The 115343-nt window shown below is 33.9% G+C and carries 111 protein-coding genes, 14 pseudogenes and 1 riboswitch (2 of these 126 cut by a window edge); of the genes and pseudogenes, 82 read left to right on the top strand and 43 right to left on the bottom strand.

The window, feature by feature from the left end:
• Positions 1 to 62: pseudogene (locus AB1284_RS13450) on the bottom strand (PAS domain-containing sensor histidine kinase) (its annotated part extends 1363 nt beyond the left edge of the window); the annotation flags it as partial.
• A gap of 42 nt (positions 63 to 104) precedes the next feature.
• Positions 105 to 470: pseudogene (locus AB1284_RS13445) on the bottom strand (PAS domain S-box protein); the annotation flags it as partial.
• A gap of 473 nt (positions 471 to 943) precedes the next feature.
• Here AB1284_RS13445 and AB1284_RS13440 point away from each other — a divergent pair.
• Entirely contained in the window at positions 944 to 1318 is a 375-nt protein-coding gene (locus AB1284_RS13440) for a VOC family protein (RefSeq protein ID WP_429748733.1), read from the top strand.
• Between the two features lie 32 nt (positions 1319 to 1350).
• Here the strand turns inward: AB1284_RS13440 and AB1284_RS13435 are convergent, their stop codons facing one another.
• Positions 1351 to 2160 carry a YitT family protein gene (locus AB1284_RS13435; protein ID WP_429748735.1) on the bottom strand — a complete coding sequence of 270 codons (810 nt, stop codon included), beginning with the start codon at positions 2158 to 2160 and terminating at the stop codon, positions 1351 to 1353.
• A 164-nt stretch (positions 2161 to 2324) separates the two neighbouring features.
• Between AB1284_RS13435 and AB1284_RS13430 the strand changes: the two genes are divergently transcribed.
• The 3 genes from AB1284_RS13430 (at position 2325) to AB1284_RS13420 (ending at position 3996) form a co-directional block, all read left to right on the top strand.
• On the top strand, positions 2325 to 3128 hold the full coding sequence (locus AB1284_RS13430) for a protein phosphatase 2C domain-containing protein (RefSeq protein ID WP_429748737.1): 804 nt from the start codon (positions 2325 to 2327) through the stop codon (positions 3126 to 3128).
• 11 nt (positions 3129 to 3139) lie between these two features.
• A complete protein-coding gene (locus tag AB1284_RS13425; protein WP_429748739.1) occupies positions 3140 to 3607 on the top strand; it encodes a peptidoglycan recognition protein family protein in 468 nt (155 codons plus the stop codon).
• 143 nt (positions 3608 to 3750) lie between these two features.
• Positions 3751 to 3996 (top strand): DUF2164 domain-containing protein, encoded by a 246-nt coding sequence (locus AB1284_RS13420; RefSeq protein ID WP_429748741.1) that lies wholly within the window; start codon positions 3751 to 3753, stop codon positions 3994 to 3996.
• Between the two features lie 43 nt (positions 3997 to 4039).
• Here AB1284_RS13420 and AB1284_RS13415 read toward each other — a convergent pair whose 3' ends face one another.
• Positions 4040 to 4843 carry a GNAT family N-acetyltransferase gene (locus AB1284_RS13415; protein ID WP_429748742.1) on the bottom strand — a complete coding sequence of 268 codons (804 nt, stop codon included), beginning with the start codon at positions 4841 to 4843 and terminating at the stop codon, positions 4040 to 4042.
• A gap of 295 nt (positions 4844 to 5138) precedes the next feature.
• Between AB1284_RS13415 and AB1284_RS13410 the strand changes: the two genes are divergently transcribed.
• From AB1284_RS13410 to AB1284_RS13375, 8 genes are all read left to right on the top strand, one after another.
• A complete protein-coding gene (locus tag AB1284_RS13410) occupies positions 5139 to 6152 on the top strand; it encodes a S66 family peptidase (protein WP_429748744.1) in 1014 nt (337 codons plus the stop codon).
• Positions 6153 to 6176: 24 nt separating this feature from the next.
• Positions 6177 to 6752, top strand: coding sequence for a GNAT family N-acetyltransferase (locus AB1284_RS13405; protein ID WP_429748746.1), 576 nt, complete (start codon positions 6177 to 6179; stop codon positions 6750 to 6752).
• 149 nt (positions 6753 to 6901) lie between these two features.
• On the top strand, positions 6902 to 8353 hold the full coding sequence (locus AB1284_RS13400; RefSeq protein ID WP_429748748.1) for an RNA-guided endonuclease InsQ/TnpB family protein: 1452 nt from the start codon (positions 6902 to 6904) through the stop codon (positions 8351 to 8353).
• A gap of 105 nt (positions 8354 to 8458) precedes the next feature.
• Positions 8459 to 9886, top strand: coding sequence for an amino acid permease (locus AB1284_RS13395; RefSeq protein ID WP_429748750.1), 1428 nt, complete (start codon positions 8459 to 8461; stop codon positions 9884 to 9886).
• A gap of 101 nt (positions 9887 to 9987) precedes the next feature.
• Entirely contained in the window at positions 9988 to 11601 is a 1614-nt protein-coding gene (locus AB1284_RS13390; protein WP_429748751.1) for a long-chain fatty acid--CoA ligase, read from the top strand.
• Positions 11602 to 11720: 119 nt separating this feature from the next.
• Positions 11721 to 12281 (top strand): biotin transporter BioY, encoded by a 561-nt coding sequence (locus AB1284_RS13385; protein WP_429748753.1) that lies wholly within the window; start codon positions 11721 to 11723, stop codon positions 12279 to 12281.
• A 39-nt stretch (positions 12282 to 12320) separates the two neighbouring features.
• The gene (locus tag AB1284_RS13380) at positions 12321 to 13784 is read left to right on the top strand and encodes an acyl-CoA synthetase (RefSeq protein WP_429748754.1); all 1464 of its coding nucleotides are present in this window, start codon (positions 12321 to 12323) and stop codon (positions 13782 to 13784) included.
• The gene (locus tag AB1284_RS13375; RefSeq protein ID WP_429748756.1) at positions 13777 to 14871 is read left to right on the top strand and encodes an acetyl-CoA C-acyltransferase; all 1095 of its coding nucleotides are present in this window, start codon (positions 13777 to 13779) and stop codon (positions 14869 to 14871) included. Before AB1284_RS13380 ends, AB1284_RS13375 begins: the two co-directional genes overlap by 8 nt.
• Before the next feature lie 123 nt (positions 14872 to 14994).
• Here the strand turns inward: AB1284_RS13375 and AB1284_RS13370 are convergent, their stop codons facing one another.
• Positions 14995 to 16203 carry an alanyl-tRNA editing protein gene (locus AB1284_RS13370; protein WP_429748758.1) on the bottom strand — a complete coding sequence of 403 codons (1209 nt, stop codon included), beginning with the start codon at positions 16201 to 16203 and terminating at the stop codon, positions 14995 to 14997.
• Positions 16204 to 16343: 140 nt separating this feature from the next.
• Here AB1284_RS13370 and AB1284_RS13365 point away from each other — a divergent pair, with 140 nt between their 5' ends.
• Together AB1284_RS13365 and AB1284_RS13360 are read left to right on the top strand one after the other, a co-directional pair.
• Entirely contained in the window at positions 16344 to 16736 is a 393-nt protein-coding gene (locus AB1284_RS13365; protein WP_429754269.1) for a hypothetical protein, read from the top strand.
• 87 nt (positions 16737 to 16823) lie between these two features.
• A complete protein-coding gene (locus tag AB1284_RS13360; protein ID WP_429748760.1) occupies positions 16824 to 18056 on the top strand; it encodes an MDR family MFS transporter in 1233 nt (410 codons plus the stop codon).
• A gap of 243 nt (positions 18057 to 18299) precedes the next feature.
• Here AB1284_RS13360 and AB1284_RS13355 read toward each other — a convergent pair whose 3' ends face one another.
• Both AB1284_RS13355 and AB1284_RS13350 read right to left on the bottom strand, forming a co-directional pair.
• Complete coding sequence (locus tag AB1284_RS13355) at positions 18300 to 18683, bottom strand: Hsp20/alpha crystallin family protein (RefSeq protein WP_429748761.1); 384 nt, start codon at positions 18681 to 18683, stop codon at positions 18300 to 18302.
• A gap of 149 nt (positions 18684 to 18832) precedes the next feature.
• Positions 18833 to 18979, bottom strand: a complete 147-nt coding sequence (locus AB1284_RS13350) for a small acid-soluble spore protein P (protein ID WP_429748763.1) — start codon at positions 18977 to 18979, stop codon at positions 18833 to 18835.
• A gap of 206 nt (positions 18980 to 19185) precedes the next feature.
• Here AB1284_RS13350 and AB1284_RS13345 point away from each other — a divergent pair, with 206 nt between their 5' ends.
• Together AB1284_RS13345 and AB1284_RS13340 are read left to right on the top strand one after the other, a co-directional pair.
• Positions 19186 to 19449, top strand: a complete 264-nt coding sequence (locus AB1284_RS13345; protein ID WP_429748764.1) for a hypothetical protein — start codon at positions 19186 to 19188, stop codon at positions 19447 to 19449.
• 91 nt (positions 19450 to 19540) lie between these two features.
• A complete protein-coding gene (locus AB1284_RS13340) occupies positions 19541 to 20221 on the top strand; it encodes a polysaccharide deacetylase family protein (RefSeq protein ID WP_429754270.1) in 681 nt (226 codons plus the stop codon).
• A 34-nt stretch (positions 20222 to 20255) separates the two neighbouring features.
• Here AB1284_RS13340 and sspO read toward each other — a convergent pair whose 3' ends face one another.
• On the bottom strand, positions 20256 to 20405 hold the full coding sequence (gene sspO / locus AB1284_RS13335) for a small acid-soluble spore protein O (RefSeq protein WP_429748766.1): 150 nt from the start codon (positions 20403 to 20405) through the stop codon (positions 20256 to 20258).
• 320 nt (positions 20406 to 20725) lie between these two features.
• Here sspO and acnA point away from each other — a divergent pair, with 320 nt between their 5' ends.
• Positions 20726 to 23449, top strand: coding sequence for an aconitate hydratase AcnA (gene acnA, locus AB1284_RS13330; protein WP_429748768.1), 2724 nt, complete (start codon positions 20726 to 20728; stop codon positions 23447 to 23449).
• 597 nt (positions 23450 to 24046) lie between these two features.
• Here the strand turns inward: acnA and AB1284_RS13325 are convergent.
• On the bottom strand, positions 24047 to 24274 hold the full coding sequence (locus AB1284_RS13325; RefSeq protein ID WP_429748769.1) for a hypothetical protein: 228 nt from the start codon (positions 24272 to 24274) through the stop codon (positions 24047 to 24049).
• A 199-nt stretch (positions 24275 to 24473) separates the two neighbouring features.
• Between AB1284_RS13325 and AB1284_RS13320 the strand changes: the two genes are divergently transcribed.
• The 4 genes from AB1284_RS13320 to AB1284_RS13305 all read left to right on the top strand — a co-directional run bounded on the left by AB1284_RS13320 (position 24474) and on the right by AB1284_RS13305 (position 26723).
• Complete coding sequence (locus AB1284_RS13320; RefSeq protein WP_429748770.1) at positions 24474 to 24950, top strand: SMI1/KNR4 family protein; 477 nt, start codon at positions 24474 to 24476, stop codon at positions 24948 to 24950.
• Between the two features lie 138 nt (positions 24951 to 25088).
• Positions 25089 to 25484, top strand: a complete 396-nt coding sequence (locus AB1284_RS13315; protein ID WP_429748772.1) for a hypothetical protein — start codon at positions 25089 to 25091, stop codon at positions 25482 to 25484.
• 41 nt (positions 25485 to 25525) lie between these two features.
• On the top strand, positions 25526 to 26152 hold the full coding sequence (locus tag AB1284_RS13310) for an SMI1/KNR4 family protein (RefSeq protein WP_429748773.1): 627 nt from the start codon (positions 25526 to 25528) through the stop codon (positions 26150 to 26152).
• A 58-nt stretch (positions 26153 to 26210) separates the two neighbouring features.
• Positions 26211 to 26723: a HEAT repeat domain-containing protein gene (locus AB1284_RS13305; protein ID WP_429748775.1), complete on the top strand. Its 513-nt coding sequence runs from the start codon at positions 26211 to 26213 to the stop codon at positions 26721 to 26723.
• A gap of 43 nt (positions 26724 to 26766) precedes the next feature.
• Here the strand turns inward: AB1284_RS13305 and AB1284_RS13300 are convergent, their stop codons facing one another.
• Positions 26767 to 27144, bottom strand: a complete 378-nt coding sequence (locus AB1284_RS13300) for a DUF6262 family protein (RefSeq protein WP_429748776.1) — start codon at positions 27142 to 27144, stop codon at positions 26767 to 26769.
• A 235-nt stretch (positions 27145 to 27379) separates the two neighbouring features.
• On the opposite strand from AB1284_RS13300, the gene AB1284_RS13295 reads away from it, so the two are divergent.
• Positions 27380 to 28009, top strand: coding sequence for an immunity protein Imm33 domain-containing protein (locus AB1284_RS13295; protein WP_429748778.1), 630 nt, complete (start codon positions 27380 to 27382; stop codon positions 28007 to 28009).
• Positions 28010 to 28168: 159 nt separating this feature from the next.
• Positions 28169 to 28984, top strand: a complete 816-nt coding sequence (locus tag AB1284_RS13290) for an Imm26 family immunity protein (protein WP_429748779.1) — start codon at positions 28169 to 28171, stop codon at positions 28982 to 28984.
• A 151-nt stretch (positions 28985 to 29135) separates the two neighbouring features.
• Here the strand turns inward: AB1284_RS13290 and AB1284_RS13285 are convergent, their stop codons facing one another.
• Positions 29136 to 29750 (bottom strand): DUF3885 domain-containing protein, encoded by a 615-nt coding sequence (locus AB1284_RS13285; RefSeq protein WP_429748781.1) that lies wholly within the window; start codon positions 29748 to 29750, stop codon positions 29136 to 29138.
• 1549 nt (positions 29751 to 31299) lie between these two features.
• Here AB1284_RS13285 and AB1284_RS13280 point away from each other — a divergent pair.
• Positions 31300 to 31755: a DUF6843 domain-containing protein gene (locus AB1284_RS13280; RefSeq protein ID WP_429748782.1), complete on the top strand. Its 456-nt coding sequence runs from the start codon at positions 31300 to 31302 to the stop codon at positions 31753 to 31755.
• Positions 31756 to 32257: 502 nt separating this feature from the next.
• Here the strand turns inward: AB1284_RS13280 and AB1284_RS13275 are convergent.
• Together AB1284_RS13275 and AB1284_RS13270 are read right to left on the bottom strand one after the other, a co-directional pair.
• Positions 32258 to 32692 carry an SMI1/KNR4 family protein gene (locus AB1284_RS13275; RefSeq protein ID WP_429748783.1) on the bottom strand — a complete coding sequence of 145 codons (435 nt, stop codon included), beginning with the start codon at positions 32690 to 32692 and terminating at the stop codon, positions 32258 to 32260.
• Positions 32693 to 33356: 664 nt separating this feature from the next.
• Positions 33357 to 33989 carry a type 1 glutamine amidotransferase family protein gene (locus AB1284_RS13270; protein WP_429748785.1) on the bottom strand — a complete coding sequence of 211 codons (633 nt, stop codon included), beginning with the start codon at positions 33987 to 33989 and terminating at the stop codon, positions 33357 to 33359.
• Positions 33990 to 34176: 187 nt separating this feature from the next.
• On the opposite strand from AB1284_RS13270, the gene AB1284_RS13265 reads away from it, so the two are divergent.
• Positions 34177 to 34317 (top strand): hypothetical protein, encoded by a 141-nt coding sequence (locus AB1284_RS13265; RefSeq protein ID WP_429748786.1) that lies wholly within the window; start codon positions 34177 to 34179, stop codon positions 34315 to 34317.
• Between the two features lie 195 nt (positions 34318 to 34512).
• Here AB1284_RS13265 and AB1284_RS13260 read toward each other — a convergent pair whose 3' ends face one another.
• A complete protein-coding gene (locus tag AB1284_RS13260; RefSeq protein WP_429748787.1) occupies positions 34513 to 35727 on the bottom strand; it encodes a translocation protein TolB in 1215 nt (404 codons plus the stop codon).
• A 626-nt stretch (positions 35728 to 36353) separates the two neighbouring features.
• Here AB1284_RS13260 and AB1284_RS13255 point away from each other — a divergent pair.
• On the top strand, positions 36354 to 36800 hold the full coding sequence (locus AB1284_RS13255; protein ID WP_429748789.1) for a GNAT family N-acetyltransferase: 447 nt from the start codon (positions 36354 to 36356) through the stop codon (positions 36798 to 36800).
• A gap of 982 nt (positions 36801 to 37782) precedes the next feature.
• Positions 37783 to 38130 (top strand): VOC family protein, encoded by a 348-nt coding sequence (locus AB1284_RS13250; protein WP_429748791.1) that lies wholly within the window; start codon positions 37783 to 37785, stop codon positions 38128 to 38130.
• A gap of 334 nt (positions 38131 to 38464) precedes the next feature.
• Here the strand turns inward: AB1284_RS13250 and AB1284_RS13245 are convergent, their stop codons facing one another.
• A complete protein-coding gene (locus AB1284_RS13245) occupies positions 38465 to 38629 on the bottom strand; it encodes a hypothetical protein (RefSeq protein WP_429748792.1) in 165 nt (54 codons plus the stop codon).
• A gap of 373 nt (positions 38630 to 39002) precedes the next feature.
• On the opposite strand from AB1284_RS13245, the gene AB1284_RS13240 reads away from it, so the two are divergent.
• Positions 39003 to 39326, top strand: coding sequence for a hypothetical protein (locus AB1284_RS13240; RefSeq protein ID WP_429748794.1), 324 nt, complete (start codon positions 39003 to 39005; stop codon positions 39324 to 39326).
• A gap of 358 nt (positions 39327 to 39684) precedes the next feature.
• Here AB1284_RS13240 and AB1284_RS13235 read toward each other — a convergent pair whose 3' ends face one another.
• Positions 39685 to 40932, bottom strand: coding sequence for an MFS transporter (locus tag AB1284_RS13235; protein ID WP_429748795.1), 1248 nt, complete (start codon positions 40930 to 40932; stop codon positions 39685 to 39687).
• Positions 40933 to 41043: 111 nt separating this feature from the next.
• Here AB1284_RS13235 and AB1284_RS13230 point away from each other — a divergent pair, with 111 nt between their 5' ends.
• The 5 genes and pseudogenes from AB1284_RS13230 to AB1284_RS13210 all read left to right on the top strand — a co-directional run bounded on the left by AB1284_RS13230 (position 41044) and on the right by AB1284_RS13210 (position 44829).
• The gene (locus AB1284_RS13230; RefSeq protein ID WP_429748797.1) at positions 41044 to 41889 is read left to right on the top strand and encodes a LysR family transcriptional regulator; all 846 of its coding nucleotides are present in this window, start codon (positions 41044 to 41046) and stop codon (positions 41887 to 41889) included.
• Between the two features lie 51 nt (positions 41890 to 41940).
• A pseudogene (locus AB1284_RS13225) lies at positions 41941 to 42917 on the top strand (alpha/beta hydrolase).
• Positions 42918 to 42988: 71 nt separating this feature from the next.
• Positions 42989 to 43272 (top strand): annotated as a pseudogene (locus AB1284_RS13220) (Rpn family recombination-promoting nuclease/putative transposase); the annotation flags it as partial.
• Positions 43273 to 43493: 221 nt separating this feature from the next.
• Complete coding sequence (locus AB1284_RS13215) at positions 43494 to 44129, top strand: 2OG-Fe(II) oxygenase (protein ID WP_429748799.1); 636 nt, start codon at positions 43494 to 43496, stop codon at positions 44127 to 44129.
• A gap of 529 nt (positions 44130 to 44658) precedes the next feature.
• Complete coding sequence (locus tag AB1284_RS13210) at positions 44659 to 44829, top strand: hypothetical protein (protein ID WP_429748801.1); 171 nt, start codon at positions 44659 to 44661, stop codon at positions 44827 to 44829.
• Positions 44830 to 45820: 991 nt separating this feature from the next.
• Here AB1284_RS13210 and AB1284_RS13205 read toward each other — a convergent pair.
• Positions 45821 to 47155 carry an MFS transporter gene (locus AB1284_RS13205; RefSeq protein ID WP_429748802.1) on the bottom strand — a complete coding sequence of 445 codons (1335 nt, stop codon included), beginning with the start codon at positions 47153 to 47155 and terminating at the stop codon, positions 45821 to 45823.
• 683 nt (positions 47156 to 47838) lie between these two features.
• On the opposite strand from AB1284_RS13205, the gene AB1284_RS13200 reads away from it, so the two are divergent.
• Positions 47839 to 48930 (top strand): DUF3626 domain-containing protein, encoded by a 1092-nt coding sequence (locus AB1284_RS13200; RefSeq protein ID WP_429748804.1) that lies wholly within the window; start codon positions 47839 to 47841, stop codon positions 48928 to 48930.
• A gap of 304 nt (positions 48931 to 49234) precedes the next feature.
• Entirely contained in the window at positions 49235 to 50008 is a 774-nt protein-coding gene (locus AB1284_RS13195) for a Cof-type HAD-IIB family hydrolase (RefSeq protein ID WP_429748806.1), read from the top strand.
• Positions 50009 to 50053: 45 nt separating this feature from the next.
• Here the strand turns inward: AB1284_RS13195 and AB1284_RS13190 are convergent, their stop codons facing one another.
• The 5 genes and pseudogenes from AB1284_RS13190 to AB1284_RS13170 all read right to left on the bottom strand — a co-directional run bounded on the left by AB1284_RS13190 (position 50054) and on the right by AB1284_RS13170 (position 54608).
• A complete protein-coding gene (locus AB1284_RS13190) occupies positions 50054 to 50581 on the bottom strand; it encodes an HXXEE domain-containing protein (protein ID WP_429748808.1) in 528 nt (175 codons plus the stop codon).
• Positions 50582 to 50645: 64 nt separating this feature from the next.
• Positions 50646 to 50888: a hypothetical protein gene (locus tag AB1284_RS13185; protein ID WP_429748810.1), complete on the bottom strand. Its 243-nt coding sequence runs from the start codon at positions 50886 to 50888 to the stop codon at positions 50646 to 50648.
• A gap of 177 nt (positions 50889 to 51065) precedes the next feature.
• Positions 51066 to 51890, bottom strand: coding sequence for a class I SAM-dependent methyltransferase (locus AB1284_RS13180; RefSeq protein WP_429748811.1), 825 nt, complete (start codon positions 51888 to 51890; stop codon positions 51066 to 51068).
• A gap of 157 nt (positions 51891 to 52047) precedes the next feature.
• Positions 52048 to 52488 (bottom strand): MarR family winged helix-turn-helix transcriptional regulator, encoded by a 441-nt coding sequence (locus tag AB1284_RS13175; protein WP_429748813.1) that lies wholly within the window; start codon positions 52486 to 52488, stop codon positions 52048 to 52050.
• 690 nt (positions 52489 to 53178) lie between these two features.
• A pseudogene (locus tag AB1284_RS13170) lies at positions 53179 to 54608 on the bottom strand (IS4 family transposase).
• Between the two features lie 187 nt (positions 54609 to 54795).
• On the opposite strand from AB1284_RS13170, the gene AB1284_RS13165 reads away from it, so the two are divergent.
• A complete protein-coding gene (locus AB1284_RS13165) occupies positions 54796 to 55083 on the top strand; it encodes an ArsR/SmtB family transcription factor (protein ID WP_429748815.1) in 288 nt (95 codons plus the stop codon).
• Between the two features lie 77 nt (positions 55084 to 55160).
• Positions 55161 to 56357 carry an MFS transporter gene (locus tag AB1284_RS13160; RefSeq protein WP_429748817.1) on the top strand — a complete coding sequence of 399 codons (1197 nt, stop codon included), beginning with the start codon at positions 55161 to 55163 and terminating at the stop codon, positions 56355 to 56357.
• An 872-nt stretch (positions 56358 to 57229) separates the two neighbouring features.
• Here the strand turns inward: AB1284_RS13160 and guaC are convergent.
• Positions 57230 to 58204 carry a GMP reductase gene (gene guaC, locus AB1284_RS13155; protein ID WP_429748819.1) on the bottom strand — a complete coding sequence of 325 codons (975 nt, stop codon included), beginning with the start codon at positions 58202 to 58204 and terminating at the stop codon, positions 57230 to 57232.
• 83 nt (positions 58205 to 58287) lie between these two features.
• Positions 58288 to 58386: riboswitch (purine riboswitch) on the bottom strand.
• 831 nt (positions 58387 to 59217) lie between these two features.
• On the opposite strand from guaC, the gene AB1284_RS13150 reads away from it, so the two are divergent.
• Positions 59218 to 59685, top strand: a complete 468-nt coding sequence (locus tag AB1284_RS13150) for a MarR family transcriptional regulator (RefSeq protein WP_429748821.1) — start codon at positions 59218 to 59220, stop codon at positions 59683 to 59685.
• A gap of 25 nt (positions 59686 to 59710) precedes the next feature.
• On the opposite strand, the gene AB1284_RS13145 is transcribed toward AB1284_RS13150, so the two are convergent.
• On the bottom strand, positions 59711 to 59929 hold the full coding sequence (locus AB1284_RS13145) for a hypothetical protein (protein WP_429754451.1): 219 nt from the start codon (positions 59927 to 59929) through the stop codon (positions 59711 to 59713).
• On the opposite strand from AB1284_RS13145, the gene AB1284_RS13140 reads away from it, so the two are divergent.
• Positions 59841 to 61250 (top strand): MDR family MFS transporter, encoded by a 1410-nt coding sequence (locus AB1284_RS13140; RefSeq protein ID WP_429748823.1) that lies wholly within the window; start codon positions 59841 to 59843, stop codon positions 61248 to 61250. The two genes, AB1284_RS13145 and AB1284_RS13140, sit on opposite strands and share 89 nt — an antisense overlap.
• 288 nt (positions 61251 to 61538) lie before the next feature.
• A complete protein-coding gene (locus tag AB1284_RS13135; RefSeq protein WP_429748825.1) occupies positions 61539 to 61775 on the top strand; it encodes a hypothetical protein in 237 nt (78 codons plus the stop codon).
• A 57-nt stretch (positions 61776 to 61832) separates the two neighbouring features.
• Here the strand turns inward: AB1284_RS13135 and AB1284_RS13130 are convergent, their stop codons facing one another.
• Positions 61833 to 62177, bottom strand: a complete 345-nt coding sequence (locus tag AB1284_RS13130; protein WP_429754271.1) for a DUF6262 family protein — start codon at positions 62175 to 62177, stop codon at positions 61833 to 61835.
• A 407-nt stretch (positions 62178 to 62584) separates the two neighbouring features.
• Between AB1284_RS13130 and AB1284_RS13125 the strand changes: the two genes are divergently transcribed.
• The 4 genes from AB1284_RS13125 to AB1284_RS13110 all read left to right on the top strand — a co-directional run bounded on the left by AB1284_RS13125 (position 62585) and on the right by AB1284_RS13110 (position 67470).
• Positions 62585 to 63223 (top strand): NAD(P)H-binding protein, encoded by a 639-nt coding sequence (locus AB1284_RS13125; protein ID WP_429748827.1) that lies wholly within the window; start codon positions 62585 to 62587, stop codon positions 63221 to 63223.
• 171 nt (positions 63224 to 63394) lie between these two features.
• Positions 63395 to 64825 carry an IS4 family transposase gene (locus AB1284_RS13120; RefSeq protein WP_429748829.1) on the top strand — a complete coding sequence of 477 codons (1431 nt, stop codon included), beginning with the start codon at positions 63395 to 63397 and terminating at the stop codon, positions 64823 to 64825.
• 565 nt (positions 64826 to 65390) lie between these two features.
• Positions 65391 to 66179, top strand: a complete 789-nt coding sequence (locus AB1284_RS13115; protein ID WP_429748831.1) for a GNAT family N-acetyltransferase — start codon at positions 65391 to 65393, stop codon at positions 66177 to 66179.
• 382 nt (positions 66180 to 66561) lie between these two features.
• Positions 66562 to 67470, top strand: coding sequence for an acyl-ACP desaturase (locus AB1284_RS13110; RefSeq protein ID WP_429748832.1), 909 nt, complete (start codon positions 66562 to 66564; stop codon positions 67468 to 67470).
• A gap of 250 nt (positions 67471 to 67720) precedes the next feature.
• Here the strand turns inward: AB1284_RS13110 and AB1284_RS13105 are convergent, their stop codons facing one another.
• The 5 genes from AB1284_RS13105 to AB1284_RS13085 all read right to left on the bottom strand — a co-directional run bounded on the left by AB1284_RS13105 (position 67721) and on the right by AB1284_RS13085 (position 72229).
• A complete protein-coding gene (locus AB1284_RS13105; RefSeq protein ID WP_429748834.1) occupies positions 67721 to 68023 on the bottom strand; it encodes a DUF3221 domain-containing protein in 303 nt (100 codons plus the stop codon).
• 92 nt (positions 68024 to 68115) lie between these two features.
• Positions 68116 to 68655 carry a hypothetical protein gene (locus AB1284_RS13100; protein WP_429748836.1) on the bottom strand — a complete coding sequence of 180 codons (540 nt, stop codon included), beginning with the start codon at positions 68653 to 68655 and terminating at the stop codon, positions 68116 to 68118.
• A 481-nt stretch (positions 68656 to 69136) separates the two neighbouring features.
• The gene (locus tag AB1284_RS13095) at positions 69137 to 69460 is read right to left on the bottom strand and encodes a hypothetical protein (protein WP_429754272.1); all 324 of its coding nucleotides are present in this window, start codon (positions 69458 to 69460) and stop codon (positions 69137 to 69139) included.
• Between the two features lie 427 nt (positions 69461 to 69887).
• Positions 69888 to 70175, bottom strand: coding sequence for a hypothetical protein (locus tag AB1284_RS13090; protein ID WP_429748837.1), 288 nt, complete (start codon positions 70173 to 70175; stop codon positions 69888 to 69890).
• A gap of 623 nt (positions 70176 to 70798) precedes the next feature.
• Entirely contained in the window at positions 70799 to 72229 is a 1431-nt protein-coding gene (locus tag AB1284_RS13085; RefSeq protein WP_429748839.1) for an IS4 family transposase, read from the bottom strand.
• A 314-nt stretch (positions 72230 to 72543) separates the two neighbouring features.
• On the opposite strand from AB1284_RS13085, the gene AB1284_RS13080 reads away from it, so the two are divergent.
• The 12 genes and pseudogenes from AB1284_RS13080 (at position 72544) to AB1284_RS13025 (ending at position 80108) form a co-directional block, all read left to right on the top strand.
• Entirely contained in the window at positions 72544 to 73248 is a 705-nt protein-coding gene (locus AB1284_RS13080) for an aspartate/glutamate racemase family protein (protein ID WP_002175269.1), read from the top strand.
• A 119-nt stretch (positions 73249 to 73367) separates the two neighbouring features.
• The gene (locus AB1284_RS13075) at positions 73368 to 74252 is read left to right on the top strand and encodes a LysR family transcriptional regulator (RefSeq protein WP_429748841.1); all 885 of its coding nucleotides are present in this window, start codon (positions 73368 to 73370) and stop codon (positions 74250 to 74252) included.
• Positions 74253 to 74487: 235 nt separating this feature from the next.
• Positions 74488 to 74577, top strand: a pseudogene (locus tag AB1284_RS13070) (helix-turn-helix domain-containing protein); the annotation flags it as partial.
• A 108-nt stretch (positions 74578 to 74685) separates the two neighbouring features.
• On the top strand, positions 74686 to 74781 hold the full coding sequence (locus AB1284_RS13065; RefSeq protein WP_429748842.1) for a MerR family DNA-binding transcriptional regulator: 96 nt from the start codon (positions 74686 to 74688) through the stop codon (positions 74779 to 74781).
• Positions 74782 to 74898 (top strand): annotated as a pseudogene (locus tag AB1284_RS13060) (MerR family transcriptional regulator); the annotation flags it as partial. It lies immediately after the preceding gene.
• A 132-nt stretch (positions 74899 to 75030) separates the two neighbouring features.
• Positions 75031 to 75474, top strand: coding sequence for a hypothetical protein (locus AB1284_RS13055; RefSeq protein WP_429748844.1), 444 nt, complete (start codon positions 75031 to 75033; stop codon positions 75472 to 75474).
• A 160-nt stretch (positions 75475 to 75634) separates the two neighbouring features.
• A pseudogene (locus tag AB1284_RS13050) lies at positions 75635 to 75970 on the top strand (recombinase family protein); the annotation flags it as partial.
• 798 nt (positions 75971 to 76768) lie between these two features.
• The gene (locus AB1284_RS13045) at positions 76769 to 76939 is read left to right on the top strand and encodes a hypothetical protein (RefSeq protein WP_429748846.1); all 171 of its coding nucleotides are present in this window, start codon (positions 76769 to 76771) and stop codon (positions 76937 to 76939) included.
• Positions 76909 to 77181, top strand: a complete 273-nt coding sequence (locus tag AB1284_RS13040) for a lactococcin 972 family bacteriocin (RefSeq protein WP_429761874.1) — start codon at positions 76909 to 76911, stop codon at positions 77179 to 77181. The genes AB1284_RS13045 and AB1284_RS13040 overlap by 31 nt, the downstream gene beginning before the upstream one ends.
• A 122-nt stretch (positions 77182 to 77303) precedes the next feature.
• Positions 77304 to 78254: a hypothetical protein gene (locus AB1284_RS13035; RefSeq protein ID WP_429748848.1), complete on the top strand. Its 951-nt coding sequence runs from the start codon at positions 77304 to 77306 to the stop codon at positions 78252 to 78254.
• A 147-nt stretch (positions 78255 to 78401) separates the two neighbouring features.
• Complete coding sequence (locus AB1284_RS13030; protein WP_429748850.1) at positions 78402 to 79466, top strand: DUF1430 domain-containing protein; 1065 nt, start codon at positions 78402 to 78404, stop codon at positions 79464 to 79466.
• Between the two features lie 4 nt (positions 79467 to 79470).
• A pseudogene (locus tag AB1284_RS13025) lies at positions 79471 to 80108 on the top strand (putative bacteriocin export ABC transporter).
• A gap of 510 nt (positions 80109 to 80618) precedes the next feature.
• Here the strand turns inward: AB1284_RS13025 and AB1284_RS13020 are convergent.
• From AB1284_RS13020 to AB1284_RS13010, 3 genes are all read right to left on the bottom strand, one after another.
• Positions 80619 to 82049 (bottom strand): IS4 family transposase, encoded by a 1431-nt coding sequence (locus AB1284_RS13020; RefSeq protein WP_429748852.1) that lies wholly within the window; start codon positions 82047 to 82049, stop codon positions 80619 to 80621.
• Positions 82050 to 82176: 127 nt separating this feature from the next.
• Complete coding sequence (locus tag AB1284_RS13015) at positions 82177 to 82953, bottom strand: permease prefix domain 1-containing protein (RefSeq protein WP_429748853.1); 777 nt, start codon at positions 82951 to 82953, stop codon at positions 82177 to 82179.
• Positions 82946 to 83278 carry a PadR family transcriptional regulator gene (locus tag AB1284_RS13010; protein ID WP_251226439.1) on the bottom strand — a complete coding sequence of 111 codons (333 nt, stop codon included), beginning with the start codon at positions 83276 to 83278 and terminating at the stop codon, positions 82946 to 82948. Before AB1284_RS13010 ends, AB1284_RS13015 begins: the two co-directional genes overlap by 8 nt.
• A gap of 380 nt (positions 83279 to 83658) precedes the next feature.
• Between AB1284_RS13010 and AB1284_RS13005 the strand changes: the two are divergent.
• The 3 genes and pseudogenes from AB1284_RS13005 (at position 83659) to AB1284_RS12995 (ending at position 85211) form a co-directional block, all read left to right on the top strand.
• Positions 83659 to 84111 (top strand): annotated as a pseudogene (locus tag AB1284_RS13005) (MarR family winged helix-turn-helix transcriptional regulator).
• Positions 84108 to 84533, top strand: a complete 426-nt coding sequence (locus AB1284_RS13000; protein WP_429748854.1) for an organic hydroperoxide resistance protein — start codon at positions 84108 to 84110, stop codon at positions 84531 to 84533. Before AB1284_RS13005 ends, AB1284_RS13000 begins: the two are co-directional and overlap by 4 nt.
• Positions 84534 to 84776: 243 nt before the next feature.
• Complete coding sequence (locus AB1284_RS12995) at positions 84777 to 85211, top strand: hypothetical protein (RefSeq protein WP_429748855.1); 435 nt, start codon at positions 84777 to 84779, stop codon at positions 85209 to 85211.
• Between the two features lie 29 nt (positions 85212 to 85240).
• On the opposite strand, the gene AB1284_RS12990 is transcribed toward AB1284_RS12995, so the two are convergent.
• The 4 genes from AB1284_RS12990 to AB1284_RS12975 form a co-directional block, all read right to left on the bottom strand.
• Complete coding sequence (locus AB1284_RS12990; protein ID WP_429748856.1) at positions 85241 to 85456, bottom strand: DUF6366 family protein; 216 nt, start codon at positions 85454 to 85456, stop codon at positions 85241 to 85243.
• A 132-nt stretch (positions 85457 to 85588) separates the two neighbouring features.
• Positions 85589 to 85717, bottom strand: coding sequence for a hypothetical protein (locus tag AB1284_RS12985; RefSeq protein ID WP_429748857.1), 129 nt, complete (start codon positions 85715 to 85717; stop codon positions 85589 to 85591).
• Between the two features lie 328 nt (positions 85718 to 86045).
• Positions 86046 to 87476 carry an IS4 family transposase gene (locus tag AB1284_RS12980; RefSeq protein WP_429748858.1) on the bottom strand — a complete coding sequence of 477 codons (1431 nt, stop codon included), beginning with the start codon at positions 87474 to 87476 and terminating at the stop codon, positions 86046 to 86048.
• A gap of 160 nt (positions 87477 to 87636) precedes the next feature.
• Positions 87637 to 88104, bottom strand: coding sequence for a GNAT family N-acetyltransferase (locus tag AB1284_RS12975; protein ID WP_429748859.1), 468 nt, complete (start codon positions 88102 to 88104; stop codon positions 87637 to 87639).
• Between the two features lie 235 nt (positions 88105 to 88339).
• On the opposite strand from AB1284_RS12975, the pseudogene AB1284_RS12970 reads away from it, so the two are divergent.
• A pseudogene (locus AB1284_RS12970) lies at positions 88340 to 88582 on the top strand (DDE-type integrase/transposase/recombinase); the annotation flags it as partial.
• A gap of 76 nt (positions 88583 to 88658) precedes the next feature.
• On the opposite strand, the gene AB1284_RS12965 reads toward AB1284_RS12970, so the two are convergent.
• Positions 88659 to 90089: a HAMP domain-containing sensor histidine kinase gene (locus AB1284_RS12965; RefSeq protein ID WP_429748860.1), complete on the bottom strand. Its 1431-nt coding sequence runs from the start codon at positions 90087 to 90089 to the stop codon at positions 88659 to 88661.
• Positions 90079 to 90795 (bottom strand): response regulator transcription factor, encoded by a 717-nt coding sequence (locus AB1284_RS12960; protein WP_429748862.1) that lies wholly within the window; start codon positions 90793 to 90795, stop codon positions 90079 to 90081. The genes AB1284_RS12965 and AB1284_RS12960 overlap by 11 nt, the downstream gene beginning before the upstream one ends.
• A 386-nt stretch (positions 90796 to 91181) precedes the next feature.
• Here AB1284_RS12960 and AB1284_RS12955 point away from each other — a divergent pair, with 386 nt between their 5' ends.
• From AB1284_RS12955 to AB1284_RS12905, 11 genes are all read left to right on the top strand, one after another.
• Complete coding sequence (locus AB1284_RS12955; RefSeq protein WP_429748863.1) at positions 91182 to 93506, top strand: DPP IV N-terminal domain-containing protein; 2325 nt, start codon at positions 91182 to 91184, stop codon at positions 93504 to 93506.
• Between the two features lie 639 nt (positions 93507 to 94145).
• Positions 94146 to 95168, top strand: coding sequence for an alpha/beta fold hydrolase (locus AB1284_RS12950; RefSeq protein ID WP_429748864.1), 1023 nt, complete (start codon positions 94146 to 94148; stop codon positions 95166 to 95168).
• Positions 95169 to 95745: 577 nt separating this feature from the next.
• Positions 95746 to 96372: an SMI1/KNR4 family protein gene (locus tag AB1284_RS12945; RefSeq protein WP_429748865.1), complete on the top strand. Its 627-nt coding sequence runs from the start codon at positions 95746 to 95748 to the stop codon at positions 96370 to 96372.
• A gap of 214 nt (positions 96373 to 96586) precedes the next feature.
• A complete protein-coding gene (locus tag AB1284_RS12940) occupies positions 96587 to 96754 on the top strand; it encodes a Fe3+ hydroxamate ABC transporter substrate-binding protein (protein ID WP_429748867.1) in 168 nt (55 codons plus the stop codon).
• A gap of 445 nt (positions 96755 to 97199) precedes the next feature.
• The gene (locus tag AB1284_RS12935) at positions 97200 to 97373 is read left to right on the top strand and encodes a hypothetical protein (protein ID WP_429748868.1); all 174 of its coding nucleotides are present in this window, start codon (positions 97200 to 97202) and stop codon (positions 97371 to 97373) included.
• 115 nt (positions 97374 to 97488) lie between these two features.
• The gene (locus AB1284_RS12930) at positions 97489 to 97788 is read left to right on the top strand and encodes a hypothetical protein (protein ID WP_429748869.1); all 300 of its coding nucleotides are present in this window, start codon (positions 97489 to 97491) and stop codon (positions 97786 to 97788) included.
• Positions 97789 to 98241: 453 nt separating this feature from the next.
• Positions 98242 to 98901, top strand: coding sequence for a TetR/AcrR family transcriptional regulator (locus tag AB1284_RS12925; protein ID WP_429748871.1), 660 nt, complete (start codon positions 98242 to 98244; stop codon positions 98899 to 98901).
• A 73-nt stretch (positions 98902 to 98974) separates the two neighbouring features.
• Positions 98975 to 99715 (top strand): ABC transporter ATP-binding protein, encoded by a 741-nt coding sequence (locus AB1284_RS12920; protein ID WP_429748872.1) that lies wholly within the window; start codon positions 98975 to 98977, stop codon positions 99713 to 99715.
• Positions 99708 to 100418 (top strand): ABC transporter permease, encoded by a 711-nt coding sequence (locus AB1284_RS12915; RefSeq protein ID WP_429748874.1) that lies wholly within the window; start codon positions 99708 to 99710, stop codon positions 100416 to 100418. The genes AB1284_RS12920 and AB1284_RS12915 overlap by 8 nt, the downstream gene beginning before the upstream one ends.
• Positions 100419 to 100423: 5 nt before the next feature.
• Positions 100424 to 100648 (top strand): hypothetical protein, encoded by a 225-nt coding sequence (locus AB1284_RS12910; RefSeq protein ID WP_429748875.1) that lies wholly within the window; start codon positions 100424 to 100426, stop codon positions 100646 to 100648.
• A 994-nt stretch (positions 100649 to 101642) separates the two neighbouring features.
• The gene (locus AB1284_RS12905) at positions 101643 to 102812 is read left to right on the top strand and encodes a serine hydrolase domain-containing protein (protein ID WP_429748877.1); all 1170 of its coding nucleotides are present in this window, start codon (positions 101643 to 101645) and stop codon (positions 102810 to 102812) included.
• Positions 102813 to 102882: 70 nt separating this feature from the next.
• Here AB1284_RS12905 and AB1284_RS12900 read toward each other — a convergent pair.
• Positions 102883 to 103134: pseudogene (locus AB1284_RS12900) on the bottom strand (DDE-type integrase/transposase/recombinase); the annotation flags it as partial.
• A gap of 84 nt (positions 103135 to 103218) precedes the next feature.
• Here AB1284_RS12900 and AB1284_RS12895 point away from each other — a divergent pair.
• Positions 103219 to 104408 (top strand): IS3 family transposase gene (locus AB1284_RS12895; RefSeq protein ID WP_429748878.1). Its coding sequence is split into 2 segments (ribosomal slippage): positions 103219 to 103519 and positions 103519 to 104408, totalling 1191 coding nucleotides; the frame shifts between segments, so codons are not numbered across the junction.
• A gap of 37 nt (positions 104409 to 104445) precedes the next feature.
• On the opposite strand, the pseudogene AB1284_RS12890 reads toward AB1284_RS12895, so the two are convergent.
• Positions 104446 to 104802, bottom strand: a pseudogene (locus AB1284_RS12890) (IS6 family transposase); the annotation flags it as partial.
• A 119-nt stretch (positions 104803 to 104921) separates the two neighbouring features.
• On the opposite strand from AB1284_RS12890, the gene AB1284_RS12885 reads away from it, so the two are divergent.
• From AB1284_RS12885 to AB1284_RS12875, 3 genes are all read left to right on the top strand, one after another.
• The gene (locus tag AB1284_RS12885; protein ID WP_429748880.1) at positions 104922 to 106295 is read left to right on the top strand and encodes an alpha/beta hydrolase family protein; all 1374 of its coding nucleotides are present in this window, start codon (positions 104922 to 104924) and stop codon (positions 106293 to 106295) included.
• A gap of 400 nt (positions 106296 to 106695) precedes the next feature.
• Complete coding sequence (locus tag AB1284_RS12880; RefSeq protein WP_429748881.1) at positions 106696 to 107604, top strand: VanZ family protein; 909 nt, start codon at positions 106696 to 106698, stop codon at positions 107602 to 107604.
• A 209-nt stretch (positions 107605 to 107813) separates the two neighbouring features.
• The gene (locus AB1284_RS12875; RefSeq protein ID WP_429748882.1) at positions 107814 to 108509 is read left to right on the top strand and encodes an IS6 family transposase; all 696 of its coding nucleotides are present in this window, start codon (positions 107814 to 107816) and stop codon (positions 108507 to 108509) included.
• Positions 108510 to 108797: 288 nt separating this feature from the next.
• Here the strand turns inward: AB1284_RS12875 and AB1284_RS12870 are convergent, their stop codons facing one another.
• Positions 108798 to 109748 (bottom strand): nucleoside hydrolase, encoded by a 951-nt coding sequence (locus AB1284_RS12870; RefSeq protein WP_429748883.1) that lies wholly within the window; start codon positions 109746 to 109748, stop codon positions 108798 to 108800.
• 263 nt (positions 109749 to 110011) lie between these two features.
• Between AB1284_RS12870 and AB1284_RS12865 the strand changes: the two genes are divergently transcribed.
• The 5 genes and pseudogenes from AB1284_RS12865 (at position 110012) to AB1284_RS12845 (ending at position 112787) form a co-directional block, all read left to right on the top strand.
• Entirely contained in the window at positions 110012 to 110164 is a 153-nt protein-coding gene (locus AB1284_RS12865) for a GrpB family protein (RefSeq protein ID WP_429748884.1), read from the top strand.
• A 427-nt stretch (positions 110165 to 110591) separates the two neighbouring features.
• Positions 110592 to 111023, top strand: a pseudogene (locus AB1284_RS12860) (DUF6241 domain-containing protein); the annotation flags it as partial.
• Between the two features lie 350 nt (positions 111024 to 111373).
• A complete protein-coding gene (locus tag AB1284_RS12855) occupies positions 111374 to 111742 on the top strand; it encodes a DUF3888 domain-containing protein (RefSeq protein ID WP_429748886.1) in 369 nt (122 codons plus the stop codon).
• Between the two features lie 445 nt (positions 111743 to 112187).
• A complete protein-coding gene (locus AB1284_RS12850; RefSeq protein WP_429748887.1) occupies positions 112188 to 112358 on the top strand; it encodes a hypothetical protein in 171 nt (56 codons plus the stop codon).
• Between the two features lie 51 nt (positions 112359 to 112409).
• On the top strand, positions 112410 to 112787 hold the full coding sequence (locus AB1284_RS12845; RefSeq protein ID WP_429748889.1) for a PH domain-containing protein: 378 nt from the start codon (positions 112410 to 112412) through the stop codon (positions 112785 to 112787).
• A gap of 276 nt (positions 112788 to 113063) precedes the next feature.
• On the opposite strand, the gene AB1284_RS12840 is transcribed toward AB1284_RS12845, so the two are convergent.
• A complete protein-coding gene (locus AB1284_RS12840) occupies positions 113064 to 113966 on the bottom strand; it encodes an Rpn family recombination-promoting nuclease/putative transposase (RefSeq protein WP_429748890.1) in 903 nt (300 codons plus the stop codon).
• Positions 113967 to 114543: 577 nt separating this feature from the next.
• Here AB1284_RS12840 and AB1284_RS12835 point away from each other — a divergent pair.
• Together AB1284_RS12835 and AB1284_RS12830 are read left to right on the top strand one after the other, a co-directional pair.
• Complete coding sequence (locus AB1284_RS12835) at positions 114544 to 115119, top strand: TetR/AcrR family transcriptional regulator (protein ID WP_429748891.1); 576 nt, start codon at positions 114544 to 114546, stop codon at positions 115117 to 115119.
• Positions 115120 to 115229: 110 nt separating this feature from the next.
• On the top strand, positions 115230 to 115343 hold the start of the coding sequence (locus AB1284_RS12830; protein ID WP_429748893.1) for an alpha/beta fold hydrolase. It continues 735 nt past the right edge of the window; only the first 114 of its 849 coding nucleotides appear in the window; the start codon lies at positions 115230 to 115232; its stop codon lies off the right edge, out of view.

Raw genomic sequence — 115343 nt, 5'->3', positions numbered from 1 at the left:
TTCATTACCCGAAGTTTTAAATCAAGAACAACAATGGCATCTACTGTATTTTTTAGAAGTGAGTCCAGCTGTTGCTTTGTTAATATAACGTCTTCTTTTAGTTGTTTTATCTTCATGATATCTTTCATTATTATATATGTTCCGATTATTTTATGATCAGCAACAATTGGAGAACTTTTTAAAATCACTTCGACAGGATAACCATTTTTATGTATCATAGATAATTTATAATCTTGATGTTTTTCATTCATTATATGTTTTAAGATTTGTAAATTTTGTTCTGTATGTTGTGGAGTAATGAAAGAATAGATTGCCATCTTTTCAAATTCTTTAGCTGTATATCCTAGCATTCTTTCTGCTGCAGGGTTGACACATAATATATTACCTTGTAAATCGACAGATAAGATACCATCAGGATTATGTTTGAAAAGAGATGTGCAATGCTCGGTTGCATTTATACATTCTGTCATTTTATTTTTTGTAATAATAGAGCGTCTTTTTGGATGTATACTTTTTTTAAAAGACGTAAATCGTTTCCGTCGCATTCATTATTCCCCCGGATAAATATTCTGTATATATATGATGATTTTAGATAGCTGATTTACTGTTTTATATGTTTTGTTTTAAATATTTAATATTCCTAATGTTATATCCTTTAAGAGTATAGACATGCTAAGTATGAATAGTCAATTTCAATTGTATATTTCTAAATTATAAGTTTTATTTTCTGAAAACGGTTAGTAAGTCTTTCTTTTTAAGATTTTGAGAAAACGAAGATGATAGGAAAGGAATAATTATCTGTAATCGTTCTATTGATAGGTTCACTTCATAATTGAAAATATCAGATGTTCTTTCGTTTTTCTTATACATCTTCATAATAAGTATATAAGTTATTTATAAAATACCTTTTGATATAATAAGGATAGTAAAGGGAGGGAATATTATGACGTTTAAGATTCAAGGGATTGATCATGTACAATTAGCAGCACCAGCAGGATGTGAAGAAAAAGCGCGCGCGTTTTATGGAGACATACTTGGATTAGAAGAAATTCCAAAACCTGAAGAGTTAAGAAAGCGAGGAGGCTGTTGGTTTCGATGCGGAAATCAAGAGATTCACATTGGAGTAGAACAAAATTTTTCTCCTGCCCAAAAAGCTCATCCTGCTTTTTATGTTCAGCACATTGAACATTTTCAAGAGGATTTAACGCAAAAAGGGGTTTCCGTTATAGTCGATGCAGCACGCCCTGATGTTACAAGATTTTATGTATCAGATCCATTTGGAAACCGTATTGAATTTATGGAACGAAAAGCGCTGTAAAAAAGCGAGATGGATACTATTCCATCTCGCTTTTAACCTCTTCTAAATAACCCTAATACTTCGACTGTTTCTGTAATGTTTACAAACGCTTGCGGATCAACCTCAGAAATTATAGATTTCATTCCAGCTAGTTCTTCTCGAGAAATTACGGTCATTAATACGTGTTTTTTCTCATTTGAGTATGCGCCTTCTCCGTCGAGTAAGGTAATCCCGCGTACAAGACTGGAAAGGAGCTTTTCTTTCATTTTTTCTGCATGACTCGTTACAATCATTAGAGTGATTTTTCGATGTTTTGTGTGAACCGCATCAATTACTTTTCCTGTAACAAAAATAGATAATAAGCTGTTTAAGGCAGTATCCCAATCGAAGAAAAATCCAGAAATAATGATTACAATAGTATTAAGTGCAATTAAGAATCCGCCAAGCTGAATATCTTTTTTACGTGAAAGTAACATACCGATAACATCAAACCCGCCTGTTGAACCATAGCAGTTGAAAACAAGTCCAATACCTGCCCCGGCAATTACACCGCCAAATAACGAAGAAAGTAGTGCATCGGTTGCCACTGCATGCACAGGAATAGCGAATAAAGCTGCCGAAAGTGTGATAACTGATACGATTGTGTAACCGATAAATCGTTTTCCAAGTCCAATATACCCTAAAATAAGAATAGGTAAGTTCAATAAAAAGTTTACTATTCCAGTATTAAATGGGGTTAAGATTCCAATGATAATTGCAATTCCACTAATCCCACTGCTTAAAATCTTGTGGGGGATAAGGAAAAGATTAAAAGAAAGTGCTACAACTAAAGAACCTAAAATCACTCCAAGTAATCGATACATATCTTTCCCGTCCTTCACTAAAAATGCTTTATAAACAAACTCATATTAATTCAAAATTATATATGAGTTTGTAAGATTTGAGGGAAAACAGTTTATTTAGGGAAATTAGATTAGTTTGAAAAATGGAAGCGATTTCTGTTCTTGAAAAGGGGGAGAGGATAAGTATGAAGATTCAAGTGTTTCAGCAAAAAAGTCCGTTGAAAAGAGAATGTGAAGATGCACTAATTTGTAATGAAGGTTTAAAGTTATATGGTGTGTGTGATGGGGCGACGCCACTTATTGAGTTTCAAGATGAGAATGGGCATAATGGAGCATACTTAGCTTCGCATTTGTTTCAGCAATACTTTGAATCTATTTCAAGTGTGGATTCATTGCGAAATGAAGTTGCTAAAGCAAATCAGTTGTTGCAAGAAAAAATGCAATCTTATCCTATTGATACAACAAAAAAAGAGCAACTTTGGTGTACGTGTATTGCCGCTATTCATATAACAGATAAAACAATAGAATATGCGCAACTTGGAGATTGTATGATTGTTGCTAAATTCATTGATGGAACAGTTCAAGTACTTACGAAAGACACTGTGAAAGGAATTAGTAAACGGGCAAAGCAAAAGCGTGAAGAAGACCGTAAAAAAGGGCTTTTTGTTCCGAGTGAAACAATATTTGATGATAGAAAGTCGCAATTAAGCTACAATCGTTATATGGCAAATATTCCAAATGGATATTCTGTTGCAAATGGGATGAATGAAGCAGTTTTGTTTATTCAGCAAGGGAAACTTTTGCGACAAGAAATTACAAATTTATTTATTTGTTCAGATGGCTTGTTTCATCTAGAGTGGCCGTTAGAAAAAAGTGCACAATTTGTGTGGGAACATGGTATTGCACAATACATACAAATAATAGAGGAATTAGAAGCGAAACAGTTTGTTCATCCAGATGATAAAACAGCAATTATCATTCATCTGTAAAGGGTGAGACTATGCGTATTCAGAAAGCGAATCTATCTTTTCACGATCCGCTGCAACCATTGCACGCTGTTACAAAAATTATTATTCATCATACAGCGGAAAATGGTTGGGACATATATAAGACACATGATTTTCATCAAAATAAACGAGGGTGGAGCGGAATAGGATATAATTACTTTATTGAAGAAGATGGTACGATTTACGAGGGCAGGGGATTATATATAGGGGCTCATGCGAAAGGATATAATACTGAGAGTATAGGAATTTGCATATCTGGAAATTTTGACGCCTATGATCCAACGCCAGTGCAAATGATTTCTTTACATTGGTTATGTAAACAATTAATGCGTCAGTTTACTTTGGATAGTGATCAGGTTCTTGGTCATCGTGAGTTAGACGGGGTAACAAAGATGTGTCCTGGAACGCGCTTTTCAATGGCAGAACTGCGCAGCAGTCTATCCCGTATTAACGGGCAGTAAGATTCAGGGAGAAGTGAGGAAGATAGGTAGGGGACAACTGCCCATAAAAGCCCGATTGGTGAGAGCTTTCCATCAGTGGGGATGAAAAAACCCCATTGATGGAAGTTTCATTTTATCTAATAATGAAAAAGGAGATTTATAGCATGATTTTTATGAAATTACCAAATGAGAAAAAAGAAGCACTTGTAGAACATATTCAACAGTTTTTTGAAGAGGAAGGGCTAGAAGAGATTGGTCGTTTTCAAGCGGAACGTTTAATTGAAGAAATGATAAAAGAACTAGGGCCGCATATATATAATCAAGGGATAGGAGACGCTAGAAAGCTGGTCGCAGATAAACTTACAAATTTAGAAGAAGACTTATACGTATTAGAAAAACCAATTAAGTAGCAGGTTTATACTAAGGAAAGAGGCTAACTCGCAGTCTAGTGAGTTAGCCTCTTTTCGTCCAAATTACCTTTGTATAAGCAATTTTCATTCCAGCTCGTTCCATATTATTTTGGCTAATACTTCCGAAACGCGCTTGTCCAACAATTAATTCGCAACCTAATTGTTTTGCGGCATTCATTCGATGTTTAAGTAAGGCGGTTTGACAGCCGTTTCTTTGTAAATGAGGTAAAGTAGCTGAAGCGGCTAAAGAAGCAACGCATTTGTTAGCATATAAAACACCAATTGCAGCTGGAGTGTTTTCAATAAGGGCTAAATAAAAATGCCAGCCTTCTTGCCCATATAATATTTTGTTATTTTGACTAACACCGTCTATGGTGAAAGTAGGCATACCAAAGCTTTTTACATAAATATCTCCGAAGAGGTGAAACTCATATTCTTCTAAATCTCGAACAATGATCTCATTTGAAATAGTATTTTTTGTTACATCTCCATAAAGAGTGGTATGAAAGTCTGTTTGATAAAACCCTTTTTGGGACAAATACTCAAATAGCTCAGGAGTTGAATGAGCGGGAGTAATTTCAAAGCGACAAGGAATGTCTTGTTTTTCGTAATAATCGATTATCTCATCTATTTTGTTTGTATCAGTAAACGTTACACCTTTTACGGTATTGAAAGAAGGCCCTGGGATTCCTTTTGCCGAAAAGGCCATTGCACTTCCGAAAGTTTGGATATCAATTCTCATTGGGTTATTTTCTTGTTCTTGAATGGTTTTCAATCTCGAATACATCATAGCTATTTCAGATTGCTCTAATCGTTTTGCTAACTCTACGTTCATAACATGTTTCATATTTTTATTTATTCACCTTTCCTGGTTATTTACGGATTTTTTTATTATTACTTAATACGACATAATTTTCCTGCTTCCTTTTTAATTGTTAGATTTTGTTGTTAGTATTTGAATATATAAGTAATTTATTATACCTAAAATGTGAATGTTATATTATTTCGAATTAAGCTTATGAGTAAGTTATTTTAAGAATAAGAAACAATGATTTGACACGGTGATTGCTTGAAATGAAGGGTTTTAAGGGTAGTCCAACGAATGTAAATCTAGATATATAGAAAAGGATGGGGAAATACATATGATAAAATATCCATTTTTACAAAAAGGAGCAACGATTGGTGTAACAGCACCTTCGTCTGGGGTAGATGTAGCACTGCATAATATGTTTAAACAATCTTGTGAAAGTATGGAAAGAAAAGGTTATACAGTCGTTTGCGGAGAAACAGTTTGGACACAGGAGAAAGCTAAGTCCTCTAGTGCGAAAAAGAGAGCAAATGAATTTATAGAAATGATGCAAGATGAAAACATTGATATAATCATTCCTCCTTGGGGTGGTGAACTATTAATTGAAATACTAGAAGAAATTGATTTTGAAAAGATAAACAAGAAATGGATACTAGGGTACTCGGATACAAGTACCTTATTATTAGCAATAACTTTAAACACAGGAATAGCGACTGCTCACGGAACAAATTTAGTAGATTTAAGGGGCGAATACTCCGATGATACAACAGCGATGTGGCAAAATGTTTTATCAACGGAAACAGGTTCTTCAATTATCCAATACTCCTCAGAGAAATATCAAAAGAAATGGCAGCATGATAATCCATCTCCATGTGTTTTTCATTTAACAGAAGACACAAATTGGAAAACAATTCCGCATAAAAATGTGAAAATTGCAGGTCGATTACTTGGCGGATGTATCGATGTGATTAGACACCTTATTGGCACACCATTTGGTAACGTGCAAGAGTTTAGGAAGAAGTATTTTCATGACGATCCGTTCATTTGGTACTTTGAAAATTGTGAGTTAACTACTACTGATTTACGACGTACGTTGGTTCAAATGAAACTGGCTGGTTGGTTTGATAATTGTTCAGGTATTTTATTTGGCCGCAGTGCTGCAAACCATCAAGTCAATGATTATACTGCCGAAGATGTATATCAAGAACTTACTGATGAACTTCAAATTCCAATTATTTATGATGTAGATTGTGGTCATATGCCTCCGCAAATTACATTTATAAACGGAGCATTTGCAGAAATCGAAGTGGAAGAGGGTAAAGGAGTAATTACACAGCATTTTAAGTAGGGATGTAGAAAGGAACTGACATGAATGAAGTATAGAAATATCTCAGAAAAATATCCAACACTCATTACAGAACGATTATGTTTACGGCCGTTAACAATACAAGATGCTGCTGATATATTTGAATATGCTTCAAATCCAGAAATCACAACCTATACGGTATGGTATCCACATGAAAAACTACAGGATTCACAAATGTTCATTCAATCAATCCTACATCAATATGAAAAAGAAGAGGTTGCAGCTTACGGAATAGAGTTGAAAAAGGAACAGAAAATGATTGGAACGTGCGGTTTCATCGAATATGACAAGAATCATCACAAGGCAGAATTGGCGTATGCATTATCGAAAAACTATTGGCGACAAGGATTCGCGACGGAAGCAGCGAAAGCATTTATATGCTATGGATTTGAAACATTACAGTTAAACCGTATTGAAGCAAGGTGTCATGCTAGTAATGTTCAATCAGAACAAGTGATGAAACGCTTAGGAATGCAATATGAGAGAACGTTTCAAAAAGATATGTTTGTGAAAGGGGCATATCGAGATACGAAAATGTATGCTATTTTGCAGGATGAATACAATACCCAAAAGGAAGAGTAGTGTAGGGCTTACTCTTCCTTTTGTTTTTAAAGGTGAAGACAAGAAAAAAATGTATAAATATTTATCTAAATTTTCTAAAAATATTAATGAATATACCGTTCTTTTTCGGTGTTTTGTAGTATCATGAAAGAAAGAAGGAGGTGAAAATTATGACGAAAGAAAAAGAATATGCAACCTATCAAATTTGGATCAAGAAAGGTCATAAGTTATACTCTTACTTCCTAGAAATGTGTCAAAACGCAAAAAATCTCTACAATACAACAAACTTCTATATTCGCCAAGTGTATACGGCCTTACGTACTGATCAGTCATTACAGCCTCTTCAACAAGAAGTTTTCCATACATTGCAAGCACATATTGAAGATATGAATAAAAATCAACTTCGTGCGTACCAAAAACGTGTGCAAAAGCAAAAAGAAAAACTGGTAGAAGAACAGAAAGAAATCAAATGTAATCTGTTTGCATTCCCGACAAAAGAGAAATCGTTTCTATCCTATAATTTTCTAGATTGTTTGTTTAAAACAATGAAACAACAAGATTATATGAATTTGCCGGCGCAAACGAATCAAGCGGTTATGAAGAAGTTATATCAAAACTGGAAATCATTCTTTGCTTCCATGAAAGCATATCAGAAACATCCTTCCACTTTTACGGGCAGACCTTGCATTCCAAAATATATGAAATCATCTATGAAAGAAATTGTTTTCACGAATCAAGTATGTAAACTCCAAGATAAGTACATTCGTTTTCCAAAAACAAGTATAAAATTAAATATCGGTAAATTGTTTGGGCATATCGAAAATCTGAAAGAGGTACGTGTTGCTCCTGCTTATGGAAAGTTTAAAGTAGAAATTATAACAGAACAGTCCGATTCAGCACCTGAACATGCCGATAATAATCGTTATATGAGTATTGACTTAGGAATCAATAACATTGCAACTATCACAACGAATACCGGGGCCACTCCTGTGTTAGTAAAGGGCAATGTGATCAAAAGTATCAATCAATCCTACAACAAGAAAAAGGCTTACTTGCTAGGGATTCTTCGTCATGGAAAAGAACCAAAAGAAGGACCACACACAACGAAGCGTTTAGAGAGGCTTCATGAAAAACGCTCTGTTAAAATAAAAGATCTCTTTCATAAAATGAGTTATCATATTGTCCAGTTGGCGATTCAACAGGAGATTTCTATGATTGTGATCGGGAAAAATACATCATGGAAACAAAATAGTGAGATGGGGAAACGACAGAATCAATCGTTCTGCCATATCCCGCATAATCTACTCATTGAAATGATCACCTATAAGGCAAAAACAAAAGGTATTGCCGTACAAGTCGTAGAAGAATCATATACAAGTAAGGCATCCTTTCTAGACGATGATGTAATCCCCACTTATGGTGAGGAAGACATTCCTGTATTCAGTGGGAAACGTATCAAACGTGGTTTGTATCGCACGAAAGAGAATAAACTACTGAACGCAGATGTGAATGGTTCCTATAACATCTTAAAAAAAGCAGTTCCAAAGGCATTTACCGATGGAATAGAGGGGTTGTGCCATCAGGCAGCTGTGTCAACTCCACTCGTGTTAAGCATCTTTTGAAGGTGATACACGAGAAACCCCCACTTCAAAATCTAAAGGAGATGAGTGGCGGGAGTTTTCATACTTATCTAAGTTTTTACTAATAAGTAGGAATGGAGGGGCTATATGGAGAAGGAAGAAACGCATTTTCAAGAAATTATAGAAAGAGAGAAAGGTTTGCACCGCGGACTATCTACGAGGCAGCTGTCTATGATTGCAATCGGCGGAGCAATTGGAACAGGTTTATTTTTAGGAAGTGGGATGGCTATTGGCTTGGCTGGTCCTAGCGTAATACTTAGTTATGGGATTGGAGCTATTATTGCTTTTTTATTAATGGGGTGTCTAGCAGAGATGACAGTAGCGCACCCTACTTCTGGGTCATTTGGAGCATATGCTGAACATTACATAGGTCCTTGGGCAGGTTTTACTGTGCGCTATGCATATTGGGCAAGTATTGTAGTAGCGGTCGGAACTGAAGTAACAGCGGTTTCAGTGTATATGAAATATTGGTTTCCAACTGCTCCTGGTTGGATGTGGGTTATTCTCTTTTCGGCGTTACTTATTTTTGTGAATGCCACTAGTGTAAATTTATTTGGAACGATTGAATATTGGTTTTCAATAATTAAAATAGTAGCTATTGTTGGTTTTATTCTTTTAAGTGCTTACGTTGTATTTGGTATTAACACGAATCCGGAAATAGGAATTCAAAATTATACAAATGCCGGTGGATTTTTGCCAAATGGTTGGTGGGGCATGTGGGTTGCGGTTTGTGTAGCTTTATTTAGTTATTTAAGCATTGAAATGATTGCTGTAACTGCTGGCGAAGCAAAGAATCCAGAGAAAGCAGTTCCTAAAGCACTTCGTTCAACTATTTATCGCTTAATTATTTTTTATATTTTAACATTGGCTTTCATGTTAATGATTGTTCCTTGGAAAGCTGCTGGTGTTGATAAGAGTCCTTTTGTTAAAGTAATGGAGTTATTAAATATTCCAGGTGCATCTGGCATTATGAATTTTGTTGTTTTAATCGCAGCTTTGTCTTCAATGAATAGTCAATTATATATTACAACTCGAATGATGTTTTCGTTATCTAGAGCTGGTTATGCACCGGCAAGGTTTGGTCAACTAAGCAAGAGAGGAGTTCCTGTTTCAGCTTTGTTCTTCTCAACAATTGGTATTGCGCTGGCAACAATTTTAACAATTGTTTCACCGAATCAAGCATTCATGCTCATGATGGGTATTTCAATGTTCGGAGCTATGTTTACATGGATGATGATTTTTGTTACTCATTTATATTTTCGGAAGAAGTGGGTTGCATCCGGAGGAAGGGATTTACCAGTTCGTATGTGGGGATACCCATATTTCACTACATTAGGAGCCGTATTAATGTTTGCAATTTTAATAACAACTTGGTTTACTGACATGTTTAAATCAACTCTTACAACGGGTATTCCGTTTTTAATCGTAGTAACAGCAGGGTATTTTGTTTGGAAAAAAGCAAATGAAAGAAAAGTATTCGTGAACAAAGATGGAGTGTCTGATCATGTAAAGTAACAAGTAAATAGTAATAAGTTGTAGCTTTTATTTTTTATATTTGTTTCGTTATGAAGTTGTTCAAAAAAATGAAAGCGTTTTTATAAAGGGGGACAAAAAACATGATGATGGATGTACCATTAACAATTAGCTCGATGATAGAAAGGGCAGAGAAGTTATTTGCAAAGAAAGAAATTATTTCTCGTACACATAGTACAATTACACGCCTAACGTATAAGGAACTAGGGGAGCGAACGAGACGACTGTCTAGTGCATTGCAAAAGCTAGGTGTAAAGCAAGGGGAAAGAGTGGGCACACTGGCGTGGAATCATCATCGTCATGTAGAAGCATATTTTGCGATTCCTAGTATTGGTGCTGTACTACATACAATTAACATTCGTTTATCTTCACAGCATATTTCTTATATTATTAACCATGCAGAAGACCGCATTTTACTCATAGATGAAGATATGGTACCACTTGTTGAGAAAATTCAAGAGGAATTATCAACTGTACAAGCTTATATCATCATGACCGATAAAAAAGAGCTTCCAGAAACTTCACTTCAACCAGCATACCACTATGAACAACTTCTTGAAGAAGGAAATCCTAATTTTCTGTTTTTAAAAGATATCGATGAAAATATGCCAGCTGGTATGTGCTATACATCAGCTACAACAGGTAATCCGAAAGGTGTCGTTTATACACATCGCAGTACTGTCTTGCATAGTATGTCGCTTGGACTTGCAGATACAACGGCGCTTTCTGAAAGTGATGTTGCTATGCCAGTTGTTCCTATGTTTCATGTAAACGCTTGGGGATTACCATTTGCAGCAACATGGTTTGGATCAAAGCAAGTTCTTCCAGGACCGATGTTTACACCGAAGATTTTATTAGAAATGATGCAGGAAGAAAAAGTAACAATAGCAGCTGGTGTCCCAACAATTTGGCTTGGTGTTCTGCAAGAATTAGAAAAGAATCGTTATGATTTATCAAATATAAAACGAATTTTATGCGGCGGTGCAGCTGCACCGAAAAGTGTCATTGCCGCATTTGAACAAAAATATAATGTCCCATTTGTGCATGCGTATGGGATGACAGAAACAAGCCCACTAGTCACACTTGCACGTTTAAAAAGTTACGAACGTGAATTACCATATGAAGAACAGCTTACGATTCGTGCGAAGCAAGGTTATTTAGTACCTGGTGTTGAAATGAAAGTTATTGGAGAAAACGGAGATATAGCATGGAACGGACAAGAAATGGGTGAGCTATGCCTGCGTGCTCCGTGGATTGCAGCAAGTTATTATAAAGATGAACGAACAGTAGAGGGATTTCGAGATGGGTGGTTATATACAGGAGATGTCGTTACGGTTGATGAAGAAGGATGTATTAAAATTGTGGATCGAACGAAAGATGTGATTAAAAGCGGGGGAGAATGGATTTCATCTGTTGACTTAGAAAATGCCTTGATGGCGCATGAAGCGATATTTGAAGCAGCTGTTGTTGCAGTACCACATAAACAGTGGCAAGAACGTCCTGTTGCATGCATTGTTGTAAAACAAGGTAAGTCTGTTACAAAAGAAGAATTATATGACTTTTTAAAACCACAATTTGCAAAATGGTGGCTACCAGATGAGATTGTCTTTATGAAAGAAATTCCGAAAACTTCAGTCGGAAAGTTTTTAAAGCAAGCACTTCGAAAAGAATTGGAGCAATATTATATAGAAGGTTGAAAGTAAATGTTAACTATAATTATATTTTAGTTGACAATTAAAGAAGAGGAAGGTAACATATCACATGTGATATGTTACCTTATTTTAATTTATAGTTTACAAACGGGAGAAAACATAATATGAATACAAGAAATTTAGTTTTTGTAGCTTTATTTAGTGCTATTATGGCAGTGTTAGGATTTATACCGCCAATTGCGTTATCATTTACACCTGTACCGATTACATTACAATCACTTGGTGTCATGCTTTCAGGCTGTTTGTTAGGATCACGTCTAGGTGCTCTTAGCCAACTCGTATTTTTACTTGTTGTAGCAGCGGGTGCACCATTGTTAGCTGGTGGACGCGGTGGATTTTCGGTTTTTGTAGGACCAAGTGCTGGTTATTTAATGGGATATGTAATCGGAGCATTTGTTATTGGATATTTCGCAGAACGCCTTCGCAACGTAACATTTTTGAAATCATTTTTAATTAATATTATTGGTGGTATTTTCGTTGTATATTTCGTCGGCGTTATCGTACAGGCCTTTGTGATGGATATAAGTGTAGTAAAAGCGGCGAAACTAAGTGTTGTCTTCTTACCAGGAGATATATTGAAGGCTGTATTTGCAGCAATTCTTGTTACGAGACTACAACGTTCATTGAAACGAACAATTTATAGTACACATTATGAAACACGTTAAAACGTGTTTCTTTTTGTTATAGAAAAGGAAGTGGAATAGGTGGGAATTACAAGAACGTATGCAGTGCATGCTCAATATCAACCGAATAAAATTGCAATCAAAATAAAAGATAGAGCAGTTACATACAAAGAGTGGCATCTATCTGTATGCCAAGTTGCCAATTGGCTTCGCGAGGAAGAATCAAGTAATAAAAAGATTGCGATTTTGCTTGATAATAGTGTGGAGTTTTTACAAATTTTTGCTGGATCTGCTATGGCAGGCTGGATTTGTGTACCACTTGATCCAAAGTGGAATATTCATGAACTTGAGGAACGACTACAAATCGTACAGCCTTCTATTATAGTTGTAGCACAGCATAAATGTAATCAGTTGCCTCAAACAAATAGTAAAGTATTTTCTATCAGTACGTGGTCTGAAAGAATAGCAAATGTTTCTATTACAGTAAATTGTGTAGAAAAGGTAGAAGAGTTACCTTTTTATATGGGATTCACATCAGGGTCAACTGGAAAAGCAAAAGCGTTTCTTCGTTCACAACAATCATGGGTAGAAAGCTTTGCTTGTAACGTTCATGATTTTCATATGCAAAAGGATGATACAGTATTGCTCGCCGGAACGTTCGTTCACTCTCTCTTTTTATACGGTGCAATGAGTGCTTTATTTTTAGGACAAACAATATATATGACAGAAAAGTTCATTCCAAACCGTGTTCTTTCAATATTAGAAAATGAAGCTATTTCTGTTATGTACACAGTTCCAACAATGCTAGAGTCCTTATACAAAGAAGAAAAAGTTATAGAACGAGAGATAAAGATTATTTCATCAGGTGCAAAATGGGAAGCTGAAGCAAAGCAAAAAATAAAACAGGTCTTTCCAAAGGCAAAGCGATATGAATTTTATGGCGCGTCTGAATTAAGCTTTGTTACAGCACTATCGCATCATGATAATGAAAATAAACCATCTTCAGTTGGAAGACCATGTCATAATGTAAAGATTAGTATTCGTAATGGGGACGGACAAGAAGTAAAGCAAGGAAAAATTGGCACAATTTATGTGAAGAGTGAACAGTTTTTTATGGGGTATATAATCGATGATGTACCAATTTGTCACGTAACGAGTGATGGCTGGATGACAGTTCATGATGTGGGGTATGTTGATGAAGATGGATTTTTATATATTGTAGGACGAGAAAAAAATATGATTATATATGGTGGAATCAACATCTTTCCTGAAGAAATTGAACGTGTATTGCAGATGCATCCAAATGTTGATGAAGCAGTTGTTGTTGGTAAGAGAGATGTGTATTGGGGAGAAAAACCGGTAGTGCTGGTTAAAGGAGCGGTATCAAAACAAGAGCTGAAGGCATTTTGTTTTGGAAAGTTATCTTCCTATAAAATTCCGAAAGAGTGGTATTTTGTAGATGTAATTCCTCATACAAGCAGCGGGAAAGTTGCACGGGCAGAAGCGAAAGAAATCATTGAAAAGCAGGAGTTTATGTATGAATAGAGCAGTAATTGTTGAAGCGAAACGCACTCCGATTGGAAAGGTAAATGGGATATTTAAAGATTATTCGGTTGAAAAATTAGCGGCCCCTTTACTTACATATATAAGTAAAGGTATTGAAAAAGAAATTGATGATGTTATATTCGGAAATGTTGTCGGGCCTGGTGGGAATGTAGCTCGGTTATCGGCATTAGAAGCAGGTCTCCCGTATGCTGTACCAGGTGTGACGATTGATCGTCAGTGCGGAGCTGGACTGGAAGCGATTCGATTGGCATGCCATCTAATTCAGGGCGGAGCGGGAACTTGTTACATTGCAGGTGGAGCCGAAAGTGTAAGCACTTCACTATTTGAGAAACGAGCGCGCTTCTCACCTGAACATATTGGCGATCCTGATATGGGTGTTGCTGCAGAGTATATAGCTGAGCGTTACGAAATTACAAAAGAGATGCAAGATGCGTATGCATGTTTAAGCTATAAACGAACATTAGCAGCATTAGAAAAAGGATATTTACAAGAAGAAATTGTACCAGTTTCTCATATTATAGAAGATGAAACGATTAAGCCTCGTATGAATTATGAAAGAATTATAAAACGAACACGCCCTGCCTTTTTACAAGAGGGAACAGTGACGGCAGGTAATTCATGTGGAGTGAATGATGGAGCGTGTGCACTTCTTATTATGAATGAAACGCAAGCTGAAAAGCTTGGTTATAAACCGGTGCTACGATTTGTGCATAGTGTCGTTGCTGGTGTAGATCCTCATTTTCCCGGTAGTGGACCGATATTTGCGGTGCAAAAATTATTGCAACAGATGAATCTTACCATGGAAGATATTGATTATATTGAAATGAATGAAGCGTTTGCTTCCAAAATAGTTGCATGTGCGAAAGAGCTAAACATTCCTTATGAAAAATTAAATGTAAACGGCGGAGCGATTGCTCTTGGACATCCGTACGGTGCATCGGGAGCAATGCTTGTGACAAGATTATTTTATCAAGCACAAAGAGAACAGATGAAATACGTGATTGCAACGTTAGGTATTGGCGGAGGGATTGGACTTGTGCTTTTGTTCGAAAAGGTAGAAAGCTAGGAATCATAACCTTTCAAAATTTAGCAATTCAAGGTGCAGATTATTATATTCATTCGTATCATCAACTCCTTCATATTATGAAAGAGAAGAGTCTCCAAATATAGTAGAAACGCAAGAAGCTATTTATGCTTCTTGCGTTTCTTTTTGTATGTGAATGAGATGATTTAAAAATGCTTCACCTGAAATGGTTGCTTTTCCGCCACCGCGTGCACTTTTTTGATTCCCTCCACCTTTTCCTTCTATAAGGGGAAGAGCTGCTTTTAAAAGAGTATTCATGTTTTGCTCAACGGCTTTACCGCATGCGCAAATGCATTGTAAATTTTCACCGTTTTGTGTAACAAAATGTGTAATGATATGTTCCTCTTGCTCTGTAATGAGAGCTGCTAATTTAGCCAGTTCCTGCATAGAGCGATCTGTAAAGTTAACTGCAATTTGTTTTCCAAACGAAGTTTTCTCTGCTTGTTGTAATAATTCATTTGCTTCTACAAGAATGAGTTTTTCATTGGCTGCTTGCAGTGCTTTTTCATTTTCCTTTTGAGAAGAAAGGAGCTGATTTATTTTGTTTGGAATATCGTCTTCTTTACTATGTAATTGCTGGGCTGCGCTTTTTACGAGAGCTTGATTGCGCTTCATAAGTTCAATTGTACGCCAGCCGCAAACAAATGTAAGTCGAATGTTTCCTTTATGACGCTCCCAATCGATAATCTGAATCGGGCCGACTTCACCAGTTTGTTTTGGATGTGTACCGCCACAGCCGTTATAATCAAGATTTTCAATAATCACAACACGAATGTTTTCTGTTACAGTTGGTTCCTTGCGAAGGGGAAGCTGTTTTGCTTCTTCTTGGTTTACCCATTGAACTGTAATAGGACGATTTTCAAAAACAATTTGATTAGCAAGGTAAGCAGCTTCTTCGGCAGTTTCTAAAGAAAGGTCGGAAGTTTCTAAATCAATTGTTACGATTTCTCTTCCTAAATGAAAACCGATTGTTGGAATATTAAAATGGTCCCAAAATATAGCAGACAAAATATGTTGTCCAGCGTGTTGTTGCATATGATCGAAACGGCGTTTCCAAGAAATACCTCCTGTTACTTCATTTGTATGTATTTCTTTAGTAATGTAATGGCGAATTTCTCCATCTATTTCCTCCACATTTATAACAGGAGTTTGATTTAACTGTCCCGTATCATGTGGCTGCCCACCGCCAGTTGGATAAAAAGCTGTTTCTGTTAATACGACATATATATTACCATCGTTGTCACGCGTTTGTTTTGTAATTTGAGCTGCGAATGTTTGTAAGTATGTATCTTTGTAATATAATTTTTGGTTCACGTCTATACTCCTTTCAAATGTAACTATTTTCATTGTAAAACAATACGTATCACTTTCCTAATATTTCATAAGAAAAATTCTCTTTTTTAGAATTTTCTTGCTATAATAAGAAAAAGGGGAACATAACGGGGGTGGATGAAATGTTATATGAAAATGGTGTACGTAAACTGATTCATCTGAATACGAATATTTCTGAGATATACCGAGAATTGCATGAAATGACCCGGCATTTAACAGAATGTAACCGAGAAAGTGTAACGTTTGATCGGTTATATGTGAAAGAATTGTTATGGAAGAAAGAAGATGTAATCGCTATGTACGATCAGTTGCTTATTCAGGTTTGTATTAATGAATGTTTTGATATGAAAAGTTGGATAGCTGGAGAATATAGCTATACACATGAAGAAGTAGAGAGTTGGGTAGCTGAGTTTAATAGTAAACATAATATAGACATTGAAGCAGAGGCAGTATTAAAAGAATTACAATTTACATATGGTATTGATATGGAGCTAAAACGAACGGCTCGCGTTTAGGAAAACAAAAATCATGTTTTCAAAGGAAGCTGCTTTTCAGCTTTCTTTTTCTTTGTATTGTATTTGTAGATAGAGAAGGTGAAAGAGATGAAGGGGAAGTTACAACATATTCATCCTATCGGGATGACTATTATTATTGGAACATTATTTGCAAGGTTTGCAACATCAATGAGTATTCCGTTTTTAGCAATTTACTTGACGAATGCAAAAGGAATATCAGCAGGAGTTACAGGAGCGATTATTGGAACGAGCGCATTAGTAGGTGTATTTACAAGTTTCATTGGCGGGAATTTATCAGATCGTTATGGACGAAAAAAGATTATGTTATCATCTATTATTGTTTGGATTTGTGTATTTATTGGATTTGGATTTGCGGAGCATGTTTTAACATTTTTCTTACTAAATGCGCTAAATGGGATGTGTCGTTCATTTTTTGAGCCAACGTCTCGCGCCTTATTATCCGATTTAACAAAGCCGGAGCATCGTTTAATGATGTTTAACTTACGTTATGGTGCTATTAATGTTGGTGTTGCGATTGGGCCGCTTGTTGGTCTTCAGGTTGGAACTGCTGAATCAACAACACCATTTTTTATAGCAGCTATTATGTATGCTCTTTATACAATTGTACTCGCATTACAACTTCGAAAGTATCATGTTGGAGAAGAAAAAACAGAAGAGACAGAACGAGTTACTTTTATGGATTCCTTGCGCATTATAAGAAAAGACATTGTTTTTTTAGTTGCATTAATTGGAATTATTATTAGTACAGCAGGATACTCACAATTTTCATCAACGCTTTCTCAATATTTCGCGAACTCCCATCTATTTGAAAATGGAGTGAAATTATTTTCTTATGCATTAACATTAAACGCTATTACTGTAGTAATTGTTCAGTATCCACTCATTCAAGTTTGTAAAAAGTATACACCGCTTGTATCCATTATGGTTGGTACATTACTTGTTGGTGTAGGATTATGTGGATTTGGATTTGCGGGATCAATGTGGGCTGTTTTCGTTTGTACGATCATATTTACAATTGGAGAAGTATTAATGTTTTCTATGACAGATGTGTTTATTGATCAAATTGCTGTTGCAAATTTAAAGGGAACATATTTCGGGGCAATGGGATTCTCAGGAATTGGAGCTGTTATTGGGCCATGGTTTGGCGGGCTGCTGTTAGATCATTACGGTTACCATAATGGTTTTACGATTTTTACAATTTTGGCGGTGCTTTCAATGCTTGCATTTCCGATTCTGTTGTTGACAAGAAGTTTGCTGCGTAAAAGAACGATAGAAGAAAAATGGGAAGCGCAAATGTAATGCGTGTAGGGACGAAATAAAGTTTTATGAATAAAGGAGGCTGATCATTTTAAAAATCAGCCTCCTTTTATTATTGCCAGTGCAATAGTAGTTTTAAGGTGTTAATCGCTTTCAAATTTTCTGTTACTTTCTGCTCTATCATGCCATATGTGGGCAGTAATACTCTCACTGATGGCAATTTCACTTTATTTTGTAGAAAAAAGGGTATTTCTTATCTCATGTGTTAGATTTTTATATGACTATTCATTCTGTAAAGAGGACAGTTTGTTCTGTTAATTGCGCTGTTTCTGTTTTAGAAATGTGAATGGTAAGAAGACCATTATCAAGATAGGCTAACATTTTTTTATATATAATATTGGTTGGTAAGAAAATCATATGCTGCAAGGCAGAATTGTTACAAAATATGTTAATTTGTAGGCCTGTCTCCATCTTTTTAATCAGAATATTTCGCTCTAATATGTTCGGAATATCGGCTTCTAAAATATATTCTTGCTCTGTTTCAAAAAGGTCAACATGGATACCGTTTGGAGAGGGGGAATTTGCGTATAAATCGGAGCAAAATTGATTCATCCATTCTTCAAAGCCATCAACATGAAAAAGGCAGTCTTTTTTCTTTTTCTTGCCCATTGTAAGAAAACCTCCATAAAAATTCATTCATATTACGATATTCACTTTGAGAATAGAGGTGAAAAAGAAAGGGGGAAATGTGCTTAAAAAGAAGAGAAGATATTAGAAATATATGATAAAAAGACAGTGCGCATGCACTGTCTGCTTTTTTACATGTCATGGTGAGCATGATTTTTTTGACGCGTATGTTTTTTATTTTTTACTTTGTGTGATCCGCTTAACGGTTCTGGTTGACCACCAGAAACTTGTCCTTGCGGAGAATTTTTACGAGTGGATTTTCTGTTATTTTTCTCCATTATTATACCCCTCTTTTTCTTGTGCTTTAGTGGTTATTCAAATGAACAGTAGAGTTCGATTAGCGAAATGAATTAGCGGAAGGAAAGTACCAAGTCTAAAATTCCGCTCTATATTAGGATGAGAAAACTTCATAAATTTATACGAGAATGTTTTTTGAGGTAAAGGTAAAAGATAATGGAGAGTAATAACAGAAAGGGGAATGATTATGCCGTATCATAAAGATAAGCAACAAGCATTTCAAGCTGCACAGCAAGGAACGGTGGATGCAGAAAATGTATATAACAACATTGTAAAAAACGATCCAAATTATGCACAGGATTTAAAACATTTACGTCAAGAAGTGCATGAAGCATATGAACAAATTCAAAATGCATTAGAAGTTGCTTCTGAAACACAGCGAAAGCAATTGCAACAATATGAACAAGATTTGCAACATATTATGCAAAATGTGGAGGAAGTGCGTGATTAATAGGTTGTTGAGTAGTCTCAGCAGCCTTTTCACATAAGACGAGCTCATGATAATTAAAGGAAAATGCATTATAATTAGTTGTATTATTGTTATGTTAAGTATGATAGGAATTGAACATGTTGATGCAAAAATGTTAATGAGAAAAGAGTTAGAACCAACTGGTCACGTAACATGGGAAGTGCCAACTAATGAAAAAATAATAGCAATAACATTCGATGATGGCCCGGATTCTACATATACACCTCAAATTTTAAATATATTGCGCCAATATAATGCTGAAGCAACTTTTTTTATGATTGGATTCCGAGTTAAGCGTAATCCATATTTAATTGATCAAGCGTTAAAGGAAGGGCATGAAATTGGTAATCATACAATGAATCATTTGTATGCACGCAGTGCAACAGGACAAAAACTCGAAAATGATATTCTAGAGGGAAAACGGTATTTACAAAAATGGATAGATAAACCTCTTCTTTTTCGTCCACCTGGTGGATATATTAATGAATCTGTATTTAAAACGGCAACAGAAGCAGGATATGAAATTGTATTATGGTCTTGGCATCAAGATCCAAGAGATTGGTCTAATCCTGGAAAGGATAAGATTGTAAATCACGTTTTAAATAATGCGAAGAGTGGTGATATTGTTTTATTGCATGATGGAGGAGGCGATAGAAGCCAAACTGTCGAAGCATTAAAAGAGATTTTACCAGCTTTGCAAAAACAAGGGTATCGATTCGTGAAAGTATCGGAGTTATTGAAGTATAAGCATTGAAAAATCCCAAAAGATAATCTTTTGGGATTTTGTTTTAATGATTCTTTTTACGCTTTTTATTGTTTTGACGTTGAGCTGCTGTTAATGGCTCATTCGAAAATTCCTCATTATACCCTGTACCTTGTCCTTGTGCAGAGGCTGCGTTCATTTCTGGAATGACATGATTTGCTTTACGTTTTCCCATTATGATTCCCCCTAATATTTTTGGCTTGGAAATTTGGTTGAGAATGAAAATAAAACTAACCATAAGAACCTAGATAGTTCAATTTTTATAAAGAAAGACGCTTTCTAAAAAGCAGTTTCACTTTATAAAAATAGTATCTGTTAACCAGTAATTTAATATGCAGCAACGAAGTTATAAAGAAAACTTATGAAAAACTATAAGTTTCTTCTTATTTACTTATCCATTAAGTTGTAATAATATATTATCGTAAGGTATTGAAAAGTTTGTCTACATTTTATATTCAGACAATTTCAGTCACGTTTAACAGGGGGGTAACCATAATGGTAAAACACAATCCATTTCAAACTCGCGCAACATTTGAAGTAGATGGAAATACGTATCACTATTATAATCTGAAAGCGCTTGAAAACGCAGGGGTAGGTAATGTTTCTAAGCTACCATATTCAATTAAAGTATTACTTGAATCAGTACTTCGTCAAGTTGATGGCCGTGTTATTAAAGAAGAACATGTTGAAAATTTAGCGAAATGGGGAACGAAAGATATTCAAGATATCGATGTACCGTTTAAACCATCTCGTGTTATTTTACAAGACTTTACAGGAGTTCCAGCTGTTGTTGATTTAGCTTCTCTTCGCAAAGCAATGGCAGATATGGGCGGAGATCCTGATAAAATCAATCCAGAAATTACAGTTGATCTTGTTATTGACCACTCTGTACAGGTAGATAGAGCGGGTACACCAGACGCGCTTCAATTTAACATGGACTTAGAGTTTAAACGTAATGAAGAACGTTATAAATTTTTAAGCTGGGCACAAAAATCATTTGATAACTACCGTGCAGTTCCGCCAGCAACAGGTATCGTTCACCAAGTAAACCTTGAGTATTTAGCACCAGTTGTTCATGCAGTGAAAAATGCCGAAGGTGAACTTGTTGCATATCCAGACTCATTAGTAGGAACTGATTCTCATACAACAATGATTAACGGAATTGGTGTTCTTGGATGGGGCGTTGGTGGTATTGAAGCAGAAGCTGGTATGCTTGGACAGCCATCATACTTCCCAGTTCCAGAAGTAATCGGTGTGAAATTAACTGGTACACTTCCAAGTGGTACAACAGCAACAGACGTTGCATTAAAAGTAACACAAGTATTGCGTCAAAAAGGTGTAGTTGGAAAATTTGTTGAGTTCTTTGGCAGCGGTTTACAAAGCATGCCATTAGCTGACCGTGCAACAATTTCTAACATGGCACCAGAGTACGGTGCAACTTGTGGATTCTTCCCAATCGATGATATTTCATTAGATTACTTACGTTTAACAGGAAGAAGCGAAGAACAAATTCGCATCGTTGAAGAATATTGTAAAGCGAACGGCTTATTCTATACAGCTGATAGTCAAGATCCAATCTATACAGATCTTGTTGAAATTGATTTAAATACAATTGAGTCTAACCTTTCTGGTCCAAAACGTCCACAAGACTTAATTCCTCTTTCTAACATGAAAGGTGAGTTCCGTAAAGCTGTTGTAGCACCAGTTGGTAACCAAGGATTCGGCTTCTCAGAGCAAGAATTTGATAAAGAAATGAAAGTTGTATTACAAGATCAAGAAGTAACAATGAAAACAGGTGCAATTGCAATCGCAGCAATTACAAGCTGTACAAATACATCTAACCCATATGTGTTAATTGGTGCAGGCTTAGTTGCGAAAAAAGCAATTGAAAAAGGAATGAAAGTACCTGGTTATGTAAAAACATCATTAGCACCAGGATCTAAAGTTGTTACAGAATACTTAGATAAATCAGGATTAACAACTTACTTAGATCAATTAGGCTTCCAAACAGTAGGTTACGGTTGTACAACTTGTATCGGTAACTCCGGTCCATTAGCACCAGAATTAGAAGAATCTATTGCTGCAAATGACTTATTAGTAACATCTGTCCTTTCTGGTAACCGTAATTTTGAAGGTCGTATTCATCCGCTTGTAAAAGCAAACTATTTAGCATCTCCACCATTAGTTGTGGCTTATGCACTTGCTGGTACAGTTGATATCGACTTGAAAAATGATGCAATCGGTAACGATGCAAAGGGTAACCCAATTTACTTTAACGACATCTGGCCAACAGCGGCAGAAATCGAAGAAGTTGTACAAAATGTTGTAACTTCTGAACTATTTAAGAAAGAATATGCACAAGTATTTAACAGCAACGAACGCTGGAATGAAATCCAAACTTCAAACGAAGCGTTATATACTTGGGATAACGACTCAACATATATCCAAAACCCGCCGTTCTTCGAAGGGTTATCAAAAGAGCCAGGTGAAGTGGAAACACTTTCAGGACTGCGCGTAGTTGGTAAATTTGGTGATTCTGTAACAACAGACCACATTTCACCAGCAGGATCTATCGGTAAAAACACACCAGCAGGCCGTTACTTATTAGAAAATGGTGTGCAGCCAGTTGACTTTAACTCTTACGGTTCTCGCCGTGGTAACCATGAAGTAATGATGCGCGGTACATTTGCGAACATTCGTATTAAAAACCAAATTGCTCCTGGCACAGAAGGTGGATTCACAACATATTGGCCAACAGGCGAAGTGACATCTATCTATGATGCTGCAATGAAATACAAACAAGACGGAACAGGTCTTCTTGTTATCGCTGGTAAAGATTACGGTATGGGAAGCTCACGTGACTGGGCTGCAAAAGGTACAAACCTTTTAGGCATTAAAGCAGTTATCGCAGAAAGCTTCGAGCGTATTCACCGCAGTAACCTTGTATTAATGGGCGTATTACCGCTTCAATTTAAAGATGGTGAAAGTTCAGAAACATTAGGTCTTACTGGTCAAGAGTCATTTGAAATTCAAATTGATAAAACAGTAAAACCACGCGACCTTGTAAAAGTTGTTGCGACTGACTCAGAAGGAAACAAAAAACAATTTGAAGTAGTAGCACGTTTCGATAGTGAAGTAGAAATCGACTACTACCGTCACGGCGGTATCTTACAAATGGTTCTTCGTGAGAAATTAGAAGAGTCTAAGGTATCGAACTAAGTTATAGATTTACTAGTCTAAATGAACAATAATTAAGTATACTGTGACAAAGTTAGGTATACTGGAATGAAATATGAATTAAGTATAATAATTTATCGATTTGCATAAAAATTTATTTTTACCCAAATCAAAAAGGAAGGTGGCTTGTGTCACCTTCCTTTTTTATATTTGTGAATCATTTTTCGATCGATATGCTTGTTGTAGTCGGATATCCTTAGATGGCTTGAGATTCTATATATCGATATCGGAATGTTGTTTCTGGATTATAACGATATCGAATGAAAAATGACAATTAATAGTGTATCTACACAAATATTAACGTACCTAAACAAATTAATAGTGTACCTATACAATTATTAATGTGCCTGATTCAAATGAAACAAAGTGATTTTGAATAGGTACCTCAGACTTTGCATTCACATTAAATTGGAATGTAAAGGGTACAAAAAATTTGGCTGGATTTACTTAGTTAGTTTTTTTGTTTGTGGCTCTGTTAAATTTTAGTGTTAATAATTGCATAAAAATTAAAGGAAACCCTATTTATTAGGGTTTCCTCCATTCTTGTTCAACTAACGCCCTCGTTCAATAAAGACGTATTCAAAACTGTGGTGGAATATATTCTCCTGTTGTTATATTAAAGCCAACTGCTTTCATTTTTGTCTGGTCACTATTCCAACCTATCACTAATATTAGGTTAATATTTCTCTCTGTGTCTTTTTTGAGCATAAAATTATAACCTTTAGCCCAATCCTTACCTGGATAAATACTGCCCATTTTCAGTGCTTTTTTTAGCAACTCTGGCGAATCAAACTTAATATCTTTCATTCGTATAAACTTTTTTTGGGGGTAAGGAGAAGTACCGTTATTTGGAAAATCATTTATTATCGGCAGGAGTTTTTAAAAAGTGTTGACCTTATTCTGCTAACGAAGCAGGATAGTGCAAGAAGACAAAAATATGATTTGTAGCGAGATCATAATACGTATATACTCGATACATCTTCTATTTGAAATGTGGAGGCAAAAAATGAGTTGGGACAATTATAAGAAAGCTATTACTTTAATGGCGGAATATGAAGACGAATGTGATTTTGTAGGAGAACGTTCCGAGGATGTAGTAAAGAAAGCCGAACAGGCTTTAGGACTTCGATTTTCAAATATGTATCGTGATTTTGTAAAAAGATATGGCGCAGGTAACTTTGGCGGTGAAGAAATATATGGCGTTATTGGAGAAGACTTTGAAAACTCATCTGTTCCCGATGCCATTTGGGTTACTCTTACGGAGCGTAAGGAATCTAATCTTCCTCAAAATGTATTAGTCATCACTGATACAGGGATGGGTGAATGGTACTGCTTGGATTTTAACCAATGTAATGCCGAAGGTGAGCCGCTTGTGATTACATATGATTCTGGACTTGAACCAGATGAACAAAAGTATGATAGGATCGCAAATAACTTTGGGGATTTCCTGTTAGCATTAGTCAAAGAAGAAGTGGATTATTAATTGAACTACTACCTGTTTCTTTACACTCTTTGTCACTGAGATGGTATGTAAACGTCACATGAATAGGATATACAATCATTTACGGACAAAGAATCTGTTAAAATTAATATAATTAGTCTTTTAATAAGGGAGAAAACAATGGACGCTACACAAGCCTTTTTATTGGAATTACATAACATTATTAAAGAATACTCAATGGTTGGAAACCAATTAACAAATCCATCAAAAGAATTAATGTGGGAGGAGTTTAATCTAACAAAAGAAGAATTTGTAGCTTTACAATCTCAATCTTTTACACCTGAAAGTATTACTGCAATTGAAAAAATAGTGCGTGATAATATTATGGGTGCGTTCCATGATGCTTTAAGTTTACTAGATGGAGTAAGTGATCCGACCGTAGCAAATATGGAAGATATATGGGTTGGTTTAAAACTAGAGGAAAAACAAGAAGATGAAGAAGAAGAGGAACTATTTTTACACGATAAGTTGTCTGAATCATATTGGGATTGGTTAAATGTACAAGAAAAAGAGTAAATGGTTACTTCTAATAATGTTATAAATAGAAAGGACTGGCTATGTTGAACAGTCAAAATTGGATTAATAACTGGAACGAAACGTTCCATCAAATAGAGAAAATTAAAGGGAAGATTGAATCTTTCGTTGTTGAAAAAACAGCAACAGAAGAAGAAATTAAATTAATAGAACAACAATTAGGCTATTCTCTTCCTGTTAGCTTCAAAGAGGTTTTGGTGAATTTTTCAAAGCAGGTAGAGCTTCGATGGTTCTTTCCAGATCATCTTTCTATACCAGCTGAATTTGATGCTATCTTTGCAGGTGAACTATGTTGGGATTTAGATTCGATTGAGGATGTAACAGAAGTTGCAGATAGCTTACAGGATGTAGGGGATAATTATGGTGAGAATTTACGACAAAAATTAGCGTTCTATACCGTTCCCAACGGTGATTATCTTGCTTTAGACTTGAATTCTAATAATGGAGATGCAGCTGTTGTCTACTGGGATCACGAAGAAGATTCAGTCACTTATGTAGCGGATAATTTTATCGAATTTATTGAAAAGTTTACTGATTTGCATTTAATCGGGGCTGAGATTTGGCAATGGGAAATCTTTATGGATTCAAAGGGCATAAATACAGATAGTGAAATAGCACAAAAATGGAAAAAATTCTTCATGCAACTTTAAAACATAGGTACTTTAACTTCCGATAACGGGAATTATGGACACAATAGGGGTGAATTTAATGAATCGAGAAAAAGCACTTCAGGTACTTAAGAAATACTCTCCTATGCCTGATGACGAGAATTTAACTGAAGAAATGATAGATGAGTATGCAAGTGCAATTACATACTTCGAGGACAATCCCCATCCGAGTTGTATAGAATCTATCATGATGACTTTTAGTTTAGATGATTGTTATGGTGTATACGAACATGCAACATGTGTACTACGTGAATTTAGTAATGATGAGGTAGTTCCACACCTAATTAGAGCTATACAAGATAAACATGAAGGTAGAAGGTACTGGGGAACAGAATTAGCCAAATTCTTTCCAGATGTAAGGTTAGTTAGCTCTTTATTGACTTGTATTGACGATCCAAACGATGAAATTCGAGAATATGTAGCTTCCGCATTAAGTAAGATTGGTGATAAGTCAGTTTTGCCTATATTACATAATAGGTTGTTAGAGGAGTATGACGAAGATGTTTGTGAGGAATTAAAACAAACTATCTGGAGACTAGAAAAAATCAAATGATTTTCGATAACGAGAATTATGACTTATTAAAAAACACGGCCCATTATTTGTCGGCCGTGTTTTTGTATGTTTGATACAAGAGCGTCACCAAATGTGCATTTTGTTCTTCGAGCACTTTTATTTTTTGAAGCAATTCTCGAATTTGGGTACGATATTGTTCTTCAATGAGACTGTACTCATCGAGGGGTGAATCGTAGTCGTACTGCTGTTTTCGCAAATTGTCAATCTGCTGAAATAACTCTTCATTGCGGTACAGATAGGATTTGGAAACGCCAGAGCGTACAGAGACCGCATGAAAGTTTACAGAACGATTTTCTCGAAGCAATGCTTGAATCGCGTGATGAACACGAGCAGCCGCTTCTAAACTTTTCTTTCTATTGTATGCTTGCACACCCGTTGTATTTCGATGTTGCTGGGACATGGTACTCCTTCTATAAAATGATATACAAGAACGTATGTTCTTGTTTTAATTGTAAAGAAGAGTAGATGATGATGCAACGGGGTGTCACAGTAGCCGCTGTAAAAAATGTAATAATGAAGCAAATGAAGGATAGTGGCATAATCAAATGTTGTTTACCGTGCCATTAGAGTTTTATATAATAAACAAACAAATAAATAAAATTAAATTTTTGCCATTTTAAGGAGAGACAAAAAGGATGTCCTGGTATTTAGATAATGTTTACGAGCTAAACAAAGAATCGCCATATACATTTTATATTCCTAGTTCAGAGATATTGAACAAATTAAAAGTGGGGGATTTGGTAAAGTTAATCTTTGTAACTAAGACACAAGAAGATGATGGATTTAGTGCTGAGAGAATGTGGGTTGAAATCACCCAAATAAACGAGAAGAAATTTATAGGGAAACTGGATAATGAACCCTATCGTTTATCGTTAAAAAGAGGTGATGAAATTTCATTTGGAGTTGAAAACATATGCGATACGGAATATGAGGACCCAACTTCATGTGATTGGGATTTTTATTTTGATACTCAGGTAACTGTTAGCGATGATGTTCTTGAAAAAAGGGAATTTAACTTTATGCTTAGAGATAATTCAAGAGAAGAAGGCGACTCTGGTTGGTCAATATTAAGTGGCTATGAAGATGATGACTACCTATGTGATCCTGAAAACTTTCATATTATTTCTATTGGAGTAATCCTGAATATGGACGATTCCATTTTAGAATTTATTCAAGAACCGCCTTTATGTGCATACGAAAGAAATGATAAAGGCGAATTTTATAAAATTGATGATTATGATTGGGATGCTTATTTAAATGAATAATGTAAAAACGGATAGACAAAGGAGTGAAAATCATTCCTTTGTTAGAACAAATTTTCTCCAAAGAAATATCACTGCTATTTTTTGTGCCCAAAGGGTACGACATGATAAATTTTAAAGAAAATCAGTATGTATATTATTTTTGGGGGAGATGAATTAGATATGACTGTCCGATTAGGTAAAATAGATATTTTTCTTCCAGATGCAACATCCTCATACTTTTTTATTGTCGAGGACTTAGCGGGGATATTAAAAGTAGAAACAAACTACGATGCATTAAAACAGTTTCGTAAAATACTTAGAAACGAGATAGAAAAAGATTTATACAAGCGTATCGATTTTGGTCAAGATTCAAGTGAGGTAGTAATTCGTACCACTAATGCTCTTACTATACTTAAGATTGCTGCAATTATTAATGGACTGATTAATGTTACGATTTCAGAAGAGGGAATTATGGAAATCGAACAGAAACTCCTTTCTCACAAACGCCCTAAAAAACAAAAGTGGAAAGTGGGAGACATATTTTTGCTTAATCTTAGTAATGGTACATATGGGTTTGGACAGATATTATGGAAACCTTTTGGTAGTCCCGTTTGTGGACTATTTGATTTAAATACAGAGACTATCCCAACTGTAGCAAAGATTTCAAATCATCCTTTTATCTCCGTATTAACATTACTTCCTAGTTCGTTAGACAAGGGTGATTGGAAGGTGATTGGAAATGCAGATGTAAGGATTGATATAGAGAAGGTTCCTTGGCAACATCGCGGACTAGGTGATGTTGGTTCAATGAGTTGTAATGACGGTATTCTTCTTAAGTTAGCAAATGCTTATTACGGACTTTTTCCGTGGAACGTTTTCTATGAAGAAGATTATTTTGACAAAATTTTATTATCACCATTTAAACGTTCTAACATTGCAAAAGTTTTATCACCAATAGAAAGAGAAGAATATAGAAAAGAGAAAAAGTGGAATTAAGAACAACACGGTAGTCCAAACTAACGGGTTCGGTTTTGAAGTACAAAATCACAATTAGCAACAAAATTAACACATAATTCATAAGCAGTTAATCAAGAACATTAACACATAAAAATGATCAGATCCTTTTAAGGTACTGAGCATTTTTTACTTATTGAAATATATTATCAATTCTCTCTCTGTCATATTCTAAAACCCAACTATTGAGGGTTTTATACAAATCATTTAATGCCACTTTTTCTAGGGCTATAACATCACAACCTCTGTCATCATAAACATGATAGATGGTACTTTTGGTTTTGTTGATAAAAAACACATCGTAAAAAATTTGAGGTTTAATATCCATCTCACGATTACAAATTGCCTTAATTAAGTTAGTGTATTTTACGTCTGATACTTTACATTCAAGAGTGTATCTGTGAGTTTCAAAGTCGTATATGTCGTATGCCTCTTCAAAGACATATGGAATAACTTGATGTCGCAATTTAAATAAGACTTTTTTGGACTTTATATAGTTACTAAATATCTTTAACTTTCTTCTTCTTAAAATATTTTCTTCTCTAGCATGATGTACATTGGCTACGATGATTATTTCATCATTAGAAGAATGGAGACTTTTAAATAAGTATAAAGAACGGTGATAGACACGCTCCATATATTTTAATTTATCATCTTCATCGGGATTACCTAATTCAAACCGAATACCTACATCCCAATTATAAAAAAGAGGTGGTCTTAGTTTTAAGTTAGGGAAATGATTATTCATATAATTATTAATAGCAATACACCCTCTTTAATCGAATAGTTCCCTTTTTGATTTTAACATATAAATTCAGAAAACCTTCTTTATAAAACCAAATTAGCAAGGTAATTAACAACCGTTTTAACATACGAATTCACAGCTTGACAATTATTTCTGTCACCTTTCTAAAAGTGGTGCGTATTAGTGTGCTATTTCACCTTCATATTGACCATAATCCCCGTAATATCAATAAAAATAAGCAGTCCAATTCAGTTGAGAATTCGACTGCTATTTTGTGCGCTATTTACTGTTTTGTACTCGAAAAGCGAACCCGTTAAGTCCAAACAACCGTGTTAATTTTTATCTTAAATAAATAATATTATCAATGGTGAGCTTTTTATATTTTTGTAATACGGTATGTTTATGCAAATGTAATTGAATGTGGAATGATTAGGTTGCGTTAGTAACGCTTATTTTTGTCACATATATTAAAAATTGAAAAAATTTCAGTAACACTATTTTTTGTAACAAATAAAAAAACCGCCATCTAATGATGCGGGTTTGCGGATTTCGTAGTAACGTTTATTTTTGTCACTGCCCATGGTTCTAAATGAACAATAATTAAGTATACTGTGACAAAGTTAGGTATACTGGAATGAAATATGAATTAAGTATGACAATTCATCAATTTGCATAAAAATTTATTTTTACCCAAACCAAAAAGGAAGGTGGCTTGTATCACCTTCCTTTTTTTATGATTGCGAGCCATTTTCGATCTTTGTACTTATGAACATTGCGATGCCATCTAAGGATATCGCAATGTTGTCTTTTAATTGTAGCGATATCGGAATAATCAAAAAATCTAGAGTGAGATGTTATGTTAATAAAAAGGTTGTTTATTTAATTATTTTTTCTTTTTTTATAAAGCAAGTACACACCAATTAAAAATAGAAGCATTCCTATCTGCCAATATATTCTGTTCACGTCTTGAAACAAGATAAATTCCCAGTATTCAGAAGCATAATTCCAATGCTTGTATGGATATATAAGTATTACTGGTATTAATCCAAAGATAGAAGAAACTGTTCCGATTACAGTTAATAATATACCTAACAGTTTGATAACTATCTCCCCTTTGTGATTATAAATTTAGTGTAATTTTACAATAAAAGGGGATAATTGCAAATTAAGTATCTGAGTTTTATAGAATTTATTACCTGGTTATTTAGTCAGTTGACTGATCTAAATGAACAATAATTAAGTATGCTCGAATGAATAAAGTGTTATGCTAGATCTTCTTTTAGCTATATTATTTATCTTATCTTATTTTATCTTTTCTCTCTTATTCTCTTACCTTAAAACGAACATGAGCAGTTAGTAAAACATAAAGGGTAAACATCGCATCGTGTTTTACTTATCTTTTTTTATTTTCTCTTATGTTATCTAATTTTCGTTTCTCTTCTTGATTTTTAAGTTTGTTTATTGAATTCTATCCAATTATAAAAAGTCCCGCTTTCGCGGAGAAATATGGTAAATATCATAAGTATAAAGTTTGAAAAAATGAGGTGTATTTATGAAAGCTAAAATAGGAATAGTTTTATTATTTTTAGTTGTAGTAGGAGCAACTTATTTATTTTTAAATAGTAACCAACAAGGAGTTGATCAAACATACTTATTACCGAATGGTTTTGAGGGATGTGTAGTTATAAATTATGATGTGAAAGATGCAAAACCTTTGCAGATAGAAAATAATGAAATTATCTATAAAGTACCAAAAGACGGTATAATAAATACTTCTTCCCCGATGGAATTTGGATGGGTTAATAAAAAACACTCAGGAGCATTCCAATTAAAAGCATTTTATGTAGATGAAAGTGGCAAGAAAATAAAAGAGTTACCACAGGATAAAATACGTTTTGGTGCTAATGGATCTGTACAAGAAGATGGAAAACCTAAAAGAGACTATAATTATCATATATTTGGTTCTAAAGAAATTGAAAATCAAGGATGCTCAGCCATCGAAAGATAATAAAAACAATTTATTTTAAATAAACGGATATTACATAGCATAATTTCACTAACGGGGGGCTTTAATTCAATAAACAATACACACATTAAAATCAAAAAGCTTGGAGGTTCGCTTCATTAAATTACCCCAAGCTTTTTTGTGTGATAATTATATTGTTATGTATGTTGCTAATTCATAAGTTATTTAACCTGTGATTTTGGGTTTTCTCCACATTATCGGAACTACTTAACTTTGTTTTCAATGCTCTTTTTTTTTGAAATTCGTATCTTTTTTAAAGTCAGGAAACATGCAATCATGATGGTTTTTGTTTTTTGCTAAATCTTCTTTTATCACGATATGTCATTTCTGATTTTATCTTATCTTTTCTATTCTCTTACATCGAAGCGAACATAAACTGTTATCTTCACAATGCATCATGTTTTTCGTATCTTTTTTTATCTAATTTGCTTCACTTCAGGTTAGTTTATTGGTTTCGATATAAAAGTTAGCTTGAAAATTGTAATTAAACAGTAATGGTACCATCATTCCACCATTCAACAAATGTTTGTAATGATGGGGCAACCCACGTTCTGCTATCGTTTTCGTGATTCCAAACATATATATCATCTTTTTGTATGGATCCATTTAATATTGTATATCCAAACAAATCGCCGTTTCCTCCATCTGCAAAAAACAACAGACAATCAAAAGGCATATACAAATCCTTAAAATCTTCAAAATTTCTCATATTTAGATTCTCTTCAAGGATTTGTTCAATTGACCAAATGAAAGGACAGTCATATTCATCTAACACACCATTCGTTTCATGCAATAGACTGGATAAATCAGTTGGTAATTCAACATTAAGCTTTTCTTTTATTTGGGATATTTCAGCTTTCGTTGCAGGAAGTTTAAATTGAAAATCTGTTGAAACATTGCTGATAAAAGTCTTCCACATAGTTCGTATCCTCTCTTTAACGCTTTTTCTGTATGTATGTTAATTTTACCTGAATGTTTCATTATATGAAACTTCTCCATTAAGTCAATAAGAATATCAACAATGTCCATTAACAGACTAAAAATATAAAACGTTTTTATATGTTCATTTACTTGTTTGTTCAAATGGAAGGGAGTGTTACTTTCAGTAATGGGGCGTATTTTTAGTATATTCGCATATACATGTAGCAAGAGTTGGACATGTATAGTAGGAAAAATATCATGTTAATAACGAACATACGTTTGACTTTTTGGGAAGAAACTTTCAAAATAAATACAGCATAACCAGTTTGATTTTAATGATACTGATAATACTGAATATATAAGAGGTGAATTATGGAGAGTAAATATCAGTGGACTGAAGCTAGAATCAACTGTTATTTAAAAGAAGGACGAGGGCAGGGATATAAGGAAGAATATAAACCTTGGCTAGAAGTAGGTAAGTAGGTAACGTGCCATCGTCAGGAAGGAGAAGTCGCCCAAGAGGTTGGAAAACAAACCGTGTTCATGAATTTCTTAAAGAAAAAGTTGATATAAAAAGTATTCTGAAAGAGGGATTAAATGAACACTACGGGGGTTCATTTAATCCCTCTTTCATTTAGGCTCTTTTCGCATAAATTGTTGCTTTATCTATTTATTGAATTCATTAACTGGAAGAAGTATTCAGATTGATGAGTCTTATTTAGGTTATACCATGCATGTAATGTATCTGGTGCAAATACATCTAATTGTTTCAATACTTCCATCGCAAATTCCAGAGGAGCTACTCCTGATGCAGTAACTAAATTCTCACCAGATACTGCAGGTTCCATCTCATAAAATTTTTCTCCTTTGTAATTAGGACAGACCGTTTTTAGATAATTTAAGTCATTGCTTGTATGCTTTCTAGAATCTAGATATCCCATATTTGCCAGTCCCTCAGTTGCGCCACAAATTGCAGCAACAATAGTGCCGATATTTAAAGCTTCGCCAACTTTTTTTAAGATAGGTTGATGAATATCCTCTCCCCAAGTATTCCCTCCAGGTAAAATTAAAAGGTCTTTACTCTCGATAGTACATTCATCAAGGGAGATATCTGGTTTTATGCTAAGTCCTCCTATCGTAGTAATCATTTCTTTATTAGCTCCTACTGTAACTACTTTTAAAGGCGCTAAATCTTTTTTGAAATATCTCCCTGAGTTTAGTTCAGCAATTAAATATCCATATTCCCAGTCTGACATTGTATTAAATACATAAAGATAAACTTTTTTTGTTTGCATCCTATAACACCCCAATCACAATTGATATAGCCTATTATAATAAGAACTTATGTTCCCTTATGATTTTACACCAAAATTAACCAATTAGACAAGATAATTATTCAACTGACTTTAAACTTATCCTCGTTAAAAATGGTGTTATGTTAGTGAAAAAGCGTATCTTGAACAGCCTGTAGAAACGACGGAGATGTTTCATATACGAAAAGTGCGCTTTGTAGCAGAGGAATTACGTGAGAAAGGGATCAAGCTCTTGGAAACATCAATTCGTGATCGAGGGCATCTTTGGATACCGCGTGAATTACCACTTGCGGTACAGGAGGAGATTTGAAAGCAAATGTATCAATGAAAATTTGTTTTTGCGAAGAATTTAAATTGCTGTAGTTAATTATATAGACAAAATCGTGTACGATAGGTTTTGAATGTACAAAAAGCGCAGCTGATTTTATCTCATTTTTAAGTAATCTTATGGTAATTCAACAAACTCATTCTTTTACAATAAATGTGGAAGCGATGGATGATTCTGTTACTTTGTAGTGGAAAAAATTGGAGCAGAGTCTACATTTTTTAACCAGCGATGTTCAGGCCCATTTATTCCATTTTTAATCCATACTTCTCCTTGATTTTCCTTTTGAGTCTTTCGATACCAAGTAATATATGATCCAACAACTTGAGGCTTACGGTCTAGTTCATTTTCCTTTGGAAAGGAAATCTGCTTTTGTTCTGCTGATTTTATATTAATTGCATATAGAGTTGTAAACATTGTTGGAACAGGTCCTTCTTTCCATTCCTTGTTTTCTTTTGCACGAGCAATGATCACCACGTCTGGGGAGAACCAATCTAAATCAAGATCAACATACCCTTTTGGTGTATATTCCTTTTGTTGGTTTAAGATTGGAATGTCGGAAACGGTTGTTTTTTTGTTTTCAACGAAAAATCTACCTTCACCAGATATGTAGGCTAGTTGATTTTTTGTCGGAGCCCATTTTATCCAGTCTTCATACCAGAGCATTTTTCCTACAACTTGAAAGTGGTCTCCTGTTGATGATAGGACACACAGTGTATTGCTATCATTGGACCAAGAAGCTGTGGGTGTAGCTAGAAAGCTAACCCATTTACCATCAGAACTCCACTTGAAATATTCGGCATTAATCGCAAATAAGTCAGTTGTATTTGTTTGAATGGTGTAAAAAGGCTTTATTTTATTCGAATCGAGATTAGCGTCTACTGGAATTTTAAAAAGGTGAACTGGTTCCCATCCAGTAGGGAGTAAATTGGATTGTGACGAAGCTACGAACTCTTTTCCGTTTGGAAACCATGCAAAGTCGCTTACACCTAAAGAAACATTCTCAAAGCCTTTTGGTCGTCCATTCTTTGTTTTTGTAATGTTTAGTACACCACCCGCATTGTAGGCTAGTTGATTTGAAATCGGTGACCATTGAAAATTTCTTGTTTCAATTGTTTCATATGGTTGGTAGCTTTCTTTTTGCTTTGAATCATAAATAAACAAATATGTTTTTGTAGCATGTTCATCACCATCCAAATAGGCAATAAACCGACCGTCGTTTGACCATTTGGGAGAGTAAACATGCCGATCCTTTGTGAGTTGTGTTTCTTTATCTCCCTCTTTTATCCATAGCTGATGGTCTCGGATAAAAGCAGCTCTAAGGGGTGCTTCAGCAGAAGCTATTGTTGAAAAACAAAAAAAGACTAATATTATTAATAAAACCCTCATTACCATTGATTATCCCTCCTTGTCATAGGATGTCCTGATTAAGGGTTAAGATGCAGCCTCTAAATACAACAACACTAGGTACAGTTTAAGGGCAAATAAATTATGAAGGATGCTTCAAAGGGAGTTCCTCAATGGGCGGGATGGGAGACTGAGATTATAAATATAAAACAATTGAATGGTGTTGGTGGTGCTTAAAGGAAATGATGATCAGCTGCCTAATGAAAAAATCCCTGCTTTTAGTTAATTTTATTAAGTAACAGAAAAACGAGGATATCATTGATTAAAACAATAACTTTTATATAATATTATAGTTTTTATAAGAGAAAGACTTAAAAATATGTCCTCATTTACCACAGCGTTTGTATGGTTCTTATAAGCCTTTTAATGACTTCATCGGCCTTTTTGCCTGAAAGAATAAACAAAATCCCCCTTTCGATGGAATAAATGTTCTATGAAACAGAACAAAAAAACGGGATGGTATTAAGTGATATATTAGAATATTATAAAAATGGAGGAGGGTTAACATCACAGAAGATATCTTGACACTCGCACCCATAAAAGGGCAAGGTGGCTAACATCAGTGGGATGAAGTAATAGAGGCAGCACCAACAAAAAATGTGGAGGGGTCCTTAGTGGAGATAAGAAAATATAATTCGGATGACATCAAACAATTTACAGATTTAATGCCAGATTTAGGTTATCCTAGTTCATTAGATGAAATGAAAGTAAGAATGGAACGTATCGAATCCAATCCAAATTATTACACTTTTGTTGCAATAAATAATAATAACTTAGTAGGGATGATAGGAATAACAATTCATACAACGTACACAAACAACGATGAAAAGATTCAAATAACATCGCTAGTTACAAAGAAAGAATATCGCGGTCAAGGCATTGCGAAAGCGTTAATGAAATATGTAGAAGAATGGTCTTTGAAAAGAGGATCTGATTTTATTTATCTTCTAAGTGGAAAAAGTGAAAGAAGGGTAAAAGCACACGAACTATATAAATTCCTTGGTTACGAAGTAACTGGTTATAGGTTTGTAAAGCGTTTGCGAAAAGTGAATATTATTTAACAATTGGAGCGAAAATATTACTATATTCTGGAAGTTATAAAATACATAAATGAATAAATAATTTTACTACCCTCGTACCAGATGTGTTTTATTATACAATAAATATACATACTCATTTTTTGAAGTGGAATTAGTATACTTAATAATTGTCACACATGTATTTTTGATTTGCATTTTATGTAAATCAAAAATACTTAATTATTGTTACTGTGCATAAAATCCAAAACAGATTTATGCACTTTGTATGCATTGCGAGTATACTTAATAATTGTCACTCGACACTAGTTGAAAAGCGACAATTATTAGTGTATCTATACAATTATTCATTCGATAACAAATGAATTTCAGTGATTGTGAATAGGTAACTCAAGCTTTGCATTTTCATTAAATTGAAATGTAAAGGACAAAAAAACTTGGCTGGATTTATTCAGCCAAGTTTTTTTATTTCCTATAAAAAATGAAATGACAAAAATAAGTGTTACTTTACAAAAAGAACTGTTACTAAAACCTCTGAATATTTGTGAACGGTTATCGCGCTCATTTAAGTCATTGGATTGAACGATTTAAAAGTGTGGCGACATAACTAATTGGAAAGGTCATCGCCATCAACTTAAGAAATTGATTGTTCCCCAAAAGGAGAAAAATGAGCCGAATTCTCATAAATAACTGTAAAAAGGTAAAATTTTCGTTATGGGGCTGTCTCAAAATCCTAGCTTAATGGGCATGGGGTGCCGCTAACAAAACGCAAATTTTGTACGCTAAACGATTTTTTACATAAAAATCCGTTTTATAACGGGGACTTTTTATTAAGGCTGTGTTAAAGGTAAAGGTTGATAATTGAAACCTCACCGTTCCCCTTATATAATTAATATAGGAACAAATATTCGGAGAATTGTAAGGATGGATAAGGCGTTTAGCAATTTATTAAAATACAATGTAATCGGATAGCTAAAAATTTGATGATAGACAGGAGTTAGATACCATGATAAAAGGTTTCGGAGGAATATTTTGGAGAACTAAGAATCTTGAAGTTGTAAAAAAATGGTACAGTGAAGTGCTGAAGATTGAAATAGAAAATTGGAATGGGACTGTGATAAAACCCCAATTAGGAAATGAGACTATCTTTTCTTTCTTTACCGAGAATGACAGTTATTTTCCAACAGAACAACAAGTGATGTTAAATTTCCAAGTACATAATCTAAACGAGACTATTAAGCATCTTGAACATATTGGTGTACCTCTTGCAAAGAAAAAAGAGATTAGTGAATTTGGAAAGTTTATTTGGATTGAAGATCCTGAAGGTCGACTGATTGAGCTTTGGGAGAAATAACGAGTTGTAATTTATTTGCTATTGAGCTAACGGGGGCTCTGGACACAGAGTTAGTTACCGGTTGTGGTACAGGAGGAGATTCAAAAGTAAATGTATCAATGAAACTTTTTTTTCGGATAATTTAAATTTTTGGAGCTAATCATAGAAACAAAATCGTCTAGGATAGGCTTTGAATATACAAAAAGCTCAGCTGATTTTACTTGTCAACTGAGCTTTTATTTATGTTTTATTTTATAACGAAATTGTAACTACCGATTTTACAATCCGAAGATGAAGAATACAGTAATTATAAGGAAAAAGGAACAAATACAGCATACAAGCTGCATAGATTTACTTATTTTTTTATTAAAGACTGGGATAGCAAGGATGGAATGTGCAAGGCTTCTGCTAATAATCCTTCTAATAACATAGGCATATCGTAAACATATTTATCAATTAATCTAATGATTATGACTGACAAAGGCACAGAAAGACCGATGAGAAAAGAGCATAAACTCATTATTTTTCCTTTTCTTGTACTCACTTAAAATCTAGTTAAACACGAAGATAATTCTTTATCCATAAGCGATAAAGTAAAGCTTCTCACCAAAATTATCATTCATACAAAGTGATTAAACATCCACTTTTGGCTAGGGACTTTCTAGAATAAACTTAATCAGTATTAGCATTAATTTTTAAAAACATTGACTTTTCTAGGTTTCTAAATAGATTGACTATTGATAAAGGAATGCTTAGATTCACATTTTGATGCAATATACAAACCAAGAAAAAAACGAAGAAAATTACCCAAGTAACAACTTCGGCTAACATTTGATATTGGTCCTGACAGTATTAAATTATTGAATTAAAAACATATAGTGAGGAGTTGTCAAATGGGGGTAATACTTTTCTTTTTAGGGATAGTATTCTCAATAACTTTTCATGTGTTAAGCCACAGAAAAATGGATTCAACTAAAAAGAAGTTGTATTTTATAAGTCTGATTTTTGCTATTGTTTTTGCCTTTATTCCTACAATAGGACAAAATGATGGGGATTTTCTTCACTTCGGTATACCTGCAGAAAACTTTATTTATTTTGGTAGATGGGAATTTGGGTTTAATCCATTGGGGTTTTTCTTCAACTTTTTTGTGTTTTATTGGTTTTTTAAGCTAGCACTAAAGGTATGGGTATTTTTGTTGAAAAAGGAAATGGATTAACGGAAATAGGTTTGATTATCTATTCTTTTATGGGGATGACAGGAATTCTATAAATTAGTGACTTCCGATATTATCAAAATTGCAAAGGATAAGCTATGATTGTACAAAAACACGGCCGTTTTTACTTGTCGGCCGTGTTTTTGTATGTTTGATACAAGAGCGTCATCAAATGGCATTTTGTTCTTCGAGGACTTTTATTTTTTGAAGCAATTTTCGAGTTTGGGTGCAATTCCGTAAAGAGTATATACACGTTATTCTCTTTTATTTTATCTTTGTATTAGAACCTTTGCGAATGAGTATAGAAGGATAATTCTCCTAGATATACGTTCTCTAGGGGAATTGTTGAGCAAGCATTATTTTAGATTCGATCAGTGAATTGAATAGGTAATTGTTTGTTGCGATACTCGATAATTGTTAACCATATTCCACTTAAGGCAATGAAAAGAGCTAGGATACTGAACGGAGCACTATAGCTGTGTAGATAATCAACCAGTATGCCAAACAACGCAGGTGCAAGCACAATAGCGAATTGATTTAATGTTAAAGCAAAACTTATAGTTAAGCCAATAAATTGCGGATCTGATTTTTCTGACACCAATATGATAAATAAACTAAACCATCCGATAGCAAAGAAACCAAGAAAGAAGCATAAGATTACGAGTAACCAAAAAGTCATATAAGACATGACATAGCTGGTACAAAGGAGTAATAAGACAGTGATACCAATAGTTATCTGTAATGGAATTATACGATTTCCTTTACATACATGATCACTAGCCCATGCTAAAAGTATTCTTCCAATCATTCCACCTAGCAAAACAACACTTAATAACGTCCCAGCATGATAGAAATTTGTTTGAACTTCATTAGTAAGATAACTCATTAGATGTGCAACAAGCACCATTTGTAAGGATATCATTGTTATTCCAATTAGAAAGATAGGGTAGAGAGAATAGTTTCCTTGTATCTTCTTTAACTTTGCTAAGAAGGAAAATGTTTCAGCCTTTTGAGTAGAAGAACGCTGCTCGCGATAAAATAGGATGAACAATAAGCCTCCACTAATAGCTACAATTGCTTGCATAAGGATTACAGAAGGGAGTCCATATTTATAAAAAAAGAAAGGAAGCGTACTAGAAGCCAAAGCGCCTCCAATCGGAATTCCAGTTTGACGAATCCCCATTGCAAGTCCTCTACGCTCAGGAGGAAACCACTTTATAATAGCTTTACTCCCTCCAGGTTGTGCCGTTCCATACCAGATTCCTGCAAATAGTAAAATAACAACTAGATATGTATAATTGGCAGCTTGATAGGCAAACAACATACTCACTCCAAGTAAGACAGACCCTACTCCTACAATCCATCTTTCTCCATGTCGATCCATTAAGTTTCCGAAGAACAACATAGAAAAGATAGGTCCGATGTTTACAACTGATACAAGCAATCCTGTTTGAAACTGAGATAGGTGATGTACTTGCTGCCAGAAAGAAGCTAAAGGACCAATTCCGTACGTAACAAACGTAGCGAATGTTTGTGAAATAGTTGCAATTAATAGGATCATCCATCTGTATGAGCTAGTGAAATCATTTCTTGTTTTTTGCTTTAGCATTTTATCATTACCTCCTTTTCTCTTTTATTGTATGAATATGAAGATATCATGTAAAATAAATAATAAAGATAAAAAACATCAAAAAAATTGATATCTTGGGAGGTGAGTTATGTGGATATTAAAGATTTAACTATATTTAAAAAAGTAGCCGAAGAAGGAAGCATGTCGAAAGCAGCAAAATCACTAGGATATGTTCAATCAAATGTGACTATGAAAATTAAACAGTTAGAAGATGAATTAGGAGTCCCGTTATTTTACCGTAATGGAAAGGGAGTAATTTTAAATTCCAATGGCGAGATCTTGTTAACATATGCTAGGAAGATTTTAGATCTAACTGAACAATCAATAAGATTAGTACAAAGTAATCATTCTACACCTCTTGGTACGCTGAAGATTGGATCTACCAACTCTACAGCTGCAGTCCGCTTACCACCTCTTCTGAAAAACTATTATGAAAATTATCCTGATGTTGAATTAGTATTGGAGACTCATACAAGCACCGAGTTAACTCAACTTGTACTCGAACGTAAACTTGAAGGAGCATTCATTGTCGAAGATGTTCATCATCCAGATTTAACTTCTATTCTGTTTTGTGAGGAAGAATTAATTATTATTAGCCACCAGCCTTTAGGTGATATCCAAGAGCTGAATAAAGTTGCTTTGTTAGCCTTTGGTGATGGCTGCCATTATCGTAGCATGATAGAAAAGTGGTTAAAAGAGGAAGGTATTTATCCCAAGCGTGTATTAGAATTCGGTACGATCGAAGCAATCATCGGTTGTGTGAAGGCTGGAATGGGAATAGCTGTCATGGTTAAATCAATTTTAAAAGACCATGAGCAGTCTTTAATTTTGACTTCTCTACCTCAGAAATATTCCAAAGTACCAACTTATTTTATTATGAGAACAGATGTACTTTTTTCAGCTGCCCTACAGAGATTTGTTGAGATGATAAACTAAATTGCTAGTTACGATATTTCATGATTAATTATAGAATTGGAGGAAGAATTTTTGTTTTTCTCAAAAATAATAGATCAATTTACCTTATATGATTTGCATAAAAAAAGAAGTAATGAATACCAATTCTCTTCTTTTCCAAAAGCAAATTTGGGTGGAGAAGATGTTCGAACTTTTTATAAGACAGGAGCTGTAGATATTCAATTCAGTATTGAAGGTTCGAATGAACAAAATTATAAAATCGTTAAATTTTTATATAATAGTAATGTTAAGTCACAGGGTATTCATGCAATGATATTGTACCAGGAGAAGCGTTTTTAGCTGGAAATGAAGATGCAACTAATGTTATTTTGGTTCACGGGTGGCGAATGGATTCCAGTAAACGTGTCAAAAACATATTTCATAATCAAATGATTGACCTGGGATGGAATATGTATTATTATACGCTGCCATATCATTTTGAACGAAAACCGGAGTGTTCACTATATAGTGGAGAATACATGATTAGTGCCAATATTGAGCGAACAGTACAATCAACCCAACAGGCCGTAGCCGATTTAAGGGGATTGATACAATGGATTAAGAAAAATAAAAAAGGGCCTGTGGTTTTAATTGGTGTTAGCTTAGGAGGATTTATTACTAATTTAACGGCTCTTGTTGAATCAGAAATTGATGTGTTAGTTTCCGTATTTTATGCGAACCGTCTTTCTTATTCAATATGGAAGACGAATCCTGGTAAATACATCAAAGCTGATTTACAAGATAATGGAGTCACTTATAAAGATTTAGTTGAATATTGGAAGATAGTAGATCCTAGTCAAGCTATTCCTATGATGAATAAAGATAATATTTTACTCATTTCAGCAAAACATGACCAATACGTTCATATTGAAGATACAAGCCATTTATGGGAATCGTGGGGAAGACCTAGACGGTATGTATATAATTGTGGTCATTCAGGAATTGTAGTTAATCGTAAGAAAATTGCCCAAGATGCTATCGATTTTATTCGAATCCGAATAATGGGGTGAAAGTATGATAGTACTTGTATTTTTATTATGGATGATTGCAACCATTCTATCTTTCACTAATCCTAAAATGTATCGGACAATTGTGGAATATAAAATCGCAACAAGTATTAAGTGGCGATATTGTATTTCATTTTGTAGAGATACCGAAATTAATCAAATAGTGGCGTGAAGAAAAAGTAAACCCGTAGGAAAATGTATTTGTTCGATGATGTTACTGTTACCAGCCTATGAAGATGAATATTCAACTCAAACATTGGAGGAGATTGTGATGAATCAAGATCCAATTTTGCAAAAGGCAATCAATAAATGGGGAAATATGGGCCATGATTCTTCTTTCCGAACAGCTTATGAAGCATGTTTACCAGTACGGTTCTTCTGCTTCATTAACCATCTCTCCTTAACACAATGCAAGAAACAGAAAAGAATATGAATTTCGGCTCCCGTTTAAGTCGAGATTTTTTCCTGTGTTAAAACATACAACGGAAAAGCTCTCGTTATTATTATCAGAATAAGGTGAATAGAGGGAAAAATATGATATATTCATAATATCCAATCATTTTTAAGGGAGATGGGAACATGACAGCGGAAAATAAGGAACTAACGATTTTTAACCACATTGGAAACACAATTGTAACAGAGGATAGAGGAATCCAAATTATTTCAAGATTAGAAGAGCCTCTTATTGTCGTGTTAGCAAATGTACTAAGTGATGAAGAATGTGAAACGTTAATTGAAATGTCTAAAAATAAAATGAAACGTTCTAAAATTGGTGTTTCGCGCAAAATAAATGATATTCGGACGAGTAGTGGTACGTTTTTAGAAGAAAATGAGGCCGTTACTAGAATCGAAAGACGAATCGCTTCAATCATGAATGTTCCTGTTGAACATGGAGAGGGGTTACATATTTTAAAGTATACAGTTGGCCAAGAATATAAAGCGCATTATGATTTTTTTGCAGAAAACAGTGCGGCAGCAAATAACAATCGTATTAGTACCCTTGTTATGTACTTAAATGATGTAGAAGAAGGCGGAGAGACTTTCTTTCCAAAACTCAACCTTTCTGTATCTCCGAAAAAAGGAATGGCGGTATATTTCGAATATTTTTATCAGGATGCATCATTAAACAAGCTCACTTTACATGGCAGTTCACCTGTTAGCAAAGGTGAAAAATGGGTTGCGACGCAATGGATAAGAAGAAGACCTTTGTATTAAGATACCACTCAATTACGAGTTTTTTATGGTAAGAAATAATATGAATTATATGTCAGATTAATAGGTTCGTTCTAATTTCCTCCTATTTTTATTGAAGTAATAAACAAGGAAGAAATAGTAACCCCTATGAAATAGATATTTAGTGGTTTATAAAACTCCTTCAATTTTAAAATGAAGGGGTTTTATATTGAATTCCAGATATGTTGACTTCTGATAAAAAAGGTTATGATTTTACAAAAAAACACGGCCGATATTCCTTGGCGGCCGTGTTTTCAAAATAGGGTTTTCGGAATATATTCCAGGGGAAATAATATTTAATATTCGATGTTAATTTGTTTGAATTTTTTCAGAAAAAGCGGGGGATATTGGGGTTCTAGTTTTTGAAATTGAATGATTTCCTTTCCAATCTACTTGTGGTACGGAAGGAGATCCAGCATCAGATTCATGCGCTACATGAATAAAAACAAATTATTCCACATTTCATTTCCTTATATATGGTAAAATGGAACGAAAAAGGAGATAAGTAAACATGGGCAAAGCAATCATGTTTTGCAGTTTAGTTGTATTTATGTTTCGGATTGCCAGAATACTGAGTTTTCTTGGCGGGAGAAAGTGGAGTTTGTTTGCAAAGAGTACATGGAAACAAGATTTTTATGTATGTATAGGTATAGCGTTAATGGTCACGTTACTTTTCTTTTAAAAATTACAGTAAATACAGTTTGTAGGACAAAATTGGATAGTAGCTCTTTGCGAGGAGATTACTGTTTCCTTTTGGAGGTGGAGATACATAGATATCCTATTTATTTTAAGTATTTATGCGGTATTCTTGTTCATGTTTGCAATACCAGTCGGTTTTTTTCTGCAATACTTCTTGTATAAGATTCCGTTTCTCAAATTTACAATCTGTATCTATCTTGTAGTGGGGATTTATTTTTTGATAAGGAAGTGGATTGTCGAATTCTCTCTACTTTCAGTGGCTATGGGTTCCTTCAGTGTTGGTTTATTGTTAGCGATATTTGTACAAAGAATCAACAGGAAAATTGAAAGTGAATTTCAAGAGGGAATAAACAAGCGTAGATGAAAGATAGATCTTCATTGACATAAACTTCTACTTTCGATCATGATCAATGCGCATCTGCATCCAGGCAACTAGATAGATATGTGAGGCTCATTTACTTCCTCTATTTCGACACTGTTGCGGAATACAAAAGGATTTTATCCGCATGGGGTGAAATTGGTACATAAGATTAGGTATAAGGATGTCCCTCCCTTGCTGATCACGAATGCGGTATGCGACAAAATTTAGCAATAAACCTAACACTTCAAAACTGAATTGTTTTCCCTGTAATATCCTAACCATTGGGACGGAAAGCTAAAATAACGATAAGAACCTACAATTCGAATATCAATTCCAGATAGGAAAGAAAACACAACAGTTGTAGTGGTACTTAGAAAGAATAATGATTTTTTGATATTTCATAAATTCATATTATCTTCTTTTCAATATTTTATATAAAAATTTATTTTTACCTAAAAAGGAAGATGACGAGAGTCATCTTCCTTTTTCTTAATTGCAAATCATTTGTAATCGTCGTGCTTGTAGTAATCAGATATCTTTAGATGGATTGCGATTTTATATGTCGATATTGCAATTTTGTCTTTGGGTTATTGAGATATCAAAACAATTCACATTATGCTTTTTGACTATGGACAACTTTAGAATCTCTTAATGAAGAGTTTTGTTTCCCTGGTTTCACAAAAATCATGGCTATCATGCCTATTATGACTGCAATTGCAGCAGCAATAAACATTGCTTGATATCCATATTTGACAACAAGGCTTCCTGTTAAAGTTGGAGCAATGATCGTAGCGAGATTTGCAATGAAATGAGTTACGCCGCCAAATGTGCCCGCCTTATTTGGTTCAGTATCTAATACAACTGTCCAGTAAATTGAGTTCGGTAAGTAATTGAATGCATTCCCTATGCACATTAAGGTGAGTACCATTGCAGGACTCTTAACAGTCGGAATGAGCATAAAACAGATAGCTGTACAAAATAAAGAAGTAACTGTAAACCAAGATCTTGCAAGACGCAGATTACCCGTTTTTTCACGTATTTTATCTGAAATTTTCCCACCTAATAATCCTGTGAAAATAGCACCAATCCATGGAATCATTCCTAAATAACCAAGCGAGGCTAATGAAAATCCAAATTCATCTTGCAAATATTTAGGAGTCCAGGTCAATAGTAAAATATTTACATATAAAAACGCAAAATACCCAATGGCATTCATGACTAAGGTAGGGTTTTTGAAAAAATGGTACCAAGGTGTATGTATTTGGTGATTGTTTTCGAATTGACTTTCACCAGCAAGTAAGCTATCTGTATTTCGAATTTCTTGCAGCTCTGTTTCTGAAACTTTTGGATGATTTTCAGGCAAATCCGTAAAGACTTTAGACCATACGATTGTCCATAGCAATCCTACTATACCTAAAATAATGAACGTGATCTTCCAGTTGGTAACAGAGAGAAGACCAACAACAATTGGTGCAGTAACGAGAGCACCTACTGGTGTTCCGATTAATCCAAGTGCTACAGTGAAGCCTTTTTCCTTTGGCGAAACCCAGTTAGCCATTGTTCGATTCATCGTTGAGAATGTAGGACCTTCCGCAAAACCAAATAATACGCGAAACACAGCGAAACCAGCTAATGCTGAACCGCCAAATAGCGCAGCGCCTACTTGCCCAGCAAATATTGTTCCTAATTCAAATATTGACCAGCTGGCACCAGCAAGAATCCACATAAATTTCGGTCCCTTTTTATCTGCAAGTGCTCCGCCAAATAAGGCACCAAAAATGTATCCATATCCAAAGTAGCCAAGAATTGCCCCCCAACTTACAGGATTTAAGTGGAATTCTTTTATAATTGCAGATTGTGCATATGAAAGAGCACCTCTATCTATATAATTAATAACAGTCATGAGAACAATCATTAAAATGATAAAATATCTATAGTTATTCTTCATCATGTGCCCCCTTATTTTCATGGATATATTAGCGCAGCTATAGTAGATTTATTTACATTGAAACGAAACAAGTAAGTAAAATAACAATTGATAAAATGAAACATTCTTTATGTAATTCAAAAATAATAACTTCTTTTACATTTTGAATGGTTCATCCCAAAAGTGAAGTAATGTGGTTATGATTTGTGATATTCCACAAAGTGTTGAACCTATAAGAAATTCAATCTTTTCTCCCCGCTTTCTAAGTAAGCTAGAAAATTGAAAATGTAACACAAGATTTAGATGTTCGTTACATTATTTCCTCGTTATTTCACCTCCTTAACTATAAAATATAGAATTTTTAGAAAATACTGTCTTCTTGATATTTAATCATAGTTAAGTTATGCATAAAAGTCAATATACAGATGTTTGCTGAAGATATTACCAGCACTGTGAATATCACACCATGTTGGTGTACCCACATGAATAATAATTCATATTTTTCCATTCATAAACACTTGAAATGCTTTCCGTAAAGAATAAGTCGAAATACTTTTCAGAAGGATTCGTTCAATCTCATATTGAAATTTAGCTAAGTACTTTTAAATCTATGGCTTGGGGAATAGATTGTGAATCAAACTTCATTTGAAATATAAGGAGAACAAATTATACTAAGGGAATTTATTGAAAGGGGAGATCTATTTATGGAATTATCAAAGTCTCAACTATTGGCTTTAGAGCATATTACAAAGTATGCAAGGAACTATAAACATGAGGCTAAAGCAACAATTAATCACATACTTAAAATGTCTAATATCTCGGATAAAATTTTTGAGAATGCTGTTGCTAATTTAAAGTCTCACGCAAAGATTGGTCTACATTTTCATCCAGATAGACCAGATTCGACTATGAAAAGCGTTGCTGAAGCACTGCTTGAGCAGGGAATATATAAGAGTCAGTTTGAAACATTTTTATCTAATGGCAGCGTCTCCGCCTACCCTGGTGGTGAACGAGACCTCTGGGAGAAAAGGATTTTTGGAGGAGCATATCAACTGGAGGGCACAACCAATAACCAACGGCCTAAATATGGGGCACTAAATTTGATGTTACATCCAGATGGGCCTGCTCCACGTTTTGGATCATGCTATTTTCTATTATCCCCTGAGGTTTCTCATCGTTCTACATACACGTATTTGGATTCGCATCAAGACCCAAAAGAAAAGGGGACTTATGAAGAGTTTGACATCATTTTGGCTGCTCTCTTGGAAGAGGCGTTCTTAAGAGATTTTGCAATTGGTGAAAGAAATCTGACGCCAGCAAGATTAATCAATCATTTATTGGTTAATTTAGAAAGGCCGTTTACGGACCTAGCAAACAAAGAGGCAAACCGCAATCTTAACCACTATATTGAAGCCCAGGTTCATGGGGATATTTCGCTTAAAGAAGATGTGGAAGTACTTGTTGCAGATCCTTCATTCAAGGACACTCAAGTAGGGAGAACTTTAGAACAAATATGCCTTAAGTATTCTATTAATCTTAATTGGCACATGGGCTTTGTACTTATGGTAGAAGAGGTGCCTGCGGATTTTAGAGGTCCAACAATGCCTTCCTTGGCAAGACGCATTGCACGAAATGATTTTATTGATGCGAACATAATTGGATCTGCTGTAATGGACTTGAAGCGCAATCCAGTATCTTGGAGCGATCGCGGAACTTATGAGGAGGTGCTTCAGGAATTAAAATTATTATGGCACGTTTTAGTGAGATATGGAAAGCCGAATCGGAAATTGAACTAAAGGGTGCGTAAGTTCAAGAAGACATACAAAAGGACCAAAAAATTGGTTCTTTTCTTTTTTGTGAAATATTAACAATAATCTTTAACAGAGCGAAACAATAAAAATTTAGAATGAAATTTGTGTCTGTTAGAAAATCAGACGTTGATTTTATTTCACAATGAGTCATGTTTTTCTTATCTTTAGAAATGTTGCTAATTAAAATATTTACGCTTATATTATTTAAGTGAATATTTTTTCTGAATATTTTTGTTTTTTTGTGTACATACCTTTTGACTTATTTATTGATTTTTAAAGGAGCTATCTTATGGATTATAGAATTGTATTTTTTGATGTTGATGGAACTCTTACACACCATGAAAATGGTAGTATCTCAAATAGTACGAAAGAAGCTATAAAAGCACTGAAAAATAAAGGGTTAAGAGTGGTTGCAGCAACAGGAAGACCGTTATCCATGTGCGATGAAATAAGAAAATTAGGAGTAGATACGTTCATCACAGCAAACGGAGCTTATGTGAAGCACAAGCAAGAAGTTCTTCATAAAGTACCAATGGATAAAAATATCATTCGAGAAGTGGCTGAATTTGCATATATCGAGAATAATGGACTGTCATTCTTTACGGAAGATTTCAGTATGAACGGTGTAGAAGATAAAGAAATACTAGCAGCATTGAATGAAACGTTGTCATTGAATGCTTATCCAACTATAAATAAACATATTCATAATCAAGAGGTCTATTTGATGTGTTTGTATGCTGCTGATGAAACGGTAGAGAAATACATTCACAAGTTCCCGCATTTAACGTTTAGCAGATGGCATCCCTTTGTCTTAAATGTATTGCAAGAAGAAGTATCTAAATCTTTAGCCATCAAAAGTGTCTTACAGTATTTTGATATTGATCAATCAGAGGCTATTGCGTTTGGGGATGGAGGAAATGATATAGACATGTTGGAATTAGTAGGACTTGGAATTGCTATGGGAAATGGCAATGAACAATTAAAAGCAGTTGCAGATTTTATCACGAAAAAGTCAGGTGAAGATGGAATCGACTTTGCTCTAAGAAAGTATGGGATTATTTAAGGGTTCATAAAGAACTGATATTTCATTTATGTTTGGAGTGATGTTTTACTGTTCATATTGTGCTAACCATTTGTTGAATATATCCATCACTTTGTGAATGATACCTAAATTGACCACCATGATTATAAAGCCTAAAATTGAATACAAGACAATAGTATCTAATGGGAATAACTGTACTATATGCTTAATGATGTACATACAGATAGGTAAACAAATAATGCTTGTAATAATAGCAGGGACATATCTTCGTATGATCAATGTTTGAAAGCAATGTATTACTAAGTGTAAAGTAAATGAAATAAACAAACCTAGCCATAAGCTATACCAATTCATTACATAGGAAAAAATTGTGATTATACTAATTAAAATAAATTCTTCTGCCACTCCAAGGGCGAAAGATGATGTTGTAATATTATCAAAATGGGGTAATAACCTTTTTGATAACGTAGGAAATCTTTCACATAAATAGCCTCTGTTTTTCCTTATCCATGGTTGTATGAAAATTATTTCTTCAAAATCGTGAAAAATAAAAAGTATTGGAAAAAGCCATACCATCACTTGTATCTCATTCATTGTCATCCCCCTAAAATTCTAACTTAATAAAAATGAAGCCTTTAGTAAAGGCTTCATTTTTGTATCATAAGAAGTATATTTTTCCTAATACAAGGAGTATAAATATAGCCACCCAAAAGGTAAGCATAAATGTAGCTTTTTGTTTTATTTGATAAGCTCTCACTGCTTGAAGTACGGTCATTACAAATAGTAGAATCATTAAAATATTGGAGCTGATTGATTCAGTAATAAAACCATAAATAGAGACAACAAGAACAGCTACAGCACTTAATAATGACAAGGTTTGAATCAGTTTTGATATTGTCATCATATATCCCCTTTTTGATGAATGATTCCATAATATATATTCAATTAGACAAATCGATATCCCTAAAAGATATTTAACTCTTTGCCATGTTTTTTCATTGTTTCCATTATCAATATTCCGTCAATTATACTGGCATTTTTCATACCTTGTAATCTTATTAGGTCTCCGGGGTTACTTTCATCTGTCCTCAAAGCGTAGATGGACGAATTTTAGCATCTTTATCAAATCAACAATTCGTACCATTACGCGTGTGCTGCTTTCCCATTGTTTTTTTGTAGGTATTCCTTTAAAGAACGATTCACAGCTTAATACCTTTATTTTTGGTGACCATTTTTCCATAGATTTTGGATTGTTGACGTAAAAGTACATCATGGCGCCTTTGTTGCCAGACTTTTTAACTGTGCGGTTTGAAAGTCCAAGCGCAAATTTTGATTCCGCGTCGAAATACAATTCGCCGCCAGGAAAGCGCTGTGCCATGGCGGAAAACATTTCTTTAAGTTGACTTTCCTGAAAGTAATAAAAAACTCCTGCTGAGACGAAGAGTATTCCATCATCCTTATTAAACTTAATGTCATCAAACCATGAAATATCAAAAAAAGATTTGGCAATGCTGACATTTCTCGGTGAATCTGCTATTAGTGTTTTACGAAAAGCTATTGCATCGGGCAAATCGAGATTATACCAATTGATCGTCCCGTTGTCGATTCTTGAAAATGTGGTATCTAACCCAGAGCCGATGTTTACAATGGTAGCACGAGGATACTTAGTGATGAATCTGCGGATTGTGTCATCAATTTTACGAGCACGAACGATGTAGGTTATCCCGCCGTATTCACCAAAAGTTTTGGCTATATCGGCAAAATCAAAATCACATCCTTTGATAATGTTAATAGCTTCCTTGTCATCCAAAATGTCTGGATTCTGCTCGCTGCCATTGGCACGTCCCCAAAGGGGAATGAGCATAGTACCTTGAACCGATTGTAAATCTATCATTTTTACCATAAAAATCCTCCGTTTCAAACTGCTGTATCAGAACTCCTGTTGTACTAGAAGATAAATCAATAATAGTGTTATTTGTGAAAATAAATTCAGCCTATTCTTACGTAAGGGATTTTGTGTTCGATTCCATTAATCGAGACACGTTCTCTTTACTTCATGATTAATTATCCTCGACCATTTTTGCTAGCATTTTATTTGTTTTATGCAACCCGTACAACAAGTCACGTCGATCTTCATCAGATAGTTTTTCGAGATTATCCGTGAAATTGTTATATATTTGTTTCCATCGTTCATGTTGTACATCTTCTGCTCTTTTCGTTAGCGAAATTAAAATTGCTCGTTTATCTGAATCATCTTGTTTCTTTGTTATATAGCCATCTTTCTCCAGGTTACGCACTGTAACACTAAGTTGTTGCTTCGGTATATTTAAATTTTGAGCAATTGTTTTCAAATTTACAGGTTTACCTTGCTGGGAAACATACTCAACTATATGTTGTTCTATATGTGTAAATGCTGCTGATTTTTCGGATAATAATTTGAAAGTTCCAAACATATTTATCAACAGATTCAAGTATTCGTTTACTAAATCTTTATCCTCCATCATTTTTCTCCCTTCATCAATTTAGTAAATATTATATTACTATTTTTCGGTAAAATAAACGTTTTCTTCTGTTTATTGTAAATGATTGTTTACAAAACGAGGGGGGTAATGTAGTGAGTTGTTATGTTAATTCCACATGAATACAATATACTTTTTCTGTTTATTACATGATAAAATGGAATATAAAGGAATGGGGTGGGGTGAGTAAGTAATGGAAGTGCTGGTAGAAGTGTTGAAATACGTTACATATATATTAGTCATATTTAGTGTTGTATTTGTTATCATACGTAGGAATTATCTATATCCGTCAAACTCTTTGCTTCTCTTTTTTGGATTGGGAGGTGCCATAGCATCAACAAGAGGGAACTCGATGTTTAATATGTTTTTTATGCTTCTCTGTGATACTGTTGTTTTCCTATCTGTCCTTTTTATCATGAAAGATATACGAAAGTTTCGTAACAAGACAGCTGAATAGAATTTGTTTTCAGATGAGAGAGTTGTTATACATGCTCTCATTTTTTGTTTAGTCTTATATTAGGGGTACATTCACATGCCCATCAACCTAAGAATGGCTTTTATACCCACTGGGGGATAATTCAACAATTAAAAAGCTCATGTTTAGATAAGATTCCTGATTCCTCCTAAAAATAAGCATACCAAAAAAGCCCCAGTTCTGGTGCTTTTTAAAAATTATGCAACTTGTTTCATCTTCTCGTTTCGTTCGTACACAATTCCAAAAATGTCAAAGACCGTTTTCTTTTCATACCTGTGAGACTTTCGACCGTTCTTGTCTAGAAGTGAATAGAGTCGAAGGAGTACCTTTGTGAGATGCTCGGCATCTTGCTGTATGGCTTTGTGTAAGAGAAGAAGATAGTCTTTTATCATATACACCGCCTTATATTCGCTCAGCTCCTTTTTCTTTCTTCGTAGGAGCAACTCCCGCATTTGAAACATAGTGGAAGAACAAATAAGAATACGTATGAGCTGCCCATAAATATGGCACTCTAAACGCTCCAGCTTCACTTCTTTACACATATGAATGGCAAAGAGGGATTTCCACGTTTTAAACAGAATTTCTATTTGCCAGCGGAGGGAATAAAAATCGTGAATCATTTCTGTTGCTAAATATTCCGCTGGAATATTTGTACAGTATAGATTAATAGCACTTAAGCGTTTACTTCTTTCTTTATAAGTAATGCCTTTTTTCTTCTCTTTCTTCGCCATATCTTTCTCACGGTTACGCAGTTGTTGTTCCGTCAGTCTATACAGAATGACCCGAACAGGCAGTTTCTCACACATACCGATATAGACTTCTGATAATTCTCTTGTTTCCCCTGGCTGTAATGTATCCAGAAACTGCTCTACATCTATCTGGATATACTCTGATTGTTTTTTAATTGCCCCGTTCCGGAACGTCTCTGGGTTTGGGTTTTTATAATAAACTCGTGTGTTAAGCTTTAATCTAGAAAGAAAGTATGCTTTCTTTCCATCAATCTTCCAAAAATCCTCTATTGAAAAATAACCAAGGTCTCCTATACGGACATCACCTTTTTCTATAGAATCGATACACTTTGAACCGTATACTTGGTCATTTTCTTTTCCTTCTCCCACATGTAAATGAAGTACATCTCCGCTTAACAGATCACATTCAAATTGAATTTTCACACCCGCAGTATGAGCACTTCCACCAGCTCCTCCATATTTATCTGCAAACGCATCGGGTAGTTGAAACACTGTAGAATCTAACACACGAATCCGATGGAAATGCTCTGTATGAATACTAGAAATAGCAGGCTCTGTGGCAATCTTTTTTTGCATTAGCTCGGTGAGAATGTCATGTAAGAGTTGAACAGCAGCAAGGTTAAACCACTCATTCAATCCTTGTGGACTGATGAGTACACCTGTTCCAGCCTCTAATCACTACATAGTTGATTTAGAGGTTTGCTTGCCACTTTGTCACTCAACCATACACATAGCGACACAAGACTTTTCCCGTTATATTTACTTGTCCGACGGACAAATCCTACATCTTTTGCGAGTCTCTGAAGGATTTGAGGGGATAAATGGTAGTGTAATTCCTGAGCGAAGAGTTGTAACTCTTCTGTTAGTGAAATATCCATAAAAACGCCACCCTTCTCAATAATTTTACTAAAAGGATAGCGTATTTATGGATTAGGGGCACATCATTAGATTGGCTTGATGGGCATGCGGCAGGACACCTATTATAAATTTTGTATTATTTTTACAAGAATTAACTTTTTCCAAAAAATTCTTGCTTTCTTAATTTGAAAATTGTACGATAGTTTCATGATTATCAAACTAAAAGATGATGAAATTAGAAGTCAAATTTTTAAAGCACTCGCTGATGAATCTAGGATTAAAATTGTTCGTGCGCTTTATCATAGCCATAAGGAACTAAGTTGTGGAGAGGTAGGTGAAAGGTGCGATATAAATAAAACTACTGCTTCATATCATTTTAAGACTTTACGTGAAGCAGGATTAACGCTTGTGAGAAAAGACGCTCGAACAAAGTATGTTAAGCTTAACTTAGAAGTTTTTAAAACTTATCTTCCAGGTTTTTTAGAGACTCTTTAAAGAAGAGTCTCTAAATTTCAATTTATATTCGATAGTTCTAAAGTTGTAAAACTATAAGAAAAAGGTGTTTCTTTATTATGAAAAAAGTGTTAACTTTATTTTTTTCTATCATGTTTGTTATTGGAACTGATACTTTTATAATTTCTCCTTTACTTCCTACGCTTAGAGAACAATATCATGTTTCAACAGATATTTCAGGTTGGATGGTAAGTTCCTATGCTTTGGGCTATGCTATTTTCGCACTTATAGCAGGACCAATATCTGATGGATTAAATCGCAAAAAAGTAATGATTTATGGGATGATTGCTTTCTCTGTATCTACATTTTTATGTGGATTAACTCCTAATTTTGGGGAAATGGTAATATTTCGCTTTATTGCTGGAGTCAGTGCAGCATTTGTTACACCTCAAGTATGGGCGTCTATTCCTATGTTAGTGCCACCACAAAAAATTATTAAAAGTATGGGAGTTGCTACAGCAGGCTTATCAGTTTCACAAATGTTAGGATTGCCAATAGGTGGATATTTGGCATCATATAACTGGTCTATTCCATTTTTTACAATTTCAGGATGTGCTTTAATTCTTATCTTTGCTATTGGATTCACTTTGCCTAGTATTCAACCAAACGCTAGCACAACTAATCAACAATCTATTTTGAATCGTTATAAATTATTATTTTCAGAACCTAAAGCGGCAAAAGTATTTTTTGCTTATTTCTTATTTCAGACAGGTAACTTTGCGGCCTTCTCATTCTTTGGTACATGGTTATCTGACGACTTTCAGTTAAATGTGACACAAGTTGGTGTTGCTATGCTAATCTTAGGATTAGGAAACACTATCGGTAGTTTCTGGGGGAATATTATTATTAAAAAGCTTGGGCAATCACATTCTTTATTTTATGGAATTATTCTATTAGCTGCTTTCTATGTCTTTTTACCATATTCTACAAGCATTACCATAGTTCAAATAAATTTCTTTTTGATGTTCTTCTTAGGAGGCTTAATTTTCCCATTAATTATGAGCCTGTTACAATCACTATCTACTACTGCTAGAGGAACAATAGCAGCACTATCTAATACAGCCATGTATGCCGGTACCACTATAGGAGCATCTCTTGGAGGATTTTTATACGCATATTATAATGGGTTTCAGGCTATTAGCATATTTACAACCATTATGTTTCTTCTGTCTGCCTTCACTTTCAAAGTGAGTGGAATTTTAAGTAATTCAAATGAGAAACCACAAAATGTAAAAACCGTAAAGAGTAATGCATAATTAGATACATATTACTTATAAAAACCCGAAAGCCCCCGGACTTAGTTCAAAAAGTTGGGGGCTTTCGTATACAGATTACAAAAAACTTGAGACAATAATAAAATTAATTCTCAGCTATTAGGGGTCACCATACATATCCATCAGCTTAAGAAAAATAAATGCCTCCAAAACGAAAAATGAGCTGACTTCTCAGAGTAACTGCCTGTAGAGAAAGAAAATTTTCATTTAGGGGGGATATTAAAACCTTAGGTTGATGGGCATGGGGTAGCACCATCATTTCGCGGATTCTGTACGCTAAGGCTATAACCCTTGATATAACAAGGATTTCGTAATAAGAACCGAAAACGGTCGTTTAAGGAACTTTATTTATATCTATCAAAACTGACTGAAATATGTTTAAAATCCAGTTCCAAAACTCATTACCAAAAACAAAGTATCATACCAAACATCTAATACCGTTTATGGAACCTTCTTAACGTACGGAAAAAACAAGTTTTTTAAATATAAAATTCCTTAGCGTACGAAATTCGCGTTATGTTGGCGGGACCCCATGGCTATCAAGCTAACATTTTGAAGTACCCCCAAAACGAAATTTTTATCTCTTGATAGTTATTTATGAAAATTAAATTCATTTTTTCGTTTTGGGTAACAGCCAATTTCTTAAGTTGATGGATGTGGGGTGCTACCCCTAAATGACATCATGAGCCACCTGGGGAGTATGTAAGTATCACGATGAAACTTCTAATAAAAATGAAAACAGCATATTTAATCACTGCGGATTAAGTATGCTGTAGTGCTTGTCTATCTAATTCTCTCCATTAAATTAAAATACTTGTTTTTAGAATGTTTATTTGAATAAGGCTTTAATATACTCAATCCCCATTAAAAATAGAGTTTTTGACAATAACGTAATCTACGTGACGAATGGAGTCTAAAGTGGTTCCACCAGCATATGAAATAGAAGATTGAAGATCTTGTTCCATTTCAGTTAACGTATCTTGTAAGGAACCTTTATGCTCAACGTATATTTTCTTACCTTCTACGTTCTTCTTTTCACCTTTTTGATATTCAGAAGCAGAGCCAAAATATTCTTTAACAAACTTTCCGTCTTTTTCAATGGTTTCTCCTGGTGATTCTTCATGCCCGGCAAATAGGGAGCCGATCATGACCATCGATGCACCGAAACGGATTGATTTGGCTATATCGCCGTGTGTTCGTATTCCTCCATCAGCAATAATCGGTTTACTTGCTGCTTTTGCACACCAACGAAGTGCTGCTAACTGCCAGCCTCCAGTCCCAAATCCCGTTTTAATTTTTGTGATACATACTTTACCAGGACCAATCCCAACTTTTGTCGCATCAGCACCGGCATTCTCAAGTTCTCGCACAGCTTCAGGAGTACCAACATTACCAGCAATGACAAAGCTCTCAGGTAGGTGTTTTTTAATATGCTGAATCATATTAATGACAGCATTTGAATGACCATGTGCAATGTCAATCGTTATGAATTCAGGGGTAAGCTCTGCCTTTGCAAGCTCTTCAATGAATTGATATTCTTCTTCTTTTACTCCAACACTAATTGAAGCGTAGAATCCTTTTGCCTGCATATTCTCTACAAATGACATTCGTTTTTCTGGCTCAAAGCGGTGCATTATATAAAAATAATTATTTTCAGCAAGATAAAGGGCTATCTTTTCATTAATGATTGTTTGCATATTGGCTGGCACAACAGGAAGTTTAAATTGACGACCTCCTAGAGTTACAGTAGTATCACACTCAGAACGGCTGTTAACTAAACATTTAGTAGGGATTAGCTGAATATCTTCATAATCAAATACATTTTCCATGATATACACTCCTAAAAGAATAATTTTAATAGTAATTTTCGTCAAAATCTTAAAGTAACAAAAAAACCTAACTACAAATGGGTAGGGTATTTCCACCCATTCGTAGTTAGGTTTTTTGGCACCTAGTAGAAACTCTTAGACCATATTTCTAAGAATATACGAATGATGTTAAATAATTTAGTTAATTACAAAATTGATTATACACGAACGTTTGTTATATGCAAACGTTTATTATTCATATTTTCGCCGGAATTAAAAAGGAATTTGAACATTATCATAAAAAAAATGGTTTTTATTAAAATAATAGAATATTCAATCAATTTATTAAATCATTTTTTATTTTAGGATGTTTTCGTATACATTGTTGCTATTTAAGAATGCGTAAGTTGATTACAACTCCAGGATGCTCCCTTTTCGTGAGGCGTGGGCTAAGCCTCTTCGACAAGATATAAGGTGAAAAATAGTATCAATAAACATATCGAAATTTTTAGTGTTTTCATGTCATTTCCTCTGTTTAAGATTATGTTTATTCATTTTCCAAAAAATATACAAAAATTCTTGATAAATCTCCAAATGAGGACAATTTCCTTTTGAATAAACATTCCTTTTTATAAAAAAATCTATTTAAAATTCTTTAATCAAAAAGGAGTCCCGCCAACCAATGACATAAAACCTACAATAATACATTTTTTGGAAGTGAAAACTCTGATTTTTGTACGCTAAGGATTGTAACTAAAATGAACGTTTATGTTACATTTTTTCTTTTTAAATTCTAAACTAGATTGTATTGAATTTAGATGTAACTAAAGACTGTCTCAAAAATAATTTGTCACAATATAAATCTTCTACCTTTTTGTTACGCTGATAGGTTTTAATTGGTATTTTCTGTCTTATTACCCTTTTTCGGGGGATGGGCAAAGAAACCCTATATTTGAATAAATCTTTAACATTGTTGAACAGGAAATAAAATTCGGTATATTATTATTTAAGTACCACGAGTGGGAGGACATGCCATGACCAAAGAGGAACAGTTCATAATGAATGTAAGAGACTTATTTGACAAGATGGTTTGGCTAAATAAGTTTAAGATGGAAGACAGGCTTAAGGGGTATATGCCTTCTGAAGTACATTGTATCGAATCTATTGAAAAAAATAGAGATACCAATGTGACAAAACTTGCGAAGGCCCTTTATATGACTAGAGGTGCCATAAGTAAATTAACTAAGAAGCTTATAAAAAAAGGCCTTATCGAAAGCTACCAAAAGCCGGATAACAAGAAGGAAATCTATTTCCGGCTTACTGAGCAAGGAAAAATAATTTATGACATTCATGAGGAACTTCACAAAGAATTTCAAGAACGGGACAAAGTTATATTTGAAAAAGTAACCGAGAAACAATTTGACAGTATGCTTAACTTCGTGGAAAAGTATAGTAAGCATTTAGATGAAGAAATAAAGAAACAAGGTATAACTATTAATTGAATGAGAAGAAAATTGAACAATGAAACTAAAGGCAACCTAACTCTATGGTGAACGGGCTGCCTTTTTTATTGTTAGTATTTTGTTGACAAGGAAATAAAATGGTGTTATTTTTTGTTGACAAGGAAACAAGAGATAACTTCTGAGGGGAGAATAATATGTCAAAAGATAAAATAAAGGAACCAGGAATACCAAAAGAAATTCTAACGGCTGCCTGGGCTATTGCACTTGGAGCAATTGCTCCCATGCTGGACTCCACTATGGTGAATATCGTCATCGACCAACTAAATAAAGATTTCAACACGACATTGGATACAATTCAATGGTCTATTACAGGTTATGTTTTAGCACTAGCAATTGCTGTTCCGGTATCCGGCTGGCTAATGAACCAATTTAACGGGAAGAAAATTTTTATCGGCGCAGTCATTGCCTTTGGTGTGATTTCCGTTTGCGTCGGAATTAGTTGGAACATTTCCAGCTTCATCTTTTTCCGTTTGATTCAAGGATTTAGCGCAGGGATTATTACCCCGCTTATGTCAACCCTCTTGGTTAAAACAGCCGGCCCAGAAAATTTAGGGAAAGTAATGGCAATCGTCAGTACACCTATGATCTTGGGTCCAATCTTAGGACCTGTAATCGGGGGGGGCGTCGTTCACAGTGCATCATGGCATTGGATTTTCTTCATAAACGTGTTCATTGTCTTGATTGCCACGCCACTTATGATGAAAACTATTCCAGACTTTGAACCATTCAACAAAGATAGTAAACTTGATGTTTTTGGAATTATCGATTTATCCTTAATGAGTGCGGCATTGATTTACGGAATTACGAAAGCAGCAGACCATACATCATTTAACAATAGCGAAACAATCCTATGGGTCGGCATTGGCCTTGTTTTAGCAGTAATTTACCTTGTATATAATCGAATTAGAAAGAATCAAACTGTGCTTCCGATGAATTTGTTTGCACACAAGAGCTTCTTGGCATCTAGCATCGGTTTGTTCTTAGCGAATATTGCCGTCATGGGACCCATGTTAATACTTCCATTGTTCTTTCAGAACTTCCGTCATTTCACGGCTATCGAAGCAGCTCTTGCGTTAATTCCTCAAGGAGTTGGGATGCTCGTTACTCGACCAATAATCGGAAAAATGATTGACAAGATCGGTGCGAAATACGTGGTTATGGTCAGTCTTGTTCTTTCGCTTATCGGATCTATTCCGCTTATCTTTATCACTGATAAAACAAGTATGGTTTGGATTTCCATCGTATTGTTTATCCGTGGTACCAGTTTTGGAGGAATTATGCTTCCGTTGACGAGTGACGCTTATACAGGACTTGACAGCAAACAACTTCCAGAAGCAGGTGTCGGTATTAATATTATTGAAAATCTTGGTTCAAGCTTTGGTTCAGCTGTTATCGCCACCGTTGTCGCAACAGTCATACAAGGATTGCAACCAACGATTGCCAATGGTTTAAAAGGTTATCATGCTGGATTCTTAGTTTCCACTATCGTTCTTGCGGTAATCTTCATCCCAAGTCTATTCCTCACGCATATAAAGAAAGCATAATAATGAAGGGTTTTAGAACTTAGAGATAACGTTCAAGATTAGTTCAGCAATCAGGCTTTTTAATATTGAAATTTCCTTAACGTTGTAAATCTGCATTTTCCTGACGCTACCCCATGCTCATCAAGCTAAGATTTTAAAGTATCCCCCAAACGGAAATTTTTTGTTTTTTATAGCATCGAAGTTCATTTTTATCGTTTTGGGGAAGAATGTGTTTCTTAAGTTGATAGGCATGGGGCGGTACCCCTATATAAATACATATGAAACTTTTTTTAAAAAGGATGAATTTACATGAAAAAGAAAATCGGATTTATTTTAGGTATAATTGGTAGCATTTTGGGTATTATATGTTCTTTATTTGTATTATTAATTGGATATGTTAATGACATGGGAGCAGCACTTGAAACAACAAATGGTACAACACCAATTAATAAAACTACTATTTTAGGTTTAATTTCTCTAGCCCTATCAATTTTAGGAATTATAGGTTCAATAATAACAAGAAAAAAAGAGAAGAATGGTTATTAATTCAATTAACCTGCTCGTTAGTGAAACAAGAAAGGAGAACAACGTTCTCCTCATTACCTAAATCTTTTTGTATATATCTACATACGCCACTTTCAATTGCTCACGTAATTGTTTGTTTTCATCCCCCAGTTTCTTGATACGGCGCTGTAAAGAAGCGATGATGGCATCTTTGTTATTGTCATTTATCTCCCTTTTGATCTGTTTTGGTGTAGGCGCTTGTGCTTGTTGCTGGCGTAATGTCTCAATCCGACCACGCAACTCCCGGTTGTTGTACAGTGTCGCTTTCGCCACACCAGCTTCGCTCGCTACACTGTTGAAATTAATAGCCTCATTGGCTCGCACGAGCCGCTGAATAGCTACGTTGACCTTTTGATGCGTGGAGGCCTTCCTTGATTTGTGAATCGCTTTTAGGCCTCACTATACATCGCCATCAACTTAAGAAATTGATTGTCCCCCAAAACGAAAAAAATGAGCTAAATTCTCATAAATAACTGCAAAATAATAAAATTTTTGTTTTGGGGACAATTCAAAGTACTAAATTGATGACAACGTGGCGGGACTCCTAAAATAAAATTATAATTAGCATTGCTTTTAACAATGTGACAATAATTATTGTCAGACCTCCATTTCTGTTGCGATTTATCTTGTTATTTAAGGCATTAAAAGAAAACCCCAGAACAAATAGGTAATTTATGTTAAAATATAAAGAAAAATGATAAATATTATTAACTGTGAAAAAGACAAGATTGTAAAATAAGAATCTAATTCGGAAGGATTGAGTTTATTTATATATTCTTAGGAGTGATGGAATGGATAATCCTTATAAAATAGCTGTAATTGGTGGCACTGGTAAGGTAGGACGTTATATAGCTTCAGAATCGTTAAAAAATGGCTACCAAGTTCGTATGCTTGTTCGGAATCCTAAAAATTTAAAATACAACGATGATAAAATTGAGATTGTAACAGGTACTGCGGAGAATGTAGATGCAATAAGACAACTACTCGAAGGTTGTCTTATTGTTATAAATTGCTTTGGTCAACCTATGAGAGATACACCTATATATAGCAAAGTTACCAGAGATATACTTGAAGTAATGAAAGAAAAGGATATTAAGAGATATATTGGAGTTACAGGAGCTTCTCTCAACATTATAGGAGATAAAAAAAGTCCTTTAAATAAGATTGGAGCAAAAATGTTTGAAGTGCTCTTTTCCAAAATGATGAAAGATAAAAGAGAAGAGCTGAATATTCTTTTGAAAAATAAAGACCTTGATTGGACACTAATAAGACTGCCTTTTGTAAAAGAGGGTATTGAAGTAAGAGCGGTCAAAGAAAGTCTTACCGATATGCCTGGGACAATGATTTCAAATCAAGAAATAGCAAATTTTATAATTAGCCAGATTGATAATAAAGAGTATATTCATAAAACACCTTTTATTGCAATTTAATATGGTCTGGTCTGACCCCATTTGGTGAGCCAAAGAAAAAACACCTAGACAACATGTTTCCTATAAGGTCTCACCATACATGTCCATCAACTCAAGAGATTTTAATACCCTCAAACACAAAAAAAGTTATCCTTTCTAAACAAGCTAAATTGGGAAGGATGACGTTTTCTTATGAATCTCTCGATTCAAGATGAACTACTACCATTTGCAAAAGAATTACAACGATATGTTACACCTATATTTTTAGAAGAACTTGCAAGAGAAATCGGATTTATAAAGCGAAAACGTAAGTTTTCTGGCTCAGACTTAGCTACAATTTGCATTTGGATCAGTCAACGAGTAGCAAGTGATCCCTTAGTACGATTATGTAGTAGGCTTCATGCAGCTACTGGTACTTTACTCAGCCCTGAGGGCTTAAATAAACGTTTAAATGCTAAAGCAGTTTTGTTTTTACAACATATTTTTTCTTTACTGTTACAACAAAAAGTATGTGAACAAACGCAATTTTCTAATCATCTCTTCTCTTATTTTGGGCGAATTCGTATCCTAGATGCTACCTTATTCCAAGTGCCAAATGCTTTAGAGAATATATATCCAGGCTCTGGAGGATGTGCCCAAACAGCCGGAATCAAAATTCAATTAGAATATGATCTGCACAGTGGGGAATTTCTTAACTTTCAAGTTGAACCAGGAAAAAATAATGACAAAACTTTTGGTACAGAATGCTTAGATACCTTACGACCTGGGGATTTATGTATTCGTGATTTGGGTTATTTTTCATTGGAGGACTTAGATCAAATGGATCAACGAGGTACATACTATATTTCTCGTTTAAAATTGAATACGAATGTATATGTGAAAAATCCAAACCCAGAATGCTTTAAAAATGGTGCAATTAAGAAACAATCAGAATACATACAAATAGATGTGAAACAAATTTTAAATCAACTACAGCCCGGAGAAACATTTGAATTAAAACATGCTTATATCGGTGATAAACAACAGCTGTTTGCACGTGTTATTTTTAATCGACTAACAGAAAAGCAACTTCAAAAACAACAAGCAAAAATCGCAGAAAAAGAAAAATCCAAAAATAGAACGTACTCAGAGAAAAGTAAAGTTGTAGCGGGATTAAACGTGTACGTGACGAATACACCTTGGGAATGGGTTCCGATGGAACAGGTACATGAGTTATATACTTTGCGTTGGCAAATAGAGATTGTCTTTAAAACGTGGAAATCACTCTTCAAAATAGATCATTATCGTAATGTAAAACAAGAACGATTAGAGTGCCAACTATATGGAAAGCTAATCGCTATTTTCCTGTGCTCCTCTACTATGTTTAAAATGCGTCAATTACTCCTCACCAAGAAGAAACGAGAGCTGGGTGAATATAAAGCGGTTTATATTATTAAAGATTACTTTCTACTTCTTTATCAAGCTCTACAAAAAGATACTCAAGAACTATCAAAAATCTTGCTTCGTTTGTTTAATTTTTTGCAGAAAAACGGAAGGAAATCTCATCGATATGAGAAGAAAACAGTCTTTGATATATTGGGTGTCATATACACTTGTTTCGTTACTCATAATCATGTAGCTTAATAAAAAAATGAAACCCGTTAGGGTTTATTTGGTATGCAGATTTTTAGATAGCTGATATCACCTCTTTAGAAAACAGAAAAAATCTAGTTGGACGGACTTTTACTTAATCTTAGGTTGATGGGCATGTGGCGGTATCCCTATATTCCATTCATTTTATCAATGTTAGTTTTAACCATGTCTAATGTTTTTTGATCTAATGTTTGTAAAACCGAATCTGGGGCATTTAAAATAAATTTCCCATCAATTCTTTGTACATATTGATCTAACTTATTAACAACTTCTTAGGAAATGGGTTGAAATCCTTTATTCTCATTATCTTGATATCTTAACATGGAACTACCCGAATTTCTGTCCGATAGCAGTATTATTTCTATTCATTTTCTTACTACCCAAATTTTTGTCGTGGAACTTACCAAATTTGTGTCGTCCGACAATATTTCTTGAAAATATTTTTTTGAAGGTTATGAGATATATTCCGATTAAAAAACTGAAAATTAAAATATTAAAAATGTATAATAAAGTACAGAAGATATTGAAGAAATAAATAGAGAAGAGGGAATATCGTATGACTAGTTTAAAAAATGTTCTTGAGCTTGATTTTGCATATCTTGAAACCTTTACTAGCCGAATAGAGAAATCATGGGGTTCTATATTTTGTAATGAAAGTAACCCATATTATTATGATGCGAATCATGCACATGTAAGTGTAGTAAGTTTAGATCCACAACTGATAGTAGATGAAGTAATCCATTTCTATAAGACTAAAAATATAGTACCTAGATTTTATATATATAACTTAGATATGCAAGAAAAACTGATTTCTGAATTACAAATAAATAATTTTGGATTTGAAGAATTAATAAGTCCAGTCCAATTATGGAATAAGAAATTAATTAAAAAAGATAAAAATGAAAAAGTTACTATTGAAAAGGTATCTGAATTAAACTTTGAAGAAGCTTTAGATATTGAATGTAATATAAAAGAGTTTGGAGGAGGCGAAGTTAGAAAAAAAGCTTTTCAAGAGGAATTCCAACATCCAGCATTCACTCATTATCTACTTAGATATAATGGCGTAGCATGTTCCATCGCTTGTATTTTTGAACATGAAAAACAGGCCCGAATGGAAAGTGTAGCTACAATTGAAAAGTTTAGAGGTAAAGGGTTAATAGGTGAACTTATTCATTTTATTCAAAGTGAAGTAATGAATAGAGGACTAGATAATCTTTGGGTGATTCCAATTAACGAAAAAGTAGAAAAAGTGTATGAAAAGTATGGATTTGAAACAGTAGAGAAAATTAAAACAGGACATGCATTTTTAGAAGGAAAAAGCATTAAAGAAATTCACGAGGGATAGAAAAAATCAACTCATTTTGTTAAAGAAAAATATTTAGTTGAAAAGTGTATTGAAAGTAAACTAATATTCAAAAGTTTACTTTCAGAAAAGACAAAAAGAGTCCTAATTTAATAGGACTCTTTTTCTTTTAGGAGTAGCACCACATCGCTATCAAGCTAATATTTTGAAGTACCCCCAAAATAAAAATTTCCTTTTTCTACAGTTAGTTATTTGAGAAGTCAGCTTTTTTTCGTTTTTGGGGTGTTTACTTTTCTTAAGTTGATAGGCATGCGGCTGAACCCCAAAAAAGGAAATTAATATCTATTTAAAGAAAATTTTAAAAGATAAAAACGAATGTAATTATAGAATGACTATCTATGATAAGAAAAGGAGGCACTTACATATGCTAACAAATGATTTAGATTTCCGATTAGAACCACGCTTAAAAGAACTGTATGAACAACATAGAATAAGAGCACGGAAGATAGATTGGGGTTATCATGAGTTTTTACCATGGGATAAGGGGATGGACTTTAAAAAAGTTCCTTGGGATGAAAGTCAGGTTGCCCTTCCTTCTGGTGTAATTACGGCCATTGAAACAGCTTTATTAACAGAAGTGAATTTACCATGGTTTACAACGTATTTATCTGCAACTTTTAAAGGGTCCCTTTCTGTTATTACGGACTTTATTCATACTTGGACTTCAGAAGAGGATCAACATTCGAATTTGCTGGAGACATATTTACTACTTACTCGAAGCGTGAACCCTAAACGATTACACGAATTAAGAAAGTCAGTCGTTGAAGGTGGATTTGAGCCTGATTTTCACACGCCAATCGAAGCCATGACGTATACGACGCTACAAGAACTTGCAACGATGGTGTTTTACAATAATGTAGCTAAGTTTGCAAGTAAGCATGATCCAGATCTTGCTACATTATTACGCCGTCTTGCAAAAGATGAAACCCTTCATTATGCGTTTTATCGAGACGTGATTCGAACACATTTGGAATTGGAACCTAATTATTGTTATCATATTGCCAATGTGATTATGAATTTTAAAATGCCAGGTGCAGTCATGCCTGATTTTGAAAATAGAATGGCTGTGATTGCAAAAGAAGCTAACTATGGGCCACTACAATATTTTGATCAAGTACTTGATGTAGTAGTTGATTATTGGAGGTTAAAAGATTTACGACCAATTGCACCTCTAGCTGAAAAAGCAAGAATTAAGATTTTGGAGTACCACACAAGATTGAAAAAAATACGGGATCGATTTGGTCGTTTTCAAGGGAAAACTGATCTACGTTAATTAGTAGGGGTCACCATACACATCCATCAACTTAAGATATTGGTAGCTCCCCAAAACGAAGAAAATGAGTTGAATTCTCATAAATAACTGTAAAACAATAAAATTTTCGTTTTGGGGGCACTTCAAAATTTTTGCTTGATGGGCATGGAGTACCGCCAGCATTTCGGAAAAAACCCACGCTAAGCAAAAAAACTAGCCTCTACAAAAGAAGCTAGTTGACGTAAAATTCGATTGCGGAAGTTGTAAGAAATTAATGATATTTTATTATTTTGCCAGCACATGCTTTGGCTGGAGAAGATTCTAATATAGGTCCAACAAACCAAACTTTAACCTTATCCCCTTTATGTAAATTTTTTATGTCACTTTTATTGACTATTTCAGCTGATACCTTAGATCCTATCTTGGAGGATTCTAATACTATAAATACACCATTTTCGTCTTTTCTTTCTATAGTTCCTATATTTGCACTTTCATCAGTAAAATTCCCACTGACTTTTCTTTTAGCACATGGACCATCATTAAGCTCTACGTCTTTTTTAAAAGAACAGCCCATTAGTATAATAATTGAACTAAATATAATTAAACATCTTATATATTGCTTAATTTTTATTCCTCCTTGGTCACCATAAGATTCGTTAGCGGAAGTTAATCTGCTCTACTGTTTTTGGAAATAGTTTCAAAGATTCTTGAATAAACATCTTTCACATTTGCTTCGTTTTTGATGTCGTTGTATAAACCATAGCCCCAGCCTTGTAGATGGTCCTCATGATAGAAGATTCCTATTGCATAGAAACCATCATCCACCTCAGGCGCATCTTTATAGGATAAGGACTCATCTACAAAAGGTAGATTCCCTTTAGTCGTCTGAATAAAAAAGAATGGGATATGGGACTTCTTGTAGATAGGTGCGTATTTCGCTTCCGCAGCTTCAGATAAGTTTTCTCTTGTAATAAAAACAGCATCATAATTTGAATCAAATGCAGTTTTCTCTAAGTTAGAAAACTGTATTTTACTAAACTTCACCTGCTTTTCTCGTACTTCTGGAATTTTCCCTATTACAGCAATATGTAGGGGTTTCCCATCATAAGACTTCGTCTTTACTGAATCTGCTTTTGTATTACAGGATACGAGTAGAACAACAAATAATACCGTAACAAAGCAGAGTAGAGACCTTTTTATTTCCATAGCAAATGTCTCCTCCTTCTAAATACAGCAAATTCCTCCCTATCAAAGAGGATGGTATAGCAGTTTTACAATCGTGTATAAAAGATAAACTCCAAGAAGAACGGCAATAATTACACGTGATGTTGCTACCAATCATTGGCTCTCGTACAATTTGTTCAAGAAAAAGAAGAACAGGACTATCCAAATTCCCTTTGAAAAAAACGCATAAAGTACACTGAATATAGCATCAAAAACTTGCATGAGAAAATTCATTGAGACTCCCCCTTTTTTTCCTTATTATACCATTCGAGAGAAGGGTGATATGTCATGTAATTTTGGTTGTATAGGGTATTCATGTAAAGTTAACATAACGTATCATTATCGGGATTCAATGTATTTAGAAAACTATTAAAAGTCCTCCAGATTGTTTAACTGGGGGACTTTTGTGTTCGCATAATTCTCGTTATTGGAAGTTAATTAATGTCAGTATTGAAAGTAAAAATCACTTGATAAAATAACTCCAATAACTTATTACTACAAGTATTAAAGATAATATTGTATAGACAATAGATCCTAGTAAAATAGGATTTACACTTAATTCAAATTTTTCTTCCTCTACTTTCATACCAAATTTAGCTTGAGCTTGAAGTCGAACACTGTTGCTAGAAAATCCGCCTTTACTGCTAAAGTAATATGTAATAACAACAAAACATAATCCAACGAAGAAAGTTAGTTCAATAAAACTCCATCCCAAGAGTTTAGCTAATACATACACAATCCCGGCTTCAATTATTATAGTTGCAAGTAATCCTAATCCTTTTTTCACTTTCTTCATATAATCAACTCCCATATACTTTCTAATTATTTCATATTATAACATTTATAACCATTTTATTATGTGATAAGAAGAAAAGTTGGGGGGGTATTGTATACCCTATACATGTAAAGTTAACATAACGTACTATTATCGGGATTCAATGTATTTGGCAGACTATTAAAAGTCCTCCAGATTGTTTAACTGGAGGACTTTCGTATTCACATAATTATCGTTACAGGAAGTTATGTGAATAAGATAAATTGGGCGGATAAAAAAATAAGAGCATTACTTACTAATAAGCCATAGGTGATGACAAAACATAACTCCAAAATCAACTTTTATTGTATATTTTGGAGTTACTTGACGTTTACTTACTTAATATACTTTTATGTAAAAAAGAGAATGATCTGAACGATTCCATTTTTAACAAGAGATTTTATTTAAGTAATAACGTAAGACTAAAAGCAGAAATAAAAATAGCACCACTGAGAACTATTAAATTAAATTGTTCTGATGCTTCTTTATTCATTTTCATTTTGTTTGTAAAGAAATTCTCTAAATATTCTCGAAAAATAATTGGCAAACAAAATATAACAATAAGTAACATTCTTTTAAAGGGGGTTAATTCTCTCCCTATAAGTAAAATTACACTCGACATACCTATTAATACATGTATAAAGTTTGTAGCAACAATACCATAAGTGAGTAACTTTTTTTTACCCATATGAAAGAGACCTCCTCGTATTATAATTATTAATTAGCAGTCGTATAATAGTTATATTCAGAAAGTACTTTTGGACTACTGATTTTAATACTCTGTAAACTTGAAGATGATCTAGAAGACGAAGAATATATATATACATAATCTTGATAAATATAAGTATTGTAATAATCACTCCAAGAGCCGATGTAATAAGTTGTAGTATAACTAGGGGTAGCACCATCATTTCGCGGATTCTGTACGCTAAGGCTATAACCTTTGATATAACAAGGATTTCGTAATAAGAACCGAAAACGGTCGTTTAAGGAACTTTATTTATATCTATCAAAACTGACTGAAATATGTTTAAAATCCAGTTCCAAAACTCATTACCAAAAACAAAGTATCATACCAAACATCTAATACCGTTTATGGAACCTTTTTAACGTACGGAAAAAACAAGTTTTTTAAATATAAAATTCCTTAGCGTACGAAATTCGCGTTATGTTGGCGGGACCCCATGCCCATCAAGCTAAGATTATGTAAGTTTAATTTTAAGTGAGATTTTTCTTTTTTCTAAAGATCCAGTGTAAGTTTCTTAAAGATTTGCATACCAAATAAACCCTATCGGGTTTCAATTTTTTGGATTACGCTACATGATTATGAGACATAGAAAAGTTGTATACGACGCCTAATATATCAAAGACTGTTTTCTTCTCATACCTATGAGATTTTCGTCCGTTTTTTTGTAAGAGATTGAACAAACGAAACAATATCTTTGTTAATTCTTGGGTGTCTTTTTGTAATGCTTGATAAAGAAGTGGAAAATAATCTTTGATGATATAAATCGCTTTATATTCACTCAACTCTCGTTTCTTCTTGGTGAGGAGTAATTGGCGCATTTGAAACATAGTGGAGGAACAAAGAAGGATACTAATTAGCTGTCCATATAAATGACACTCTAGCCGTTCTAATTTCACAGAATTACAGTGATGAATACGAAAAAATGATTTCCATGTTTTAAAGATAAGTTCAATTTGCCATCGTAAGGAGTAAAAATCGTATACTTGTTTCTTTGGTAGATATTCCGAAGGGATATTCGTAATGTAAAAGTTAATCGCACTAAGCCGCTTACTGCGTTCTTTATAGGTAATTTGCTTCTTATGTTCTTTAGATGCTAAATCCTTTTGTCTACGTTTCATTTGCGTTTCAGTTAATTTGTATAGAATGAGTCTTGCAGGAAGTTTTTGATACATTCCAATGTAAATCTCAGGAATTTCATATGTTTCACCTGACTGTAATTGATCAATAAATTGCTCCATATCTAATTGGATGTACTCAGAGTGCTTTTTTATTGTTCCATTTTGAAAGTATTGAGGCTCTTTATTCTTCAGATATATACGTGTATTGAGTTTTAATCTTGAAATAAAATAAGCATTACACTCTTCTGTAGTATGCAAGTCTTTTAAGTCGAAGTATCCTAAATCACGTATACATACATCGTTAGGTTGAAGGGACGTTAAACAGGTAGAACCATACGTTTTATCATTGTGCTTTCCTGATCCTACATGAACATGTAGAAACTGACCACTTAGTAAATCATATTCTAGCTGAATTTTCACGCCAGCATTTTGACCACTGCCACCTGAACCTTGATATGTAGAAGTGAATTTATCTAGAATCTGAAAATGTGTAGAATCCAATACACGAATACGTCGAAAATAGTTTGTATACAAAGTTGGAATCTTGCTAGAAGAACAAAATTGTTGATGAAGTAAATGTGCTAAGAGTTGTTGTAAAAACTGAACAGCCTGAGAATTAAAACGTTGATTGAGTCCTTCTGGACTCATAGAAATGCCTGTATTAGCTTCTAATCGACTACATAATTGTGTCAACGATGTATGAGCTACATTTTGGCTTAACCAAACACATAAGGATACTAAATCTTGTGCGCGGTATTTACTTTTTCGTTGGACAAATCCTACTTTTCTAGCTAACTCATCCAAAGCATGTGGTGACATATGTCGCTGTAATTCTTTAGAAAATAATTGTAGTTCATCAGAAATTGATAGATTCATATAAAAACGCCATCCTTTCTATATATTTATACAGAAAGAATAGCGTTTTTTGCATTTTGAGGACACAATTTTAATTTAGATTGATAGGCATAAGGTGTTACCCCTTCTAGCATAATTAAATTTCTTCTTAATCAAAATCCCCCTTTATGCACCATTTATCAATACATAGTTTCTATTACTGTATAGATTATTTCTATAATTCGTCTCTTAAAAGAAAAACTATAATAAAGAAAAGTATTTAAAACATCTTTACAGAAATAATAAGAATTTTATTGAAATTTAATTTTAAAATCCCTTTAAAAGTGGTGAAAAAAATGCAGAAAGTAGTTGGAATTATTGGTGGAATGGGTCCATTGGCGACAGTTGATTTAATGAATAAAATTATTTTTTATACGCCTGCAATGAAGGATCAAGATCATATCCATGTCATCGCTGATAACTATTCTCAAATACCTGATCGAACAACGGCCATTTTGGGTAAGGGAATAGATCCCACCCCATATATTATACAATCAGCACAGCGACTACATAACGCTGGGGCAGATTTTCTAGTTATTGCGTGTAATACTGCTCATTTTTTCTTTGGATCAGTTGAAAAATCTGTTAGTGTCCCTATTTTGCATATGCCTGCAGAAACGGCCAAGTTTTTACAAGAAAATAATTTTAAAAAAGTGGGCTTGTTAGCTACAGATGGAACTATTAATACAAATTTGTATCAACAAAGTTGCCAAAACTATGATATTGAGGTTATTGAGCCAGATGTGGAAATGCAAAAAGAAGTGATGAAAGGAATATATGCCATTAAAAGTGGTGATTTAGAAACAGGACTTTTATGCCTTTCAACAGTTGCTAATAAATTGACAAAGAGAGGGGCAGAAGCTATTATAGCGGGTTGTACAGAGGTTCCCCTTGTACTTAAATCATCCAAAGATATTTGTGTCATTGATCCAACGGAAATTTTAGCCAAAATGGTGATTAAAACAGCTAATGGAACAGATAAGGAAATACAATTGGTGTAATTTTGAAGATGAGAGAAGATGTGAATATTAACACTCTCTTATCTTTTAAATGTACAATGTATATGGATGTATTATAGGTGATAAAAATAATGGTGAACTAAAATAAGGAGCAGTTAGATATGAATATTGAAAATATTGAAGCCTTCATCTATGTTTGTCAACTGGGTAGTTTCAATAAAGCAGCAGAAGCTCTTTATTTATCTCAACCGTCTGTAACAGCACGTATTCAATCCCTTGAACGTGAAATTGATATAAAGCTCTTTCACCGAAAGGGGAATAAGATTTCTTTAACTGAAAAAGGAGAATATTTTTTTCCGCACGCACAAAAAATTCTCCAATCTTATCAGGAAGCAAAGTATGGATTACAACAAGTAATCATCCCTTATGAACTAGTGATTGGGAGTGCTTTGTCAATCTCTAACAACGTTCTCCCTAAAATTTTACCTGCTTTTAAATCTGAATTTAAGGATGTCAGAATAAAAATTATGACTGGCCATTCTAAAGACATTTTACACAGGGTTATTAATAAAGAAGTTGACTTTGGTATTGTACGAACTGAAACACATCCTCAAGTAGAAACAATTCGTCTTTATAATGATCCTATCAGTCTTTTTGTTCCTGGAAATCATGCTTTTTTAAAAGAAGAAAAAGTAACAATAGAACATGTAAGTAAACATCCTCTTATCTTTTTTGATTATGGATCCATGGATTGGCTTATGATTCATCGGCTATTTTCAAGTAATGATGTAAACCCAAATATATCCCTAGAAGTTGATAATATGGAAACAGCAAAAAAATTAGTAATACAGGGGATGGGCATTAGTTTCTTACCTGAACATTGTGTCAAACAAGAACTAGAAAATGGAGAATTATTTCGAGTAGAGATGACACCACCTGTGAAAATAAATATTAGTATTGATTTTATTTATTTAAAAGGTAAACCTAAATCTGTTTTTATTGATTTTTTACAAAATAAAATGTTTGGACAAAAAGAAACCGATTGATGTATCAATCGGTTTCTTTTTGTTTTAAACGTACCAAGATATGTTGATTCAATTAATTTATTCTATAAGCATGCCCATTAACTTAAGATTTTATGCCGCCCCAAAAACGAAGATTTTGTTCCTTTTATAGTAAGTAGGCTAGTTTTTATTCGTTTTGGGGGTAACATATTCCGTTAGGTTGATGGCAATGTGGCGGGACCCCTATATCTCTTCTGAAGTATTTGCACCAGAACCAGAAGGAGGTATGACTGTAAATCAAATTTGTGAAATTACAAATGTATCGAGAGCTTCATTATATAGAAAGCTATCAGAAGGAGACAAATAGTCCTCATGTATTCCATTAAAGGAACAGATTATTATAATTTAGCTTGCTCCCTCCGTTACGTCATACGCTAATCTTAAATTATACCAATATTGATGGAGGGATAATTTTATGGAAAATCAAGAACTTGTTTTCACAATTAGTGAATTTGGAAAGCGTGCAAGAACAACGGTAAGGACGCTAAGATTTTATGAAGAATTAGGATGACTGACACCAGCAAAGCAAAATGGATCTGGCCACAAGCTGTATGGGCTTGAAGATTTAGCGAAATTACAGCAAATCCAGTCCTTAAAATTTTTAGGATACTCATTACAGGAAATCAAAAATTTAATTGATAATGATTCGGATGCATCTAAACAACTGGAAAAGTCATTACCCTGGCAACATAAACTCCTTACAGAAAAAGAAAGTGAATTAAATCGAGCCATCGAAGCAGTTGAGCATGTACAATTCCTTTTGAAAGAAGGGAGGCCAATCACATGGGCAGTTTTAAGTTCACTTCTTTTTAAGATGGAAAATGAACAAGACCAAATAGAATGGGTGAAAGAATACTGTTCAGAAGACGTTGCCGAACAATTTTCATCATTTCCGAAAGAACAGCGACACCAAATGGATATAGAGATGCTTGACTGGTTATCAACATTGAAGAAATTGATGAATGACGGAGCTTCCCCGCAATCGCCTGAAGCATTTAATGTGGCCGTAAAATTGTCTGAGATCGCAATGAAACATGTAGATAACAAAGAGGAACTGGCAAAACAAATGCAAAAGGCACAGGAATCAATGGAAGCAGATATAGTCGATTTTAAGTTCCCTACCATTTTGACACCGGAAGAGGAAGTCTTTTTAGAAGAAATAGGAAAGTCAATTAAAGCGCAATATGAAGCTGAGCAAAAGTAAAGTCCCTTACACGGTAAATTCTAACTGTAGGCACATTGACCCTTTATTCAATAAAAGAGTGCTTTCAATGAAATAACCCAATTTTCTCTATAAATTTATGGAGAAGTTGGGTTTTTTAATATTGGAATTTCCTTATCGTTGTAAATCCGCATTTTCCTGACGGGACCCCTATATTAACGTCAATTATACTGGTGAAAGTACAAATGATGTCATTCAAAGCGCAATTCAAAAAGCAACTCTTACAATATTATCAGCCTTTGCAGAAAAAGAGCGGATTGATATAAAACAACGTCAAGCTGAAGGAATTGCTCTTGCCAGAAAACAAGGAAAACACTTGGGACGCACTCCTGTCGAAATAACAGAAGCATTTATTGAAGCTTATAAGGAATGGAAATCCGGCTCAATTACAGCAGTAGGAGCCATGAAAAAGTATGGCATCAAACGTTCTTCATTTTATAAACTTGCCAAACAGTATGAAGAAAGAACCAAAAATTAGAGAGGCGAAAATTTAATGGATTGTGGTGCTTTCTTATGCCTATCAACACGTTACAGAATTACATACTATCGTATCCATTTTTAATCAGAAATACAAAAAGAACTTGTAGAAATCACTACAAGTTCTTTTTAGGGTAGGGTAAATCATAGAGCTACATAAACAATCTCATCAGACATACTAACCTAAGGAGAACTGTCTTAATAATTTTATTATATAACAAATATTAACAGTTAAAGATTGTAATTTTGAAAGTTATGTGAATTATGTTAAGTGACAAAAAGGTTGCTTAATTTACAATAAAGTCCTTTAAAATATCTCATATCTGATTCTCCTAGATCCTGTTTTCTAGAGTGTAGCTTCATGTAGAAAAGTTTGCAACAGAACCAATCTCCTTGAAAAGAATGGTAAAGGATGAAGAAAGTAAAAGAGCAGCTAGCAAAAGCTAACTGCTCATCCCAAAGGAAAAAATAGGCTGTGGTCTAGCCTGTTTGTAGTATTTGCAGATGATGAAATATTATGCGGAGGGATGAGGGATGGAAAAATTTGAGTTGAAGATAATCGATAACAAGCTAGTTATTGATTTAAATAAAATGACTGATGATTATATGGAATCCTATGGGTATGATGGATTGCCAAATAGGTTTTATATTCCTATTAAGCTATTTCCGCACCAGAACCTTTATCTTAATATGTAAAAATTTACCATATTGTAATTTTATGTTAAATTTTTTTGTGCTAGTTGAAACTAGTAAAATATTTTAGAGAAATGAGGGAATTTTAGGTAAGGGGATTTTATCTTTGGGATTATGTGGTGCTTTATTAGCTTCACTTGTAACTAGTTTTGCAACAGAAGAAAAAACATCTTCTTCACCAAACATGATTTATACAGAACATGGTTTTACAAATGTTGAATCTGGAAAACAACCTGTTATTAAGGGATCAAAAAAACGAATGATGTTAAAAGTTTAGGTTCAGGTATATGTCTTAATGTAGATGGTGGATATTGGTGTAAAGGTCAAAAATTGAGTATTTGGGGCGATTTAGCTCAATATTCTAACTATGAACATAGTTCTCGAGTACATAAAGCAACAGCTATGGCAAATGGAGAATATGGTTATAGTTATTGGGAAGATCCAGGAACCCCAGCTAAAGCTACATCACCATATTTTTATTCATTAAATACTTATAAATCATATTATGATGTTCAATAGTTTGTTTGTAATTTAATTAGATAGAAAAAAGAGAATATAAAAAAGTCTTAGTTTATAATGTCTTTTTGCTCTCTTTTTTATTGATTTAGTAATTATAATTAATTTAAAGAGAGAGAGTATATATGAAAAGATTTTTATTTTTTTTATACATAGTTATCTTTTCTTTTTCCTTTTTTATATATTTTGATTTGATTTCTAGTAAACAAGAAGATTCAATGAAAAAAGCAGGAAAAGAAGATAGTTTCGTTGTTACCATTAATGAAAACGCTTTGAAAATTGATTCGGAGAAGTTTTTATCATTATTATTTAGGGTTTCTGATGATTATAATGCAAATGTATTTAAATCTATTTATTCAGAAAAAAAATCAGTGGAATATGTTTATTTTACACATGATATAAATTCTTATTTTACAAAATTTTTGCTGTTAGATGGAGTATTTCCAGATAATAAATCTGATAAATTTAATATTTCCACATCAAAAGATGAGAGTGTAACAGGAGAAATATTTTCTTATAAAGAAGGAATTGATTTTAGTGTTAAGCCATTGAAATCGTTTCCTAAAGATAGGTCAGTAGCGGGAGATTATATAGTTTCTTTAAAAGATAAAAATAAAATTAATCCTTTTATAAATAAGCTACAGAGAGAGTTAGGTATGAGAATTAATTATTCTAGTTATGAATATAATTCTGTTATTGATTCATCATCTTGGTTAAAAATTGTTCCTATTATTTTATCATTATTTATGATTATTTATTATTATTTTTTAGAGTATAAAAATTCTGCTATTAGATTATTAAATGGTTATGCACCTGTAGATATTTGGAAAAAATATTTTCTACAAATATCTAAATTGTATTTTTTGGCATTAATTATTTCTACTATAGTTGTTATGATTTTTATAACAATAAAAAATTTATTATTTAATTTGTATTGGTTTAGGATAATTATTGATTACTTGTTTTACCAATCTATAGTCGGAATGATAGTTTGTTTTATTATGTCTCTTCTTTTTGTAAGAGTTGGAAAAATTTCGATTTCTGCAAGCATAAAAAATAAAAAGCCTTTAAAATAAATACAAATTGTAAATAGTTTGGTAAAAGTAATTTTTTCAGTGATTATATTATATTTACTTTTTCTTTCTTATAGTGCTTTTTTGGATTCCTATCGATATTATTATAAAAACGCAAACGAATGGAAACAAATGAAGTCATATGGAGTTATGCCAATTAAAGCGCATTTACCAGGTAGTAATGATCCTAAAGCTGTTCTTGAAATGTTTGATAAAAAATATAAATTATTTAAGTATACAAATGATAGGGGTGCGGTTTTAGTACGGTTTTCTGATGAGTATAAAGTAAAACAGTTGGGAATAGAACCTAAAGGTGTTGGTATTCCTGGTTATGAAGAAAAAACAATACTTATAAATAATAATTATTTGAAATTAAATCCGATATATGGGTTAGATAATAAGTTAATTGATATTAAAGAAGATGATGATAGACTTACGGTTTTAGTTCCAGAGAAGTATAAAAAAGAAGAACAAGAATTAAGAAGATATTTTGAAAAAGAATATTATCTTCAAAAATATAAAGTTAAAAATACTTTTTTAGAAGATGTTGGTAAAGAGCTTCCTTTTAAAGAGGATATGGTGATAAATATAATTTGGATAAAGAATAATCAATCGTATTTTACTTTTTCCAGTGATCTCGCAGCAGGTACTAATAATCGTTTTTATAATGGTATTGCAATGGTATTAACTAATGCAAATGGTAATGAGGCTGCATGGTATGATACAGTTGTTGGAAGTGAGGATTATTTTATAAAATTATTAGATAAAGAAGTGCCATATAATAATATTAAAGATCAGATTAAAAATTTAGGATTACAAGAATTTTATCTAGAACTCTATAATGCTTATGATGCTGTTGAAAGTAGAATTCAGATGCATATGGAAAGAGCATATCAATTTTTAGTTATTTTAGTTGTTGTTTTGTTAGGTTATTTATTTATAAGTATGTTTACAACATTAAATTATTTAGAGCAATATAAATTGAAACATACTATTAAGATAATACATGGTTATTCTTATTTTAAAAGACATAAGTTATATTTGATATTTACTAATTTTGTTTGGCTTGTTTCAATATTGATTTTATGTATATTAGGGAAGTTTGATTTTATATATCTTATGTTTTGTATCGTTTTTTTAGAAAATTCATTCATTTATTTATTGATTAAGAAAAGTGAACATAAGAAAATGGTACAAATTATAAAAGAGGGGTGAGTATATGAAAGGAGAAATAGGAATTAAATTAGAGAACATCACCAAAAAGTACGGGGATCGATATATTTTTAATGATTTTAATGTTAGTGTTTATAATAATGAGTTCGTTGGTATTATGGGGAAAAGTGGTACAGGAAAATCTACATTACTTAATATAATTGGGTTATTAGATGAACCAGATAGTGGTAAAGTTATTATTCAAGGAAATGATAATCCCAATAAGAATAAAAAAAGTTTTTTAAAAATAAGTTAGGTTATATATTTCAAAATTATGCTTTAATGGATAATGAAACAGTTGATGTGAATTTGGAAGTTGCACTTGAATTTCAAAAAATCTCAAAAAGAGAGAAAAAGATTTTAATAGAAGATGCATTAAAACAAGTTGGATTATCTTGTTCTTTAAAAACTAAAGTTTATACTTTAAGTGGTGGTGAGCAACAGAGACTTGCATTAGCTAGAATTTTATTGAAAAAATGTGATATTATTTTGGCTGATGAACCTACGGGTTCTCTTGATAAAGAAAATCGTGATCAAATAATTAAGCTATTGAAGACGCTTCATAATGAAGGTAAAACAATTATTGTTGTTACTCATGATATTGATTTACAAAATTCATTTTCTAGAATAATTAATTTGGGATAGTATTAGTTCTTTTAAATAAACAGCTAAAAATTATATTAATTTTTAGCTGTTTATTTTTTTATTTTGTTTGTTAAAAGCTATAGGGTTTTATAAGGGGTAGCACCAACATTTCGCGGATTCTGTACGTTAAGGTGAAATCCCTTGATATGATAGAGATTTCGTTATAAGTACCGAAAATGAACGTTTAAGGAACTTTATATATTTCTAATAAAATTGATAGAAATACGATCAAAAATCAGTTCCAAAACTCATTACCAAAAACAAAGCACCATAAAAAGTATTAAATATCGTTTATGGAACACTCTAAACGTACGGTAAAACCAAGTTTTTTACCTTAAAAATTCCTTAGCGTACGAAATTCGCGTTTTGTTGGCGGGACCCCATGCCCATCAAGCTAAGCTTATATAAGTTTAATTTCATGTGAAATCCTTTCTTTTTTCTAAAGATCCAGTGTAAGTTCTTTAAAGACCTGCATACCAAATAAACCCTATCGGGTTTCAATTTTTTGGATTACGCTACATGATCGTGAGACATAGAAAAGTTGTATACGACACCTAAGATATCAAAAACTGTTTTCTTCTCATACCGATGAGATTTTCGCCCGTTTTTCTGTAGGAGATTGAACAGACGAAACAATATCTTTGTTAATTCTTGGATGTCTTTTTGTAAAGATTGATAAATAAGTGGAAAATAATCCTTTATGATATAAGTTGCTTTATATTCGCTTAATTCTCGTTTCTTCTTGATGAGGAGTAATTGGCGCATTTGAAACATGGTGGAGGAACAAAGAAGGATGCTAATTAGTTGTCCATATAAATGACACTCTAGCCGTTCTAATTTCACAGAATTACAGTGATGAATACGAAAAAATGATTTCCACGTTTTAAAGATAAGTTCAATTTGCCATCGTAAAGAGTAGAAATCGTATACTTGTTCCTTTGGCAGGTATTCCAAAGGAATATTTGTAATGTAAAAGTTAATTGCACTAAGCCGTTTACTTCGTTCTTTATAGGTAATTTGCTTTTTATGTTCTTTAGATGCTAAATCCTTTTGTCTACGTTTCATTTGCGTTTCAGTTAATTTGTACAGAATTAGTCTTGCAGGAAGTTTTTGATACATTCCAATATAAATCTCAGGAATTTCATATGTTTCACCTGACTGTAATTGGTAAATGAATTGCTCCATATCTAATTGAATGTATTCAGATTGCTTTTTTATTGTTCCATTTTGAAAGTATTCAGGTTCCATATTCCTTTGATATATACGAGTATTGAGTTTTAATCTTGAAATAAAATAAGCACCACATTCGCTTATGGTGTGTAGATCTTTTAAGTCAAAGTATCCTAAATCCCGTATACATACATCGTTCGGTTGAAGAGACGTTAAACAAGTAGAACCATACGTTTTATCATTGTGTTTTCCCGATCCGACATGAACATGCAGAAACTGACCACTTAGTAAATCGTATTCTAGTTGAATCTTTACGCCAGCATTTTGACCACTACCACCTGAACCTTGATATGTAGAAGTGAATTTATCTGGAATCTGAAAATGTGTAGAATCTAATACACGAATACGCCGAAAATAGTTTGTATACAAAGTTGGAATCTTGCTAGAAGAACAAAATTGTTGATGAAGTAAATGTGCTAAGAGTTGTTGTAAAAACTGAACAGCCTGAGAATTAAAACGTTGATTGAGTCCTTCTGGACTCATAGAAATGCCTGTATTAGCTTCTAATCGACTACATAGTTGTGTCAATGAAGTATGAGCTATGTTTTGGCTTAACCAAACACATAGAGCTACTAAGTCCTGTGCACGATATTTGCTTCTTCGCTGAACAAATCCGATTTTTCTAGCTAATCGCTCTAAAGCATGGGGTGACATATACCGTTGCAATTCTTCGGAAAACAATTTTAATTCATCAGAAATCGATAAATTCATATCAAAAACGCCATCCTTTCTGTATATTTCTACAAAAAGAATAGCGTTTTTGGAGGAACATGGATACAAATTTATCTTGGTTTTAAGAAAATATATTATTACATCATAAAAACTAAACAAGACAAAATTAATTTTCAAACGTCTTTTTTAATAAAACCCTCAGACTATTATTTATTTGTATAACACTTACAAATAAAATATATCCTATTGATGCACCTAACATATTTATAGCTATCCGTCCCACATTAAAGACATCTGATAAAGTTAATACGTGTAAAACTTCCCAAACAATAAAGGTCATAATATACCACTTACAAGCTTTCTTATAGTTGGTTATTTTATTAAAAAATACTGGAATAAAGAATCCGAATGGGATCAAAAATATTATATGTTGTAAGACCATTAGCCAATATGTTGAGTTGCCCCATGGTCCTGGATGTGAAATAAAGTCCTTAATTTCCCAAAGGGATATTCCAAAGAATTGTAACAAAGTACCTACATCAGATATATGTAAAAATTGTGTCCAAAATTCCATCGGATGATAGACAAGTCCGCCGCCTGTTAAATTACGAAGAGAGTCAAATGTAGATACTGAAATAAAGCTTCCTATAAAAACAACGAAACACATAATTATGTAGGGAATACACAAAATTTTTGATAGTATCTTTAACGGTTTAGGAAATTCGTATACTGATTGATGAATTTCCAGACCAATTGTTTGTGATTCTCCAAAACTTTGAATTGCTTTATCGATTGCTTCTTTTTCAGTCATACCTTGCGCTATATATTCTTCTTTCAAGCTGGTCAAATGATCATAAATTTCTAGGTATAACTCATTATGTTCAATATTATTAAGTTCTGAAAAGGATAAAATAGACCTGATATACTCGTCAAACTCACTCATAAATAACTCCTTTCTGACACGCCTGAATTAGTGATGTTACACGTTCCCAAGCATTAACTTTTTTCTGCAATTCCTTTTTCCCCTTATCTGTAATAGTATAAAATTTTCTTTTCATACCACTCTCAGATTCATTCCAATAGGATTGAAGAAACTCTTTTTTTTCTAATCGCTTTAAAGCAGGATACAAAGTACCCTGCCCCATGCTATACAAATCTTCACTTTCCTGTTTTAGACTTTGAGCTATTTCATATCCATATGTATCATGTTTTGCAATGATAGAAAGTAATAAAATATCTATACTTCCTTTTAAAATTTCTTTATCCACTATTATCACCCCATATACATCGTATAACAATATATGTCGCAATGCAACATATATAATAAGACGCCCCATAATCAGCAACTTAAGAAATAGATGATTACTCAATCCAAAAAATAATCTTTATTTTCGTTATGGGGGTACTTCAAAATGTTAGCTTGATAGCCATGTGGCGGGACCCCGTATATAAAATACACGAAAGAGAGTATTTTATTCTTGCGAAAATAAAAGGACAAGACAAACACATCCTCTCTCAAAAATGAATATTTTGTGTGAATGTATGAAAAAATATAAAAGGTGATTGACATCCTTTATTCAATTTTGTAAAATTCAATTGCACACAATTTAATTTCGAAAAACCGTTTAATTTGGGGAAGGTTAGAAAATTGAATCCAAATGAGTATTTAAAGCTTGAGGATCAACTTTGTTTTGCTATCTATGCTTGTTCCCGTGAAATAAACTGATTATACCGTTCTGTCCTTGAGCAATTTGATATCACGTTTCCTCAGTATTTAACGTTACTTGTACTTTGGGAGCATCATCGTCTCACGGTGAAGGAAATTGGAGAATTACTTTATCTTGATAGTGGTACATTGACTCCAATGCTAAAGCGGATGGAAGCGATGGACTTAGTTAAACGTGTAAGGGCAATGGATGATGAACGGAAGGTATGGATTGAGTTAGCAGTGAAAGCAAATGAACTGAAGAAAGAAGTGATATGTATACCACAAATGTGCTCTCCACATTATGGTATTACACAGGAGCAATATGCGGATTTATTGGTACAAATGAAACAAGTTTTAGAAAACTTACAAAAAGAAACGAGGAATGTAAAATGACAGCATTATATACAGCAAGAGCAACAGCGGTAGGCGGCAGACATGGACGAGTAGTTTCTTCTGACAATGTATTAGATATGGATTTAAAAACACCAAAAGAACTGGGTGGTCCAGGTGGACACGGGACAAATCCAGAACAATTATTCGCAGCAGGTTACTCTGCTTGCTTTGACTCGGCATTAAACCTTGTGATTCGTACAAAAGGGGTTAAAGGTGTGACAGCAACAGCAGTAACTGCCAATATTTCTATTTTAAAAAATGAAGTAGGCAACGGATTTAAACTTGCAGCTGACCTTGAGGTGGAAATAGAAGGTGTGGATAAAGAAACAGCACAGGAACTTGTAGAAACAGCTCACCAGGTATGTCCATATTCTAATGCGACAAGAGGAAACATCGAGGTAACTTTAAAAATCGTCGATTAAAAGTATCCACCAGCATTTTGGAAAAAAACATACTAAGCAAAAAATATAAAAGCCGTCCATCATCATCATCAGGACGACTTTTATATTTACATAATTTTCGTTAGAGGAAGTTACTAAATTTTAGGATTCTATAGGGCTTTTTATTTTCCATCAATTAACATAAATTTTATTTTCTCACTTATAAATATTTAAACTTATAAATTTCTTACGAGGTATTAAATATATTAAGAGTGGAGTGAGATTATGAAGAGTTTTAAATATATTATGTGTTCTTTGCTCTTTTTAACTTTTTTTTGTGGATGTATAAATACAGATAAAAGCATGTTTCTTTCTAAAATTAAAATTAAAGTTGGAGGGATGACATTAGATGCTTATAAAGGATCTAATGCATCTGATTTGGATGTAATAAAAAATAAAACACCTATTATGATTTCTAAGAAAGAAAAGTTAGAAATATACAGTGATATAAAAGATGAGGATGGATATGTAACTCAGATACTATATTTAATAAAGGATGGTGAAGTAATAAGAATGAGTAGTAATACAAGTGAAATAATTAAATCAGGAAATATAGATAAATATAATTTACCTCAAGAAGATGGTGTGTATATAGGACATGTATTTAGACAAAGTAAAAATGGAGAAGTAAATTATTTTTTTAAAATCCAAATTAATTAAATTGTTTGATATCCCTTAAAAAAGGATTTTTACTTGAAGAAGAGTGATATAATAATAAAACCAATTATGATTATAAGAATAAGAATTCCCGTACCTCTCCAACTTAAACTACCAACTAAATCAGTGAGATTTCCATTGTTCGCTTTATTAAAAGCATCGTTCATATTCCCCGTTGGATTGTTTTTCAATTCTTCATGTCTTAATCTTTCTCTTTTTTGTTCAGGAGTTTCTTTGTTATCTTGCACTTAAACACCTCCTGTAAATTAAACAATCATTTTTTTAAAATTTTACCACAAATAACCATTATCTTTGTTAAATTATAATTCCCCCGTTAGTTGAATACTCTATACAAAATTAGTTAACATAGCGCATTATTATTAGCAGTAACCAAATCCCAGAAATCCATTCATATCAAGGGTTTGCCAGCCTTCCGTTCCCTCCACTGTATGTAGGATTTCATGCATCTCTGTCACAACAGCATTTGGCAGTTCAAACCGTTCTCGCAATCTGCATGAAATCCTGAATATCTTTAGCGTATATTTTTGTTAAAATGTTGGTGGGACCCCATGCCCATCAAGCAAAAATTTTGAAGTGCCCCCAAAACGAAAATTTTATTGTTTTACAGTTATTTATGAGAATTCAACTCATTTTCTTCGTTTTGGGGGGCTACCAATTTCTTAAGTTGATGGATGTGGAGTAGCACCACATCGCTATCAAGCTAAGCTCATACAACGTCAATTATAGTAAAGTTTGTTTCGTTTTTCTAAAGGCTAGGTGTAGGGAATTGAAAGATTTGCATACGAAATAAACCCTAATGGGTTTCAATTTTTTGATTTAAGCCGCTTGATTATTAGACATGGTACAATTGTAAACGACACCTAATATATCAAAGACTGTTTTCTTCTCATACCTATGAGATTTTCGCCCGTTTTGCTGTAGGAGGTTAAACAGACGAAGGAGAACCTTTGATAATTCTTGGGTGTCTTTCTGTATAACTTGGAAAAGAAGAAGAAAGTAATCTTTAATCATATACATGGCCTTATATTCACTCAGTTCTCGTTTCTTTTTTATAAGAAGTAATTGCCGCATTTGAAACATGGTAGAAGAACAGAGTAGAATGGCAATCAGTTGCCCATACAAATGGCATTCTAATCGTTCTCGTTTTATCTTTTTACAATGATGAATATGAAAGAATGATTTCCATGTTTTAAATATAATCTCGATTTGCCAACGTAAAGAGTACCAATCATGTACTTGTCCCATTGGGACAATATCTATAGGGGTATTTGTCATATATACATTGATACCGCTAAGTCGTTTACTACGAGCAGAATACTTCATTCCTTTCTTTTTTTCTCTTACAGTCTGATCTTGTAATCGTTTTTGTTGTTGTTCTTTTGTTAGTCGATGAACAATCACACGAGTTGGGACTTTATCAGTCATTCCTACATAAGCGTTGGATATTTCACATGTTTGTCCTGGTTGAAGAGAGTTCATTACAATCTCCATATCTATGTGGATATACTCTGTACCTTTCTTAATTCTGCCATCTTGAAAATAATCAGGGTTAGGATTTTTTTGATAAATAAGTGTATTCGATTTGATACGTGAGATATAATAAGCCTTTTTATCTTGTATATGTCGAAAATCTTTCAAGTGAAAATAACCTAAATCTCGGATACATAAATCATTCGCTGTCACATTTGGGACACACAGAGAACCATAGGTTCGATCATGTTGTTTACCTGGACCTGTATGAATATGTAGGAACTGTCCACTTAATAGATCATACTCAAGCTGAATCTTCACCCCCGCTGTATGGCTGCATCCTCCTGCACCTGGATAAACAGATGAAAATACATCGGGAAGTTGAAATGCAGTTGAATCTAGGATACGAATACGCTTGAAAATAGAAGTGTATGGAGAAGTGAGCAGCTTAGTTGAAGATAACTTTTGGTTGAGAAGTTTCGCTAACACTTGTTGTAGAAATTGCACGGCTGTGGCATTAAATCGTTGATTCAGTCCCTCAGGACTGATGAGCACTTCTATTGATGTTTCTAAACAGCTACATAACTGAGTTAAAGAGGTTTTAGCAACATTTTGACTAATCCATACACATAAAGCTACTAAATCTTTTGCTTGGTACTTACTGGTTCGTTGTACAAAACCAACATCTCTAGCAAGATCCCGTAAGGTATTTGGAGATAAAAAACTTTGAATCTCTTGAGCAAATAGTTGTAATTCATCAGATACAGAAATAGACATACAAAAACGCCATCCCTTCCTATGATTCTATGGAAAGAATAACGTATTGTATAGAGATAATACAGTTATTTAATTATTGAAAATCCCTACGGTCACTACTAGAAAAAATGAATAATAAAGTTGTTTAATTTGAGAGCTAAATCTTTAATGATGGCCCCCATCATTTCAATAATACATATTTAAAAATATCGACATTTTCACCTTGTTCATCTAGAACTGTTTCAATGCGCTCCCAACCTCTTTTTTCATAGTAAGCTGAAGCATTTTCTGTCTTTAAAAATACTTTTGTATAACCTATTTTTTTCATATGTTTTAGCAAGTCTTTGATTAAATAAAACCCTATTTTTTGACTTCGGTATGAAGGTTCAACATATAAAGATGCTAACCAAGGTTTATATTGAGGTTTTTCTTTCCAATCGTTTTCAAATATGGATACTGTTCCTACACATTGTCCATCTACATTCGCTATAAAAGTGATTGGAAATTCATCTGCATATGTTCTCTTAAAAAAATCGACAACTTCTTCATATGTTTTTTTACTGCTAGTTGGTACAACAAATTCTTTGTAAACCATTTTTGCAACATCTTCTATATGTTCTGGCCGATTTACTAATAAATCAATATCCATAAATTCCCCTCCGTTTTTAAATTCTAATTACTGTCCTTGTGTTAAATATCCGATTACCGAATATTCTATATAATCATTATATACGATATGGAAAAAACCGACACTAAATCTCCTAGTATCGGTTTTATTTTTAAACAACTATATTATTCGTGAACACGTATTTTTTTCACTTTGGGGGGATTTCTTTTTGTTAGCTTGATAGCGATGGGGGAGAACCCCTAAAAGAGGAAAAACTATGCAGATATGGCAATGTAAATATCTCAACAATATCGTGGAACAGGATCATCGTTTTATAAAGAAAAGGGTTCGTTCCATGTTAGGATTGAAATCATTTCGTACAGCAATCTTGATTTTGATAGGTATCGAAGCTATGCATATGATGAAAAAAGGGCAACTTCACCAAAGGGTGAAATCTGCCCAAAATAAGGTTAGAGTCATTCATAAGTTATTTAAGTTAGCTACTCAATCTCAAGGCTAATAGGATATTGCCGTTCTATTGTTCTAGCGAATTATTTTTGTACCAGAACCTATGCGAGTAAATTACATAAGTCCTTTTAATTTTGTGCTAGATTCTTATTGTAACCAGCTTTAGGCAAGGTAATTTGAAATTTCGTTTTCCCTTCGTCTATATGTAAATAAATTTGACCTCTGTGTTTCTCCACAATATGTTTTGAAATGGTTAAACCCAGGCCTGTTCCCCCATTGCTTTGTCTTGACTGGTCTCCCCTGAAAAATGCTTCAAATACTTTTTCTTTTATAGGACTAGGAATACCAATACCATCATCGATGATATTAATATGTATCTTTTGGGTATCTTCAATTAGCGAAATAAAAACATTTGTTCCTTCTGGGTTGTATTTTAAGGCGTTGGACAGTACGTTAGAAACGGCTCGATATAACAATGTATAATTAAAAGAAACAAGTATTTCTCGAGGAGGGATTTCAAATTGAAAATGAAAGTATTTTTCTTCAAACAACCCATAATACTCGGCAGATATTTCACGAATAAATTCTGAAATATCCAATGATTCAGTTGCAAATGGATAGTCAGGGCTTTCAAGTTTAGATAATTCAAATACATCCTCAATTAATTCTGTAACGAGTCGTGTTTTTGTATGTATGATATGTAAAGCTTGCTTTTTCTTCGCTTCCTCTTTAATAAGACCGATTTGCAGTGCTTCAACATAGCCCTGAATAGTTGTAATAGGAGTTTTTAAATCATGAGAGATATGGACAAGCATGCGTTGTTTGCTTTCTTCTAACTGTTTTTTATCCTTTTCTGTTTTTTCTAGTTTTTCAGCCATAAGGTTAAAGTAATTTTGTATTTTCATTAATTCATAGTTTGCCTTAAAATGAAGCCGTTTGTAGTAATAACCATTCGTAATGTTTCTAATTCCATTAGCAATTGAAAGTAACGGATTGGTTATTTTCATAGCCATCCAGCGGCTATATATATAGACATTAATCCCGAATAAAAGGAGAAAAATAAGAAAGGTTTGAACCAGCAACGTTGTAAAAGCTGTAATATGGTCTTTCGCTGCACTTGTTACTATGAATTCTTGCTTTATATATGTTTTAGGAATCTTAATAAGACAATAAACCGTTTTCCCATCTTTTGTTTTAAATGGTGCTAAAGAAGTTTGATACAAATTTTCTTTTTGGTCATAAAAAAGGCTGTTTAATTCTTTTTCTGTATAGGCGAATGAATTATCTTGTTTTTTCCCTTTAACATAAATAACGTACAAATTTTCATCTAGAATTTCTATCCAACCATTAAATGACTCAATTGCGTCAGAGCGAATGTTTGAGTAGTCCTGTCGTACAATTTCATTCGCCCTTAAATTAGATAAGACAATATTATCGAACTTCTGTTTTATTTGAAAATTTAAAATGACAAGTAGGATAACGACAGTAATTCCAACAGTTAACGAGAAGAAAACATACGTTTTAATTAAGGTGTTAAATATTTTATTTTTATCGCTCATTCAATTCTTCCTTCTTCGCAAAACGATAACCTAAGCCTCGTACAGTTTTTAAATATACTGGATTTCTCGGATAATCTTCTATTTTTTCTCGCAACCTACTGATTTGAACCATAATAGTATTGTCATCCGAATAATAATGATCAGACCATACGTTTTCAAAGATTTGTTTTTTTGTGAAAATACGACCTGGCTTCCCCATAAATAGCTTCAATAATTTATACTCTAGGGCGCTAAGTTTAATTTCGTTTCCCTGCTTGTAAAGGGTACAAGAGTGGTGATCCAACACCAAGTCGTTAAGGTGCGTTTGAGAGTGCTTATGATTTGATGGGTTAACATTAAAATCATATGTTCTTCGAAGTTGAGCTTGGATTCGTGCTAATACCTCCAACAAGCTGAATGGTTTGGATATAAAATCATCTGCTCCTAGCCCAAGCCCCATAATTTTATCCATTTCCTGGTTTTTGGCAGAAAGAATAATAATAGGCATTTTGTACTCTTTTCGAACTAGTTTAATCAATTCGTATCCATTCACTTTCGGCATCATAATGTCAATAATAGCCAAGTCAATTTTATACTTCTGTATCAAATTTAAAGCTAATTTACCATCATGTGCTTCTAGTATCGAAAAGCCTTCCATTTCCAAAAAAATTTTTAATACCTCTATGATTTCAGGCTCATCATCGACGATTATAATATTTCTCTCCATCTTCCCTCTCCGTTTCTACTAAGTTAAAACTAAATTTTTCCTTTTGTAAGATTATTGTAAGATAAATGAAAGTTGGGAGAAAGAGTAAAATTGTAAGATAATGTTATCCTACATGAAAGAGAACTCAAAAATCTTACAAAGAAATGTAAGATTAAAACACCTTGCTAATATCAAAGACATGTAAGTCGCGATACTTACATGTCAAGTGGCTTGAAATAATGCATTTAATGAAAAGGTAGGTGCAAAGCACAATAAGACCTGTCTAAAATAAGAAGGATTCATCCATAATCTGCTTATATTATTATTTTATGGAAGTGTTTGAACATGAGAAAAATGAAAGGTTCTATGTTTTTACTGCACTAAAAATTATTAAAGGAGTGATAGATATGACATTACCAGTAACCGATGAACAGTATGAGAAAGCGGAGCGTCTGCTTTCTTGGAACGCTATAAAAGATGTATTTAACGGTAAAGTCTTTCCGAATTGGTTAGATAAAGGAAACCGTTTTTGGTATCAAAAGGATATTCAAAAAGAAAACAAACGTGGCAAACAATTTGTATTAATGAATCCACAGTCAAATACTAAAGAATCTGCTTTCAATCATGCTAAACTTGCAAAGTCCCTCTCAAATGTTATTAACCTTGAAATTGATCCAGATAACCTTCCCTTCACCTCCTTTATTTATATCAATGACGAGAAGGCTATTCAATTTGAAGTAGATGAATCCACGTGGGTTTGCGATTTGACTAATTATCATTGTAAACAAATCCGAACTAAAAAAGTGCCAGCGCATGAACTTCTATCCCCTGACGGACGCTGGTCTGCATTTATCAAAGAATATAATTTATTTGTACGTTCTTTAGAAACAGGACAGATCATCCAATTAACTCATGATGGTAAGCGACACTATGATTATGGTAATCAACCGGAAACAGAAACTTCCACCGTCTTTAAACAATTATATAACCAAAAGATGCCACCAGCGGCATTGTGGTCGCCGGATTCCAAACAAATCCTGACACACCGGTTGGATCAGCGTAAGGTACGAAAAATGGCTCTTCTACAATCAGTTCCATCTGGGGATGCAAAGCCACCTGTCATTCATTCATATCGTTATCCGCTAGTTGGAGATAAGCATCTTCCAAAGGTTCAATTTGTAATTTGTAATATTGAACAGCAATCCATGATTCAGTTGGATACAGAACCTGTGATCATTGGATTATTATCACCGTTAAGTCCAAGTTGTCAAACAGCTTTTTGGACAAATGACAGCGACTTTGTTTATTTTATAAAAATGGCTCGCGATTATCGATCTGTACAATTTGTTGTTGCTAATGTAAAAACTGGCGAAGTTCAAACTTTGCTAGAGGAGAAAAGCAAAACTTTCCTATTTACAGATTTCTATAACATTAAAAGTGGAAAAGGAGGTATCAATGTTCAATGGCTATGCCATGATAACTCTTTTATTTGGCATTCCGAGCGTGACGGATGGTCGCACCTTTATCTTTATGATAGTTGTACAGGAAGACTAAAAAATAGAATTACCTCTGGACCTTGGACAGTTCGTCGACTCATTGGTATTGATGAAAAAGAAGGGTGGATGTATTTTACTGCAAGTGGCCGAGAACCGGAGCGGGATCCTTATTTTCAGCACCTTTATCGAGTTCGGCTAGATGGATCAGACTTAGTGCTCCTTACACCGGAGAATGCCGAGCATAATGTGTCTATTTCTCCTGATTATTGTTTTTTTATAGATACTTTTTCACGTGTGGATATGCCACCTAAATCAGTTTTGCGTTCAACAGACGGAAAATTAATTTGTACATTGGAGCAAGCTGATGTTGAACTTCTCTTATCAAATGGATATCAAATTCCAAAGCGTTTCACTGTCAAGGCTGCCGATGGGATAACGGATTTGTACGGAATACTGATTCCTCCTGCAAAAATGAACAAAGGATGTAAATATCCCATTCTAGATTATATGTATGGTGGCCCTCAAATAACTCACACACCGAAAGAATTTACTTGGGGGGGAGAGTATGCATTAGGACTACCAGTTGATCAAGTGGGCGGTGCTCAATCTTTTGCACAACTTGGATTTGCTGTTATTCTAATGGACGGAAGAGGTACTCCTTATAGGTCAAAGGAATTCCATGACTTTTCTAACGGGAAGTTGGAATGGTCTGCAGGACTTGAGGATCATGTAGTAGCTATTAAACAACTTGCGAAGCTGTATCCTTTTCTAAATTCAGAAAAAGTAGGTATTTATGGAGAGTCTGGAGGAGGGTATGCAGCTGCGCGGGCTATAATGACCTATCCGGATGTATATAAGGTAGCAGTATCAGGGTGCGGGAACCATGATCAACGTTTATACTTAGCGGCTTGGGGAGAACGGTTTCAGGGACTTTTTGATTCAGAACTATACCGTGAACAAGATAACACGAAATTGGTTAAGAACCTAAATGGAAAATTACTTTTGGTGACAGGAGACCTAGATGATAATGTCCATCCTGCTTTAACCATGCGAATGGTGAATGCTTTGATTAAAGAAAACAAGGACTTTGACCTACTCATTCTTCCGAATCGGTTGCATGGGATTTCAGAAGATATTTACTTTATACGTCGACGATGGGATTATTTTATACGAAACCTAATGGAAATAGAACCACCGAAAGAGTATGCGATTAAAGATCCCTTGTTTCCAGGATGATGCACAGATAGTATTCTCTATTAGGGGCTACGTCACAGGTTCTAGTACAATTACCCTGAAGTTTTTGCACCAGAACCTATGATAATAAGTTAACAAATAAAAGATTAGACGTATGAAGGATTTTTATAAGGGGTCCCGACTGCAAAACGCGAATTTTGTACGCTAAGGTAACTTGAATTAGAATAAAGCCGGTATTCTGTACGCTAGGATTACCGGCTTCTTTTATTATTTATTTAGAGAACATAAGGAGTTTAATTGTGGAAAAAATAGCAATTTGAGATGGTGCGTTAGTGGAATAAGTAACATTAAATAAATCAAACTTTTTTATAAAAGAATGATTCAATAGAATATATTAAGAATGTGTTTTGATTGACTATTTTTCAAAACACGCTTTTTCTGTTTTTTCGTTTATCAAGGTTATTGGTATCAATTTGGTCAAACACTATTCTAAAGCAACAAATAAGACTTATTAACAAAAATGGATATTTATGTTAAAATGGGGTGTGAGTGTGAAGAAATAATTTAAACTAAAGGGGCCATTTAACGGAATATCGGTTCAGAAAAAGTTTGAAATTTAAATGGATAGTGATGGGTTGTTAAATAATTAAAATAAAAGCGTTAGTGAAGGGATATGGTGATTTGGAGGTTAAATATTCGAATGTTATTAAACCATTTAGAAGGTTGAAATTACTTGGAATGACCTTGATTACAATCATTTTACTAACATTGGTCTCAGGGTTTCTTTATGAATATATCAGTTACAAAAATGTTAAAAGCAACTACCCTCCAGATGGACAAATGATTGATGTCGGAGACAGAGAAATACATATGAATATTAAAGGAACCAAAACGAGTTTGCCACCTGTTGTTATTGAAACAGGAACTGGTAATTGGTCTTATGATTGGTCTAACATTCAGAAAGAACTATCAAAACATACCCAAGTAATCACTTATGACCGAGCAGGGTATGGATGGAGTGATCCACCTCCTAATGGATTTTCTATCGATACGACGATTAATGATTTAAGTAAGATTCTTGAATCTTCTAAAATTGACACCCCTGTAATATTAGTGGGTCATTCTGTTGGAGGGATCTATTCTCGTCTCTTTATAGAAAAGTACCCAGAAAAGGTTTCGGGATTAGTGCTTGTTGATTCTAGAAATGAATATTTTTCAGAACAAGCAAAATCATTTAATGACAAGTTTTTCGAGACACAAGACCAATCGATGAATCGCATATTATCTCAAATTGGAATAGTACGGCTATTTGGGGAAAATATGTTTTCAGATTCAATGCCAAATTACCTTTCTGCAAAAAAGTATGTAAATGTTCATTGGGACACTTCATTTTTTAAAGTATTAAATGAAGAAATCAAGCAAATAAAAATCAATGAGAAATTACTGGAAGGTACTCGCTCTTTAGGAGATAAGCCTTTAACAATTATCACACCGAGTGACGTAGAATTGCAGGCAACAGAATTAGGATTCTCAGAACAAGAAGCGGATAGCTTTGAAAAGATATGGATGGATTCTCAAAAAAAATTGACCAATTTATCCACTAATAGTGAATTCATTTTAGTTTCTAATAGTAGTCACTCAGTAATGTATGACCAACCTGATGTAATAATAAAAGCTATTTTGAAAATGGCTGATGAAATATAAGTTGATTATGAAATATATTAAACATCGTGCTTAATTAAATTTTACAGACATTATTATGCTTTGTTCCATTAAAGGGCGCAATCGTGGAGCATCACAAGTCAAAAATGATTAAACTTTTTTATTAAACCAAAGTTTAAAACTGCTAAATAGGAATCTATTTTGATTAATCTTTTTTCAAAATGGATTTTTATTTATTTACAATAAATACATGTTTGTGAGATATTTTTGATTAAACTTTATTTCAAAGCCACACTAAGCAGTTTTTAACATAAAAATAAGTAGTTTTAATAATGCTAGGAGCATGCAGGAGCTTATACAATTTTTGCGCTAATCCAGTAACAAACCAGAAACCGAAAACCCGCGCCATAGCGGTAATTTATGAAATCATGTATAGCATCATAAAAAGAGAAAACGCACAAACCCAATTGGTTCAATGGTTTGTGCGTTTTCCTTGCTACCTATAATGAGACGTTATGTTAACTGAACATGAATAGAGTATTCATTAAAAAACTTTAATACAAAGAAGCTTTACCGTGATAATCTAATCTTATAAATACACAAAAAGAGAGGACTGGCTATGTTGAACAGTCAAAATTGGATAAATAACTGGAACGAAACGTTTCATCAAATAGAAAAAATTAAAGGGGAGATTGAATCTTTCGTTGTTGAAAAATCAGCAACAGAAGAAGAAATTAAATTAATAGAACACCAATTAGGTTATGCTCTCCCTAGTAGCTTCAGGGAGGTTTTAGTGAAATTTTCAAAGCAAGTAGAGCTTAGATGGTCCTTTCCAGATGAACTTTCTATACCAGCTGAATTTGATGCTATCTTTGCAGGTGAACTATGTTGGAATTTAGATTCGATTGAGGACTTAACAGAAGTTGCAGATAGCTTAAAGGATGTAGGAGATAATTATGGTGAAAACTTACGACAAAAATTAGCATTCTATACCGTTACTAACGGTGATTATCTTGCTTTAGATTTGAATTCTAATAACGAAGATGCAGCTGTTGTTTACTGGGATCATGAAGAAGATTTAGTCACTTATGTAGCAGATAATTTTATTGAGTTTATTGAAAAGTTTACTGATTTACATTTAATTGGGGCTGAGATCTGGCAATGGGAAACCTTCATAGATTCAAAGGGCATAAATACAGATAGTGAAATAGCACAAAAATGGAAAAAACTCTTCACAGAACTTTAAAACATAGGCACTTTTAACTTCTGATAACGAGAATTATGTGAACACAAAAGTCCCCCAGTTGAACGATCTGGGGGACTTTTAATAGTCTTTTGAATACATTGAATCCCGATAATGGGATGTTATGTCAACTTAACATGTATAGAATATACATCCAAAAATCCTAACAAATCGTTTCTCCTTGATGGTACAATTAGGAAGGGGAGGGAAATATATCATGTTAAAAGTGAAACCTAAATGTGTAAGTTGCGGAAAAAACATTCAAGGTGGAGAACTTATTTATGTAGAGCTACACTATCCTCATTATGCTGGCATGACTGAAATAAAGAAATGGCTTGATAACGAAGGTAAAATTCATTGTAAAGATTGTCACTCTAAACAGTAAAAAGATATGCTTGGAATCTCTCTCCGAATGAGGGGGTTACTATAGAGCAATCATTTCTTAAGGAGTACATATGAAATCAAAAGATAAAAAAAAGAAATACAAGAGAAATATAGAGAGCAAGTACAACTAGCAAAAGAAAGTAAAAAGCACACCATAGAAGCATGTATCATTGTTACCATAATTGATCTATTTGTGGTACTAAATTTAGTTTTTAAAAACTTTTAGCTAACTTTGCTTCTAATAACAAAAATTATGTAAAAAAAGCTAGTATAAATCTAGCTTTTTCTTTTATAAGTATTAAGAAATAAATAATTGTTTTAGTCAAATCACTTAGTTCTATCAATTCAAACAACCCGCTTTTTTATATTAAGTTACGTTAAGGTGGATTTTAATGGTAGAATATGGATGATGAGATTGGTACATTGTGAAAGGTCGGGGCGTTTTAATGATAAATAATATAAAAGATGCGTTTAGTTTTTTAATTGATATTTTTAAAGGAGAGTTACCTGTACACGATTTATATTTGATTGCTCTAATTATGATTATTATGCCTATTGGAGAATCTATAAGGGAAGCAAGACAAAAGGTTTATACAAAACCAATTTTTTTTATTTTGTAAATGGATTCCTATTTCATTTTTAGCTGTTTCAATTTATTTAACTGGATTTTATTATATTGCTAATTTGATTACTGAAATCGTTTCTTCTCCAAACGTGTTTCAAGATAAACAAAGTTTGCGTTCAATTGCTATTATGTCTTTAACTATGGCTAGTACTTCTGCTTTAATTATTTCTGTTGGTAAATTGGATAAGTTTTTTATAAATAATAAAATTATTTTTACTTTTATTGTTAACTCTTTATTAATAATGATCGGGATTTATTTTATAAATTTAATTTGGTATGAAACTATTAAAGCACCTTTATGGAGTTATGGATTAATAGGTGTAATTAATACTGTTTTTATTTGTTTTTTGTTGAGGGAACAGAATAAAGAAAGTAGAGGATTGATACAGGAGAAACAAAAAGTTAATTAGGGGTAGCACCCCATCGCCATCAAGCTAACATTTTGAGACATCTCCATTACGAGAAATTTACCTTTTTACAGTTATTTATGAGAATTCGACTCATTTTTTCGTTTTGGGGGACAATCAATTTCTTAAGTTGATGGCGATGTGACGGTACCCCTAAAACAGTGCAACTTTTTAGTAAACGGTATAACTTTCTTTAAAACGGTACATCTTTTTTATAAACAGTACGACTTTATTTCAAAGCTACACCATTTTGATAGTTTTTTTCTTTGTAATGCAACACAAATGATGTTGTGTTGCATCAATATACTCTTAACGCTGTTAAAATCACTTATTTTCATGTCGAAATTTGCTTAACGTGGTTTTTTTCCGTTTTGCGGTCTGTACCCCTATCTATTGACATACAAATAATTACAAAATATAATACATACATATGAATGTATGTATGGAGGTGATAATTTGGCACGTAATAAATATCCTGAAAAAACGGTACAGAGAATATTAGATGCTGCAACTAGAATTTTCCTTGAAAAAGGATGGGACCAGACAACAATCCAGGATATTATTGATGAATTAGGAGATTTAACCAGAGGGGCGTTCTACCATCATTTTAAATCTAGAGAAGATCTTATAGATGCAGTTCTTAAACGGTTGGCTTCTGAAAATAATCCTTTTGAGAAAGCAGAGAAGATGAATGGTTTGAATGGTTTAGAGAAACTAAAATTTGCTTTTCAACTTTCCTCTCCTCATTATCACGTACAGATGGACGTGATTAAATCAATTCCATCTATTTTAAAGAGTCCTACACTTGTTGCCAATCAATTAATGGAATGTATCAAAATTGGAGCACCAAGTATACAATCAGTCATTGAGGAAGGTGTAAGAGATGGTTCAATTTCCGTTCAATATCCAAAACAAACCGCTGAAACATTTATGCTGCTATCGAACATTTGGTTAAGCCCAATTATTTTTTCAGTGAGTACTGAAGAATATATGCAAAAGGCAAAACACTTACAAGAACTATATAACAGTATTGGTTTGCCAATTCTTGATGACCAACTACTAACTTCTCTTGAAAATTTTCACAGGGAAAACTACGATAAAAATAGGCTGTCATAAGACAGTTTGTTTTTTAATTACATACATACATATATATGTATGTTAAAAAATAAACATCTGAAGGAGGTTTATCATGACAGCTGAACTTGTTATAAAAGCCACTAGCTTAGTTAAGACATTTGACGGCAAAGAAGTTATTCAGAATTGTAATATGACGGTTCGTAAAGGTACAATCTATGGCGTTTTAGGAGCTAACGGATCAGGAAAGACAACTTTGTTTAAAATGTTAATTGGATTACTCAAACTTGATGCAGGTGATATCAAAATCTTAGGAGTTGATAATGTTGATAATAAATATGAAATCCTAAAAAATATAGGAAGTATTATTGAAACTCCTGTGTTTTATGAAAATTTGTCTGCAAAGGAAAATTTAGAGATTCACCTTACTTATATGGGCATAGTCAATCCTCACATTGAAAATACCTTAGAGATGGTAGGGCTTAAAGGTACGGGCAATCTACCAGTATCAAAATTCTCACTTGGTATGAGACAACGTCTCGGGATTGCGCGAGCCATTATTCACAATCCTAAGATATTGATTTTGGATGAACCTATCAACGGATTGGATCCGATGGGTATACGTGAAATGAGGGAACTATTTCTCCACCTAGTAAAAAAACGAAAAATGACAATATTAATTTCTAGCCATATTCTAAGTGAGATCGAGCATATTGCAGACACCATTGGAGTTATTGTAAACGGAAGAATTGTAGAGGAAGTATCTTTATCATCCATTAAAGACCAATTCCCAGATGGACTAGAAGACTATTTCTTCAATATTATTACTGGTAATGGAGGGAAGGTAAATGCTTGATTTAATGAAAATTGAACTTAAAAAAATTAATATCCGCACATACATCAAATCAACATTCGTTATCTCAATTTGCCTGCTGGTAGTGCTCTATATGACTATTTTACAACCACGAGTAGAACCAAATATACCAAATATACACTTATTTTCTGGATACAAAAACATCATTTCTTTATTCGGTATACTCAATTTGGCTGTCTTTAGTGTATTAGCTTCTGTTATGTATTCTCGATTTGTAATTGAAGAATATAGAGGAAAACGCGTAATACTTCTCTTCTCTTATCCTATAAGCAGAAGTAAAGTTTTCCTTTCAAAAATTATGATTGTTTCATTATTTACTATAATCTCAATGACGATTAGTGATGTCATCATATTTTCTATCTTTGGTGTGACTGAAACTTTCTTCCCTTTAGTAAATGACAGCATTACATTTGAAGTTATATCTAAATCTATTATGACAACAATTATTATGGCTGTGATGGCCGTCGGGTTAAGTATCATTTCAATGGGATTAGGCTTTATAAATAAATCAATCCCTACAACTATCGTCTCAGCAATTTTACTCTGTTCCTGTTTAAGTAATATTTTTTCAACTGTCTCTTTAAAATCCAATATTCTCTCTCCTGTTTTGATGGTAATAGTAATCTTAGCTGGAATCTTTGTTGCAAGAAATGTAATGAAAAAAATTAACCTTATGGAGGTATAACTGTAATGGAACATACAGTGGAGAAATTCATAGAAGGGAAATTAGAAGGTCTTACTCCCGGGGATTTATACGGAAATATTATTGCAGGAGCCATCCTAGCTCTTATAGGCATCTTTTTAATGATAAAAAAATCTCCAAATAAAAACTTAAAAACAATTGGATTACTTTGTATTGGTATTGGCGTAGCATCGATCATTAGTGGTTTCTTACAGATTCAGGAACTTTCATAATTAAATTTAGAGAAAGAAAGGAGGTAAATATTAGGGGTAGCACCAACATTTCGCGGATTCTGTACGTTAAGGCTAAACTCCTTGATATAACAATGTTTTCGTTATAAGTACCAAAAACGAACGTTTAAGGAACTTTGTGCATTTCTAATAAAATTGATAGAAATACGATCAAAAATCAGTTCCAAAACTCATTACCAAAAACAAACCACCATAAAAAGTATTAAATATCGTTTATGGAACACTCTTAACGTACGGTAAAACCAAGTTTTTTAACTGGAAAATTCCTTAGTATACGAAATTCGCGTTTTGTTGGCGGGACCCCATGCCCATCAACTTAGGAATTTTCACTACCCCTAAGTACAAAAAAACGTTATTTTTTCTTATTACCTCTTTTCGGGAGATGGACATGTATGTTGAGGCTTACTAGATGAGATAGAAATCTTGTATCAATAGGGTTTACTTTATTGGGATAATAACTCTGTTGTTGATTTTCCTAAGTCTAAAGTGTCTCATATGACTTGTTTCAAATATTAGAATTGAGATTTTAGAAAATTTATTATGTATATTGATTGATAAAAATCCATTATTAGGAAATGTTACTGCGGACTAGAGCAGGAACCCTGTCACTAGGCCAATTATATAAGTGATTTTGAACGTAAGAAATTTGTAAGGAATAGGTAAGAAAAAAGAGATTTTCAGTGTGTATGATTAAAATGTAAAGGAGAGTGAGAGGAAGAACAAATACTATATATTTATATAAAAAAACAAATCAATTAATAAGACTTGTATGGAGGAAAAAAGACATTACAAAAGTTAACATACATCTGAAAAAAAGGGATAGACCATTTTTTAGGTCAGAAATTCGTTTGTAAAATAATAGGTATAAGAATGATTACAAATTTAATATCGCCCTTTTGTCTTTGGTTAAGACGGATTAGTTTAAAAACAGCAAATAACCATCTATAAAATATGAATAGGGGAGAGGAATATTTTGATGAAAAAGCATCGTCAAATTACATTTACAGGTTTAGCACTTTTAATAACTGGAGGTTCACTGTTATATACAACTCCAACCTCAATTGTAAAAGCGGAGTCCATTCAAAATGTATCTAGTTCGTTACAAACAAGCACTCAAAGAGACCGTAATTCCGTCAAAGAGGCAATGCGGGATACATTGCAATATGGATATCCAGGGATACTTGCTAAAACTTCTGAGGGTGGAAAAACATGGAGTTATGCAGCTGGGATAGCGGATCTGAGTACCAAGAAACCAATGAAAACAGATTTTCGTTTTCGAATTGGCAGCGTGACAAAGACGTTCACTGCAACAGTTGTACTGCAATTGGCCGGAGAAAACCGCTTGAACCTAGACGATTCTATTGAAAAATGGTTGCCTGGTGTCATTCAAGGAAATGGATATGATGATAAACAGATTACTATTCGGCAATTATTGAACCACACAAGTGGTATCGCTGAGTACACAAGGTCAAAGGATTTTAATATGATGGATACAAAAAAATCTTATACTGCTGAAGGATTAGTAAAGATGGGAATTTCCATGCCCCCAGATTTTGCTCCAGGGAAGAGCTGGTCGTATTCAAATACAGGATATGTATTACTAGGGATTCTTATTGAAAAAGTAACTGGGAACAGCTATGCGGAAGAAATTGAAAATCGGATTATTGAACCGCTTGAATTATCGGATACATTCTTACCTGGAAATTCAAGCGTGATACCAGGAACCAAGCATGCCCGTGGATATATTCAACTAGACGGCGCAAGTGAGCCAAAGGATGTTACTTATTATAACCCAAGTATGGGTAGCTCGGCTGGAGATATGATTTCTACTGCAGATGACTTAAACAAATTCTTCTCTTCCTTACTCGGTGGCAAATTACTGAAGGAACAGCAACTAAAACAAATGCTTACTACAGTTCCTACAGGAAGAACAGAAATTGATGGATATGGTCTTGGAATCTATGAAACTAAGCTTCCAAACGGTGTCTCGATATGGGGACATGGAGGTGGCATTCCAGGGTTTATTACTTTTGCTGGAGGTACACTTGGAGGTAAGCATACGTTAGCCGTCAATTCGAACTGCTTAGGAAAAGCTGACAATCCTGATCCTTTTAAAAATATTTTACTTGCTGAATTTAAGAAGTAGGCAAAAAGGGGTTCTGGTGCAAAGATGATTTCAAATAACATAGGACATGAATTTCCTATTAACTTACGGATTATGCTGCAATGCCAAACAGTTTATCAATGAATTCTTTTCGATTTTGGGCAGACTTCACCCATTGGTGAACTTGCCCTTTTTTCATCATATGCATGGCTTCAATGCCACGTACTATTGAAGTAGCAGTTTCATACGTTTTGAATCCCAGCATAGAGCGTACTCTTTTCTTAATGAAACGATGATCTTGTTCTACGATATTTATGACACGAGGTTTTGAAACATGAAAAGACCGCAAAGCTTTCTTACAGAAGTGGTATTATCCCTTTTGAGTAGACAGTGTAAAAAGACTGTTTTTGATAAGTAAGTGTTACACTCTATTTGGAGGGGATTTTCTTTGGCTAAAAAAGGACAAACATTTCAACCGTATACAGAAGAATTCAAACGTAAGGCAGTCATGCTGTATGTAAATGGAGAAAAGAGTTATCAGATTCTGGCAAATGAACTAGGGCTTAGAAGTCCTACTCAATTGAAAGATTGGGTAAAGAAGCATAAGCAGGGTGAGCCTTTGGCTGATCAACGAGGGGGAGAATCAAGAGAACTCAATCCCTTTCATCGCTTATCTAAAACAACATTTATAAGTATCGAGGAAGAAAGAGATTATTTAAAAGCGCAGGTTGAATACTTAAAAAAGCAGTATCCAAATCTACATGGGAAGGATGGGTTCCAAAAGTAAAACGTTTTGAAATCATTCACGAATTACACAAGAATTATCCTATTACCTGGATCGTAACGATTGCGGGTGTTTCCCGATCTGGCTACTATAAATGGAGAGAAACGGAGAAAGTTCGAAGAAAAAGGTACCAATATGAACAACTCTTGAAGAAACATTTAATGGCTATCCATCATACACGTCCTTTTTATGGATGTCCCCGCTTGCAAATAGCACTGAAAAAAGAAGGGTTTCATGTGAATCATAAACGTGTGTATAGGTTAATGAAAGAGCTGAATATTCGGTCTGTAATTCGAAAGAAACGCCGTTTCTTTGGGCGGAAGGCCTCTATCATACAACCGAATCGACTCAATCGTGTATTTAAAACGAATAAACCGAACCGTCTTTATGTTACAGATATAACCTATCTAGATCTTGGAGATCGTTTCTATTACCTGTCTGCCATCCAAGATCTTTTTAATAATGAAATCGTCGCGTGGGAGCTATCCAAACGAAATGATTTGAAACTGGTGAGTGATACTGTCAAAAAACTGGCTACAACAAGAGAAGTACAAGGAGCAATCCTTCATTCAGATCAGGGTTTCCAGTATACATCTAAAACATACAATGATCAAATTAAAACATTCGGGATAATAGGTAGTCATTCTCGCAAGGGAAACTGTCTAGATAATGCATGCATTGAATCCTTCTTTTCACATGTCAAAACAGAGAATATGTATTTTTCTGGATGTAAAACAGAAAACGATCTCTATCGAGCCATTGAGGATTATATTTGGTTCTATAATCATGAACGATTTCAGAAAAAACTGAATCAGTGTGCTCCAATCGAATATCGGAACACACTGATTGCATAGTCTTTTTTGAATCTGTCCACTTGACAGGGGTAAGACCAAAGCACTTTGCAGCCTTTTGGTCTCTTGTTTTGCTTAGGCAAAAGTCAATGGTGTTTCCTTCGGAATCCACTACGCGATATAAATACATCCATTGACCTTTTACTTTGATATACGTTTCATCCACTCTCCATGAATCATTTGTACGTTTTAGATGACGACGAAGTCGCTTGTCTAATTCAGGACTATACTGATGAACCCAACGCATAATGGTCGTATGAGCCATCGATAATCTTCGTTCCTCCATCATTTCCACAAGGTTACGAAAGCTCAAGTTGTACCGTAGGTACCATCTGACAGTAAGAAGAATAATATCGGGTTGATAATGTTTCCACTTGAATAAATTTTGTTTTTCCATACTGATCACGCCCCTTTTTAGAGTACTAGTATCAGTATGTCCAAGTTTACTAGATTTCTTGCACCAGAACCCTAATTACCATACCTGTTTTTTTACCATCACATATTGGAGGTTAAAACATGAATAAAAAAAAGAAAATACAAAAATCAGCACTTTCCTTTATCCTACTCTTTTCTTTAGGCGTTTCATCTTTCCCGCTTACAACAGCTATTCACGCAGATACACGTGAGGAACAATCTGCAGAAAAGAAATTAGTCTCTTTAACGGAGCGTACATCATTATTCTTTGAATATCTCCAGCAAGGTAAGTATGCAGAGGCACTCCAGTTGACGTCTGCTGCTTTCCAATCCAAGTTTACAGCGAACACATTACAAAACTGGTGGACACAAAGTGGGATAAAAATCATGGGAACACCTGTAATAAAAGAACGAAACTTGGTCCATCAGACGGTGGAAATTTCAGGAGCTATTAAAGGAACTACCATACCGCTACTCATTAAATTCACACCTGGCGGGAAAGTAGATGAAGTTGGGGAAAGGCCGCCCCAGGAATCTTATACCATCCCGCACCCTAGCTATGATCAACCTGCTTCCTATCAAGAACGTGAAATCGTCATTGGAAATTCTACTTATCCGTTACCAGCCACATTAACGGTTCCGAAACATAAGCCTGGTGAAAAGGTACCCGTCGTTGTTCTTGTTCATGGTGCTGGCATCCATGATCGCGATGCTACCTATTTGGGAACAAAAATCTTACGAGACCTTGCGGTGGGCCTTTCATCCAACGGAATTGCAGTGTTGCGCTATGAAAAACGTACCTTAGAACATGCATTAAAGATGAGTGCAGAACCTGTTACGTTAGACCGTGATACTACAGATGATGCCATATATGCAGCAAAATCAGCAGCGCAGCAGGAAGGCATTGATCCAAATAATATTTTCATTCTCGGACATAGCCTAGGAGCTGGCACAATGCCGCGTATACTGAGCAAAGCACCTTCTTCACTTGTCCGAGGAAGTATCTTACTCGCACCACCTGCACGCCCTTTGACTGACATTGCCATTGATGTGAATCAATACCTTGGGGCGCCAAAGGAAGTAATTGATGAACTAAAAAGACAGTTCGCTTTTATCCAGGATCCTACTTTCAATCCTGACCATCCGCCAGCTGGCTACAATTTGGGGTCGCCTCATTTTATGTATGATGTTTCTAGGTGGCATCCAGTTGAGGTGGCAAAATCACGAAAAGAGCCTTTACTGATTCTGCAAGGGGCACGCGATTATCAAGTAACAGTAAAAAATGAATATACAAAATGGCAGGAAGGACTTTCAAACCGCAGGAATGTTCAGTTCAAAGAATACCCGAAATTGAATCATTTCTTTACGGAGGGTGATGGGGAATTAAGTCTTCCTAGTGAATACGAAATCCCTGCAAATGTTCCCGAGTACGTCATCCAGGACATTATTACATGGGTGAACGAGACAAAAAAATAAGAAAACATCAAAAGCCTTCATGCAATCATCATTGCGTGAAGGCTTTTATGAAAATTCAACAATTTTATTATCATTTTACAAAATAGTTTCCCTGATTTGTACTCTATTTTTTCTCTTGGAAACCCTAGAACGATATTTTTTCCATAAAAAAATCGAACGATAAGCTTGGCCGCAAACTTATCGTTCGATTCAAATTATTTGCTTTCATTTGTGTATAAAAAACAATGTAAACACAAATAAATCAAACAAAGTATGAGTTATAAATGATATTGATATATTCCTAGTATAAATAAAATTAGATTTTGGCTGGAATTATCATATTCCCGGTTTTAAAAAAAAAACTGATATTTTGGTATTATAATATTTGTAGTAAATAATATGTTGAAATTAAGGAGATATTATGGAAACGAAATCACGGAAAATCATTTTAGCTGGCACCATATGCTATACGATTTTAGTTTTATTTTTTATGTTCTTTGCGTTTAACAGGCTCGATAGTGTAACCAGTGTAGAACGGTACACCTTTATCCTTGTTCCAGAAGGAGTACCACTTAAATTTCCACAACTAAATTATTCATGGATTGTTGATTTTGGAAACATTGCTGCTTTTATCCCTTTTGGAATACTATTTCCCCTATTGTATCGTGTCAGATTTGGGAAGTTCATATCCTTGTTTGTTTTAGCGATTCTCGTTCTAGAAACTATTCAGGCTTTAACATATCTTGGTAGCTTTGATGTAAATGATGTTATTTCCAATACATTAGGTGCAATGATTGGCTATGTTGCCTATAGAGTTGGATTTTCTTCAAAAATTTCTTATAAAAAGCTCATGGCTTCGGCTCTATCTATTGTTGTCCTTATAATTGGAGTCATGGTGGTCTCTGAAATCAACAAAAAAAGAGAAGGCCCTATTCAAACATTAACTGTTATGAAAGAAATGACAGGAACTACACCTATGACTGAGAATCTCCCAAGTTTCATCATAGCAGGTGAGCGAATAGAGCCGAAAATGAACGTGTATAGCAGTGAAGGTAAATCAACCAAAACATACAACTATATTCTTGGGAACAAAGAAAATGTCTGGCTTTATTTTTATTTCGGCATTCCGGACAATGTAGACTTTAAGGGTGAAGCCAAAATAATCGTAGATGGACAAGAAGTATATCGATTAAACGAACAAACTTCTCAAGGAGCAGTGGCTTTACGGGAGTTGCCTTTTAACAAGGTAAACAAGCTGACCATTAGCGTTTCCGGAAACGCTAAGCTGTGGGACGTTAGAATTAGTGAGATGAAACATTGGTGGGAGTAAAGAATCAATATTCTAAGGGGCTTGTTTTGCACTTTACGTCATGATTGTTCCCTCTATCCTTAAAAAAATGGGTACGAGTTGTCCTTTTAAACTATGAAAATGGTGATGAATAAAAATTCATGCTCGGTTAACATAACGGGTTCTGGTGCAAGAAATCTAGTAAACTTGGACATACTGATACTAGTACTCTAAAAAGGGGCGTGATCAGTATGGAAAAGGAAAATGAGTTCAAATGGAAGCATTATCAGCCTGATATTATTTTGTTAACGGTAAGATGGTACCTACGGTACAACCTCAGTTTTTGTGATTTAGTGGAAATGATGGAGGAACGAGGCTTATCCATTTCTCATACAACGATTATGCGTTGGGTTCATCAGTATAGTCCTGAATTAGACAAGCGACTTCGTCGTCATCTAAAACATACAAATGATTCATGGAGAGTGGATGAAACGTATATCAAAGTAAAAGATCAATGGATGTATTTATATCGCGCAGTGGATTCCGAAGGAAACACCATTGACTTTTGCCTAAGCAAAACAAGAGACCAAAAGGCTGCAAAGTGCTTCTTCAAGAAAGCTTTGCGGTCTTTTCATGTTTCTAAGCCTCGTGTCATAACCGTCGATAAAAATCCAGCCATTCAACAGTTAAAAGACGAGCGAGAGATGCCTGAAGGCATCCAAATGAGACAAGTGAAATATCTCAATAATATCGTAGAACAAGATCATCATTTCATTAAGAAAAGAGTACGCTCTATGCTGGGATTCAAAACGTATGAAACTGCTACTTCAATAGTACGTGGCATTGAAGCCATGCATATGATGAAAAAAGGGCAAGTTCACCAAGGGGTGAAGTCTGCCCAAAATCGAAAAGAATTCATTGATAAACTGTTTGGCATTTCAGCATAATCCGTAAGTTAATAGGAAATTCATGTCCTATGTTTTTTTGAAATCATCTTTGCACCAGAACCAAAGTTTTAATGTATCCCCAAAATGAAAATGCTCTTTCACTATAGTTAATTACTTTAAGAAGTCAGCGAATTTTTTCATTTTAGGGGGATTTTGTTTTGTTAGCTTGATAGTGATGGAGTACAGCCAACATTTCGGAAATTTTGTATGCTAAACGAATTTCAACCTAAAAAAGTGAAGTGACTTTTCATTCACATAATCTGTATTATCTGAAATTAATAAAGTATGTTACACTCTCTTCTTTAAGAACGTTTCCATAATATCCTTCTTGAATCTTTCATAATCAAACTGAAAAGCTACATTATGTGTTTTATAGCTTGGATTAGTAACAAAACGAAAGTCTGCAATGCTTTGACCAAATCCGTCTCCTTGATCAGGAATAACTTTAATGGGTACTCTTGAAAGGCTAACAGCCTCTTGATTCAGTAAATACCACACTGTTACAAAATCATGCATAGGGCTTCCGCTTATACCAGGATTAGACTTGGAATAGAAATTATAATAATAGTCTAACATAGGTTTGATGATGAGTCCTGCAAGGTCCTGTGTATTCCGATGAAATGCATCGATTTGCTGGACCATTTCGGGTGTAACAATCGCATGTTGAGTTACATTTAACGGAATAATTGTTAAGTTCTTCGCATGCTGCAGAATTAAGTTTGCTGCATAAGGGTCTGCGTAAAAGTTCGCTTCAGCCACAGCAGTCACGTTACCTGGATAGAAAAAAGCTCCGCCCATGCAAATGCATTCTCTTACGTTTCGCATTGTTTCTAAGTTTAATACAAAGGTCGTAGCTAGTGAAGAAAGTCTTCCCAAATTGATAATTGTAAGGTCTTCTAAATTTGAATGTATAATTTGATAAATATCATTTAAAGGATAAACTGGATAAGAAATCTCAGGGGGAATGATAGGTCCTAATCCGACTTTTCCATGTACCTCAGGGAAATACTGAACCAATATACCTGTCAACGGTACAGAAGCACCAAGGAATACAGGTATCTCTTTTCTTCCCGCTATGTACTTCAAATAGTTAATATTTCTGATTACATTTTCTCTTGATACATTTCCATAATCGGCGACAATCCCTACAAGTTGAATATCTTTACGAAAAAAGGTGTACAGTATAGCAAATGCATCATCAATTCCCAAATCTGTAAACAAGAGAACCTTTTTTTGCATATGTCTTCCTCCAAAATTTATAGAATCCTACTTTCACTAATGATGTAGTGATTAGACTAAGCTTGTACGTATATATTTTATGTATTCCTAAAGAGTGGATTCTATTCATTTGAAGTAGCTTTGCTCATCTAAATTTGATATCATGTTCAAGCGTAAAATACATAAGGGGGATTAGAAATATGGAAAGACCTGTTGTTATTGAGGAGTATATACCTGATTGGGTACTACAATTTAAAGAAGAATAAAAGCTTCAAAAAGGTATAATGGGAGATAAGGCTATTACAATTGAACATATTGGAAGTACATCTGTTGAAGGATTAGGAGCTAAACCAATATTAGATATTATGATTGGAGTTTATAATTTAAAAGAAGTAGATGTGTTTATTGAACCTTTAAAGGTTCTGGTGCAAAAATAGCTTAATAGGAATATAGAACCTATTTGGCAATCCATCATACCCATAGGATTCCATATAATCATCAGTCATTTTGTTTAAATCAATAACTAGCTTGTTATCGATTATCTTCAACTCAAATTTTTTCATCTCTCATCCCTCCGCATAATATTTCACCATCTGCAAATACTACAAGCAGGCTAGACCACAGCCTATTTTTTCCTTTGGGATGAGCAGTTAGCTTTTGCTAGCTGCTCTTTTACTTTCTTCATCCCCTACCATTCTTTTCAAGGAGATTGGTTCTGTTGCAAAATTTTCTACATGAAGCTACACTCTAGAAAACAGGATCTAGGAGAATCAGACATGAGATATTTTAAAGGACTTTATTGTAAATTAAGCAACTTTTTTGTCATTTAACATAATTCACATAACTTTCAAAATTACAATCTTTTTATCTAAAGCAGCTCAGTCTATTGGAGAAATCCAAAACGAGCAAACTATAAATGACATGATGATACATATGTCTTTCCAAAAACTCACATTCAATGGGAATAATCTTCATGTTCCTGGTACCCGTGATGTAGGTCGATTTCAAATGACCAAAGAAAACATTCAATACTTAAAAAACAACTTAAATGTTATCAATAATGATGAAAGATCAAAATATGAATCTATTCTGAACAAATGGTACGATGGAAATTTCGAATCTGCAGTTGAAGACTATAGAGAACTTCTTTATTTACGTTTTGGAAAAAAGCAAAGTGCGGAGCGATCTAACCTAGCCAAAAAAACTGATAGAGATGAAAAAGAGTTTATTCTCCATTTCTTTGGTCAAGAAGGATTAGATATTCATAATAAAGAATGGAAACAGGGAAAGTTGTAGAAATGAAACCACATTTCACTCCACTAGGAAGTAAAATGTTTTAACTCCGTATTACGGTATTTCCTTTTGAGGTAGCACCACATCGCTATCAAGCTAAGAAAATACAACTCCCCCCAGAACGAGATTTTTTCCTAACTTGTAATAAAAAATCTCATTTTTTCGTTTTGGGGTGGATTTGTTTTCTTAAGTTGATGGACATGGGGTCACCATATCATTCTGAGAAAATTGTACGTTTAGACATAATTTGGACACAAATTAACCAATTCCCTGTACGGTAAATTAAAATGAATAATTACTATTTTTCAACATATCCTAACTCTTATCCTATGATATAGGTTGGAGAGAACCTTATGCTAAAACATAAATTGTCCGTAATATTTTGTGGAATTATAATAACATTTTTCTTTATATCTCCATTGAAAGGGAAAGCAGCCAGTACGTGTAATAAGGATTTTTATGATTCTTATAACACTTTATTGGCTCCATATGCAAGTCAAGTTATTAGAAAGCAACTTGGAACATATCATCAATATAGTTTAACAGAGACAAAAGTTATAAAAGTTGAGCGATATCCAAAAGCAACTTTTAATTTTCTTGTCACAGCTGAATATCATACTTATGTAAATGCTCATAATCCACCAAATTACAAAGTAACAATTACTTTTAATATTGATCCAAGTGGGGTAAGGGTAAAAAAAGTAAAACAACAGCAGGAATAAAAATAACAGTGAAGTATAAAATCACTGTTATTTTTATGTACGTTAAGAGATAGTTGTTCAGAAAACCTTAATTTTTGCAACACTTTCTTTGGGTCTATTTTACCCTTAGCGTACAGGGTGTTGACTTAAGTGTGTCTAAATTGTGTCTAAACGTACAATTTTCTTTTTTCGATAAGGTGACCCCATCTAGCAATGTGTAACTTCCAATAACGAATCTTATATGAACACGAAAACCCTTCAGATCGTTCAACTGAAGGGTTTTTAGTAAGTTCCTAGATGTATTGAATATCGATAATAGTACGTTATGTTAACCTCATATGAATAGAATATACATCCAAAAATCCAAACGAATCGTTCTTAATAAATGGTATAATAAGGGAAAGTAGGAATAATATTGGTGGAATATGATTACAAACAAAAGGTGAAAAACAATGGAGGATATCTTGTGTCAGTAAGAGACAAGAGTGAAAACTCCTTATTAGAAGTTGAGAAAAAAGGGGATCGAGTAGAAATCGTCACATATTGGAGAAACGAAAAAACAACGAAGTTTACCTTACCTTTGGAACTTTTCGAGAAAATCTCTAAAGATATAATCATTCAGAAAGACATGCTGTGACCCTTCTCCAAGCGGGAGGGGTTTGCTGTAACTATGAGAGGGGAAATGATAATGAGCATTGCAGTTAAGTATCAGAATAGAATCAAACAGGATTTAGAACAGAATGAGCAAATTATTGATGTAGTTGCTGGAAGAACTGCACCTACTACTTGGGTAATGAAACTACTTCCTGAAATCTCTTGGCTTACAAAAGAAAATATGCCAATGGTGTTGGCAATTACAAATCAGAGGCTACTTGTATATAAACAACAAATCAATTCAGAGATTCAACTCGCCATAGGTATTCATCGTTCTGACATAGCAGAGTGTAAAGAAGCAAATGGGGTTCTAAATGGAGCAATTCAAATTACATTAAAAGACAACCAATCATTCAAATTTGTTTTCAAAAAGGAACGTGTACAAGCCATTCTAACAGAACTAAATAGATAGGTATAAACAATATGGGCATTTATATGTGACGAGACCATAGTTTTCACTAACTTCCAATAACGGGAATTATGTAAATATATAAAGGTAACAGAAATAATTATTAAACGGATATATGAGGCACCGCTACAACGCTATAAATATACAAGTAAAAAAGCATTATCATTTCTGTAGAATTATAGGAAAGGATGGCCCCTAAAAGTAGTAATAGTTGCTGCGCCTTAATAAGGGGGTATATTAAAAAAGAAACGAAGTCAAATTGACTTCGTTTCTTTTTTGTTAATTATTTTTTTCTAGAATACGTTCAATCTCATCAACACTTAACTTGCTTGCTTTAGCAATCGTTTCAATTGGTACACAAAGTTCATGCATACCTTTAATCATTTGTATTTTTCCTTGCTGAACCCCTTCTTGAATACCCTCTTTTTTTCCTTCATTACGAGCATGAGCAAACTTTGCAGCCTCATCCATAAGAGCTTTTTCCCTTGCTTCGTATGCTTGTCGGAAAGAAGAATCTTGACTCATACGTTCCCATTTATTCATTGCCTTTTGTAAAATCGGATCTTGGTTCATCGCAATTTCCTCCAATGTTTGGGTTAATTGTTTATCCTCATTCGCTGGAAGTAATAACAACCAACGAACAAACGAATCTTCCCAGGGATTGACTTGTTCATTCCGCCACTGTTGCATGAGTTTCGGAATCTCCACAATATGGACTTCAATATCATCACTTAATACCTTCTGTTGTTGTTGATTCCATAGGATTCCTGTTGTATGGAATGCTTCATATTCTGAAAACATGACGAAATTTAACAAATTAATCGTAATTGTTTTGTGAAGAGAACTATATGGCATTCCCTTTTGTAACTGGGACGTATATAGCCTTCCCCAGTAATATAAACTTCTCTTAATCATGTCATGATTGTTATTCAACTGTATTTCTACATTTACCTTTGTGCCTGTATCTAATGTAGCGGAAATATCTAAAATCGATAATTTATCTTCTTCATGTTCTCGGTGCAAGTGTGGATCTTCTAATTGCAAGGAAACGATGGGTGATTCTAAAGAATCCTGTAACATAGCATTTAAAAAAGCAAGCAAAATATCTTCATTTCCACTTGTACCAAATAATTGTTTAAAAGCAAAATCAATGCGTAAATTCACTAATTGTTGGCTGGACATGGGTTTTCCTCTTCCCATCTCATATGATGTTTTTCTTTCATTGTACATAAAAGAGTGGTAACCATGCAAATAAGTACTTATCACAACAGACATAAGAACTTACACCAATATTTATCGTTTATGGGGGTTATTATGAAAAGATAAATGGATATTTATGTTAAGGTAGAGAAGAAATTGTGAAATGATGTACTTAAACTAACGGGGCAGTTTGGGTGAGTAAGGGCTCAGATGGTTTTTTCTAATTGCTGTTTCTTGTTTATTTGGTATGAGTGCATCTGTAGAAGAGTTTGATCCATTAATTGAAACAGTGGAAGAAAACAATCCTGAAGAAACTAAACGAATAGAAGAAATGTTTGGCGGTACCCCTAAGTGAAAGTTAATGGATAACATTGTGATATGTAGCAAATGTGTTGGGGATTATTGGTTAGTTATAATTCTTTACTAATCGTTCTAAAAAGGGTATTATTTAATCATGGTTTGAAATTCATGTATTTATTTTAGAACGTTCATTCTATAATGGATTATGACGTTTGTTTTTGTTAGTATTGGTTCATGGATTTTTTTAAGGAGAAATAAAATGGCTAGAAGTAAAGAGTTTGACGAGAAAGTAGTATTAAGAAAAGCAATGGAGCTTTTCTGGGAACAGGGTTATGAAAAAACATCCATGCAAGATTTGGTGGATCATATGGGGATACACCGCAGGAGTATATATGACACATTTGGTGACAAGCGTTCATTGTTTTTAGCTTCCCTTAATCACTATGAAGAGCTCATCGTCAATGAGATGGAAAGCATAATTAGTAGCACTTCATCCATTAAACAGGCGATACGTGATGTTTTTATTTTCATACTGAATTCCATTGAACAATACCCAAAAGGTTGTCTATCAGTAAATGCAGCCATTGAATTATCTTTGTTAGACAAAGAAATTGGGCGCATAGTTACAAAAATGTTTAACCGTACTGAAGATATGTTTAATGACCTTATAAAACGGGGCCAAACTAGTGGAGAGCTATCAAAAGAAATCGATTCTGATAACACATCTCGTTTCTTACACAACAATTTGGTAGGTATAAGAGTACTAATAAAAACTAATTACAATAAAAAAGAATTAGAAGGCATCATCACTCTAGCACTTTCAGTGTTGGACTAGCTTTCTTTTTTTACCTTTTTTAGAACGTTCATTCTAAAATTGATATGAAACAAACCATCATAATGCATACTTATAAAATCGTTTTTTAATTTCTAAGGAGGAACACAAAAATGACAAACTTTAAAATACCAACAGAATCAGAATTTATTGAAGCAGATGGAACTCGTTACGCATATAGAAAATTTGGTACACAAGATGGTATACCAGTAGTATTTCTTGTTCAC

This window comes from Bacillus sp. S2(2024), assembly GCF_050474045.1.
Lineage (GTDB): Bacteria > Bacillota > Bacilli > Bacillales > Bacillaceae_G > Bacillus_A > Bacillus_A yunxiaonensis.
Note: the sequence above shows the minus strand (reverse complement) of the source record. Positions and strands in the feature narration are given on the sequence as shown.

What these genes read in the sequence shown, in the direction of transcription:
- AB1284_RS13440 (WP_429748733.1), top strand. Translation starts at nt 944, where the DNA reads ATGACGTTTAAGATTCAAGGGATTGATCATGTACAATTAGCAGCACCA.
- AB1284_RS13435 (WP_429748735.1), bottom strand. Translation starts at nt 2,160, where the DNA reads ATGTATCGATTACTTGGAGTGATTTTAGGTTCTTTAGTTGTAGCACTT.
- AB1284_RS13430 (WP_429748737.1), top strand. Translation starts at nt 2,325, where the DNA reads ATGAAGATTCAAGTGTTTCAGCAAAAAAGTCCGTTGAAAAGAGAATGT.
- AB1284_RS13425 (WP_429748739.1), top strand. Translation starts at nt 3,140, where the DNA reads ATGCGTATTCAGAAAGCGAATCTATCTTTTCACGATCCGCTGCAACCA.
- AB1284_RS13420 (WP_429748741.1), top strand. Translation starts at nt 3,751, where the DNA reads ATGATTTTTATGAAATTACCAAATGAGAAAAAAGAAGCACTTGTAGAA.
- AB1284_RS13415 (WP_429748742.1), bottom strand. Translation starts at nt 4,843, where the DNA reads ATGAAACATGTTATGAACGTAGAGTTAGCAAAACGATTAGAGCAATCT.
- AB1284_RS13410 (WP_429748744.1), top strand. Translation starts at nt 5,139, where the DNA reads ATGATAAAATATCCATTTTTACAAAAAGGAGCAACGATTGGTGTAACA.
- AB1284_RS13405 (WP_429748746.1), top strand. Translation starts at nt 6,177, where the DNA reads ATGAAGTATAGAAATATCTCAGAAAAATATCCAACACTCATTACAGAA.
- AB1284_RS13400 (WP_429748748.1), top strand. Translation starts at nt 6,902, where the DNA reads ATGACGAAAGAAAAAGAATATGCAACCTATCAAATTTGGATCAAGAAA.
- AB1284_RS13395 (WP_429748750.1), top strand. Translation starts at nt 8,459, where the DNA reads ATGGAGAAGGAAGAAACGCATTTTCAAGAAATTATAGAAAGAGAGAAA.
- AB1284_RS13390 (WP_429748751.1), top strand. Translation starts at nt 9,988, where the DNA reads ATGATGATGGATGTACCATTAACAATTAGCTCGATGATAGAAAGGGCA.
- AB1284_RS13385 (WP_429748753.1), top strand. Translation starts at nt 11,721, where the DNA reads ATGAATACAAGAAATTTAGTTTTTGTAGCTTTATTTAGTGCTATTATG.
- AB1284_RS13375 (WP_429748756.1), top strand. Translation starts at nt 13,777, where the DNA reads ATGAATAGAGCAGTAATTGTTGAAGCGAAACGCACTCCGATTGGAAAG.
- AB1284_RS13365 (WP_429754269.1), top strand. Translation starts at nt 16,344, where the DNA reads ATGTTATATGAAAATGGTGTACGTAAACTGATTCATCTGAATACGAAT.
- AB1284_RS13360 (WP_429748760.1), top strand. Translation starts at nt 16,824, where the DNA reads ATGAAGGGGAAGTTACAACATATTCATCCTATCGGGATGACTATTATT.
- AB1284_RS13355 (WP_429748761.1), bottom strand. Translation starts at nt 18,683, where the DNA reads ATGGGCAAGAAAAAGAAAAAAGACTGCCTTTTTCATGTTGATGGCTTT.
- AB1284_RS13350 (WP_429748763.1), bottom strand. Translation starts at nt 18,979, where the DNA reads ATGGAGAAAAATAACAGAAAATCCACTCGTAAAAATTCTCCGCAAGGA.
- AB1284_RS13345 (WP_429748764.1), top strand. Translation starts at nt 19,186, where the DNA reads ATGCCGTATCATAAAGATAAGCAACAAGCATTTCAAGCTGCACAGCAA.
- AB1284_RS13340 (WP_429754270.1), top strand. Translation starts at nt 19,541, where the DNA reads ATGTTAAGTATGATAGGAATTGAACATGTTGATGCAAAAATGTTAATG.
- sspO (WP_429748766.1), bottom strand. Translation starts at nt 20,405, where the DNA reads ATGGGAAAACGTAAAGCAAATCATGTCATTCCAGAAATGAACGCAGCC.
- acnA (WP_429748768.1), top strand. Translation starts at nt 20,726, where the DNA reads ATGGTAAAACACAATCCATTTCAAACTCGCGCAACATTTGAAGTAGAT.
- AB1284_RS13325 (WP_429748769.1), bottom strand. Translation starts at nt 24,274, where the DNA reads ATGAAAGATATTAAGTTTGATTCGCCAGAGTTGCTAAAAAAAGCACTG.
- AB1284_RS13320 (WP_429748770.1), top strand. Translation starts at nt 24,474, where the DNA reads ATGAGTTGGGACAATTATAAGAAAGCTATTACTTTAATGGCGGAATAT.
- AB1284_RS13315 (WP_429748772.1), top strand. Translation starts at nt 25,089, where the DNA reads ATGGACGCTACACAAGCCTTTTTATTGGAATTACATAACATTATTAAA.
- AB1284_RS13310 (WP_429748773.1), top strand. Translation starts at nt 25,526, where the DNA reads ATGTTGAACAGTCAAAATTGGATTAATAACTGGAACGAAACGTTCCAT.
- AB1284_RS13305 (WP_429748775.1), top strand. Translation starts at nt 26,211, where the DNA reads ATGAATCGAGAAAAAGCACTTCAGGTACTTAAGAAATACTCTCCTATG.
- AB1284_RS13300 (WP_429748776.1), bottom strand. Translation starts at nt 27,144, where the DNA reads ATGTCCCAGCAACATCGAAATACAACGGGTGTGCAAGCATACAATAGA.
- AB1284_RS13295 (WP_429748778.1), top strand. Translation starts at nt 27,380, where the DNA reads ATGTCCTGGTATTTAGATAATGTTTACGAGCTAAACAAAGAATCGCCA.
- AB1284_RS13290 (WP_429748779.1), top strand. Translation starts at nt 28,169, where the DNA reads ATGACTGTCCGATTAGGTAAAATAGATATTTTTCTTCCAGATGCAACA.
- AB1284_RS13285 (WP_429748781.1), bottom strand. Translation starts at nt 29,750, where the DNA reads ATGAATAATCATTTCCCTAACTTAAAACTAAGACCACCTCTTTTTTAT.
- AB1284_RS13280 (WP_429748782.1), top strand. Translation starts at nt 31,300, where the DNA reads ATGAAAGCTAAAATAGGAATAGTTTTATTATTTTTAGTTGTAGTAGGA.
- AB1284_RS13275 (WP_429748783.1), bottom strand. Translation starts at nt 32,692, where the DNA reads ATGTGGAAGACTTTTATCAGCAATGTTTCAACAGATTTTCAATTTAAA.
- AB1284_RS13270 (WP_429748785.1), bottom strand. Translation starts at nt 33,989, where the DNA reads ATGCAAACAAAAAAAGTTTATCTTTATGTATTTAATACAATGTCAGAC.
- AB1284_RS13265 (WP_429748786.1), top strand. Translation starts at nt 34,177, where the DNA reads ATGTTTCATATACGAAAAGTGCGCTTTGTAGCAGAGGAATTACGTGAG.
- AB1284_RS13260 (WP_429748787.1), bottom strand. Translation starts at nt 35,727, where the DNA reads ATGGTAATGAGGGTTTTATTAATAATATTAGTCTTTTTTTGTTTTTCA.
- AB1284_RS13250 (WP_429748791.1), top strand. Translation starts at nt 37,783, where the DNA reads ATGATAAAAGGTTTCGGAGGAATATTTTGGAGAACTAAGAATCTTGAA.
- AB1284_RS13245 (WP_429748792.1), bottom strand. Translation starts at nt 38,629, where the DNA reads ATGAGTTTATGCTCTTTTCTCATCGGTCTTTCTGTGCCTTTGTCAGTC.
- AB1284_RS13240 (WP_429748794.1), top strand. Translation starts at nt 39,003, where the DNA reads ATGGGGGTAATACTTTTCTTTTTAGGGATAGTATTCTCAATAACTTTT.
- AB1284_RS13235 (WP_429748795.1), bottom strand. Translation starts at nt 40,932, where the DNA reads ATGCTAAAGCAAAAAACAAGAAATGATTTCACTAGCTCATACAGATGG.
- AB1284_RS13215 (WP_429748799.1), top strand. Translation starts at nt 43,494, where the DNA reads ATGACAGCGGAAAATAAGGAACTAACGATTTTTAACCACATTGGAAAC.
- AB1284_RS13210 (WP_429748801.1), top strand. Translation starts at nt 44,659, where the DNA reads ATGGGCAAAGCAATCATGTTTTGCAGTTTAGTTGTATTTATGTTTCGG.
- AB1284_RS13205 (WP_429748802.1), bottom strand. Translation starts at nt 47,155, where the DNA reads ATGAAGAATAACTATAGATATTTTATCATTTTAATGATTGTTCTCATG.
- AB1284_RS13200 (WP_429748804.1), top strand. Translation starts at nt 47,839, where the DNA reads ATGGAATTATCAAAGTCTCAACTATTGGCTTTAGAGCATATTACAAAG.
- AB1284_RS13195 (WP_429748806.1), top strand. Translation starts at nt 49,235, where the DNA reads ATGGATTATAGAATTGTATTTTTTGATGTTGATGGAACTCTTACACAC.
- AB1284_RS13190 (WP_429748808.1), bottom strand. Translation starts at nt 50,581, where the DNA reads ATGAATGAGATACAAGTGATGGTATGGCTTTTTCCAATACTTTTTATT.
- AB1284_RS13185 (WP_429748810.1), bottom strand. Translation starts at nt 50,888, where the DNA reads ATGACAATATCAAAACTGATTCAAACCTTGTCATTATTAAGTGCTGTA.
- AB1284_RS13180 (WP_429748811.1), bottom strand. Translation starts at nt 51,890, where the DNA reads ATGGTAAAAATGATAGATTTACAATCGGTTCAAGGTACTATGCTCATT.
- AB1284_RS13175 (WP_429748813.1), bottom strand. Translation starts at nt 52,488, where the DNA reads ATGGAGGATAAAGATTTAGTAAACGAATACTTGAATCTGTTGATAAAT.
- AB1284_RS13165 (WP_429748815.1), top strand. Translation starts at nt 54,796, where the DNA reads ATGATTATCAAACTAAAAGATGATGAAATTAGAAGTCAAATTTTTAAA.
- AB1284_RS13160 (WP_429748817.1), top strand. Translation starts at nt 55,161, where the DNA reads ATGAAAAAAGTGTTAACTTTATTTTTTTCTATCATGTTTGTTATTGGA.
- guaC (WP_429748819.1), bottom strand. Translation starts at nt 58,204, where the DNA reads ATGGAAAATGTATTTGATTATGAAGATATTCAGCTAATCCCTACTAAA.
- AB1284_RS13150 (WP_429748821.1), top strand. Translation starts at nt 59,218, where the DNA reads ATGACCAAAGAGGAACAGTTCATAATGAATGTAAGAGACTTATTTGAC.
- AB1284_RS13140 (WP_429748823.1), top strand. Translation starts at nt 59,841, where the DNA reads ATGTCAAAAGATAAAATAAAGGAACCAGGAATACCAAAAGAAATTCTA.
- AB1284_RS13145 (WP_429754451.1), bottom strand. Translation starts at nt 59,929, where the DNA reads ATGGGAGCAATTGCTCCAAGTGCAATAGCCCAGGCAGCCGTTAGAATT.
- AB1284_RS13135 (WP_429748825.1), top strand. Translation starts at nt 61,539, where the DNA reads ATGAAAAAGAAAATCGGATTTATTTTAGGTATAATTGGTAGCATTTTG.
- AB1284_RS13125 (WP_429748827.1), top strand. Translation starts at nt 62,585, where the DNA reads ATGGATAATCCTTATAAAATAGCTGTAATTGGTGGCACTGGTAAGGTA.
- AB1284_RS13120 (WP_429748829.1), top strand. Translation starts at nt 63,395, where the DNA reads ATGAATCTCTCGATTCAAGATGAACTACTACCATTTGCAAAAGAATTA.
- AB1284_RS13115 (WP_429748831.1), top strand. Translation starts at nt 65,391, where the DNA reads ATGACTAGTTTAAAAAATGTTCTTGAGCTTGATTTTGCATATCTTGAA.
- AB1284_RS13110 (WP_429748832.1), top strand. Translation starts at nt 66,562, where the DNA reads ATGCTAACAAATGATTTAGATTTCCGATTAGAACCACGCTTAAAAGAA.
- AB1284_RS13105 (WP_429748834.1), bottom strand. Translation starts at nt 68,023, where the DNA reads ATGGGCTGTTCTTTTAAAAAAGACGTAGAGCTTAATGATGGTCCATGT.
- AB1284_RS13100 (WP_429748836.1), bottom strand. Translation starts at nt 68,655, where the DNA reads ATGGAAATAAAAAGGTCTCTACTCTGCTTTGTTACGGTATTATTTGTT.
- AB1284_RS13090 (WP_429748837.1), bottom strand. Translation starts at nt 70,175, where the DNA reads ATGGGTAAAAAAAAGTTACTCACTTATGGTATTGTTGCTACAAACTTT.
- AB1284_RS13085 (WP_429748839.1), bottom strand. Translation starts at nt 72,229, where the DNA reads ATGAATCTATCAATTTCTGATGAACTACAATTATTTTCTAAAGAATTA.
- AB1284_RS13080 (WP_002175269.1), top strand. Translation starts at nt 72,544, where the DNA reads ATGCAGAAAGTAGTTGGAATTATTGGTGGAATGGGTCCATTGGCGACA.
- AB1284_RS13075 (WP_429748841.1), top strand. Translation starts at nt 73,368, where the DNA reads ATGAATATTGAAAATATTGAAGCCTTCATCTATGTTTGTCAACTGGGT.
- AB1284_RS13065 (WP_429748842.1), top strand. Translation starts at nt 74,686, where the DNA reads ATGGAAAATCAAGAACTTGTTTTCACAATTAGTGAATTTGGAAAGCGT.
- AB1284_RS13035 (WP_429748848.1), top strand. Translation starts at nt 77,304, where the DNA reads ATGAAAAGATTTTTATTTTTTTTATACATAGTTATCTTTTCTTTTTCC.
- AB1284_RS13030 (WP_429748850.1), top strand. Translation starts at nt 78,402, where the DNA reads ATGCCAATTAAAGCGCATTTACCAGGTAGTAATGATCCTAAAGCTGTT.
- AB1284_RS13020 (WP_429748852.1), bottom strand. Translation starts at nt 82,049, where the DNA reads ATGAATTTATCGATTTCTGATGAATTAAAATTGTTTTCCGAAGAATTG.
- AB1284_RS13015 (WP_429748853.1), bottom strand. Translation starts at nt 82,953, where the DNA reads ATGAGTGAGTTTGACGAGTATATCAGGTCTATTTTATCCTTTTCAGAA.
- AB1284_RS13000 (WP_429748854.1), top strand. Translation starts at nt 84,108, where the DNA reads ATGACAGCATTATATACAGCAAGAGCAACAGCGGTAGGCGGCAGACAT.
- AB1284_RS12995 (WP_429748855.1), top strand. Translation starts at nt 84,777, where the DNA reads ATGAAGAGTTTTAAATATATTATGTGTTCTTTGCTCTTTTTAACTTTT.
- AB1284_RS12980 (WP_429748858.1), bottom strand. Translation starts at nt 87,476, where the DNA reads ATGTCTATTTCTGTATCTGATGAATTACAACTATTTGCTCAAGAGATT.
- AB1284_RS12975 (WP_429748859.1), bottom strand. Translation starts at nt 88,104, where the DNA reads ATGGATATTGATTTATTAGTAAATCGGCCAGAACATATAGAAGATGTT.
- AB1284_RS12965 (WP_429748860.1), bottom strand. Translation starts at nt 90,089, where the DNA reads ATGAGCGATAAAAATAAAATATTTAACACCTTAATTAAAACGTATGTT.
- AB1284_RS12960 (WP_429748862.1), bottom strand. Translation starts at nt 90,795, where the DNA reads ATGGAGAGAAATATTATAATCGTCGATGATGAGCCTGAAATCATAGAG.
- AB1284_RS12955 (WP_429748863.1), top strand. Translation starts at nt 91,182, where the DNA reads ATGACATTACCAGTAACCGATGAACAGTATGAGAAAGCGGAGCGTCTG.
- AB1284_RS12945 (WP_429748865.1), top strand. Translation starts at nt 95,746, where the DNA reads ATGTTGAACAGTCAAAATTGGATAAATAACTGGAACGAAACGTTTCAT.
- AB1284_RS12940 (WP_429748867.1), top strand. Translation starts at nt 96,587, where the DNA reads ATGTTAAAAGTGAAACCTAAATGTGTAAGTTGCGGAAAAAACATTCAA.
- AB1284_RS12935 (WP_429748868.1), top strand. Translation starts at nt 97,200, where the DNA reads ATGATAAATAATATAAAAGATGCGTTTAGTTTTTTAATTGATATTTTT.
- AB1284_RS12920 (WP_429748872.1), top strand. Translation starts at nt 98,975, where the DNA reads ATGACAGCTGAACTTGTTATAAAAGCCACTAGCTTAGTTAAGACATTT.
- AB1284_RS12915 (WP_429748874.1), top strand. Translation starts at nt 99,708, where the DNA reads ATGCTTGATTTAATGAAAATTGAACTTAAAAAAATTAATATCCGCACA.
- AB1284_RS12910 (WP_429748875.1), top strand. Translation starts at nt 100,424, where the DNA reads ATGGAACATACAGTGGAGAAATTCATAGAAGGGAAATTAGAAGGTCTT.
- AB1284_RS12905 (WP_429748877.1), top strand. Translation starts at nt 101,643, where the DNA reads ATGAAAAAGCATCGTCAAATTACATTTACAGGTTTAGCACTTTTAATA.
- AB1284_RS12885 (WP_429748880.1), top strand. Translation starts at nt 104,922, where the DNA reads ATGAATAAAAAAAAGAAAATACAAAAATCAGCACTTTCCTTTATCCTA.
- AB1284_RS12880 (WP_429748881.1), top strand. Translation starts at nt 106,696, where the DNA reads ATGGAAACGAAATCACGGAAAATCATTTTAGCTGGCACCATATGCTAT.
- AB1284_RS12875 (WP_429748882.1), top strand. Translation starts at nt 107,814, where the DNA reads ATGGAAAAGGAAAATGAGTTCAAATGGAAGCATTATCAGCCTGATATT.
- AB1284_RS12870 (WP_429748883.1), bottom strand. Translation starts at nt 109,748, where the DNA reads ATGCAAAAAAAGGTTCTCTTGTTTACAGATTTGGGAATTGATGATGCA.
- AB1284_RS12865 (WP_429748884.1), top strand. Translation starts at nt 110,012, where the DNA reads ATGGGAGATAAGGCTATTACAATTGAACATATTGGAAGTACATCTGTT.
- AB1284_RS12855 (WP_429748886.1), top strand. Translation starts at nt 111,374, where the DNA reads ATGCTAAAACATAAATTGTCCGTAATATTTTGTGGAATTATAATAACA.
- AB1284_RS12845 (WP_429748889.1), top strand. Translation starts at nt 112,410, where the DNA reads ATGAGCATTGCAGTTAAGTATCAGAATAGAATCAAACAGGATTTAGAA.
- AB1284_RS12840 (WP_429748890.1), bottom strand. Translation starts at nt 113,966, where the DNA reads ATGTCCAGCCAACAATTAGTGAATTTACGCATTGATTTTGCTTTTAAA.
- AB1284_RS12835 (WP_429748891.1), top strand. Translation starts at nt 114,544, where the DNA reads ATGGCTAGAAGTAAAGAGTTTGACGAGAAAGTAGTATTAAGAAAAGCA.